The sequence below is a fragment of the Pyxidicoccus caerfyrddinensis genome (assembly GCF_010894405.1).
In the GTDB taxonomy this organism is placed as follows: domain Bacteria; phylum Myxococcota; class Myxococcia; order Myxococcales; family Myxococcaceae; genus Myxococcus; species Myxococcus caerfyrddinensis.
On record NZ_JAAIYA010000007.1, the window covers coordinates 284,239 to 399,581 of the forward strand.

A 115,343-nucleotide genomic window follows, 5' to 3' on the forward strand; every position below is an offset into this window, starting at 1 on the left:
TGTTCGCGTCCACGCGGCGCATGGAGCGCGTGGGCTCGGAGGTGCGCTCGCGGCTGGAGCCGCTCGGGATTGAAGTGATGCGGCAGTCGCGCGGGCACAGCCGCTCTCTGGCCGCGCGGCAGGAGCGCGACACGGGCACGGTGCTCCTGGGCACCAAGAGCTTCTGGCAGGGCGTGGACATCCCCGGCCGCGGCGTGGGCTGCGTGTTCATCGACAAGCTGCCACTGGAGCCCGCGCTGCGCCCGCTGGTGGCCGCTCGCGAGGAGCCGCTGTCGCGCAACGGCGGCGAGTACCTGGGCTTCCTCCACTACCGGCTGCCGCGCGCGCTGCTGCTCCTGCGCCAGGGCGTGGGCCGGCTCATCCGCTCCACCACGGACCGGGGCGTCGTCATCCTCGCGGACCCGGGACACCCCAGCTACCGCGCGCACCTGATGAACGCGCTGGACGGCTACCGCGTGGAGGCCCTCCCGTGGGCCCAGGCGCGCCTGCGCATCCACGGGGTGCTCAAGGAGACGGGCCTCACCGTGGACCTGGACTCCGCGCGCTCCTGGGGCTGACGCGAAGCTGCGCGTCGCTTGAATCGAGATTCGCTCGAAAATCAGGGCGCGCGGGCGCGTGCGAAGTCCGTGCGGCTGGACGCTTCCGCCCGTTCTGGATGGAGGCGTCGGTGCGGTGATGCGGCGCTTCCTCGCGGCGTGTCGTCTCCTCGATTGGCGCGCGCCTTGCCATGAGCCGTGAGGCATTGACGCGCGAGGATGCCGGTCGCACGCTCTCTCGGCATGGGATGGCACGCGGATGACAAGCGTCGTGGGCAGGCCTTCCCTCGGGCTCCCACGCAAGAGGAGTGGGACGCGATGGGGCCCGAGGAGCGGGCGGAGGTGGTGGAGTCCCTGCCCGACGAGGTCACGGACAGGGAGATGTCACCGCCGGAGGGTGACAGGCACCAGGAGGGCAAGCACCGCGCCCTCGACGTGCTCAAGGGCTACTTCGGCCACCGGCGGCGCAAGGTGTACGTGGGCTCGGAGCTGCCCGTCTATTACCCCGCGGAGCGACGCTTCGCGCCCGACGTGCTGGTGGTGTTCGACGTCGAGTCACACAGCCGCGGAAAGTGGCTCGTGTCCCACGAGGGCAAGGGCCTGGACTGGGTGATGGAGGTGCACTCCGGCGGAGACCGGAAGAAGGACGCCCAGTACAACGTGGAGCGGTATGCGCGGCTCGGCATCCCCGAGTACTTCATCTACGACCGCGCGCGGGAGCAGTTGCTGGGCTACCGGCTGAAGACGCGCTCGGCGCGCACGTACACGCCCATCAAGCCCCGGAAGGGGCGCTACACCTCGAAGGTGCTGGGGCTGGAGCTGGAGGTGCGGGACGACCGGCTGCTCCTGTGGGCGGACCAGAAGCTGCTGCTCGAGTCCTCGGAGATGCTGGAGCAGCTCCGGGAGAAGGTGGAGAAGGCCCAGCAGCGCGCCGATGCGGAAGCACGGCGGCGCAGGAAGGCGGAGCGGCTGCTGGCGGACGAGGCACGGCGCCGTGAGGAGGAAGCCCGGCGCCGTGAAGAAGCGGAGCAGCACCTGTCCGCGTTGAAGGCGGAGCTTCGAAAGCTCCGCCCACGCAAGCACTGAGACAGCGAGCCCGCTACTGCGCCAGCCGCGAGCGGTAGCGGGCCTCCAGCGTGCGCAGCTCCGCCAGGGCCTCCGGAGAAGCGCCAGAGCCCTCCGCGGCGAGCAGCGCCTTCGCCAGCGCGTTGGCGTCCTCCTCGTGCTGGTCGCGCAGCCGCTGCACCATCTTCCGCGTGTCGTCGAAGAGCTCGCGCAGCTCGTCGCCGTCGCGCAGGCCGTACTGCGGGGGCCGCAGCTTGCCGTCGTGGACCTCGTTCACCATGCGGCGGATGCGCAACAGCGGCCCCGCCAACCGGTGCGTCACGACAATCGTGCCCAGCGCCACCACCACCGTGAAGCCCGTCAACAGCCCGCCCAGCACCCACCACGTGAGCTGCTGCTGCCGCTCCAGCTCCGCGCGCTGGGTGACGATGGCCGAGCGCTCCGCCTCGTACGCCGCGTCGATGGAGCGCGCCTTCTCGCGGAAGGTGGCCTCGAAGGTCGGGTCATCCATCCGCGCCAGCAGCTCGTTGGAGAGCGTGGCGCCCGACAGCTCACGGCTCACCTCCGCCGCTCGCGAGCGCGCCTCCACCGCCGTCGCCGTCTCCCGCATCAGCGTCCGCGCCGCGCGCACCAGGAACACGCCCAAGAGCCCCGACAGCACCAGCGTCACTCCAACCATGTACGCCGTCAGCTTGAGCTGGAAGCCCGTATCCAGAAGGAAGTTGCGCCAGCGCCGCTTCGCCGTCGCCATGGGAGCCGTCGTCGTCGTCATGTCTCGCTGCTCCACTCGAAGGTTTCCGCCGCTTCCTCCACCGCTTTCGGCACCAGGGCCTTGAGGAGGTCTCCGGGCTGCGCGCCCGCGGCGTTCACTTCCACCTGCCCCATCAACGACAGGTCCGGATACGTCAGGCAGACGATGGCCACCTTCAGCCCACCGCTCTCCGTCGCCTGAATCTCCGGGGTGATGCGGTAGCCGTGCACGCCCAGCTTCTTCAGCGCGCCCTTCGCCGCCGCCTTCGACTCCTTCGCCGGCGCCACCAGCCCGCCGCTGCGCACCAACCGCGAGCGCAGCCGCGCCTCGGTCGCCTTCACCAGGTCCGCCGGCAGCTTCCCCGTGCGGTCCTTCAGCGAATCCATGGCCACGTAGAAGCGCGGCGGGCGCGCCTGGTACTCCTTCAGCACCGCCACCGCGTCGTCCACCGCGGACTTCGCCGCCGCGTCCGCTTCGCCCTTGTGCGCCTGGAGGCAGGCCAGCCCGGACGGCTCCAGCAGCTTCGCCAGGCTCTTCGCCACCGCCGCGCGCACCAGCTCGCTCGCGTCCTTCAGGGCGCCGCACAACAGGGGCACCGCCTCCGGGTCCTCCGTGGCGCCCAGCACCAGCGCCGCCTGTGAGCGCGTGCGCGGGTCCTTGCCCTGCTGGAGCTGACGCCCCAGGAACGCAAGACGGGTGTCACCCTGGGCCAGGGCCGCGCAGGGCGCGAGAAGGAGGAGGACGAGGGCAGTGGGCAGCAGCCGCATGGGGGGACGCGTCCGCGCACTCTAGCCGCGTCTGCCCGCTGGCGAACAGTTGCACACCCTCCGCGTCGCACCCACCTTCCCTCCGGCAGTCATGCCGAGGGCCCTCCGAGAGGAGGGCGGGATGGGAGGCGGCCGGCCGGTAGGGGCGCGCCGCACGGGTGGGGGAGCACATCATGAGAGGAAGCATCCTTGCGGGCCTGCTGGTCCTGACGGTGCTCGGCGCCGCCGGCTGTCGTGACTCGGACCGGCTGGTGTCCGTCGCCAGGCCGAGCGGCACCAATCCCGACGAGCCGGTTCCACAGCCCGCGCCCACGCCCACGCCACAGCCGGAACCGCCGCCACCACCGCCACCTCCCGAGCCGCCGCCACCGCAGCCGCCTCCGCCAGACCCGGACGCCCCGCCGCCGGTGGGCGACCTGGACGAGACGCCCGCGCCCACACCGGACGGCGTGCCCGGGCCCATGCCCGGCGTCTACACGGACCTGGGCCCCGCGCCCAACACCGACCTCATCCGCGCCCTGGTGGCGCTGCCCATCCGCAACCGCTCGGAGCTGGAGGCCACCCTCAAGGACCTCTATGACCCGAAGAGCGAGCGCTTCCGCCGCTACATGACGCCGCAGCAGTGGAACGCCCGGCACGCTCCGTGGGAGCAGGACGTGAAGCTGGTGACAGACCACCTGCAGTCGGTGGGCCTGAAGGTGGAGCGCGTCGCCACCAACCGGCTGCTCATCCACTTCAGCGGCACCGTGGCCCAGTTCAACGCGGCCTTCGGCGTCCAGCTCATCATCCTGGAGCGCAAATCCCCTCAAGGCGGCAATGACCCGCACAACGTCTACGGCCTGCCGCCCAACGTCGAAATCAAGGCGCCGCAGTACGTGAAGGACCGCATCGCCTCCATCGTCGCCGTGGACCTGCCCCCCGAGCCCGGGCCGCTGCCCGGCGAGTTCGGCGAGGTGCCCACCCATCAGCCGCAGCCCATCACCGACGGCCTCACCCCGCAGCAGGTGGCGAGCGCGTATGGCATGGCGCCACTGTACCAGCGCGGCTTCCGCGGCAAGGGCGTGAAGCTGGGCGTCGTCATCGGCGCGGGCTTCCGGTGGAAGGACCTGCGCGCCTTCTGGAAGATCTTCGGCGTGCAGCGCGCGGACCCCACCGTGGTGCAGACCATGGAGGCGCCCGGCACGCGCTACCGCGAAGGGCAGCTCGACGTGGAGTGGGCCAGCATCATGGCCCCCGAGGCAGACGTGTTCGTCTACATGGGCCCCGACGCCCGCAACACGTCGATGATCTACACCTTCAACGAGGCCATCGCCCGGGGCGAGGTGTCCGTCATCACCGACTCGTTCGCCCACCGCGAGGACTCGGAGCCGAAGGCGGTGCACGAGCAGTACAACGCCTCCGCGATGATGGCCGCCGCGCTCGGCGTCACGGTGGTGGCGGCCGGCGGTGACTCGGCGGGCGTGGACGTGCCCTCCTCCAGCCCCTACGTCACCTCCGTGGGCGGCACCCAGCTGAAGATGAATGGAAACACGGTGGCCAGCGAGGTGACCTGGCTCTACTCGGGCTCGGGCATCAGCGCGACGTTCCCCACGCCCGCGTGGCAGCAGGGCCTGCCCAAGCCTCCGACCCGCCGCGCCGTGGCGGACGTGGCCCTCAACGCGGACACCGGCTACTGGTACACGTGGCTGGGCACCACCAGCCCCAACACGGGTACCTCGTTCGCCTCGCCCGTCTTCGCGGGGCTGGTGGCCGTGGTGAACAGCGCGCGCGTGGCGGAGAACAAGCCGGTGGCCGGCTGGCTCAACTCGACGCTCTACACGACGCCCGCCGTCCAGGGCACCTTCCGGGACATCACCGTGGGCGTCTCGGACCGGGGGTATGTCTCCGGACCCGGCTGGGACATCCCCACCGGGTGGGGCGCCCCCAACGCGCTGGGCCTGTTCAACACCCTGCCGTGAGACGGGGCTTCCCCCTCTGGGGGAGCCCGCAGGAAGCGCCTCCCCCACCCCGAAAGATCCGGGGTGGGAGCCCTTCGTTCGGGGCCTGATCCGGATCAGGCCCGTCCTGGGGTAACGTGCGCGGGTCCAGGAGGGCTCGCCAGGTGTCTTTCACTTCCCGGTTGGAAGGTCTGCTCCAGAACGTGGGGTTGGGCGGTGTCGTGGGTGAGGTGCGCGCGCTGCTGGGGTATGCGCGCGAACCGGATTCGCCGCGGAACGAGGCCGTGAGGCCGGCCCCGCCGCCGCGCGCGTCGGCGCCGGCTCCAGCGCCCGCGCAGACCGTGGTCGAGCGCACGCCTCGCCCGCGCCCCGTCGCCGAGGCCGCGGCTTCAGAGGCCGTGGACCCCGAGGCGGAAGCTCCCGCTCCCGCGAAGGCCGCGCCCGCCCGTCGCGCGAAGGTGAAGAAGGCCCGTGCCGCGAAGGGTGCGAAGGCCCCCGCCCGCGACGGCGCGGAGGCCCCGAAGGCGCGCAAGGGCGCGGCGTCCCGAAGCCGCGCGAAGCCGAAGAAGGCCGCGCGCAATGGAGGCGAGGCGGCCGCGCCGCAGGACGCGTCCGTGGTGGTGGCCCGGCTGGTGGAAGCGCTCAAGGCGCACCCCCGGTACGAGGCGCTGCTCTCCGCGGGCCGGCAGAAGGACCAGCTCGTGCGCTCGCTCATCCCGCTCTACCTCGCGCGCGCCGTGGAGGCGGACGTGGAGGTGACGTCGGGGACCATGTCGCGCTTCTGGGGCGAGCTGGGCGTCACGTACGCCGCGCCCAACGCCGCCAAGGCGCTGCGCCTGCACAGCGGCTACGCGCAGGACACGAAGAAGGGCAAGGCGATTACGCCCCGGGGCATCCAGTACGTGGAGGAGGCCCTGAAGCGCGCGGGTGGGGCGGCGTGATTGCGCGCGCGCTCGTCGTGGCGGCCTTCGCGCTGGCACTGGCGTGGGCGCCCCAGGCGCGGGCCGAGGAGGCCGTGGCGCTCATCTGGAAGGGCTCCAAGAACAAGGCGGACGTGGAGTCGCTGGAGCCCACGTGGAAGCAGCTCGAGACGCTCCTCGCCGACGGAGGCGTCGTCGTTCCGGAGGGCTTCCCCACGCTGGTCCAGAGCAACACCGTGCGCGGCCTCAAGCCCGGGTTCTGGGTGTGGGTCATCGGCTTCTGTCCCGCGGACGAGGGCGGGCGCGCCCTCGAATTGCTGAAGCTCGTCGCGCCCGACGCCTACTCGCGCGACGTGAAGGTCCCCGCGAAGAAGCTGGCCTGCCCGAAGACGGAGGACGCGACCCTCCAGGCCGACTCCCACGAGTTCAAGCTGCCGGAAGGCCGGATGCTCCGCGTCCTCACCTACGAGGAGTCCAGCGAGCCCGAGGGGGACGAGCCCGGCGACTCGTACACGCGCACCCACTATCTCTTCGCGCTCACGGACAAGTCGGGGGCGCTGCTCGACACCGGGGACGTGGTGGGCCAGGAGCGCTTCTCGGGCGACGTGCGCAAGGGCCCCCTGGGCTTCGCCTGCCACGTGTCGGACATCACCCGCGACAAGAGCGGCGTCGTGGAGTTCGTCCGCTCGTGCTCGGCGATGGTGGCGGAGTGCGACTCGGTGGTGAGCGCGGACGAGGTCACCCGCCTCACCGTGTCCGGAGACTCGCTGACGCGCAGGGAGCTGCGCCGCAACGAGCAGCGCATGGACTGCGCAGAGGAGTAGTCGACAGCCTCGCGGCACCCCGGGGCGTGGTGCTGCCCCGGCGGTGACTCCGCATCCTCTCCCTCCACTTCCCCCTCGGAAGCCGGGAGCGGGCCCCATGCGGAGCGTCGGCCAGGTGGTGCTGTGCGCCCTGTCGCTCGTCGCGGACGGCGCCCTTGCCTTCCCCTCCCCCGGCCCCGCCGACACGGCCTCCGACGCGGGCACGGCCCCCGACGGGGGCACTCCCATGGCCGAGGAGGCCATCGAGTCCGAGCAACCCGAGCCGCCCACCACCGAGGCGGAGCCGGAGGAAGTCCCGGGCGCCCTCATCGACCCGGACCTCACGGGCATCGTGGTCAAGACGGGGCCGGCCACCGAGGAGGACCTGAAGCGCGGCTACGTCACCTTCCGCGTCCGCATCAAGGTGGACCTCAACTACGACTTCCGACCCATCACCAACGAGGAGGACTTCGTCGCGTCCTCCATCCCCATCGGCTCGCAGCTGCGCGGGCCCAACCTCAACTTCAACGCGAAGCAGAGCCGCCTCTTCTTCGAGGGCGGCAAGCTGTCGCGGCTGGGGCCGCTCATCGGCCACGTGTCCGGCGACTTCTACGGCGAGGGCTCCAGCGGCGGCGACTTCCGCGTCTACGAGGTGTACGCCGCCGTCGGCCCGTTGCTGACGGGACGCAAGTGGTCCACCTTCATGGGGCTGGAGTCCATTCCCGACACGCTCGACTTCCAGGGGCCGGGCTCCATGCTGGCCGCGCGGCGGGAGATGCTGCGCTATGGCCCCACGCTGGGGCCGCTGCTCGTGCTGCTGTCGCTGGAGCGGCCGGAGCCGGACATCACGCTCGCCGACGCTGAAGCGGAGGCGGTGCGCACGCCCCTGCCGGACGTGGCGGCCGCGCTGGAGTGGAGCTTCGGCGCGGGGCGCAACCTCCGCGTGGCCGGGCTGGCGCGGTGGTTCTCCTACTACGAGCTCGAAGGCGATACCGGCGACAACGCGTTGGGCCGCGGCGTCATGCTGAACGGGCTGTGGACGTGGGCGCCCTCGAAGTGGCGCGCGTCCGCCCAGGTCCACTACGGCAGCGGCCTGGGCAGCTACATCAGCGACCTGACGGGACAGGGGCTGGACGCGGTCGTCGTCGCACCGGGACGGCTGGAGCCGGTGACGTCGCTCGGCTTCTACGTCGGACTCGAGCCGCAGTGGACGGAGTGGCTCGCCTCCACGTTCGCCTACGGCTACCTGGACGTGTCCCCGCCCGCGTCGCTCCCCAGCACCACGCTGGAGACGACGCACTACCTCTCCGGCAACCTCAAGGTGCGGCCCATGCGCTCCTTCGAGATTGGCTCCGAGCTGCTCTTCGGCCGGCGGCAGGACCAGAACGGCCGCGCGGCCAATGCGGTGCGCCTCATCCTGTCGACGCGCCTCTTCTACTGACGGCCCGCCAGCCGTGGGGCGGACGGGCGGGCGACCGCCCCGTGGCCCGCTCCGTGCCGGACTCGGTCGAAAGAATGGTCGCCACCGGTCGGCTGTTCGGTTTCGTCAATGACGACGACCTTCCCCAAGCGCTCGCTCGCCCTCTCGTTGCTCCTCCTCGCCGTCGTCGGCTGCACCGGCGGCGCTGTCGGTGGTGGAAGTCCGACCGACGCGCCGGGTGCCGTGGAGTCCCCCGCGCCCTCCACGCCGTCCCAGCCGGTCTCGGGCACGACGCCTGAAACCTCCGTGCCCTCGGTGCCAGAAACGGGCTCGGAGACGGGCTCGGAGACGGGCTCCGGCGAGGCCACCCCTCCCACGCCGGAGACGTCGCCCGCGCCGCTCACCCAGTGCGCGCTGCCCGCCGGTCTGCCCGTCCAGCAGGGAAGCCTGCGCACGTGGCTCGGCACGGTGCCCATCACCGCGGCGAAGAGCGAGGGCTTCCGGGAGCCGGGCGGCACCGAGCTCACCGCCTTCGAGCGCGCCTTCCGGGAGCTGCTCGCCACCGGCGCCTCCGCGGAGCGCGTGCTGGACTTCGCCCAGCTCGGCTACTCGCTCTCCACCTACCGTGACGACGACAGCGGCCATGGCTGGCTCGTCCTCGCGGACACGACCCCGGGCCGCGGGGGCGGCACCTTCATCATCAACCTCGCGCCCGCGCGGGACTTGTGGCTGGAGACGCCGCACGCCGACTCCGACGAGGGCACCCTGCGCCAGGGCGCGGAGCAGCTCGTGGCGCTCGGCGCCCGCGCGCTGCTCATCACCGGGTCCAACCGCTGCGCCGGCGCCGCGACCAGCCCGTGCAGCGGCACCACCGGCGTGTGCGGCACCACCGGCCTGCGCATCTCCGACACCGCGCACTACGCCAACAACTTCTTCACCTCCGCCCACCGCGCCCTGCGCGACACCTTCCCGGCCGGCATCGCGGTGAGCGTCCACGGCATGGATGTGGAGGGCAACGGCCCCGAGGCCGCTGTCGTCAGCGACGGCACCTCGACGGACCGCGCCGGCTCGCTGTCCGTGCGCCTGCGCGACGCCCTCAACCAGCACCTGCCCGCGGGCCCGCGCCGCGCCTTCTCGTGCAACGCGCCCGACGACTCCGGCAAGCACCGCACGCTGTGCGGCACCACCAACGTCCAGGGCCGCATCGACAATGGCGCCGGGGATGCCTGCTACGCCGACGCCCTTTCCGCCAGCGACCGCTTCCTCCACCTGGAGCAGTCCGCGACGCTGCGCGGCACCGGCGCCGCGGCGGACGCCGTCATCCAGGCGCTGGCCGACACCGTGCCGTGCTCACTTCCGGGCAACGGCCTGGGCTGCCCCGTGGCGGCCAGCTCCACCGCCTGTCTCTGATCCACCCGGGCGCGCGGTGCGTGCACTCCATGTGCCGCTGAATCGCTGACGCACGCGCTTCCGCGCGCCCAAAGACTCCCGGCTGCACCTTCGGGCGGTGGCACTGTCCACCGGCCAGCAGTCGGACGTGTCCCGTCGGTTCCCTGGCCGACGGTACGCACGTCCCCGGGAGGGCGTTACTGGCCGGTGAGAAGAGGCTCCTTAGCTTGGCGCGGAGCGACGTCATGGCGCTCTTCTCCACATTGACCCTGTTTCCGGCCTACAGCCTCGACACCTCCATTCTGGCGGCGGTGCTCGTTGGCGTGCTCATCCTCGCCCTGCTCACCGAGATGTTCGGGTGGGTCTTCGTGGGCCTGGTGGTCCCTGGCTATCTGGCCTCCGTCTTCGTCATCCACCCGGAGGCGGGCGTCACCGTCGTGGCGGAGGCGATGCTCACCTACGCGCTCGCGCTGGGGCTCTCCTCCTGGGTGAGCCGGACGGGAGCGTGGAGCGAGTTCTTCGGAAGAGACCGCTTCTTCGCCATCGTCCTCTCCAGCGTGCTGGTGCGCGCGCTCAGCGAGGCGGTGCTGCTGCCGCACGTGGGCCGCTGGCTGGATGCGCGGTGGGGCACGTCGTTCGCCCTGGACCGCAGCCTGCACAGCATCGGCCTGGTGCTGGTGCCGCTGACGGCCAACGCCTTCTGGAAGCTGAAGCTGCGACGCGGGCTGTGGCAGGTGGGCGTGCCGGTGGTGCTCACCTACGCGCTCCTGCGCTTCGTGCTGCTGCCTGCCACCAACCTGTCCTTCTCCAGCCTGGAGCTGATGTACGAGGACGTGGCGCAGGACTTCCTGGCCAGTCCCAAGGCCTACATCATCCTGCTCACCACGGCGCTGCTGGCCGCGCGCTTCAACCTCAACTACGGCTGGGACTTCAACGGCATCCTCGTGCCGGCGCTGCTCGCCCTCACGTGGCTGGAGCCGGCCAAGCTGGTGGCCACGCTGCTGGAGGTGCTGCTGCTGGTGGGTGGCACCCGCGCGCTCTTGGCCATGCCGGGCCTGCGCACCCTCAACCTGGAAGGACCCAGAAAGACGGTGCTCGTCTTCTGTCTCGGCTTCGTCGTGAAGTGGGGTATCGGCTGGGCGCTGGGCGGACGCGTGCCGGGGCTGAAGGTGACGGACCTGTTCGGCTTCGGCTACCTGGTGCCCACGCTGCTGGCGGTGAAGATTCTCCAGAAGAAGGCCGTGGCGAGGGTGATGCTGGCCACGGTGCACACGTCGCTGGCGGGCTTCCTCGTGGGCAGCCTCGTCGGCTTCGGCCTGTCGCTGGTGGAGCCGCGCCCCGCCACCGCGCTGCCCGCGGAGCAGCTCACCGCGCGGGCGCCGGGGCTGGGGCTGGACAAGAGTCCCCTGGGCGTCATGGCGCTCGCTCGCGCCACCGCGCGTGAGAACGACGCCAGCGGCGTGCCGCTGCGCCGCCGCAACAGCGAGCTGCGCCAGTACGTGGCGCTGTGGCGCGACGTGGGCACGTGGCTGGAGTCGGGCGGCATCGAAGGAGAGCGCACGGTGCGCGAGCGCGCCCAGGCGCTGGGCCTGGAGCTGCGCGCGCTGCCCAACACGCCCGCTGGAAGGCCCGAGCGCTTCGCGCTGGTGGAGCGCGAGCGCGTGGAAGGCAAGCTGGGCTGGGACACCGCGGTGCTGGTGCCGGGCGCGCCCGGGCCCGTGCTGGAGGTGCCTCGTCCGCTGACGGAGGCCCCGAGCGCCGAGGCCGCCGCCGCCCTCTGCGAGCGCGTGCGCTGCCGCGCCATCATCGCCAGCGGACTGGACACGGTGGGCGCCGGACTGCCCACGGGTGACGCCCTCATCGAGCCGGACGCGCCCCTGCGCAACGCGCACGTGGCGCTGTCCTCGAGCGAGCGCGTGCAGGTGCGCGCCGACGCCGCGCTGGCGCCCGGCAAGGCGCAGCTGCATGTGCCGGGCGGCCAGGTCCCCGGCGCGCTGGAGCGCCTGTGGCCCGGTACGACGGTGACGGACGTGGCCCCGCCCGAGCCCGGCCAGTCCTGGGGCGAGGCGCGGCTGAGCGTGCTGCGCGCACACCCGCATGACCTGGCCACGATGGCGCTGGAGGGACTGCCGGAGCTGCCCGCGCCCCTCACGCAGGCGCAGGCCCGCGCCGCGCTGCTGTCGCCCCCGGAGTCCTCGCCGTACGCGGAAGGGGCCGCGCCGCAGCCCTCCGACGCGGAGCTGCTGGTGCTGGAGCAGCAGGTGGCCGCGCCGCTGCTGGGCGGTGGTGGGACGACGGTGCCGGAGCCGCTGCGCGCGCGCTGGGCCGCGGCCATGGCGGGCCTCATGGGCATGGAGGTGCGCCCCGTGGAGGGCTGCGCCGACAGCGGCCCCTGCTGGTGGGTGACGGACACGGAGGGCCAGTCCGGCCGCGCCGGTGCGGCGCTGCTGGTGCGCCCGGGCGCGGGGACGCTCGCCTTCGGGGTGCCCGCGCCGGACCGTGAGCAGGGCACGCTCGCCGTGGCGCTGGAGGCGTGGCAGGAGGCACGCGGCCGCGCGCTGGTGGTGGCCATGCCGGGCGCTTCCGCGGAGGCGCTCCACCCGGCCACCCAGGGCCAGCTGCGCACCACCTTCCAGGCCTTCCACCAGGCCGTGCACCGCGCGCTGCCCGAGGGGAGCGGCCTGGTCCTCCAGGTGCGCGGCTACTCGGGGCGGCCCGCCGTGAATGCCGACGTGCTGGTGGACGTGGGCGGCCCGGTGCTGCAGCCGGACCAGCGCCCCGCGGACCTGGAGCGGCTGCTGGCGAAGAGCGGCCCGCTGGGCTGGCTGTCCTCGCGCGTGCGCTACCACGACGGCTCGCCGGAGCTGGCGGGCTTGTCGGACGCGAGCCCGCAGGCGGCCTTCTCCCGCACCTTCGGCGGGGCGCGCGTCGCCACGCTGTGGCTGTCCGAGCCGCTGCGCGGCGCCTTCGTCGGCCCTCGCCTCGTCGCCTCGGAATTGGCCCTCGCGGGCCTGGCGAAGCCGGCGCCGGCCGAGGACACCCCGCTCCAGGCGCTGCTGAAGCCCGGCTTGCAGGTGTCGACACGGCCCGTGCCCGCGGCGCTGCAGGAGCGCTTCGCCGCGCTCACCGCGAGCGCCGAGCGCTACGTGCTACAGCAGAACGTGCATGAGCTGCGGATGCTGGCCCGGGCGGGCCGCTCCGGCGCGGTGACGCAGTCGGTGCGCGCGGGCTACAGCGCGACGTACGGACTGCCCTGGCTGGTGGTGGAGGCGCGGCAGGGGCGGCACGTGCTGCGCGGCGTGTACTTCCTCCAGCAGCACCCGGCGCCGCAGAAGCGGGTGGACCTGGTGGCTGGAGTCGACGGACTGGAGGAGGCCGTGGACGAGGCCCTGCGCCACCGCAGGCCCGTGGTGCTCACCGGCGAGCTGACGTCCTCGGAGGGACGGCGATGAAGACGAAATCTCGCGCCCTGCTGGCCCTGGTGGGCCTGGTCGTCACCCTGGGACTCATCTACGCCGCGAGCGCCAGCGTGGTGAAGAGCGCCGGCTCCACCACCGCGCTGCGCGACGACAAGTTCGCCCGTGCCGAGCGGCTCGTCTTCTACCGGCTGAAGCCGGGCGAGGAGATGCGCGTGAAGGTGCCCTCGGACGCCGAGGAGCTCCGCGTCGTCTCGCACCTGATGCTGCCCGAGGGCACCACCTACGGCCCCGAGCGCCAGTACCAGTACGGCCTCAAGGTGCTCTTGCGCGGCCCGGACCAGGTGCTGATGGAGAAGCCCCTCTTCACGCGCACGCGGCAGAGCAAGGCCCAGCCCCAGGAGGACGGCACCTGGCTGCAGGAGAGCGCCTTCGCCACGGACCCCAACGTCCAGGTGACGGACGAGCGCGAGTTCCTCGTGCGCCTGCCGCCGCCACCGCGCCCGGAGCCGGCGGTCATCTACCTCAAGCCGGCGGGCATCCACGGCACGCTGCTGGTGCGCGTGTACGTGCGCACCCAGCGGAGGCTGCCGCTCCTGTCCTCGCAGCGCGCGGACGACCTGCGCGCCGAGGAGCGCGTGGAGCGGACCACCTTCCTCCCCTTCGAGAAGCTGTCCGCGGCCACGCGGCACAAGCTGGCGGAGGAGAAGTGGGAGCGGCTGAGCGCCGAGGGCGAGGCCGGCACCGACTACTTCATCGAGCCCGTCTACCGCACCCCGTTCCGCCTGCCGCTGGTGGAGGTGGCCGAGTCCGCGCAGGAGCGGCTGGGCGCCGGCAGCGCGGTGGCCCTCAATGTCACCGGCCCCACGCAGGCGGTGCTGTGGCTGTGGAGCACCACGCCGGACACCGAGGGCGGCACGCCCACGCCCGCGGGCCCCGTGACGGTCCGCGCCCTGGGCCCCACTGGTGCGGAGCACACCTGGGACCTACCCGCGCTGAGCAGCGGCGCCCCGGTGTCGCACGTGCTCGACGTGCCGGAGGGCCTGCACACGCTCTCCCTCCACAACGTGGGCAAGGAGGACCTGCGCTACACGGTGGAAGGGCCGGCGGGTGCCTGGCTCGCGCCGGATGAACTGCGCCCCATCGCGCAGCCCGACGCGCGCATCGCCTGGCTCCCCGACACGCGCCGCACCGAGGCGTTCGTCACCGGCCCGGGCTGCGCCACGCTGGAGCTGGACCTGGACACCAACATGGACTCCGCGGGTCGCCTGCTGCGGCTGGACGCGCGGCGGCTCGGCGTCACCGGGGCCGCGGGCGAGAAGGCCTCGGACCTGCTGCTCACCGTGCTGGACGCACGCGGCAAGGTGATGGACCAGACGCGCATGGACGTGGCGGCCCAGCCTGCCACCTTCGAGAGCGCGGACCTGCCGCAGGTTCCCGGCCAGCTGCTGCCCTGCTCCGAGGCGCACGCAGCGGCCACGGGCGCGAGCACGGGTGAGGTGACGGACCGGCCGATGCCGGTGTCCGTGCCCACCAGCGCGCGGGTGTTCCTGCCGGCCGGAGCGCGCAAGGTGCGGCTGCACGCGTCGAAGCCGACGGCGGTGTTCCTCTCCACCTTCCTGCAGCCCCAGGGCGGGCTCGCGGGGCTGGCGCCGTACCTCGATGACGGCCTTCAAGGCGTGCGCTGGCGCAACGCGCCGCTGGACCGGCGGACCTGGTACCCGTTGCGCCCGGCCAACGTGACGGAGCTGACCCGGCGCGGGGCACGGCTGGAGCTGCTCAGCCAGGTGCGCCTGGAGCCGGAGGGACTGGAGACGGTGTCCGCGCCCTCGGGCACCACGGTGGTGCTCAAGCCGCTGGGCAGCCCCGACACGCAGGAGGTGCTGGAGCCGGTGCAGGGTGCCGCGGACGCGACGCGCGCACTGTCCACGCTGCTGACGCCGGGGCGCGCGGTGCGCACGCACTTCGACGTGCGCTCGCCGTCGCGGCCGGAGCTGCGCCTGTCGCTGGAAGGCGCCGAGGGCCTGGGCAGTGAAGTCGAGGTGGTGCTGGACGGAGAGCCGGTGCACCGCTGGACGCTGCGCTCCACCCGCGCTCGCGAGCTGCTGCCGCCGCTGCCGCCGGGTGAGCACGAGGTGATGCTGCGCACCACCGTCGAGGGACTGACGGCCACGCTGAACCGGCCGCCGGTGGCGGGCAGCGGGCTGGGCGCCCGCACCGTGTACCGGATGAACGGCGAGGGCCTGAGCGTGCCGGTGCGCAAGCCGGGCCCGGGCGCCGTCACCGTCAACATCGTCGTCTACACGCAGCAGCCGGAGAGCGGCCCGCAGCAGCGCCTGTCGGTGACGCTGGACAACGGCCAGCCCCACCGCCGAAGTGGCGTGCTGCTGCCCCGTGTCACCCGCGCGGAGCGGGTGCTGCCGCTGCCGGCATCTTCGCGTGCACCGGCCACGCCCGCGGGCCGCCCGCAGGCGCGCTGGTACGCGCGCACCGTGTCGGTGACGCTGGGTGAGGACCTGGCGCCGGGCCTGCATCACGTACGCGTGGTGCCGCAGGGCCTGGGGGACGCGCCGCTGTGGACGCGCTTCTTCATGTTCGGCCACGAGAGCAGCGAGCAGCCCACGCAGGAGTGGAACCGCACGGGCTGGGAGCTGGAGGACGCGCTGTGAGCCGCTGCCTGTTCCGAGGGGCCGCGCGCTGGCTGGCGGCGGGTGTCCTGGCGGCGCCCGGCCTGGCACCGCTCGCCATGGCGTCCGAGCCCGTCGACAGGCCCGTCTCCAAGCACGAGGAGCCCACGCGCACCGCGCCGCGAAGCACTTCGGAACAGGACGAGGAAACCGTGGGCACTGAGTCCGGCACGGACGGAGCGGCCACCTCCGCCTCCGAGGCGGACGACGCCACCCCGCCGGTCCGCCCCATCAAGGGCTGTGCCCCCGACGCACGCTTCGCCGGACTGTGGCCGAAGCTGGCCGACGTGAAGTTCCACCCCACCACGCTGGAGGAGCGCGCCGCCTTCGCGAAGCTGCTCCCCGCGCTGCTGAAGGCCGCGCCGGAAGCGACGACGCTGCCCGCGGGTGCGGAGAAGCTGGCCTCCTCCGTGGGCTTCCGCCTGGAGGTCTGGCAGGGGAAGCATGACACCTTCTGGGTGCTGCGCGAGAAGCCCGAGCGGCTGCGCGGCGCGGGCGCCTACGTCATCCGCACCGGGCCCGCCACGGACGACGTGGTGCAGGTGCCGCATCCCTGGTTCGACAAGGGCACCGAGGGCATCGGCGTCGGGCTCTTCACCTGTGGGCTCAAGAGCGAGCGCCCTCGTATCTTCATGACGGCCACCGCGCACCGCTACCACGGCAGCCCGGGCGAGACGCCCGAGGACCCGGAGCACCCGGCGGACGTCGCGCACAACCCGGACCACCTCTTCCAGGAGGTGACGAACCAGGTGGCGCGCACGCTGGCCGCGCCGCGCGTGGTGCAGCTCCACGGCTTCGGCACCGCGAAGGCGGAGAGCGGGCTGCGGGAAAAGTCTTTGATTGCAGTGGTCAGCTCCGGCACGCGCGAGCCCACGACGTGGGCGCGGCGGGTGTCGAAGCGGCTGGTGAAGTTGTGGGGTGAGGGAGTGCGCCTGTACCCGGAAGGGACGCAGGTGCTGGGCGGGACGCAGAACGCCCAGGGTCGGCTGCTGCAGGCTTACGATTGCGCGCGCTTCCTCCATCTCGAGTTGTCGGCCCAGGCCCGCAAGTCCCTCTCCTCCGGAGAGCGGCTGGCGCGGCTGGGGCACGTGCTGTTCGCACCCTTGGAGGATTGAGCGCCGATGTTTCCGCTTCGACGCCGCACCCGTCTCGTCTCGCTGGCAGGGCTCGTCGCCCTGCTGCCGGTGGCAGTGCTCGCCGCCTCGCCGTCGGAGGCGCTCCGCTCGGTGGAAGGACTGAGCTGGGAGCCGCGCCCGGTGCGCGCCCCCGTTCCCACCGCGGACGTGCGCGCCGTCGCGCCGTACGTGCCGGACGGGGTTCCGCAAGTCACGGGTGCCGTGGAGGTGGGGCCGGAGCGCGGCGCCGCGCTGTGGCTGGGTCCGCTGGACGTGGCCCGCGTCACCGGCGCGCCCGGCACGCTGCGCTTCGTGCGCGTGCCCGTGGCGACGGACGCGCAGGGCTCGCACCTGAGACTGGAAGAGGAAGGCGTGCCGGAGAAGCCCGGCCGCTGGTACCTCGCCGAGCCCATGGGCCCGGGCAGCATCTGGGTGGTGACGGCCACGAAGCCCGGCCGCGTCTGGGTGGAGCGTCCCACGCCCTTCGAGACGACGCACACCGACGAGGCCATGCGCGAGGCGCTGCTGCGCTGGGTGGACGGCCAGGGCTCGCGCCCGCCCCTGCCCTTCCAGGCGTCGCTGCGCACGCGGCTGGATTTGGACGCGGAGCTGGAGGCCGCGCTCGCGGAGGGCGTGCCGGAGAGCGCGCCGCTGCGCACCGCCCTGCGCGACTGGCGCAAGGCCGCGGCGCTGCGCGAGTGGACCCAGGTGTCCCCGCTGCGCGGCCCGAGCCTGCGCGTCTCCCGTCCCCGCCCGCCCGGCGCGGAGGTGTCGCTGGAGGGAATGGACGCGCCCTGGGTGCGCCCCGAGGAGGGCACCGGAAGCTGGGCCGTGGAGCTGGAAGGCCCCGGCGTGCTCGCGCTGGAGGTGCGTCCGGTGCTGCAGGGCACGGAGACGCCGCCCGTCGCGGTGGAGGTGCGCAGTGAGGGCGCGACGCTGGCCCTCGCCGACGTGGCGCCGGAGCCGGCCTGGGTGGAGGGCGCGGCCGACGTTGCGCTGCCCGAGGACCGCCGGCCGCGCCTGCTCCCCACGGGAGAGCGGGTCGGCATCGAGAACGAGGTGCGCGTCGCACTGCGCCCGGGCAAGCACGCCTACCGCGTGTTCTGGGACGGCAGCAGCGTGCTCCTCCGCGCCCGCGTGGTGTCGCGCCGTCCGAAGCTGGGCGAAGCACTGGCGCACGAGGCGACCTGGGTGGACCACGCGCGCAAGGCGTGGGACGCGGTGAAGGCGGAGGCCTCACCGCGCGCCGCGCTGCTGCGCCGTCAGCTCGTCGTGCTCGCGCCGGAGCTGGCCTCGGGAGATGCCGGACTCACCGCCGTCACCGACACGAAGGACCTGTCTCCCCTGCTCCGCGCGCTGGTGGCGCTGGACGAGGCGAGTGGAGACCGGGTGCCGGAGGCGGTGGAAGCCCTTCGCGCGCTGGAAGGCAAGGCGGCCCCCACGCCCCTGGCCTGGCACCTGCGACTGCGCGCTGCGCGGATGCTGCTCGACATGCGGCAGACGGACGAGGCGCACGCCCTGCTGGGCACGGCGCCGTCCTTCCCGGAGCCGGGCTGGCTCGCCGCCGAGGCCGCCGGGCTGGTGTCGCGGCTCCCGCTGGGAGACCCGCTGCGCAGCCGCGAGCTGGCCGCGCTGGAACTCGCATGGCGTGCCGAGCCGCTCTCCGAGGAGATTCGCCGCCGCTACCGCTCCGCATGGTGGCGTGCGAGCCGGTGGTCACGCGTGACGCCCACGCCGGAAGAGGACGCCCCCACCCTGCTGCCCACGCGCTGGCTGGACGTGCAGGCCATGGATGACGACGAGGGCACGCCCGCGGGCGGTGCGCTCTGGCCGCTGACGCCGGGAGCCACCACCCACGTGCACGCCACCGGCCCCGCCGAGGCGCCGACGCTGCTGCGCGCGTACGTGGTCGCCCCATCTCGAGCGGGCACGCCGATGGTGCTGCGCGTCGGCGAGCAGGCCTTCCCGCTGCTGCCTCTGGCCGCGGTGGAGCCCGTGGAGATTGCCCTGCCGCCCGGTGACCACACCGTGCGCCTGGAGGGCGGAGCCGACGCGCGCGCCTTCCTCTCGCTGCCGCCGACCGGGACGCCCGGCGCGGTGGCGGAGGTCGGCTACATCCGCACGCAGTGGCCGGTGCGCGTGGGCAAGAAGGCGGTGCGATTCCTGGTGCCGGACGCGAAGCTGCCCACGCCGGTGCGGCTGCAATTGCGCGGGCTCGGGGATGTGTCGAAGCCGGTGACGCTGCGCCTGCACACGGACGTGGGCCGGCCGCAGAAGCTGGTGCTGATGCCGGGCCGCGCGGGCTCCAGCCACCACGCGCTGGAGGGCGCGGAGGGCACGTCCGCCGCGCCGGTGTCCGCGGTGGTGATGCTGCCGCCGCTGGCGCGCGAGGTGTGGTTCGAGGTGGAGGGCAAGGCCCCGTCGCTCGTCGCCTCACTGTCGGTGCGCCGGAGTGCGGCGGGCTCACTCGACGCGGTGGCGCCCGCCGTGGCGCTCGCGGGGGCCTCGGCCATGGACACGCTGCTGACGCTGTCTCGCCGGCTGCGCGATGCGCCAGAAGACGCGGAGCCACGGCTGGCCCGCGCGGAGCTGCTGCTGTCGCTGCAGGAAGACGGCTTCGCCCGCGCGGACCTGGTGCCCCTGATGAAGGACCAGCAGAGGCTGTCGCCGGAGCAGTCCCGGCGGCTGCTCGCGTTGCTGGGCCGCCTGCAGGACGACTCGCGCGAGGGCGTGCGCTTCAGCCAGGCCATCACTGCGCCCACGCTGATGTCGCCCGCGTACTCCGTGCTCCCGGGCGCGGAGAAGGAAGACCTCACGGCGCGCGTGGCGAAGGCGCGCGAGGTGGGCACGAAGCGTGCGCTGGAAACGCTGACCGCCGACGGCACCGGCACGGTGGCGAAGCGCTACCTGCGCGCGCGCTGGCTGGCGGCGTCCGGCCAGGACGAGGCGGCGGCGCTCGCGCTGGTGGCGCTGTACCGCGAGACGGGCCTGCCGCAGGTGGGCCTGGAAGCGCTGGGACTGCTGGAGCGCCTGGAGTCCTCCTCCAAGGCGTGGAGCGAAGGCGGAGCCCCGCTGGGCGCCGCGCTGGCCGCGCAGCTCGAGGGCTGGGCGGACCACCCGCGCGTGCGCCACATGCGCGCGCTGGCGGGACGCTGGACGCACTGGGAGCGGCTGCGCGACGCGGAGCAGGCGGCGGGCCTGCTGGACGCGCTCGCCGACGGTGACCCGGAAGAGCCGGAGACGGGAGACACGGTGCGCAAGGCGCTGCTGGCGCCGCCGTGGCCGCTGGAGCAGGGCCGGCTGTTGCCCTCGGGCCGCTCGCGCGTGCTGAGCATGGACGTGCGCGAGCCTCGTCCCGTGGGTGCGCAGGTGCTGTGTGGCTCCACGCCGCGCGTGGGCGTGGACGGCCCCCGGCCGCCGTGCACCTTCGCGCTGCGCGTGGACGGCCGCACCGTCGTGGAGCAGCAGGTGGAGGACGGGAAGACGGCGCTGCTCACCTTCGTGCTGGACGCGCGCGGCCGGCACCAGGTGGAGGTGCTGCACGGGCGCAACGCGACGCCGGCCCTCGGCCTGGTGCGCTTCGTGGACCCGTCCGTGGCAGGTGGACAGGCCGCGCTGTCGTCGCAGCAGCCGCTGACGTTGCTGCGCAGCAAGCCGGGCACGCCGGTGGTGATGACGGTGCTCGGGCCGGGCGCGCTGCGCATCCAGGCTCGCGCGGTGTCGCCCCAGGCCGGACGGCACGTGCTGCTGTCCAGCGTGGTGGTGCCCTCCGGTGACGGCACGGGCGGCGCAGGCACGGAGGACGGCCCGCCGGTGCGCCTGGGCCTGCCGGAGGACGCGGACCCCACGGTGACGGGCCTCGCCGGTCCAGTGGGCCGCGCGGGTGAGACGTGGCTGCTGCTGCCCGGCAAGGGCCCGCACCAGGTGCGCCTGGAGTCCCCCGAGGGCGAGGCGCTGGTGCGCGTCGAGCTGGGCGTGACGGAGCCGCCGGCTGCGGCGCCGGGGCGTTGGTGGGAGCAGGCGTCCTCCGGGCTGGAGCCGCTGCCATGGCCCGCGCTGCCGCCGCGCCTGTCGCTGCTGCCCGAAGGCGTGCCGCCCGCGGAGGCGCCGCACGGCCTGGGGATGATTTCCGCGGAGCTGGCCTTCCGCCGCGAGGAAGTCGAAGAGGGCGAAGTCATCGGGCGCCCGCTGCGCTCGGGCATGGACGTGCGCCTGGGCCTGCGCCGCGAGCTGGTGGAGGACCGCGCGTGGCTGCGCTTCGAGCCCGAGGCGCGCTACCCGGTAGGCCAGCCCACGGTGTTCGGCGCAAACACCAACCTCTACCTGACGCGACTGCCACTGAGCCTGCGGCTGAACCTGCACGGCGCGTTCTTCACGCAGTCGGTGGAGGACACGCTGCGCTGGAGCGCACGCGGCCGGGCCACGGTGGACCGGTGGGTGCGGCTGAGCCCGGACCTGGGGCTGGTGCCCTCGCTGGGTCTGGCGGTGGAGACGTCGCACGGCGGCTCGGCGGTGGATGCGGACCGGTATGACCAGAGCGTCTTCTGGCGCTACGGCGAGGACCACCCGCGCCGGCTGATGCCGAAGCTGACGCTGCGCTGGCAGCCCTTCCAGGACCACGTGGGCTCGCTGGGGACGTTCGCCACCACCAACGCGGACCTGGGCACGCTGGACCACGCGGGCGGCGCCGCGAAGTGGGCGGCCCTGCTGGGAGGGCCGCTGCGCGGCACCCGGGCGGAGCTGGGCTACGAGCTGACGTACCGCATGCAGGACGAGCACCGCGCGCAGGCGTACCTGAGGCACCGGGTGGCGGGCAGGTTGGATTGGAACGTGTGGGCGGGGACTGGCAACCGGCTGATGCTCTTCGCGGAAGACCGGGCGCTGCTGTCGGACCCCTTCGGGTTGCAGAACGTGTTCTCCGTGGGCGCGCGCTGGGACTGGATGGGCGGCCGTGGCCTGCGAGACATCACTCCTCCCGAGGAGGAGTTCGAGGAGCTGCTCGATGCAGGACGTTCGCTCGACTGAAGTGTCCTCGGCCCAACGAGGCGGTGGTCCCCGGGAGCATCTCCCGGGGGGAGTGCATAGCTCTCCCCGCGACATGCGACCGTCGTCTGATCCGCTGGAAGACCTCCTACTCGAGGCCCTCCCCCCGCTGCACCGCCGCATCCGCCGCGCCGTTGTGGCCCGGCTGGCCCACCGGCTGCGGGATTCGTGCCCGCGCCCGCACGGCGGCGGTGATGGCCACGCGCTCTGGCTGCGCGAGGCCGTGCAGTCCCTCGTCGCCGAGGTCGCCGTGGTCGACGCCGAGTCCGCCGCCCTCACCCGCCGCTACAACGAGGCGCAGGGCGAGGAGGAACGTCGCCAGGTCCTCGTCGAGCACCTCACCCAGACGGTGAAGAATCGGAAGGACCGCCGCGAGGACCTCCGCGCGCTGGACCGGTGGATGGGCCTGGACGCGCTGCGCGAGCGGCTGGAACGCCAGCGGCACCAGTTGCTCCAGGAAGAGGAGACGGCGCTGCGCTGCCTCACCGGCGCGCTGGGCCGGCTGGACGACGACACCCGCGTCACCCACGCGGAGGCACTGAAGTCCCTGGCGAGCGAGCTGCTGGAGCGCGCGGCGGGAGCCCCCCGCGCGCAGAACCGCCTGGCCGCGCTGGAGTGCTTCCACGCCCTGGCCCTCCAGGAGCCCGCGTCGGTGGCGACGCTGCTGGAGGCCGGCCCCACGCTGTCGGGCCTCGTGGGCCACGAGGACGCGAGCCCCTTCTTCCAGGCGGAGGCACTCCGAGCGCTGCTGGTGACGGACAGGCTCGCGGGCCTCGCGCTGCTGCGCCAGCGCATGCGCGGCCCCTACCCTTCCGCGAAGGACTTCCTCTTCCGCCGCCAGGCATTGGAGCTCGCCGCGCCGCTGCTCCCCGCCGAGCACCTGCTGCCGCTGCTGACCGAGGTGGCCTCACACGACCCGAGCGAGTTCGTGCGCATGGGCCTGTGCGTCCTGCTGGCCTCGCGCGTGGAGGGCCAGTCCCTCTTGCGCAAGCTCGCGGGACTGGATGGCGCACTACAGACGCCCCGCGTGCGCACGGCCGCGGTGCTCGCCGCCGTGGAGGCCACGCGCCAGGAAGCGCCGGTGCGGGACCGCGTGCTCGCCCTGTTGGTAGACGTGCTGCATGGGGACACCGACGCGCTCGTGTTGCGCGTGGCGTGCGAGCAGGCCGCCGCGCTGGCGGAGGCGCTCGGCCCGAGCCTGGGTGAAGCCCACACACGGCTCACCGACGCCGTCACCGCGCTGCGGACGCGCCCGGACACGGCGGGGCTCGTGCTGGAGACGGCGGCCAACGCCGAGCAGGTGCTCCGCCGCACGGCCGACCCGGCGCGACTCGCCTGGACGCGGTACCTGGCTCAGCGCGTGGAGAAGCTGCGCCCCGGTGGCCGCACGAAGGTGACGCTGGAGCCGCTGCCGGACGGGCTGCCGCCGATGCCCGAGGAGCCGGCCTGGCTGGGCGCCATCCTCGCGGACCTGTCGCGGGACGGGTATGGCCTCTACGCGGAGCGCTCGGAGCGCACGCTGACGCTGTGGCAGGGAGACCGGCAGAAGCGCCGGCTGTGGCGCATCCTCCACGAGATGCGCACGCCCGCGCCGAACAAGCGCCAGGCCTTCCAGCACACCATCGGCCGGACGATGCCGGGCACGCTGCGCGCGCACCCGGGACACCTGGACGAAATCACCGAGACGGTGGTCCCCGGCGAGCGCGTGCACGTGGCCAGCCAGGGCGGCTGGGGCCGGCACCTGCCCACCGTGGATGACCTGTTGGATTTGCCGCTGCGGGCCAACGGCAAGGTGCACCTGTTCAGCAGCCACGGCACCACGGTGCTGGTGCCTCCGCCCTCGCTGGCGCGGCGGCTGCGCAACCGGCTGCGCGTGACGAAGGACTACCGCCAGCTGTCGGCGCTGCGCCTCTCGTCGCTTCAGGGCGAGGAGCCGCGCGAGCGCCGCCGCTTCGTGGAGCACGTGGAGAAGGACCTCGGCGTCCTCGTGCACTTCTCTCCGTACGAGTCGCAGGCGCCGGTGCCCGGCCCGCTGTCCACCCTCTTCGGAGAACCGGACGACGGCAAGGGCCCGCGGCTGCACACGCCCGCGCTGATGGGGCTGGAGAGCGGCATCCTCGCGCTGCTCACCGAGCGCATCATGGAGAGCGAGGGCTACTTCCTCGGCGGTGGCGGCAACGGCATCGCCGCGCTCGGCATCTTCACGGCGGCGCTGTTCACCGTCTTCCTGGGGGAGACGTACGTCAAGCGGCAGCGGGTGCGGAAGGCGCGCGCGCAGGTGCCGCTGTGCATCGGCGGCTGGGGCACGCGCGGCAAGTCCGGCACCGAGCGCCTGAAGGCGGCGCTCTTCACCGGCATGGGCTTCGACGTGTTCGCGAAGACGACGGGCTCGGAGGCGATGTTCGTGCACTCCGCGCCGGGAGGCACGCCGACGGAGTTCTTCATCTTCCGTCCCTACGACAAGGCCACCATCTGGGAGCAGAAGGACATGGTGGAGCTGGGCGCGCGCCTGGGCACGGAGGTCTTCCTCTGGGAGTGCATGGCGCTGCAGCCCAACTTCGTGGAACTGCTCCAGAACGACTGGATGAAGGACGACGTGGCCACGCTGACCAACGCGTACCCGGACCACGAGGACATCCAGGGCCCGGCCGGCATGGACGTGGCCACCGTCATCACGAAGTTCATGCCCAGGGGCGGCAAGGTGGTGACCACGGAGGACCACTTCCTGCCCCTCTTCCAGCGCGCCGCGAAGGACGGCGGCACGGCGCTGCACCACAGCGCGTGGTGGGAGGCGGAGCTGATTCCCGAGGAGCTGCTCTCGCTGTTCCCCTACCGCGAGCACCCGCGCAACATGGCGCTGGTGGCCACGCTGGGCGAGCAGCTCGGCGTGCCGCGCTCGTATGCGCTGGCGCTGATGGCCGAGCACGTCCAGCCGGAGATTGGCGTGCTCAAGGTGTTTCCGAGCGCGAAGGTGCGCGGGCGGAAGCTGACCTTCATCAACGGCCACTCGGCCAACGAGCGCACGGGCTTCCTCAACAACTGGCGCCGCACCGGGCTGGACACGGTGGAGCCGGAGACGCAGCCGGACCGCGCCGTCATCACCGTCATCAACAACCGGTGGGACCGCGTGTCTCGCTCGGAAGTCTTCGCCCGCATCATGGTGGAGGACGCGGCGGCGGACCGGCACGTCCTCATCGGCACCAACCTGGAGGGCCTCCAGAAGTACGTGCGCGACGCGCTGGACCGCCAACTCCAGCGCACGGAAGTCGTGGCCGCGGAGGACCTCGTCGAAGGCGCGGACGCGGGCCGTCCCGAGGTGCGCCTCACACGCGAGCTGGCGCGGCTGAAGATTCCGCGTCCCACGCCCAGGGAGTTCTTCGAGCGGCTGGCGCTGTACGCGAAGGGCGCCGGGCTCGCCGCGGCGCGCACGCCAGAGCTGGTGGCCGCTGTGGAGTCCGCGCTGAGCACGCCGGACGCGCACGTCGCGGTGGCGAAGGTGCGCTCCGCACTGGAGCGTGAGGTGGGGCCGCTGCTGGACGCGGCGCTGCGCGTGGAACCGGTGCGCGAGGACGCGTCGATGCCGGAGGTGCTGGCCCCGGCGACGAAGGACGAGGTGTGCGAGCACGCGCTGTACATGCTGGCGCGGCTGGTGGTGCACGCGCGGCTCAAGGCGGCGCTGCCCCGGGCGGGCGCGGACGACGGCGAGGTGGCGGCGTTCCACCGGAAGTTCCGCGACGCGTACCGGGACTTGTACCTGGAGCAGCTCATCCCGGTGAACGACGAGGGAGCGACGGGCGACCAGGTCATCGACGCGTGCGCGCGGGCAGTCCCGCCGGGCCTGAGCGTGAGCATCATGGGCGCGCAGAACATCAAGGGCACGGGCCTGGACTGGGTGTACCGGTGGCTGGCGCTGGACAGGGTGGGCTCGGCGCTGGAGGCCCTGCAGAAGGGCTCGACCGAGCCGCGGCGGCGTGCCCTGGAGTCACTGGAGACGTTCGCGGACTCCGGACTGGTGGACTCGGGGCTGGCGCGGGTGGCGCTACCGCGGCTGGCGCTGAGTGCCCAGACTCCGGAGGAAGCGGAGCGGCTGCGGAGCCTGGCCGAGAAGGCGCGGGCCACGCACGAGGCGAAGCTCGCGGCGCTGAAGCACACGGGGACGGCGACCTTCACGCAGTCCGTCACGCGCAAGGTGGAGAAGGTGTTCGACTACCTGGACAGCGTGCAGCGGCGCCGGCTGAGCGAGATGCTGCTAGAAGACCTGGTGAGCGGCCGCGTGTCGCACGCGCGGGCTGCGCTGGAGACGCGCAAGCTCTACGAGCGGCAGAAGGGCGGCTGGCTGTTCTCGGGCTTCGGCTCGGGCAAGCCGGAGGAGGCGCCCGCGCTGCCGGCACCGACGCAACCCGAGGTGGGGGAGCCGGTGGCTCAGCAGCCGCTGCGAGACGTGTTCGACGAAGCCTTGGGGACGAAGCGCGACGATGTGGCGGTGCCGGTGCCAAGGCCCGCGTCCGGAGCGAACACCCAGGTGGTGGCGGCACCGAGGCCACCGTTGGAGGGGGGGCACGCCAGGCCTCGCGAGGAGCGGGAAAAGGCGGCCCAGGACGCACCGGTGCCACGCGCACCGGTGGACGACGCGGGGGATCCGGCGAACTGAGCCGGCGGCGTCGCGACAACCTGAGGAGGGACTTTCATGGAGGAGCTTCCCACCCCGGATGCTCCCGGCGTCGCGAGTGTGCCACCGGGCACACGCGTCGGAGTCGGAGTACCGGGACACAACGAGACCACACCGGGAGCCCGGCGGCGCGCGCTGTTCTACGCGCGCCAGGCCATGCGTGTGAGCGAGGTGCGCGACCTCTCCGGGTTCGACGCGCTGGAGTCGGAGTGGAACGACCTGGTGTCGCGCACGGACGACCAGGTCTTCTACCGGCACGAGTTCCTTCGCTGCTGGCTGCGGCACTTCGCGCCGGAGGGCCGGCTGCGCATCCTGACGGGGCGTGACGCCGAAGGCCGGCTGGTGGCGGTGCTGCCGCTGCGCGCGCAGCGGGGACGGCAGTACGGGATGCCGGTGCGGCAGTTGCTGTCGCTGACGAACAAGCACTCGTGCCGCTTCGACTTGCTGGCGGAGGACCCGCGCCGCGCGGCGACCGCGTTCCTGGCGCACCTGATGGAGGACCCGAGCTGGGACGTGCTGCGGCTGGCGGATGTGCCCGACGGCGGCGCGGCCTTCGCGGTGCTCGCGGCGGCGCGCCGGGTGGGCCTGCCCTGCGGGACGTGGGAGAGCGCACGCTCGCCGTACGCGAAGCTGCCGGACGCGGTGGACACGTGGCAGCGCGAGCGGGGACGGCAGTCCAAGCCGCTGCGCCGTCGGCGTCGCCGGCTGGAGGAGCGCGGCCGGGTGACGCTGGAGCGGGTGACGGGCGGAGAGCGCCTGGCGGAGCGGCTGGAAGAGGGCTTCGCGCTGGAGCGCAGCGGCTGGAAGGCGCAGCGAGGGACGGCGATTGCGCAGAGCCGGAAGCGGCTGGCGTTCTACTCGGACCTGGCGGAGGTGGCGGCGAAGGCCGGCTGGCTGGGGCTGTACTACCTGCGGCTGGGCACGCAGGCCATCGCGTTCCAATACGGGCTGGAGTACGGCGGCCGGTACCTGGCGATGAAGCCGGGCTACGACGAGAGCTTCGCGGAGGTGAGCCCGGGGCAGTTGCTGACGGAAGGGCTCATCCAGGACTGCATCGGCCGTGGAGTGACGGAGTTGGATTTGCTGGGGGACGACGCGCCCTTCAAGCGGGAGTGGACGGACACGGTGCGTCCGCACCACTGGTTGTTCATCTACCGGAACTCGCTGAGAGGCCGTGCGATGTATCGGGCGAAGTTCCGCTGGGCCCCCGTGGCCCGGAGAATGGTGGGGAAATGGGTCCGACGGCGCTGACGTTCTACCGGGCCGCGAAGCGGCTGAAGACGTGGCGTGTGCCGGTGCTGCCGGATGTGGTGGCGGCGGTGGGCACGCGCATGCACCAGTGTCACGTGGACCTGGAGGCCGAGCTCCATGCGAGCGTGGAGCTCGGCTACGGCGGCATGGGCGTGGTGGTGGCGCCCGGCGTGGAGATTGGAGAGGGCAGCTTCCTCTCGCAGAACGTCAGCGTGGAGCCGAAGCCCGGCGTGGCGGGTGCGCCGCGCATTGGACGCAACGTCTACGTCGGAGTGGGCGCGCAGATTCTCGGCCCGGTGACGGTGGGTGACGGGGCTGTGATTGGGGCGAGCGCGGTGGTGACAGCCGACGTGGCGCCCGGTGCGGTGGTTGCTGGGATTCCCGCGCGGGAGCTGAAGCGCAATCCACGATGAGCGTGAAAGGGCCTGGCGCCAATGTTTCAAACCCGTGTGGAAGCACCAACGCCATACATACATTTACGCATCCGCTGAAGCGGGCACCCGTCTACGATGCGACCTTTTGCCCCTCCGCGCTTGCCAATGCCGTCGCGACCGCCAGGGTGCGCACGTCCCGCGCGAACGCGGAGAGCCTGAGAGGCAGCTCCCCCCGCGCGATGTCCGCCGGGTCGAGGACGGTCGCCCAGAACTGCTTGCCCTCACCAATGACGATGCGCGCCAGGAAGGCCGCCTCCCCGAGCGCCTCATCCTTCAGCGCGCGCTCTCCCTGGAAGGGGTTCAGCGCGAGAACGCGGTAGAGGTCGATGAGGCCATCGAGACGGGCAGACAGGGTCTGCACCAGCTTCCGGCTGTCTGACTGCGCAATCATATACATCGTGGCCTTTCCGCCCCCCTCGGAAGGCACGGAAATCATGGCGACATTCTTCGTATCCACGAGGACGTCGAAGCCCGAGCCAGGCTGGGTCGCCCGGTCCACGACGGTGAGGTGCAGAAGGGGCGGGCGAGCGCCCTCTGACTTGATGGCATCCGGAACCATCTGCATGCCCAGCGCACGCATGTCCAGCAACAGCTCCAGGAGGCTGGCCGGAAGCCCCTGTCGCGTCACCGCCTCCGCGTCGTACATGCCCACCCAGCGCCGCCCGTCCTCGAACAGGGCACGAATGTGGACGGAAGGCGTGCGGAGGGTGTGAGGTTGGAAGGCATCCTGGGAGCGCGGCGACGCAAGGTCGAGCAGGCCGGCCGCGATGGCGCGCTCGGCGAGGTGGTCGAAGAGCGGCCCCGTGTTGCTCCCATCCTCGTCCAGGCCCTGCTCGACTCCCACGAGCCTGTCGGGCGCGTAGGGATGATAGACGAAGACGAGCCGCCGACCGAGCGTGGCGACGAAGTGGAACCGATGCACGTTGTCGATGATGTGCAGCGAGGTGAGCCGGGGCGTGCTGACGGCAGGGACGGCCGGTCCCCGGGTGTCCCTCAGGGCCGCCGTCCACGCGAGTTCCTCGGCCGGATCCAGGTCATCCACGGCGGGGGCGGGTCCAGGAGGTGGAGGAGGCCGGTCTCCCATGGCAGGGGCGTTCCCCTCCAACGAGAGCGTGTCGCTCGTGTGGCGCCTGTTGCCGGACATCACGAACACGGCCACACCCGCGGCCACTGCTGCCAGGACGAGAATCAGCACCATCAGATGTCCCCCTATTGAGGGAGCGGAGCCTTCCTGAGGCCGTTGCGCGGTGTCAAATCACTCTGCGCCCTGGCCCGGCAGGAACCTGCGGACCGCCTGGCGTACACGCTCGAAGCATGCCTGGATGTCGTTGGGCGGAAATGGGATGTGCCCGAGTCCGGCGATGTTGGAGAACTCGGCGCACCCCTGCTCCACCAGGATGAGGGTTCTGTCGAAGCCGAGCCGCCCCTGGAACAGCCCGATTTCATGAATCACATTGGGACGCGCCTGGCGCCCGCCGCCTGTCGCCAGCTCGACCTCGGCCGTCATCACGAGAAAGGCCAGGGTGCACTCCTCCAGGACATCCTTGAGCCGCTGCACCGTGAGCTGTCCGGCCATGGGTGTGCTGTTGAATTCGACGGGCTCCAGCTCCAGCTCGCTCCGGATGAACTCCTTCAAGACGAGCCACACGGGGGAATGGCCGTGGCCCAGGAATACCTTGGGCCGGGCGGTGACGGTCCTTCTTCCAGGTGGCTCCTTCTTGCGCTGACGCACGGCTCGCTCATCCAGGACAGCCTCGCTCACCGTCGCAGCCGCATTCTCCGAGGGAGACAAGGATGCGTCGAGGTCCAGTTGCTGCTGGGCGAGCTCATACCCCGGGCAGTGCTTGCTCCGGATGGCGACGTACTCCTTCCAGCTTTGCACCCCGATGAAGTGCTGGATGACGTCTTCATGAACCATCACGTACCAGCCCGAGTCATCCGCTCCCCCGGGGTTCCCCCACCCCCAGGGCTGGTCTTCGAGGAGCCTTGCCACGGAGAGCACCCGGGCCTCGGGAAGTCGTAGCTTGGCGGCAATCTGCTCGATGGTGAATGTCTTGTCTGATGGGGATGCGGCATCGAACCAGAGCTCGCCTATGGCTCGGACGATGCTGGCGGCCAGGGCCAGCCCGGGCTCGCCCTCCACGTACGGCAGCGCGCGACTCGTCAGGGCAATCCGCCGGGGCACTCCGTATCCCAGGGACTCCTGACGAATGAAAGCGGGCGTCAGCTCGTCCACGAGCTCTGGGACGAAGCCGAGCGTGTCCCTGTTCTCGATTGTGAACCGCACCAGCTTCGGCCAACGGCCCGTCTTCTGGACGGACGCATGGACCGCCTTCAGCAACTCGAGGTGTACTCCTTGCGGCTCATGCCTCACCCAGCCGTGGCGCACGGGCTGGAGCGCCATGAAGTCATCGATGGACCCCACATGCTCATAACGGAGGTTGCGGAGCTCGGGGATGAAGTAGAACGTGTCGGAGTCCAGGGACCCCGCCCTGCTCACGTACCACCCCAGAAAGCGTTCGATGAGCCGCGCCGCCATCGCGGCATGGGCTGGCTCCCTCCAGAGCGCAAAGAACTCCGCGGCCTCCACCCGGGGCCTGGGAGCATCCAGCCCTTCATCGGGGTCCGCCTGCTCAAGGAAGCGCCGGGCCAGAAGCCGCAGGAAGCTGGGAAGGGGTTCCAGAAGATGCCGCACCTCGGGCAGCGTCACCAGGGCTGCGAAGCCGGCCCTGACCTTTTCAGAGTCTACTGAAAGCCAGGAAGCGCTCGCCGCCAGCTTGTCCAGCTCGAGCCCCTGATGGCGAAGCTGGACCGCGAAGCGCGCCTTCGGAGGCCAGTCCCCGTGTTGCTTGTAGTGGGACCAGATGAGCTCCAGGACCGTGACTTGCTCGGGTGGCATCACGGCTCGGTTCTACCCAACGTCCGCGTCAGCGCGAAGGTGCTTTCTCCCGAGGGGGAGCGGTATGAGTGGAGTGGCTCCGCTCTCGTTGAGTCCGTTCAACCGTGGGAGAGGGGCCCAACGATGTTGAAACCGAAGCCGCCATACCCCGTCGAGTTCCAAGCTCGAGTCGCCGGGTGGGTGCGGGCGGGATGGACGCACGACGTGGCCTTGCTCGGACGGGGGGGCCTGGAAGCTGGCAACGGAGCAACCTCGACTTGAGAGCGTCGGCCTGCACCCATCCCTATCCTCCTGGATGGAGGGGGATGGCTTCCCATGTGCTCAACCCTTGAGGCGCTTGCATGCCCCATCGCGCCTCCAGGGGGCCCCTTCATGGCACGAGGTCACACCATCCACCATCCAGGCCATGCCGGCCGGACCTTCTTTGGTGGGAAACGGAGCCCCCTTCCCCTCCGCACGCTGAAGAGTCTCGGTCCTCAACCACGGGACTGAGAAGGGAGCTTCGTCGTGTCTGACAGTGTCGATGCAGTGACCCGGTTGATGACGGGAAACCTGACGCTCACCCTCCTCCTCGCCGCCGTGCTCACCTGGCCCATCAGCGTCGGGCTGCTGGCGCTGTACCGCCGCGCGGTGCGCAACTCGATGGCCCGCCAGACGCATGTCACGAATACCCCTCCCACGCAGCCTGCGCCCGAGCCGCCGCCAGGTGAACTCCCAGCGCCAGCGAGCGCTCTCGTCAACCTGAACGACAGGTCTTCGAAGCCTGCGCATGCGAATGCGGAGCACTTGCTTCGGCGCCTGCTGGTGGAGCCGTGGCGTGTCGCAGCGGTCTACACAGCGGCGGCCTGTGTCTACGCACTCATCCTGGCGTTGGCGGAAATAGCCTCCTTGGGCCTGGAGGTACTTCCCCTCCGGCTCACGATGCTGTTCTGGCTCAACCTCTGGCCACTCGTCCTGACGATTGGCGTGGTGGCCGCCTCCGTTCGTAGCGCGAAGGCAGTGACCACGGCCGTCTACTTCACCGTGCTGATGGTGCTCGGCATGCTCAGCCTGCAACGAAGCCCGGATTTGACTTGGAGGCAGATCGCGACGCTCTGGGCGCTAATCAACCTTCCCACCACCCTCGTGCTCCTGACATATCTCAGCCGCCGGGTGCGCGCGGTCGGCCCGCTGGTGCTGTCGTTCCTGTTCGTGGCCGTGCTGGGCAGTGCCGTAGCCATGTCGCTTGCCATGAGCACGCGTTTTTTCAAACCAACGTTCGCCGCGGGGGAAAGGGTGGGTCTCGAGGTGCGGAGCACCATCATCGCCCTCCTCGTGATTGGCTTCACGGTGTTCGCGCTGTTCGGTGGGCTCGTGCTCGCCGTGCTGCGTCGGCGATATGAAGCCAGGCGCCTCAGCGATGAGTCCCTGACGCTCGGCAGCATCTGGCTGCTCTTCACGGCCACCTACTCCATCAACATCGCGTTCAGCCATCCCGCCTGGGTGCTGGCGGGCGTCGTAGCACTTGCCGCTTTCCACGCCTGCGTACGCATCGGATTCTCCGGGCTCGTCGGTGGTACGCCCCTTGAGAAGAGTTCCAGGCTGCTGCTGCTCCGCTCGTTCTCCATTGGAAGAGACAGTGTGCGCCTGTTCGATGCGCTCCAGAAGCACTGGAGACGCGTTGGCAGCATCCAGCTCATCGCGGGCACGGATCTCGCAAAGACAACCGTGGAGCCGCATGAGTTCCTCGACTTCATCTCCGGGAAGCTCTCACGCCGATTCATCGATGGCCCACGAACGCTCGAGCGGCGGATGACGGAAATGGACACGGCGCCCGACCGTGACGGTCGGTTCCAGGTCAACGACTTCTTCTGCTACGACGATACGTGGAAGATGGTCCTGTCCCGCCTCGTGAAAGACAGCGATGTCGTGCTCATGGACCTGCGAGGCTTCTCTCCTCGAAACGCCGGCTGCATCTTCGAGATACGCGAGCTGGTCAACCTCGTGCCGCTGCAGCGGGTCGTGTTCCTTATCGATGACCGGACCGACGAGCCGTACCTTCGCTCGGTGATGAGTGACTCCGCGTTGGCCATCGGTCCGGCGTCGCCGAACCGCGCCGCACCCGCGTTTCAGGCCGGCACCTTCCGGTTCGCGTCCATGTCCCTCCGCGAACTCCGGCAGCTGCTGCGGACCCTGGCCGCGGCGGCACGAGCCCAGCCCATTCAAGCGCAGGCAGGTTCCCCGGGGGTCGGATAGGACAGGGAGGGAAGCGGGTGAGAATCCCCCGCTTCCGTGCCTCTTCCGCGCTTCGTGTGGTGCCCCTCAAAGAAGTAGAAGGTCGTTCACGAGAACGGGACAATCCTCGAGCTTTCCCACGAGCTGGAGCTGAGTCGCCGGCCCGTGAAGACATGAAGAGCTGACTCACCTACCGGAGACCTGCCCGTATGACGCTGCCCATCTGCTTCATGGTCATGCCGTATGGCAAGAAGGAGACGAGCCTTCCCATCGGCCAGCAGCCTCGCGAGGTCGACTTCGACCGGCTGTGGACGCTCGCGCTCAAGCCGCTCCTCGAGCAACTGGGCTACACGGCCGTGCGCGCGGACCAGGATCTCGGAGCCTCCATCATCCGGGAGATGATCGAGCGGCTGGCCCTGTCCGACCTGGTGGTCGCGGACCTCAGCATCCCCAACGCCAACGTCTTCTACGAGGTGGGCATCCGACACGCGGCGAAGAAGAAGGGCTGCGTGCTCATCGCCGCCGACTGGGCCCGCCCGCCCTTCGACGTGGCGCAGATGCGCCGCGTGTCGTTCCCCCTGCCCGACGGCACCGTCCCCGACAGCGCCGTCCCCGCCATCCAGCAGGCGCTCCGGGAGAAGCTCCTCGAACTGCGTGACTCCGCCACGCCCTGCCACGAGCTGGCGGGGTTCCCCGAGCTCACCTTGGAGCGGAGCACGGCTTTCAAGGAGTACCTCCTGCAGCTCGCCGCCTTCGAGGAGAAGGTCAACGCCATCCGGTTGAACGTCGACTCCAAGGTCCGGGCACAGAAGAGTGAGGAGCTTGCCCAGCAGTACGTGGGCAGGCCCATGGGCACGCCCGTCGCGATGGAGCTGCTGCTGCTGCTTCGGGACTGCGCTCCGAAGAACTGGCAGCAGGTGGTCACCTTCATCGACGCCCTGCCACCCTCCATCCAGCAGCTCCCCCTGGTCCAGGAGCAGCGCAGCCTGGCCGTCTCGAAGCAGGGCGACCATGCAGCCGCCATCGCCGCGCTCGAGAGCCTCATCAAGCAGCATGGCGAGACGCCCGAGCGCAGGGGCCTGCTCGGAGGCCGGTGGAAGAAGCGCTACCAGGAGGCCATCAAGAACGCCGCCGGAGCGACGGCCATGGCCCCCACCTTCCTGGCCGAGGCCATCAAGAACTACGAGCGCGGAATGTGGCTCGACCTGAACGAGTATTACTGCTCCTCCAACCTGCCCCGGCTGCTGCGGCTGAGGAACCGACAGGGAGACCAGGAGAAGGCCGCCCACATCGCCCACGGCGTCACGCTGGCCTGCGAACGCAAGCGCCAGGGCGGCACAGGGGACGAGTGGCTCAAGCCGACCCTGCTGGGTGCCGCCTTCGATTCGGGAGATGTCGAGAAGGCACGAAGTCTGGCCGACGAGATCCGGGATGAGGGCGCCAAGGAGTGGCAGCTGGAATCGACCCTCTCGGACCTCGAGGTGGCGGTGGCGCTCCAGCCAGAGGGAGCCCCCCGGGCTGGGCTGACAGCGGTACTCAACGAGCTGAAGGCCCTGCTGCCTCCAAAGGCCTGACCCCGGCGGCGCCCACGGCACGCGCGCCGGGACCAGAACTCCTGGCGCCTGGCTCTACCGGGTCGGCCAGCTCCGAACGATGTCGGCCAGCTCCGGGGAGTTCCACTCCACGACCCGCATTCCCTTGATGAAGATCTTCTTGGCCATACATTCCCCCCAGGGTTGGTCTCGAGTGCGGACCCACGAATGGTGCCACGGATTGGGTCAGCGGTTCAGTCAATTCGCTAACGATTGTCATTCCCATTCGTTCGGTCCATCGTTCGCGGGCTGCTGGAATCAGCCGAAACGCCGACAGGAGCAGGAACCGATGCCAATGTCTCGATGGGGCCATCTGGAAGCAAGGTTCAAGGGTGCACCGCGTCCGAGGAAGATCCTCTCGCTCGACGGAGGTGGCATTCGCGGCGTGCTCACGCTGGAAGTGCTCATCCGGATGGAGGAGTTGCTGGCGAAGGCGACTGGAGGGGGCGCGGCCTTCCGCCTGTGCGACTTCTTCGACTACATCGGAGGAACGAGCACCGGGGCCATCATCGCGGCGGGGCTGGCGAGGGGCATGAGCGCCCGGGACCTGCTCACGTTCTACAAGCAGACCGGCCCGGCCATGTTCGACAAGTCGTTCATCCTGTTCCGGCTGCGCAATCTGTACGAGTCGAAGCCCCTGGCGGAGGAGCTGCAGAAGCAGTTCGGTGAGCACACGAATCTCTTCCCTGAAAACCTGCGCTGCCTGCTGCTCGTCGTCACCCGCAACGTCACGACCGATTCGCCGTGGCCCATCAGCAGCAACCCCGATGGGAAGTACAACGACCCTGCCCGTCCTGACTGCAACCTCAGGATCCCGCTCTGGCAGCTGGTCAGGGCCAGCACCGCCGCCCCCATCTTTTTCGCGCCCGAGGTATTGCCCTGGGACAAGGACAACCCGGCGAAGACCTTCGTCTTCATGGACGGCGGACTGACGCCCTACAACAACCCGGCCTTCCTCCTGGTGCGCATGGCGACCCAGAAGCCCTACAACCTGAACTGGCGCAAGGGTGAGAAGAACCTGCTGGTGGTCTCCGTCGGCACGGGTGCGGCGCCGCAGCTCGATGCCGAGGTCTACTCGCCGGGCAAGAATGCCCTGTCGAACCTCGCCACCCTTCCCTCCGCCCTGATGTACGGGGCCCAGGTCGATCAGGACATCAACTGTCGGACCCAGGGGCGCTGCGTCTACGGGGAGCCCATCGATCGTGAGCTGGGAGATCTGATTCCGCGCGACGAATCCGGGCATGAGATTCCCCTCACCCAGGACCTGGGGCGCGAGTTCCTCTACGCCCGCTACAACGTCGAGCTTGCCAGCAAGGCACTCAATGCCTGGGGGCTTGGTGACATCGACCCCAGCAAGGTCGGGAAGCTCGACTCGGTCGAAGCCATCGACGACCTCTGCCGTATCGGCCAACGGCTGGCGCAGGAGGTCAAGCTCGAACACTTCGGAACCTTCGTCGACTCCGGAGGCCATTGATGCGTTCGTTCATCATCCGCCCCTTCGGTGAGAAGAATGGCATCAACTTCGACATGATCGAGCGGGACCTGATTGCCCCCGCGCTGAAGGCGGCGGGATTCACCGGCGGGACGACCATCGACATCCTACGGGCGGGCAACATCCGCACGGACATGTTCCAGCGCCTGCTGACCGCCGACCTGGTCATCGCCGAGCTCTCCATCCACAACGCCAACGTCTTCTACGAGCTCGGCATCCGCCACGCGCTGCGCGACAAGCGGACATTCATGCTGCGCGCCAATCTGGACAAGTTCCCCTTCGACCTGCAGACGGACCGTTACTTCGCCTATGACCACACCCGGCTCGCGGACAGCCTGCCGTTGCTGACCGAGGCGCTCCGTCAGACGAAGGCTTCGGAGGCCCAGGACAGTCCCATCTTCAAGGCGCTGCCCAGGCTCGCAGCGCAGGACCGCTCCCACTTCCTGGCGGTGCCACCTGACTTCCGCGAGGAAGTCGAGCGTGCCGTCGCTGACAACCAGGTGGGCGACCTCGGGCTGCTCGGGTCGGAGGTGCATGGGTTCGAATGGGAGAGTGAGGGCTTGCGCGTGGTCGGCCACGCCCTGTTCAATCTGAAGGCCTTCGATGGCGCCCGTGTCATGTGGGAAGCCGTCAGGGAACTCGATCAGCTGGACCTGCAGGCCAACCTCCTGCTCGGCACCATCTACCAGCGGTGGGGTGACCTGACGCGCTCCATGCAGGCGCTGAATCGTGTGCTCAACCGCGAAGGCGTGGACCGGAGCAGCCGAGCCGAGGCGTACGCACTGCTGGGGCGTAATGCCAAGACCCTCTGGAAGAAGGACTGGCGGCAGGCACCGAGCGACAAGCACCGCCAGCAGGCCCTGCGCTCCCCCCATCTGGACGAATCACTCAAGGCCTACGCAGAGGCCTTCGATGAAGACCTGAACCACTACTACTCAGGGCTCAATGCCTGCGCCATGCTGAACATCCAGGTTGAGCTGGCACAGGCCCATCCCGAGACGTGGGCCGAACGCTTCGAGGATGAGCACGAGGCGCAACGCGAGCTGTCCTCGCGGAGGCTCCGCCTCGAGAAGCTCCTGGCGGCGGTCGAACTCTCGCTGGGAGCCACGCTCAAGCAGCTCGAGCGGGAGAAGAAGACGGACATCTGGGCGCGAATCAGTGAGGCCGACCTATGCTCCCTGATCTCCAAGAAGCCCACCAGAGTCGCCAGTACCTATACAAGCGCACTCGCGGGAGCACCGGAGTTCGCCGCGGACTCAGTGAGGGACCAGCTCGAACTCTATGCGGAACTGAAAATCCTGGAGGGAAACGTCAAGGCCACCCTGGAGGTCCTGCCTGCCAGAAGTAAAGCAGAAGGGCCCGCGAAGACCGGACGCGTGCTCCTCTTCACGGGGCATGTGATCGACGCGCCTGGACGCGAGCATCCGCGCTTCCCACCCGATAAGGAAGGAGCGGCGCGACAGCGGATCCGTCAGGCCCTCGAGGGCGAGCTGAGGTTGGCAGGTGGCATTGCCTACGGGATTGCAGGCGGCGCGAGTGGAGGCGACATCCTCTTCCACGAAGCCTGCGAGGAGTTGGGCATCCCCACCCGGCTCTACCTCGCGCTCCCCAGGGAGCCATTCATCGAGGAGTCGGTTCAGCCCGCCGGCCCGCAGTGGGTGGAGCGCTTCAACCAGCTGTACCGAAAGCTTCCCAGGCGGGAGCTCGGCGAGTCGAAGGAGCTGCCGCGATGGCTGCGGGAGAAGCCCGACTACGGCATCTGGCAGCGCAACAACCTCTGGGAGCTGCACAACGCCCTGGCCGCGGGCAGCACGAATGTGACGCTCATCGCCTTGTGGAACGGCAAGAAAGGAGATGGGCCGGGCGGCACGGAGGACATGGTGAAGGTGGCAGAGGCGCGCGGTGCGAAGACCCTCATCATCGACACGAACACGCTCTAATGCCCGCGCTCACTCCACGCCGCTAAAACCCGGAGGCCCCTCCTGTGCCTGCTTCCAAGGCCCCGGAGGATTCGGGTGCTGCCCCGTCGATTGAAACCCGATTCCGGCGCATGGTAGGACGGTGGGGCCGCGCGCTCCCGACCGAACACCATGGAATCCCCCGGATCCGGACGACCTCGCCGGCGGTTGGCTCGAATCATCGCAGGCGTCCTCCTGGTTCTCGTTGCGACCCCTGTGCTCGTGCTGGTCGCCGCGGTGGCCGCCCTGCACAACCTCGACAGCCCCTGGCTGAAGCAGCGCATCGTCTCCCGGGTGGAAGCGGACACGGGGGTTCGGCTGGACTACCAGGTGGCCCGGGTCGACGTGCTCTCGGGGCTGCGCCTGGAAGGGCTGGTGGTGCAGACCCCGCCGCCGTTCCAGGGCGTCGCGCCCGAGCTGCTGCGCGTCGGCAAGCTGGAGGCGCAGTGGTCGCCTGGCTCCCTGCTGAGCGGCCCCAACCTCGTCGAGCGGGTGGCCGTACGGGATGTGGCCTTCACCCTGGTGGCCGACGAGCAGGGCTCCACGTCCCTCACGGGCCTGGCGGGGCCGAAAGCCCCAGAGCCGACGCCCATGGAAGAGCCCCTCGGAGCCTCCCGGCAAGCCGCTGCGCTCCTGGCCTCCGCGCCTCCCGTCGGGAAGGTCGAAGTGTCGGGCGTGTCGTTGAGCTACGTCCGCACCCGCAACGGTGAAGTGCTCGAGCGCTGGTCCCTGCGTGGGCTCGCAGTGGAAGTCGAAGCGAAGCATCATGACGACGGCTGGAAGCTCTTCGCGCAGCTGGGCAAGGTCGGCGCGCCGCTTCCACTGGAGCTGAGCCGTGAAGGCCCGGCCATTCCGCCGGCACTGGCCGCGCTGGAGCTGGCCCTCTCGGCGGAGGTGGGGGCGTCGGCCGCGCGCGCGCAGGTGGACCTCGATGTCGCGCGGCAGGACTTCGATTCGCGGTTCACGGTCCGCAAGCTGCTGCACGGCGCGGCCTCGGCGAAGTTCGATGGTGAGAAGCAGCACATCGCCCTCGAGCTGGACCGCACCACGCTGACCGACAGTGCTGAGGTGCAAGCGCAACTGGTGCTGCCGGATGCGGAGGAAGTGCCGCCCGTCCTGACGCGGGCCCTGGCGGAGGTGGACCTCGGACGGCTGCTGCAATGGGTCCCCGCCGATTTGCGTCCGTTCTCGGTCGAGCGCGGCAAGGTGCACCTGGGCGCCCGGGAGGTCACGCTCAGCGGAATGCCGCAGCTGGGAGCCCAGGGCAGGCTCGGGCTGGATGTCGACGTCGCGGAGCTCCTGCTCGTACAAGACGGGCTTCGGGTGGCACTCGGCGGTGGACGCGTCTCGCTGGTGGCGACTCCTGATTCCGAGAAGAGGCTGGCCGCTCAGCTCACGCTCGCGCTCACGGGGCTCGCTGTCGGTGGGCCCACCCCGCTTCGGGTTCCAAAGGCCTCCTTCGAGCTGAAGGGGCAGCAGCTGCGGACAGACCTGTCCTCCCCCATCAGGGTCGCGGGGGAGGTCGCGCTGTCCGGAATGGTGGATGCACTCGACGTCCGCGCCTCCGGGCTCCGTGCGACGGCGCAGCGTCTGGGACTGCAGCTCCAGCTCTCACTGCCGAGTGAGCCGCCCTTCGCGCTGAAAGCGGACGTGCCCGTGGGGGCACTTCAGGTCGCCACGGCGGATGGACGCGAGGTGCTGAAGGGCCCCGTGCACGTGAAGCTCACCGCGTCGGAGGTGTTCCCCCAGATGGATGATCCTCGGCTCAGCCGTGGCCGCGTCCGGCTGGAGCTCGACGCGGGCACGCTGCACGCGTCGCTGGATGCCACCAAGGGGACCGAAGACGTGGCGTACACCGTGGACGCCCAGACGCCGGACCTCGTCGCCGCCCGGCCCTTCATCCCCGAGTCGGTCGCCGCACGCGTTCCCTGGAAGCAGCTGGGCGTGAGCGTGGAATCCAAGGGCAGACTCGCGGCGCTCTTCTCCCCCTCGCCACGGCTGGAGCACCGGACGGAGCTGCGCCTGCAGCGGCCGGGCTGGGACGACGTGTCGGCCACCAGCGTCGCCGTCGTGGTGCGCTCGCAGGGGGATGCGTGGCGGCACAAGGGCGAGCTGGACCTTCAAGTCGAAGGGCTGCGCGCCGGTGCAATCGACGCCGGTCCTCAGCACCAGACGCTGACGCTGGACCTCGATCGCCGGAAGCCATCGCTCCGACTTGGGCTCACCAGCCAGGCGGGACTGAAGCTGGCACTCGATGCCGCGCTGGCGTTCGACCGGAAGACCCGCGCGCTTCGCCTGGATGTGACGAGCGACCTTCCGCCCATCGGAGCACTGTCACCGCTCCTGGCCAGGGCTCGGGTGCCCAAGGAGCTGGAGGCCTCGAAGCTCGCGCTGAACGTGGAGCTGCACGGCACGCTGCGCGGCGTGCTCACGGACATCGCCGCCGACGGAACCGCGAGCCTGGGCCCCACCCCACTGCGGACCGCCAGCTTCGAAGGAAAGGCGGTCGTGGGCGCGCAAGGCATCCGCTGGCGGCAGGATGCCCTGTCGGTCAACGTCCCCGCGATGCGTTGGCAGGTCGAGTCGCTCGTCGACGGGCCACGGCGAACCGTCCACAGCGACCTGACGCTGGAGAGGCTCAGCGTGGGCATGAGCGACCGCCGGGTGTCACTCACCGACGTGTCGAGCGCCACCACCGCCACCTTCACCGAGAAATTGGAAGCGGACGAAGTCGAGCTGAAACAACGCCTGAAGGTCCGCACGCTCGAACAGAAGCCGGTGCTGCCCTATCCGGTGCAGGACCTCGAGGGGTCGTTCTCCGTTCGCCGCAAGCCCAATGGCGTCATCCACGTCCCCGACCTGCAGCTGTCCATTGCCAGCACCAGCACCTCGCTGACGGCCCAGGGCCGGCTCGACCTCAGCGACGACCGGCGCCTCCTCGCGGTCCGGGGTGAGCTGGCGCAAGACCTGTCCAAGCTCGCGCAGCCCGGCCGCATCGAGAGCAGCGGCAAGGTCACGGCCAACTTCCAGGTGGCCTCGCCCGACCTGGTGGTCTTCCGCACCCTCTCCAACCTCCTCTTCCAGAACGTGAACCTGCGGATGCCCGACGCAGGAGTCGAGATCGACACGCTCGACGGCAGCGTGCCGCTGACCGAGAACGTGGAGCTCACCGAGGGACAGGTCCGGCTGCTGAGCGACATCGACGTGAATCCGTACTCGATGCTTCGCTTCGCCGACCAGCACCCCCTGATCTCGCGCGGCGGCTTCATGTCGGTGGCCCGCATCATCACCCCGCGCATCTCCATCGCGCCCCTGGCGGGCAACCTGTCCATCAACCAGAGCGTGGTCTCCATCAGCCAACTGGAGATGGGCGTGCGCGGTGGACGCATCACCGGACAGTGCGTGCTGGACTACCAGGGGAAGCACTCCACCCTGGAGGCCCACGTGCGGGCAACCGGCGTGCAGTCGTCCCGGGGCGAGCCCTTCGACGGCAATGCGGCCGTGGTCATCTCCGCCAAGGACCGCAGCGTCAACGGACGCGCGGAAATCCTGCGCATCGGCAACCGCCACCTGCTCGACCTGCTGGACCTCGAAGACCCTCACCACGCCGACGCCGCCACCAACCGCGTCCGCTACGCGTTGAGCCTTGGCTACCCGGAGCACGTGCGGGTGAGCTTCAACAACGGCTTCGGCAGCCTGCGCATCACCATGGGCGGTCTGGCCAGGCTGGTCAGCATCGACGAAATCCGGGGCATCTCCATGGGCCCCATCGTCGACCGTGCCATCAACTCCATGTCTCCTCCGGAGGCCGCGCCATGAAACTCCGCGGGTTGCTGCTCCTCGCCGTCCTCGCCGCTTCCGGGTGCATCCGCGCCCCGCAAATCGTCATGGTCGACCGTGCGACGGCGCTCGAGGAACAGGCCGCGGGCTCGTTCAAGGAAGTGGAGCAGCGGCTGGCTCGCGCGGGCATGAGCCCGACGCCGGTGCCACTCACACCCAACCAACTGGAGGACCTGGGCATCCGGCCCACGCCGCTCGTCGAGAACCTCGGCAAGACGCAGGCGGACCGCGTCGACGAGCTGCTGTTTCGCCACTGCGTGGGCGAAGGGCGGGACGGACTGCTGGTGGACACCCGGCGCAGCTGCCTGGCCGGACGCCTGACCGCCGATGACGTCGCGCTGGTGGAGCGGGTGAACCGGGCCCGGCAGCAGCTGTGGAAGTGGATGCGGACGGTCCGCCCGGGAGTGTCCGAAGAGGCGCTGCGGCGGAGCTGGCACCAGGTGCACACGGAGGGGGTCATCTGCGGCGGCTGGGTCGAAGGCGCTGACGGCGTCTGGGGAGAGAAGAAGTGCTGACGCCCCGTGGCCGGTGGCTCCCGGTCCTGGCCGTCCTCCTCGCCAGCGGCGTCTGGGCCCAGGACGACGAGAACGACGGAGGCTTGCGCACGCTCCTCCGGCTCACCGTGGGCATGGGAGATCAGTTCCTGGGGCAGCTCGCGCCCGATGGGAACACGCTGATCTTCGTGTCCAACCGAAGCATCGCGACCGAAATCTACGGCCAGGACGTGGACACGGGCCGCGAGCGCCGCCTCTTCGACGAAGGCGCGGACGTGACCTGGCCGCGCATCAGTCCCGACGGCAAACACCTGCTCTACATCTCGTTCCGGAACCAGGCCAGCGGCCAGCTCTGTGTGCGGACGCTGCCCGATGCGGAAGACCGCCGCTGCCTCGAAGAGGAGACCAGCGCGCTGCAGGCGGAGTGGATCGACGCCTCGCATGTCGCGCTGGTGAGCCGGGCGACCATCCAGGGTGACCTGCGCTTGTCGCGAGTCACGGTGGGGCCGAAGCTGAGCGTGAGCCCCCTGCTCGAGCGCAACCTGACCAGTCCCACCCTCTCACCCGATGGGCGCTGGCTGGTGTACGTCCCGGTGGAGCGCTCCGTGCAGCAGGTGGGCCCCGGCTTCGCCGCGCGCGCCTCGCGCCACCTGGAGGCAATCCGGCTGAATCTCCCCGGCGCGGTCCCCGTACCTCTGGCGCTCGAGCTTCCGGGACAGACGGGGCAGCCGGTGTTCTCGCTCGATGGGCGCTCCCTGTACGTGGTGCAGTTCTTCACCGACTCCAACGCGGACGGGGTGATTGACGCTGGCGACCGCGGGATGCTGTTCCGGGTGCCTTTCGCCACCGAGCGAGACGACGCACCCGAGCTGGCCGCCGCCTCCAGTCCTGACCAGCTCACCAGCGAGACCTGGAGCTGCGAGTACCCGGCGCCCGCGGCCGCGACGCTCATCGCGACCTGCTCGCGCGATGGGTCGCTGGATGTGTATCAACTGCCGCTGGATGGCCAGGTTCCCAGCAACTGGGATGTTCCTCGTCTCAACGAGGAGCTGAACATGGTCGGCCGGCGCGCGGACCTGCTCCTGCTCTACCGCCAGCGCCTGCTGCGCGAGGCCCGGCCCAAGCCCCGCCGTCTGCTGATGATGCGCCTGAGCCGGCTGCACCTGGCCTTCGAGGACTTCGATGCGGCGGAGTTCTATGCCCGCCACATGCGCTCGGTGGACGACCCCGCCACCGCGGGACTGGCGGAGCCGCTGCAGCTCCTCATCGACCACCGCCGCGACATGAAGGAGCGCGAGCGCGGCCGCATGATGGACGAGCTGAGCGAAGTCGAGCGGCAGCGCATGGCCGCGCTGGACCCCGCCGCCGCGCCCAGCCCGCCCTCCGCCGTCTTCCGGCACGTGGTGCGCAGTGAGCTGGCGGAGTCCGCCGGAGACTTCACGCTGGCGCGTCAGGAGCTGGAAGCAGCCCAGGTGACGGACACCACGCCGCGCGGGGTGCTGGAGGCCTGGTACGACAGAGCGGACGCGCTGTACCGCGCGCTCGACGACAGGGAGGCGCTGGTCGAAGCCGCCCGCCGGCTTTCCACGAACAAGGTCTTCAAGGAAGACGACCAGCTCGACTTCGCTCGCGCCGCGGTCCGCGCCCTGTACCGGGGACGTCCCTACGAAGAGGCGGATGCCGCCATGGCCCGGGCACTCGCCTCGGAGCCCGCGGGCTCGGCCTATGCATTCGCCCTGGAGTCGGGCCGGCACATCAACGCGTTGCACGAAGAGCGCCCACCGCGCCCCGTTCGGGATGCACTGATGGCGTTCTACCATCAGCAGAAGGACCCCATCCGTCGGCGCGCGCTGGTGCAGGACGCCGTCGAGCGCGCGTCGGGGCTCGGCGCCGACGGCGTGCTGGAGGCCTTCGCCACGGCCTACGTCGACGACGTCGCACCCGGCACCGAGGAGCGCCGCCGGGCCGAGCGGTTGTTCCGCCGCGCGCTGACGGGCCGCGCCTACCGCCGATTGGGCCGGGAGCGCCTGGACGACGCCCGCGCCGACTTCGACCTGGTGACGCAACGGACCGGCTCACTGGAGAGCGCCGTCGAGTCCATGAGCCTGCGCCTGCGGGCCGGTGTCAGCCCCGAGGTGGTGGAGAAGGAAGTCACCACCACCTCCGCGAAAATGGCGGAGCCGCTCAGGCACTTCGTGAAGGCCTATCTCACCGCGCGCAAGCTGCCCGAGCTGGATGACCGAGCTCATGCCCAGGCGGTGAAGGCGGCCGTGGAGGAGCTGCGCGCCTCGTGGCAGGAACTCAAGAACCAGCGCGCAGTGCAGGCCCTCTACGGTGCCATCCAGCACGAGGACTTCCTCCGCGGCCATGACCCCGCCTCCGCCGAGCGCGCCAACCGGCACTACCTGGTGGCCCTGGACCTGGTGCGCAACAACGTCCGCTACAAGGCGATGCTCCTCGGCGCGCTGGGGCTGCTGCACACGCAGGTGGGCAACTTCCACATCGCCCTGGGCTACCTCGAGCAGCGGGACAAGTACCCCTACGTGGACAACGCGGCGGGGCTGGCGGTGGCCCTCGCCCGCGCCCGGGCGCTCCTGCACGTCGGCCGCGAGGCGGAGTCGGCGAAGGCAGCGGACCAGGCCCTGGCCATGGTGGACGCCTCACCGACGCTGGCCCCGTTCGCCTCCCTGACGTTGGATCGCGCGGCGCTCTACAACCTGGCCGCGGGCCGGTTCGACCGCGCGTTGGCGCTCTACGACCGCGAGCTGCCCACCGTGGAAGCAGGCCCCCCCGACGCGGAGGGGCTGCGCAACCGGCTGGTGGTGCGGCTGGCCCGCTGCGCCGCGGCGCTCGGCGCGGGTCATCCCCAGCAGGCGATGGAGGACCTGGACAAGGTGGACCGCGACCTGGCGACCCCGGCCGTGCAGGCCACGCTGAACCAGGCACACGCCACACGCGAGCATGTGCAGCGCGCCTATCGCATCATCGCCGCGGGACTGCGCGCGAATGTGGAGGGCAAGCTCGGGCACCTGGAGGCCGCCGCCCAGGCACTCGAACAGCGGCGCGCGCTGTTCCTGGAGCAGTTCGATGAGACGGACCGCGATGAGGACCTCCGCGCGGTGATGCTGGCGGAGCTGCGGCTGGCCGAGAATGCCGTGGACCGTCGTGACACGTCGCTGGCGGCCCGGTGGTTGGGACAGACGTTGGGGCACGCGGACACCCTGCACGCCCGCACCCACGCACCGGTCGAGGCCGGCCAACTGGACGTGCTCTGGTTCGCGGCGCAGCTGCACCTGGATGGGACGACGCAGCTGCCCTTCGACGTGCCCGGGCGGATGGGCCAGGCGCAGCGAACCCTCATCGACCAGCGCAATCCCACCTGGCGCTCCTATCTGGCGTGGTTCGAGATCTACCTGGCGCTCAGCACGGACGTGCCCGCGGAGGTCCGGGAAGCGCTGCTGCTGCCGACACAGCCGTAGCGACCGGCTGTCCCCCACCCGACAGCGCCCGCCCGGACACCGTCCAACCGTCCCGGCCCGCCGTCCGTCCCTCCCCGGGCACGCCACCGGACAAGGTCAGCCACAGGGCGCGTGGGCCGTCCTCCTACCCCATGCACCCTCCAAGAACTCCTGCGCCGCCCCGCGTTGTGGCATATACCCACACCATGCCTTCCGCCCTCACCGCCTCCCAGATTCGCGAGGCGTTCCTCAAGTTCTTCGAGGAGCGTGGTCACCGCCGCGTTGCCTCCTCCTCGCTGGTGCCCGCCAACGACCCCACCCTGCTCTTCACCAACGCAGGCATGGTGCAGTTCAAGGACGTCTTCACCGGCCGCGAGAAGCGCGACTACAAGCGCGCCACCACGTCGCAGAAGTGCGTGCGCGCCGGCGGCAAGCACAACGACCTCGACAACGTGGGCTACACCGCCCGTCACCACACGTTCTTCGAGATGCTCGGCAACTTCTCCTTCGGCGACTACTTCAAGCCCGACGCGATTGCGTACGGCTGGGAGTTCGTCACGAAGACGCTCGGCCTGGACACGCAGCGGCTCGCCGTCACCGTGTTCAACGGCGAGGGCGGCATCCCCTGGGACGAGGAGGCCTTCGAGCTGTGGGCGAAGCAGGGCGTGCCCCGTGAGCGCATCTACAAGCTCGGCCTGAAGGACAACTTCTGGGCCATGGGCGACACCGGCCCGTGCGGCCCCTGCTCCGAAATCCACTACTTCCAGGGCAACGACATCGCCTGTGTAGAAGAGGCGGCGGGCAAGACGTGCCAGGGCGTCGCGTGTGACTGTGACCGCTGGCTCGAAATCTGGAACCTCGTGTTCATGCAGTTCGAGCGCAAGGAGAAGGACGCGCCGCTCATTCCGCTGCCCAAGCCCTCCATCGACACCGGCGCGGGCCTGGAGCGCATCGCGTCCGTCGTCCAGGGCAAGCGCTCGAACTACGAGACCGACCTCTTCCAGAACATCATCGCGAAGGTCAGCGAGCTGTGCGGGAAGACGTACACGCAGGAGGGCGGTGCCTCCATGCGCGTGGTCGCGGACCACAGCCGCGCGGCGGCGTTCCTCATCTCGGACGGCGTGCAGCCCTCCAACGAGGGCCGCGGCTACGTCCTGCGCCGCATCATGCGCCGCGCCATCCGCCACGGCACCCAGCTGGGCCTGGACGAGCTCTTCTTCTTCAAGGTCGTCGACCGCGTCATCGACCTGATGGGCGACGCCTTCCCCGAGCTGCGCGAGAGCCGCACCTTCGTGCTCGAGGTCTGCCGTCACGAGGAGAGCGGCTTCCGCCAGACTCTCAACCGCGGCCTGAAGCTCATCGACGAGGAGCTGGCGAAGCTGCAGAAGTCCGGCGGCAAGCAGCTCTCCGGCGAGGTCATCTTCCTGCTGCATGGCACCTACGGCTTCCCGTGGGACCTGACGCAGATCATCGCCCGCGAGCGCGGCTACGACGTGGACCTGGAGGGCTTCAAGGTCCTCATCGGGCAGGGCGGGCCGACGGGCCCTATCGGCCCCGGGCAGGGCATCGCCGACGTCTACATGAAGCTGGTGGAGCGGCTCGGGCCCACGCAGTTCCTCGGCTACGAGGGCGAGGGCCACGAGGGCGAGGGCAGCATCCGCGCCATCCTCAAGGACGGCGCCGAGGTGACGCAGGCCTCCCAGGGCGACAAGGTCGAGCTGGTGCTGGACCGCACGCCCTTCTACGGCGAGTCCGGTGGCCAGGTGGGCGACACCGGCCGCGTCGTCGGCCACGGCGGCAAGTCGGTGGCGCAGGTGGAGGACGCGCAGCGTCCGGTGGCGGGCCTCGTCGTCCACACCGTGAACGTCACCGAGGGCACCTTCAAGGTCGGCGACATGGTGCAGGCGGGCGTCAACGTCGAGCGCCGCAAGTCCATCCGCGCCAACCACTCCGCGACGCACCTCTTGCACAAGGCGCTGAAGCTGGTGCTGGGCGAGCACGTGAAGCAGGCGGGCTCCGTCGTGGCGCCGGACTACCTGCGCTTCGACTTCTCGCACTTCTCGCCTGCGACGCAGGAGCAGCTCGAGAAGGTGGAGGACCTGGTCAACGGCTGGATTCGCGACAACGCGGCGGCGGAGACGCGCGTCATGAAGCTGGAGGACGCGAAGAAGTCCGGCGCCGTCGCCATGTTCGGCGAGAAGTACGGCGAGACGGTGCGCGTCGTCACCGTGCACCCGGAGTCCACCGAGCTGTGCGGCGGCACCCACGTGCGCCGCAGCGGTGACATCGGCCTGTTCAAGGTGACCAGCGAGAGCGGCGTGGCCTCCGGCGTGCGCCGCATCGTCGCGCTCACCGGCATCGGCGCGCTCCAGTACGTGCGCGAGCAGGAGCACGAGCTGCGCCGCGCGGCCGAGCTGCTGAAGACGTCCCCCAAGGACCTGTCCAAGCGCGTCGAGGCCACCCAGAAGCGCGTGAAGGAGCTGGAGCGCAAGGTGGAGGAGGTCGCCGTGAAGGCCCAGACGGCGGGCAGCAAGGACCTCCTGGAGCAGGCGCGCGAGGTCAACGGCATGAAGGTGCTGGCCACGCAGGTGGACTCGGCGGACGACAGCGTGCTGCGCGGCATGGCGGACCAGCTGAGAGACCGCATCCGCTCGGGTGTGGTGGCCATCGGCGGCGAGAAGGACGGCCGGGCCATCATCCTGGTGGCGGCGACGAAGGACGTCGTGGCCCGGGGCATCAACGCCGGCGCGCTGGTGCGGGAGATGGCGAAGGAAGTGGGCGGCAAGGGCGGCGGCAAGGCGGACATGGCTCAGGCCGGTGGTCCGGATGCCGCGAAGCTGCCCGCGGCGCTCGAGAAGCTGTACGAGCTGGTGAAGGGCGCGGGCGCGGCGTGAGTCCCCGGTCCTCCCCTTCCCTGGCGCCGACGGCGCTCCTCACCGCTGCGGCCCTCCTGTTGGGGGGCTGCACGAAGGAGGAGTCCGCGCGGGGTGCCGAGGGCGGGGGAGATGACCGGACGCTGCAGAAGCTCCGCGCCGAGGTGGACCGGGTGAACCAGGGTGGCCATCCCACCCGGGGGCCCGAGTCGACGCGGGGCGACCCGAATGCGCAGCTGGCGGGACTGGCCGCGGGGCTCGACGAGTCCGCGGACCGCCCGCTGGCGCTGCCCGAGCCCAACGCCACCGTGCACGTGGACACCCTCGCGGTGAAGCTCACCGGGCTGGAGTCCTCGCACTCGGTGAAGGGCTCCGGGAAGGTGGCCCTGACGACGGAGGAGTTGTTCCTCCGCGTGCGGCTCGTCACGCAGAACGTGGGCGCCGCGCCAATGACGTTGGACCTGGACGGCGCGCAGGTGATGGGCGCGGGAGGCCAGCCGTATCCGCTGGCCCGTGACGCGCAGGTGGTGGCGGGCACGCGGCCCCTTCGGCGCACCTGGGCGCCGCAGGAGCGCACCGACGTGGTCCTCCTGTTCGAGCTCCCCCCGGCAGCCTTGCTGGAAGACGGCCTGCACCTGGTGATGCAGGGGTCCGGAGGGGACGTACGGATTCCCCTGCGATGAGCGGGCTCGCGTCCAAGCTCCTTCCCCTGCGAATCCGTCTTCCGTACACGACGGAGGACGAGTTCATCGAGAAGTACGGCTCGAACGTGGCGCGCGGCGGCGTGTTCGTGGCCACGCGCGCGCTGAAGCCCGAGGGCACCGGGCTCGCGTTCGAGTTCGTGCTGGCGGACGGCACGCGGCTGCTGCGCGGCGAAGGCGTGGTGGTGAAGGCGCAGGTGGACGCGGGCGGCGGGCGCGCCGGAATGACGGTGCGCTTCGTGAAGCTGGACGCCGCGAGCAAGGCGCTCATCGACCGCGTGGTGGCCCGGCGCAGCGGCTCGGCCGAGCCTGCGCGACGCGTGACGGAAGCGGCGCCCGCTCCGGCGCCCGTCGAAGAGCAAGCCGCGACACCGGCCGAGGCCGCGACGAGCGAAGAGGCAGGGACCGCCGAGCGTGGGGAACCCACGCCGTCCGAGGAGTCCGGAGCGGCCGAAGCGGCTCCGTCCGAGACACGCCCGGAGGCCGCCGCCGCGTCCGAGCCGTCGCCCCGGACAGAGGAGGATGAAGACCTCGGCTTCGACATCACCGCGAGCCTGACGGAGCCGGAGTCGGAAGAAGCGCCAACGTCTCGCGAGTCGGCTGCGCCAGCTCCCGAGTCCGTCCAGGCGCCCTGGGAGGCGCCTCCTCCCGCGGTGAGCACGCCCACGCCGGCTTCCGAGCCGCTCGCGGCGACCGCGCCGCCCGTCGCGAGCGAGGGCATCAAGCCTGCACCATCCACCGAGGCCCGCCTGCCCACAGGCCAGCCTTCTGCCCCGACTGGCCCCATGGCCGAGCCGGCGGGAGCCATCACCGGCGACCGTGCCGAGCCGCCGTCCACTCCGGCAACCGTCGAGCGCGCGGAGGCACAGCCCACCACGCCGCCCCCCGTGGACCGCACCGCGCCGGCCACCACCGAGCCTCCGCCCCAGCCCACCGCGCCGGCCACTCCCACCGAGCCCGAGCCTACGTCCTCCGCCGCCCAGGACGCCGAGGCGGTGCGCAACCGCCGCCGCGCGCTGCTCGACGTACCCGTCACGTCGACCACGCCGGTGCCTTCGGTACCGGAAGTCATCCTCGGCATCGACCTGGGTACCTCGCACGCGCGCGTCGCCGTCTTCCACGAGGGCACCGCGAAGCTCGTCCCGCTCCCCGGCACGGACGGCACGGAATTGCCCGCCCTCGTCGCGGTGGACGGCAGCGGCGAGCTGCTCGTCGGCCCGGGCGCGCAGGTGGAAGCGGACCGCGCTCCGCGCCGCGCCGCCACGGGCCTCAAGCGGCTGCTCGGCCTGCGCGCGCGCTCGCCCCGGCTGCGCGAGCTGTCCCCGCAGCTCCCCTTCCCCGTCGCGTCCGACCCGAGCGGTGACGCGGCCGTCGAGCTGGGCGGCCGGCTCATCGCCCCCACGCTCTTCACCGCCCTGCTGCTGCGCGAGCTGAAGCACGCCGCGGCGACCTTCGTCGGCCGCAAGGCCACGCGCGCCGTCATCTGCGCGCCCACGCACTTCACCGACCGCCAGCGCGCCGCCCTGCGCGAGGCCGCGACGCTCGCGGGGCTCGACGCGCAGCGCATCCTCACCGCTTCCGCCGCCGCGGCGCTCGCGTACGGCCAGGGCCGGGGGCTCGCCCGCAAGCGGGTGCTCGTCGTGGACCTGGGCGGCGGCGGCCTGGAAGTCTGCGTCGTCCAGGTGACGGGCGACGACCTCGAGGTCATCACCACCGGCGGCGACCCGATGGTGGGCGGCATGGACTTCGACGCCCGCATCGCCGAGGCGCTCGCCTCCGACCTCGCCGACCAGGGCGTCCCCCGGCCGCAGCACCTGCTCGACTGGGCCCCGCTGCGCACCGCCGCCGAGGCCACCAAGGTGGCCCTCTCCGAGCGCGAGCAGGTGGACGTCTCGCTCGCCTCGGGCACGGTGCCCCCCTTCACCCGCGAGCGCGTGGAGGCCCTCACCGCGGACCTCGCCCAGCGCGTGACGGCCGTCGTCCGCGAGGTGCTGGAGTCCAACGCCCTCTCACCGCAGGGGCTGGACGCGGTGCTGCTCGTGGGCGGGCAGAGCCGCACGCCGCTGGTGCGCCGCCGGCTGGAGGAGAGCCTGGGCGTCCCCGTGCGCGACGACGTGGACCCGCGCGGCGCGGTGGCGCTCGGCGCGGCGCTGCTCGGTCAGGGCCTGCTGCTGGCCGAGGCCGGCAAGCCCGCCGCCACCGTGTCCGAGGTGCTCTCCGCCCCCATCGGCGTCGCCGAGCGCGGCGGCACCCTGCGCCGCGTGCTGGAGCGCAACACCCGCCTGCCCACCAGCAAGACGTTGGTGCTGCCCATCCCCTCGCCTGGCGCCCTGGAGCTCGCCCTCTTCCAGGGCCCCTCCCCCCTGGCGACGGAGGACGAATACCTCGGCAAGCTCTCCCTCTTCGTCGAGCGGCCGGGCGAGGCCGAGCTGCACTTCGCCCTCACCGCGGACGGCGCCCTCTCGCTGGAGGCCACGCTCCCCGGCGCGAAGCGAAAGCCCGTCTCCCTGGCCGGCGACGACCTGGACGACGCGGCCCGCGACACGCTCATCGCCCGCTCACCCCTGGAGGGCGAGCCCGAGGCGCGTCCGGGCGGCCTGCTGTCCGGACTGAAGAAGCTCTTCGGCCGCCGCTGAGCGCCCGGCCCCTCCAACGCTGGAAGGCACCTTCGCGTCGCGGCCCTGCGAGCCACCGCCAGCCGCAGTGTCCCTCCCTGTAGCCTTGTCGACGGATGCCCACCTTTCCGCTGACCGATTCATCGGGGAGGAATGCGATGCGACGTTCGATTTGGGGAGGAGCCGCCATAGCGGCCGCATGCCTGGCAGCGCCAGCGTTCGCGATTGAAGCCCAGCAAGTAGGCCCGAAGCTGGGCGTGAAGGAGAACCCCCCGGTGGGGCTCGACGTCAGCCTGGGCGTGGGCGGCTACACCGGCGACCTGGCCGACAACACCAACCCGGGCCCGCTGCTGGGCATCGCCGCCACCGCGCAGCCGTGGTCGCTCATCGGCATCGAGACCGGCTACCAGGGCCAGCGCCTCGCCATCGACGACAGCCGGGTGGACAGCGGCGAGGGCATCTGGCGCCACAACGGGACCATCCTCGGCAAGGTGGGGCCGCTGCTCAACGAGAAGTGGCGGCCCTTCGTGGGGGCCGGCTTCGGCCTGAGCTACCTCAACCCCTCGAACGGCGCGGAGGACGTCTACGACAACGACGTCCAGACCGAGATCCCGCTGGCGGCCGGCCTGGACTACCGCTTCGGCAACATCGTCGCCGGCGCGCGCGCCACGTACAGCCTCGTCGGCAACGAGGAGCTGGTCCAGTCGCCCGGCGGAGGTGACGAGACGGGCAGCCTGTTCAACGCCAACATCACCGTTGGCGGCCGCTTCTAGCTCCGCGTCACAGCGAGAAGCGGGCCAGCACCGACTCGGGGCGGGGGTCCTTCTCCCACGCCTCGAGCACGGCCACCGCGGGCGAGCGTCCCGAGGCGGCCACTTCCGCCAGCGGGTCCAGCAGCGGCGCGTCCGCCGCGTCCAGCCGCTGCAGGCCGCGCCGGGAGATGGCCACCATCTCCGCGGCCAGCCGCTTCAGCTCCTGTGAGCCCAGCTTCCCGCCCAGCCCCTCGCGGCGCGCGGTGTCGTGGAACGCCTGGTGCTCGGCGAAGCTCAGCTTCGGGAGCAGGCGCTCCGCCTCGTCCAGCGCGGTGGCGTCGTAGAGGATGCCGCGCCACAGCGCTCCCAGCGCGCCTGTCATCGCCGGATTCACGCAGTCCGCGCCGCGCACCTCCAGCACCTTCTTCAGCCGCACCTCGGGGAAGAGCGTGGACAGGTGGTCCGTCCAGTCGTCCAGATCGGGCGGCTTGCCCTCGAACCCCTCCTTCAAGAGCTGCCGGAAGGAGAGCTTGGGGTGCAGGTACTGCCCGTTGCGGCGAAGGAAGAGCAGCGGCGCGTCCAGCGCCCAGTCCACGTAGGCGCGGTAGGAGAACGAGCCGTCGAAGAACGCCGGCAGGTAGCCACAGCGCGTCGGGTCCACCTCGTCCCAGACGCGGTTGCGGAAGGACAGGTAGCCGGACGGCTTGCCCTCCACCAGCGGGCTGTTGGCGTAGATGGCGTTCATCAGCGGTGACAGCCGCGCCACCACCACCGTCTTGCGGACACAGTCCGCCTCGTCCGCCCAGTCCAGGGACACCTGTCCGGTGGCGGTCATCAGCATCATGTTCAGCGCCAGCCGGCCGCGCTCCGGCAGCGTGCGGCGCATGACCAGGTAGCGCGTCTTCGGCATCCACGGCATGTCCGCCGGGGTGACGGTGGGCCGGTAGCCCAGGAAGACGATGCGCAGGCCCAGCGCGTCCGCCGCCGTCTTCACCTCGCGCAGGTGCGCCAGGTTCTCCTCGTGCGCCTCGCGCGCCGTGTGGAAGGGGCTGCCGGACAGCTCGAACTGTCCACCCGGCTCCAGGGAGATGGTGGCCATGCCGCGCTGCAGGGCGATGACGGGCGACTCGGGCGTCTCCCGGAAGGGCGTGTAGCCCCCCGGCGCCAGCCGGCCCAGCAGCGCACCCACGCCCGACTCACCCTCATAGGGCAGGGGCTTCGCGGACCCGGCGGGGTAGATGAACTTCTCGTGCTCCAGGCCGAGCCGGTGCTCGCCCCGGGGCTTCTCGGCGGCCCGGAAGCCGGCCACCAGCATGTCGACGGAGGTGATGGGCTCGGAGGCCGCGCGCTTGAGATCGAGAGACATGAGCGCGCCCTATATAACGTGGGACATTGGACCCGCCCTGATTTGCGCACGGCCCCTTCATGACCCCACATTCCGCCGTCCCCGCCATCGCCCCCAGTGCCCGGCTGTCCGATTTCTTCCAGGGCCTGGGGCTGCTCGGGCGCGCCTTCTCGCTGCTCTTCCGCTCCCGGCGCCTGTTCCTCCTGTCCCTGCTCTGCGCCGCCGTCACCGCCGTGGCGCTGGTGGGCCTGGGCTGGGTGCTATGGAGCCACGCCCCCGGCCTGCTCGCCGGGTACTGGCCCCTGCCCGAGTCCTGGTACGGCCGCTTCGGCTGGTACACGGTGCTGGTGCTCTCCTCCCTCGTCGTCTGGGTGGTGGGCGCCAACGTGGTCCCCCCGCTGCTGCTCGCCCCGCTCCAGGACCCGCTCTCCGAAACGACCGAGGCCGTGGTGGGAGGGGACGAGGGCCCGCCCTTCACCCTGGCGGGCTTCATCCGTGGCATCGTCACCGGGGTGGCGCACACGCTGGCGCGCCTGTTCTTCCTCGTGGTGGGACTGGCCATCCTCATGCCCCTCCACCTGATACCCGGGGCGGGCAGCGTGCTGTGGACGGTGCTCGGCAGCCTGTGGACCATGACGTGGATGGCGGGCGAGTTCCTGGCCGCCCCCATGACGCGCCACCTGTACCCCTTCGCCGAGGTGCGCCGCATGCTCCGCGAGCGGCGCGCCCTCTGCCTCGGCCTGGGCGCGGGCGTCTATGTCCTGCTCTGGGTGCCCATCCTCAACACCTTCTTCCTACCCCTGGCCATCATCGCCGGTACGCTGCTGTACCGGGGCCTGCGCGAGGCCCGGCTCCTGCCGCCGCCTCCGGACGGCAACCCGGTTGCCCTGAAATAAACGTCCGCGCTGGCTGTCCTCCCGAGGTGGCGGGAACGCAATGACCGTCAGGGACGTTCTGCATCCTCAGCAGCAAGGCGATGCCTTGAAGCACCCGGCAGGCGTGATTAGGCTTGCCCGGCCGCTCCCAGCGCTCGTTTTTCGCGTTACAAACGTACGGAATCTCAGGGCATTTCTCGCAATACCCAGGGGCGCTTCGGCGCTCCAGCTTGGATGAATCACATGCCGCGTTTCTTCCGCCGCATCACAGCCGTTGCCGTGCTTCTCGGCGCCTGGGCCCTGGTGGGCAGCAACCGGGCGCCCTTGCCGCTCACCATGGGCGCAGCCGAGGCCGGGCAAGGCTCCTGGGACGGCAGCCTGCCTGCCGCCAAGGGCGAGAAGGCCCAGCACGACCTCAACAGCCTCCGGGTGCTGACGAAGGTCATCCTGTACGTCAAGGAGAACTACGTCGACCCCAAGCGCGTGCGGCCCAAGGAGATGATGATCGCCGCGCTGGAGTACGTGGAGAAGAGCGTCCCCGACGTGCTCGTGGACGGCAACGCCGAGTCGGGCAAGCTCAACGTCAACGTCAACGGCAAGCAGCGCGAGTTCGACATCGCCCACGTGGACTCGCTGTGGAAGATGTCCTTCGCCCTCAAGGACGTCTTCGACTTCCTGTCGAAGAACATGCGCCCCATCGAGGAGACGCGCGACATCGAGTACGCCGCGGTCAACGGCATGCTGTCCACGCTGGACCCGCACTCGGTGCTGCTGCGCCCGGAGCTCTACCGGGAGATGAAGCTCTCCACCAAGGGTGAGTTCGGCGGCCTCGGCTTCGTCATCCAGATGCGCGAGGGCAACCTCACCGTCGTCAAGGTGCTGCCCAAGACGCCCGCGCACCGCGCCGGCATCCAGAAGGACGACCGCATCAAGAAGATTGGCGAGGAGTCCACCGTCAACATGGACCTCAACGAGGCCGTGTCCAAGCTGCGCGGCCCGGTGGACAGCCGCATCACGATTACCGTCGAGCGCGATGGCTGGGACAAGCCCCGCGCCATGACGCTGGCGCGCGCGATGATTTCCATCGAGAGCGTCCAGCACAAGCTGCTCGCCGGCAACGTCGGCTATGTCCGCCTGAAGAACTTCCAGGGCAACACCACCCGCGACCTCGAGTCCGCGCTCACCGAGATGCGCAAGCAGGCGGCGGCCAAGGGCGGCTTCAAGGGCCTGGTGCTCGACTTGCGCGGCAACCCGGGCGGTCTGCTCGAGCAGGCCATCCAGGTCTCCGACACCTTCCTCTCCAGCGGCACCATCGTCGCGACGGTGGGCCTGTCCGACAAGCTCCGCGAGGAGAAGCGCGCGCGTCCCACCGAGGGCGAGGACGCGTACCCCATCGCCGTGCTGGTGAACGCCGGCAGCGCCTCCGCGTCTGAAATCGTGGCCGGCGCGCTGAAGAACCTGGACCGCGCGGTCATCATCGGCCGCCAGACGTTCGGCAAGGGCAGCGTGCAGGTGCTGTACGACTTCCCGGATGACAGCGCGCTGAAGCTGACCATCGCCAAGTACCTCACCCCGGGCGACGTCTCCATCCAGGAGGTCGGCATCGTCCCGGACATCCAGCTCGTCCCCACGCGCGTCACCGACGAGCGCCTGGACGTGTTCGCCCCGCGCCGCTCCATGGGTGAGGCGGACCTGGACCAGCACTTCGGCAACCCGGACTCGTCCACCGTCGCCAAGAAGCGCGAGGACGTGCTGGACCGCGAGAAGCCGCTGGACAGCCTCAAGTACCTGAAGGTCGACGAGAAGCAGCAGCAGGTCGCCGCCGCCAAGGAAGAGACCAAGAACCCGAAGGTGGCCGCCAACGAGAAGGCCGCCGGCGAGAAGAAGCACGGCGACAAGGAGAACCCGCTGCTGGACGTGGACGTGGCCGGCCAGGGCGAGGACCTGGACGACCAGCTCGACGCCGAGTCCCAGGACGAAATCAAGGAGGACTTCGAGGTCCAGTTCGCGCGCGACTACGTGCTGAAGGCTCCGGCCACCACCCGCAAGCAGCAGCTGGCGCAGGGCAAGACCTTCGTCGAGCAGAAGCGCAAGGACGAGGAGGGCCGCATCAACTCCGCCATCGCCGGGCTGGGCATCGACTGGAGCGCCGGCCCCACGCCGAAGAACGTGCAGCTGGCCGCCACCCTGAGCCCCGGCGCCGACGCGAAGATTGCCGCCGGCGAGGTGCTGGAGATGGTCGTCACCGCCGAGAACAAGGGCACCGAGCCCCTCAAGCGCGTGCGCGCCTGGACGGAGAGCGACAACGCCTTCCTGGACCGCCGCGAGTTCCTCTTCGGTGCGCTGAACCCGGGTGAGAAGAAGTCCTGGAAGGTGAAGGTGCGCCTGCCCAAGGACCTCACCAGCCGCCGCGACGACGTGACGGTGCGCTTCTTCGACGACCAGGGCGCGCTGCCCGAGACGCGCGTGGCCGAGCTCAACTTCGTGGAGCTGCCCCGCCCCGCCTTCGCCTTCAACTGGCAGATCATCGACGACTGCGCCACCTGCAACGGCGACGGCACCGTGCAGCGCGGGGAGACGGTCGCGGTGGTGCTGGACGTGACGAACGCGGGCACCGGCCCGGCGCTCGACTCCTTCACGCAGATCAAGAATGGCGGGGACGCCAACATCTTCATCGAGAAGGGCCGCTTCAAGCTGGGCGAGCTCAAGCCCGGCGAGACGAAGTCGGCGCGCTTCAACCTGGAGGTGAAGAAGGGCTTCAAGGGCGACAGCTTCCCGCTGAAGCTGGCCATCATCGACGAGCCCCTCGAGGAGTTCGTCATGGAGAAGCTGGAGCTGCCCGTGCGTGACGCCGCGGTGGCCGCGCTGGAGCCGAAGAAGTCCTTCGTCCGGGTGAACGACAAGGCGGAGCTGTTCGGCGCCCCGTCGGCGGACGCCCGTCCGGTGGCGAAGGTGGGCGGCGTCACCGTGCTGCCCGTCGAGGCCGTCACCAAGGGCTTCTACCGCGTGGAGATGGAGAAGGGCCGCTTCGCCTTCGTGCGCACCCAGGACGCCCGCGAGCAGAAGTCCGCGGGCCGCGCCACGGCGCCCAAGCTGGCGCTCACCACGCAGCACCGTCCGCCGGACATCCGTCTGGACGTGGACCCGGCCGCCGGTGGCCTCGTCGCCAGCGGGGACAAGTTCACGCTGTCCGGCGCGGTGAATGACCCCAACGGCCTCCTGGACGTCTACGTGCTGGTGAATGACCAGAAGGTCTACTTCAAGGGCGTGGACCCCAAGGGCGGCGAGCCCAACACGCTGAAGTTCTCCACCGAGTTCGCGCTCAAGGAGGGCAACAACAACGTGCTGGTGGTGGCCCGCGAGGACAGCGACTTCGCCAGCCGCCGCACGCTGGTCATCCGCCGCCGTCCGGCCGCGGTCGCCCAGAAGATTGCCGCGCCGGGCACCAGCGCCACCACGGTGAAGCCGCAGCAGCAGTAGCAGTACCAGGCGCTTTGCGCGCCCCACGCGGCGCGCCGGACTCTTCCGGGCGGCTCTTCCTTCGGGAGGGGCCGCCCGTTTTGTTGACGCTCCTCGCGGGCAGGCGTTAGCGTCCGACGCGTTGGGCGCCCCCCGGCCGGTCGCGCGCCCCCGGAGGCGGTGACTCGAATGCGGACGTTCAGTCGGTGGCTGGTCCTTGCGGCCTGTGCTTCAGGGGCGACGGCGTACGCGGACGACAACGACCTGCAGATCTACCGGTTCGGCAACCCGGACCGGGACGAGTTGAACTTCAGCGTGTCCGCCAACGCGGACTTCCAGGCCTTCGCGCGCGTCATGGGCGCGGCCATCACCTCCATCAACCTGATGCCGCCGGAGACGACGGGCCACTCGGCCTGGGCCGTCAACGCGGAGCTGTCCGTGGTGTCGCTGCCGGACAGCATCCTCATCCCCACGGAGAGCCCGCAGCCCTCCACGGTGCTCATCCCCTCCTTCCACGTGCGCAAGGGCCTGCCCTTCTCGCTGGAATTGGGCGGACGCGTGGGCTGGATGGAGAAGAGCCGGCAGGTGGTGGCTACGGGCGAGCTGAAGTGGGCCGTCAACGAGGGCTTCACCTGGCTGCCGGACCTCGGCGTGCGCGGGCACGTGACGCACCTGTTCGGCGCGCGGGACTTGAGCCTGACGGTGATGGGCCTCGACTTCGGCGTGGGCAAGCAGTTCCCGCTGGGCGGCATGGTGACGCTGACGCCCTACGGCGGCCTGGACCTGGGCTTCGTGGGGGCCACCTCCAGCACCCTCGACTTCAACCCGAACCGCACCTTCGACGACTCGACGGCGAACAACTCGCGCGCGGCGCTGGAGGACACCGCCGAGTACGCGAAGGTGTCCTTCGGCGACAATGTGAATCAGCGCCTGTACGGCGGCGTGCGGTTCATCGGCGGCGTGCTGCAGCTGGGCGCGGAGCTGTCGCTGACGCGCACGGGCAGCGTTGCCCCGGACCCGGACTCCGAGGAGACGCGCGGCGTGCCGGCGGTGTTCGCCTTCAACACCACGCTCGGCTTCGACTTCTGAGTCGTCCTCAAGACTTCTGAGTCGTCCTTAAGCTGCGGCCCTGAGGGCCTCGCGCACGGCGCCGGGGCGGTTGGTGATGAGGTAGCTGACGCCCATCCGCTCCAGCGAGGCGGCGCGCGCGGGGTCATCCACCGTCCACGCGGCCACGCGCAGGCTGGCGGCGCGCCACGCGGCCACGCGCTCGTGGGTGCACGCCTCGTGGAAGGGGTGGACCGAGTGTGAGGACACCAGCGGGCTCACCCCGTACGCCTGCACGGCCCAGGGCTTGTCCGGGTCGATGAGGAAGCCCCGACGCAGCTCGGGCGCGACGGCGGCGAGGCGGAAGAGGCACAGCGGGTTGAAGCTGGAGATGACCACGCGCTCGGCCAGCCCGCGCCGGCGGACCAGGTCCGCCACCTTCTTCGCGAGGCCGTCGTCGTCGAAGCGCTCGCACTTCAGCTCGATGTTGACGAGGAAGTGGGCGGGCAGCGCGTCGAGCACCTCCTCCAGCAGGGGGATGCGGGCAGGCGCGAAGCCCAGCGGCGAGCCCACGTCGGCGCGCTGGAGCTTCCACCATGGCGTGACGCGCACCTCCCAGGGCAGGCGCGCGAGCCGGTCCAGGCGCTCGTCGTGGCAGACGACCACCTCGCCGGAGCCGCACACCATGGCGTCCAGTTCCACGCCGTCGGCGCCCTGGCGGGCGGCCTCGGCGAAGGCGTCGAGGGTGTTCTCCGGGGCATCGGCGCTGGCGCCGCGGTGGGCAAGCAGGAGCATGGGCCGCCAGTCTGCGACGGATGGGCCCGCCGCGCAGCAACGGTGCGGGCGGGCGCGTCCGGAGGTGGACGCGCGGCTTGCCTCCCCCGCCCCTTTGCTGCACTGTGCCCGCACCATGCTGGGCCTCGGCCTCGGAGAAATCATCGTCCTCGGCTTCATCCTGTTGGTGGTCTTCTCGGCCGCCCGCATGGGTCAGCTCGGCAACGCCGTGGGCAAGTTCGTCTACTCGTTCAAGAAGGCCTCCAAGGGCGAGGACCTGGTCGACGCGAACTCGAAGTCGCTCACCTCGTCGCGCCGGGGCAGCACGGACGCCGAGTTCAGCGACCCGAACCACCCGCGCCGCCGCTAGGCCCGCGCCCTTCCAGCCTCAATCCAGTCCGTGAGGTCCGGGGCGCCGCGCCGGGGCCGGGCTGTCGGGCACCTGACGCTCGTCCGCTGACGCGGTGAGCAGCCGGGTGGCCTGCTCCCGCAGGGCCGGGTGCAGGGTGGCGCTCGTGGCCACCTGGCGCAGGTCCGTGCTGCTCAGGAGCGGGACGATCTTCGCGCCAATCTCCGGTGGCAGGTACGGATTGAAGACGAGCGCCCGGCGCACGCCATGGCGCACGGACCAGCGCGGTGACTTCCAGATTTCGATGAGCGGCTCGGGACGGGCCGGGCGGCGGGCGGCGATGCGCACCACCAGGTCCTCGGTGAGGCGCGGGTTGATGAGCACGTTGCGCAGGACGGACGGGTTGCTGACGGTGGCCAGGCGGGACAGCGTGTCCGGGTCTCGCGTGAGGCGCGCCTGCTGCTTGAGGTGGCCCAGGGACTGGGAGAAGGCGGTGGCGTCCGCGCGGGCGGCGGCATCCGCGTCCATCTCCTTCTTCGCGGGGCCCTGGGCGAACAGGTCCGCCACCGTGTCGAGCGACTGCACGTGCGCGAGCCGGCGCAGCGCGTCCACGTGGGGGATGTGCTCGGCCTCCTGTGCCAGCGCGGCCATGAAGTCAGTCAGCACGCAGGAGGCGGGCGCCCAGCCGCCCCGGGCCAGGGAGATGAGCTCGCCGACCAGCTCGTTGGCGTCGAGCGGGTCTCTCCGGGCCAGCTCGCGCGCGGCGGCCTTGCGGCGCACCTCGGCCCCGCCGCTCAGGGCGTGGAGGAAGCGGGCGACGGTGCGTGCCTCGTCGAGCGTGCTCATCGTGGCTTACTCCGTGCGGCCCCCGGCCTCCGCCGTCGCGGGCGGTACCGGCTCCAGCGTCACCTCCAGCCGGAAGCTGCCGAGGTCCGCCGGGTACTCCTGGAACATGACGAGGAAGGGCACCTTCGCGCCGGGCGCCACGGGGGTGGCCGCCGCGTCCATGCGCTGGCTCAGCGCCGTGGCCGCCTCCGAGTTGCCCACGGCGTGGAGCTCCTCGGGCGTGGGCACCGCGCCTGCGAGCGCCTCCGCGGAGCGCACGCGCTGGTTGCCGTCATACAGCGCGGCGCGCACGCGGATGCGGGTGGCGGTGCCGGTGCGGTTCTCCGCCTCGCCCCGGACGAAGAAGAGCGGCCGGCCGGACTGCGTCTCGTAGAGGGCGTTCGTCACGTCCACGGCCACGAGCGGCCGGGACGCGGGGACGACGAGCGTGCGCAGGCGGTCCGGGGAGAGCACGGACAGGTCCACGCGGCCCTCGCGCAGGTAGACGCGGCCCACGGCGGCGAAGGCCACCACCAGCACGGCGGCCACGACGAGGTTGGCGAGCAGCGCGGTGGCCTTGCGGGCGCGGCTCGGAGGCCGGCTCTGCGGAATGCCCACGTCCTCGGGCCGGGCGGTGGGCCGGGCCACGGTGACGGCGGGCGAGGCCGGCACGGTGCCCACGTCGAGCACCTCGACGGAGCCCGCGCCGGGGGCGCCGACCTTGCCGAGGGTGACGCTGAACTCCTGGGCCTCCGCCACCGGGGGCACGTCCCCCAACAGCGAGCCCCCGCCGGACTCGGACAGGGAGGCGAGGTCCTCCAGGCCGTCATCGTGCGGAGGCGGCGCCCCGAGCAGCGCGGCGCGGCCGGTGTCGGTGGGCTGCACGCCGGCCTGCTCGCCGAACGGGTCCACGTCCGAGGAGAGGTTGAACAAGTCACTGGCGCTCGAGGCGGGCCGCGGGGGCGGAGCGGGAGCCCTGGCCGGCGGTGCCGCCACGGGAGCGGGCGCGGCGGCCCTCGCGGGCGACGCGGCGGAAGGCGCGCCTCGAGCACCGCCGAGGTCGATGGACGCGAACGGGTCCTCTCCCGGGGGCGCGGTCAGGGACGCGGGAGCCGGGTGCGCAGCGGTGACGGTGGCGTCATCGACGTCGATGGAGCCGAACGGGTCCGCGCCCGAGGGCGCGGTCAGGGACGCCGGAGCCGGATGCGCGGCGGTGACGGTGGCGTCATCGACGTCGATGGAGCCGAACGGGTCCTCGCCAGCGGGAGCCGGCAGGGGGGCAAGCGCGGCGGGCCGCACATCGGTGACGGTGGCGTCGTCGATGTCGATGGAGCCGAACGGGTCCTCTCCCGGGAAGGAGGCGGCGGGAGGAGCCCCCGAGGGCGCCGGTCGCACCGGGCCCAGCGCCACCGCCCCCGTGGGAGCGGAGGCCGGAGGGGCCGCGGCCCGGCGAAGCGCCTCGGCGGGAGCCGTGGGCGAGGGCCGCGGGGCCTGAGCACCGGCGGGTCTCGCGGCCGCGGGGGCCTTGGGTGCGGGCAGCAGGTCGAACGCCCCGGCAGGCACGGGCAGCGCGGAATCGCCAGGAGCCCCGAGGAGGTCGGCGAACGGGTCATCGCCCCCCAGAGGGAAGGGAGGCGGCGGCACGGCGGCGCCGGGAGCGGTGCCCCTGCGTGCATTCTCCGGAGGCCCACCGGCCGGGCCCACCGCCGCCGGAGGAGCGCCAGGCTCCGGAGGTGGCCGGCTTCCCGGCCCCCCGCGCGCGGCCATGGGCGCCTGGGCGCCCCCCTTCGGCGGACCGAACATCGTCACCGGAGCAGGAATGGCCGGGCCCGCGGCAGCGGCGGGCGCCGCACGCCCCGGACTCGAGCCAGGGGGAGGCGGAGGCGACGCGCTCCTCGCCCCGGCCACGCCCGGCAGCGGCACGGCTCCGGAAGTCGCACCCGGCAGCGGCACGGCCCCATCCGACAGGTAGGGAAGTGCCTCCGACGGGGGCACCGCGCTCCCATACAGCCCCGTCGGGGACCGGCCCGGAGCACCTGGCCCTCCCGTGGGGGCGGGCAGCGGCACGGCCATCCCCGGCCCTTCGGGCTCGGACAAATCGAACGGAGTCGCCGCGGGACGGGCGGCGGGAGGCAGCGGCATCGGGCCGATACGGGTCGGCTCCTGGAAGACGCCGGCCTCCGTGTCGATGTCGCCGTCCACGCTGTTCCACGGCGTGGAGGGCGGACGGGCAGGTGAGCCCCGGGTGGCCTCCACGCCCTGCGCGAAGTACCCCGGCTTCGTTATCTCCACATGCTGGGGGTCGGGAGCGACCCCGAACTCGGCGAACGGGTCCGCCTGCCCCGTCGGAGGGGGCGCAGGCGACGCACCCGTCCCGCCCGCGGCGGTCTCTCGGGTCACCCGGAAGGTGTTCTGACATTTGGTACAGCGGACCTTGACCCCCTTGTCCGTCACCTTCTCATCGGGGATCTTGAACCGCGTCTGGCACCGCTCGCACTTGACGATCATTCAGCAGGCCCGGCTGGGAGCGCGAGTATAGGGGCAGTAGGCGGACACGGCGAGCCGGGTTCTCGTTGCTTGCTCGCTATCAACCCCTCTGCTACGAGGTTCGCCCCTGCGAGACTCAGGCGGGGCACGTGGCTTGGAGTCGAGCCCAAAAGGGGCGGAGAGACACATGAGCGAGGCCGAGCAAGCAGGCGCTCCGAGCAAGGAGCCCAAGATCATCAAGCGGTACACGAACCGGAAACTCTACGACACCGTGGAGAGCCGGTACGTCACCCTGGATGAGATCGCCGCGATGATCAAGGAGGGCACCGAGGTACGGATTGTCGACAATCGTACCAAGGAGGACCTGACCTCGGTCACGCTCGCGCAGATCATCTTCGAGGAGGAGAAGAAGAAGAACCAGATGCCGCTGTCGGTGCTGCGGGAGATCATCCGCCACCCCGGCGAGTCCATCTCCGGCTTCATCCAGAAGGAAGTCACGCCGCGCGTGGCCTCCATCCGTGAAGAGGCCGAGTCCCGCCTCGACAAGCTCCTGCGCCGCGACGAGACCACCGGCAAGACGGACGCCCCCGCCGCCGAGGAGCCCGCCGCCGCAGCCGCCGCCCCCGACACCGCGGGCGCCGCCGGCCTCAACCCCGCCGACCTGCTCAAGGCCAGCCAGCGCGCCTTCGAGGACTGGCAGCGGAAGATCGACGAGCGCGTGAAGCACGTCGTCGAGAACCTCACCGGCAACCTCCCCGCCCTGGGCCGCGACATGGCGTCGCTCACCCAGCGTCTGGAGGAGCTGGAGAAGAAGCTCGAGCAGGTCGAGCAGCAGAAGAAGCAGTAGCCGTCCCCAGGGGCGTGAGCCGCTTTCGCGGCCGCGCCCTACGCCACCTTCGGCGTCCGCCCCTTCTTCCGGGGGGCGGGCCCGCCGTGGAGCTCGGCTGCGATGGCCGCGAGCATGCGGGCCCCCCGGCTCTTCGGCGCGTACTCCCAGATGGTCTTCCCGTGGCTCTGGGCCTCGTCCACCTTGACGTCGTAGCCCAGCGGCGTGGCCGCCAGCGCGTCCGGGAAGTAGGCCTTCAGCCGCTCCAGGATGGCCGTGGCCAGCGCCGTCTTCCGGTACAGCGTGGGCACCACCTTGGTGACGCGCAGCTCGGGCCTCCCCTCCGCCTCGCCCACCTGCCGCACGGTGTCCGCCACCTCCGCGCAGCCGTCCAGCGCCAGGTACGTCAGCGCCACCGGCACCACCACCTCCGTGGAGGCCACCAGGATGTTGCGCGTGGTGAGCCCCATGGACGGCGGCGCGTCGAAGACGATGGCGTCGTAGCCGGCGTCCTCCGCCGCGCGCAGCCGGTCCGCCAGCCGGTGCGCCCGGCGCGCGTCCCCGGCCACCACCACCGGGAAGTCCGCCATCTCCTTGTACGCGGGCAGCACGTCCAGGCCCTCCACCGCCGAGCGCTGAACCACGTCCCCGAGTCGCACCGCCTCGTCCGTCAGCAGATGGAAGACGTTGCGCGGCAGCGTGCGCACGTCCACGCCCAGCACCTTGCCCGCGTGGCCCTGCGTGTCCAGGTCCACCAGCAGCACGCGCAGGCCCTTCTCTCGCGCGAGCCACGCGGCGGTGTTCACCGCCAGCGTCGTCTTGCAGGTGCCGCCCTTCTCGTTGATGAAGGCGATGCGCCGCATGGCCTTGGGCGCGACTACTTCTTCGAGGAGGACTTCGCCGCCACCAGCGTGTCCACCTTGCCCTCGACCGAGGCCAGCATCCGCTCCAGGTCGTCCACCTTCGAGCGCAGCTGCTCCAGGTCCGCCGTGGACGGCAGGTTCATGGCCGACAGCGCCGTGCGCAGCGTGCTGTCCAGCGTGCCCTTCGCGGCCAGCGAGCGGGCCACCAGCGTCTGCACCGTCGCCACGAACTTCTCGTTCGAGAGCAGCTGCTGCGCCAGCTTGCCAATCCGCTCCTCGCCCGTCTCCACCAGCTTCTTCATCACCGGGTTGTTCTTGAGCATGGGAAGCGCGTCCTCGCGCGCGAGGCCTGCACGGCCTTCAGGAAGTCAGGAAAAAGACGCCGCACTCTGCGAGTTGCCAACGCGACGTGTCAAGCAGCGCAACAGAACGCGGCCAAACGCGTTGACTCCTGGAGACACGATTCCTACGGTTCGCCGCTCTCTTTTATGGCCGGACTACTCGACAAGCGTCTGTGGATCGTCTCCGGCAAGGGCGGAGTCGGCAAGAGCACCATTGCCGCGGCCCTCGCCCTGGCCTCCGCGCGCGCGGGGCGCAAGACGCTGGTGTGCGAGGTGAATACGCAGGAGCGCGTCAGCCGCTTCCTCGAGCGCCCGGCAGCCGGCCCGGAAGTCACGCTGCTGGAGGACAACCTCTGGGCGGTGGACGTGCGCCCCCAGGAGGCCATGCGCGAGTACGGCCTCATGGTGCTGCGCTTCGAGGCCCTCTACAAAACCGTCTTCGAGAACCGGCTGGTGCGCTACTTCCTGCGCTTCATCCCTTCCCTGCAGGAGCTCGTGCTGCTGGGGAAGATCATGTTCCACCTGCAGGAGAAGGGGCCGGACGGCCGCCCGCGCTTCGACACCATCGTCATGGACGCGCCGGCCACGGGGCACGCCATCTCCTTCCTCAGCGTGCCGCAGGTGCTGGTGCAGACGGTGCCCCCGGGGCCCATGTCCCGCGAGGCGCAGAAGATGAGGGATTTGCTGGTGGACCCGGCGGTGACGGCGATGGTGCTGGTGGCGCTGCCGGAGGAGATGCCGGTGAACGAGGCGCTGGAGCTGCACGCGGCGCTGCGTGACAAGGTGAACATCCGCACGCACTCGGCGGTGCTCAACCAGGCCTTCCCGGAGCGCTTCACGGAGGCGGACCTGGAGGCGCTGCTCGGTCACCCGGAGCTGCACGCGGTGGCCAAGGCGCACCATGACCGGGCGGCGCAGGCGGTGCTCGCGGGGACGAAGCTGGAGCGCAACCTGCACGCTCCGCTCTTCACGGTGCCGCGGCTCTTCACACCCGAGTTCGGACGCGATGCGATTGAACAGGTCATGGGGCATCTCGAACCGATGGTGACGGGGGAGACGTGAGCACGACGGCCCTGGCGTCCGCGCTCGCGGGCAAGCGCGTCCTCATCTGCGTGGGTTCGGGAGGCGTGGGAAAGACGACGGCGGCGGCCTCGCTGGCCCTGCGCGCCGCGGTGGACGGGCGCACCAGCCTGGTGTGCACCATCGACCCGGCGAAGCGGCTGGCCAACTCGCTGGGCCTCACCGGACTGGGCAACACGGAGACGCAGGTGCCCGCCACCGCGTTGGAGCCGCTCGGCATCAAGGCCCGCGCACCGCTCTACGCGATGATGCTGGACATGAAGCAGACGTGGGACGACCTGATTACCCGCGTCGCCCCGCCGGACCAGCGCGAGCGCATCCTCTCCAACCGCTTCTACCAGTCGCTCTCCACGGCCCTGGCGGGCAGCCAGGAGTACATCTCCATGGAGAAGCTGTGGGAGCTGCGCCGCCGCAACTCCCACGAGCTCATCGTCCTGGACACGCCGCCCACCGCGCACGCGCTGGACTTCCTGGACGCGCCCAACCGGGTGCTGGACTTCCTGGACAACGAAGCCGCCAAGTGGCTGCTCGCCCCCGCGCTGAAGGCGGGCAAGCTGGGCATGTCGCTGTTCAACCGCAGCGGCTACGTCATGCGGGCGCTGGCGAAGTTCACCGGCACGGAGATGCTGCAGGAGCTGTCCAACTTCATGCTCGCCATCTCCTCCATGAACGAGGGCTTCCGCGAGCGGGCCCGCGGCGTGAGGGAGTTGCTGGAGGACCCGAGCACCGGCTTCGTGCTGGTGACGAGCCCCCACCCCGAGCGCATGGACGAGGCCATCCACTTCCACACGCTGCTGAAGCAGCACCGGATGGGCGTGGTGGCGCTGGTGGTCAACCGCGTGCACCCCATGCCCCCGGAGGCGCTGTGGGAGGACGCGGCCACGCTGACGCCCACCCGCCGCGCCAAGGTGGAGGAGACGCTGCGCGAGCTCCAGGTCCTGGCCGAGCAGGACGGGGCTGGCATCACCCAGCTCCAGGCTGCCTGCCCGGGCGTCCCCATCATCCAGGTGCCCCGCTTCGAAATGGACGTGCACGACATCACCGCCCTCTGGCGCACCAGTCGCTACCTGCTGGGTGACGAGTCGCTTTCCTGACGGAAGCGGCCTGCCCGGAGCCCGGTTCGGCCTCGGTGCCCTTCCCGTCCGGAGGGCAGGCGACCGGGGAGGCGCGGGCGGCGGGGGCGCATTAAGCTGGGCGCGCCCACCGCGGGTGGTGGGAACTCCCCGGGCCTCCGCGATGTCGGGGAGTAGGGCCGGTCCTCCGGCCCAGGAGGACGCACTTCGTGATTGGCAGAGAGCGGGCGCACATGTCGGTCAGTCGGTGGTGGTGGCTCGCGGCGCTGGGGCTGGCGGTGTCCGGGTGCCGGACGACGGGTTCCGCGGCGCGGGCCGACGGGCAGGAGACTCCGCCCAGGCAGGAGCTCCAGTTCGACGCGGTGACGGTGACGGCGGACCTGGAGCTGGACAAGCTCAACGACGAGGAGCTCTTCGCGGGCGGCACCTCGGCCTTCGCGGCCAATGACTTCAAGCAGGCGGCGCGCTACTTCGGCCGGCTCGCGGACTTCCACCCGGACAGCAAGCACCGCCGCGCGGCCCTCTACAACGCGGGCCTGGCCCACCAGCGCCTCAAGGAGTGGGAGGAGGCCGGGCACCGCTTCTCCGAGCTGTCGGACCCCGCGAAGGGCACGGGCGACGCGCTCGACGCCGCCTTCCGCGTGGCGGAGACGCAGTACCACCTGGAGCGCTTCGACGACGCCGTCGCCCTGCTGGGCGTCATCGCCGAGCGGCAGGACCTCCCCCTCAACCGCCGGCTGGAGGCCCAGGTGCAGCAGGGCATCTGCCAGCTGGAGGCCGGCCGCTCCGAAGAGGCGGAGAAGACGCTGCGCAAGTCGCTCTCCACCTACGACGGCCTGGCCGACAAGGACGAGGTGGACGACTACTTCCCCGCGCAGGCGCACTTTTTCATCGGGGAAATCTACCGGCTGCACTACGACGACGTGAAGCTGGACGCCACCCGGGGCAGCGACAAGCTCGCCGAGGACCTCAACTACAAGGCGGAGCTGCTGCTCTCCGCGCAGGGCCACTACCTGCGCTCCATCCGCGTGGGCAACGGCTACTGGGCCACCGCCGCGGGCGCGCAGATTGGCGCCCTCTACGAGAATCTCTACGAGCACATGGTGAACTCGCCCGCGCCCGCCGAGCTCGACGCCAGCGAGGCCCAGGTCTACCGCCAGGAGCTGCGGAAGAAGATTCGCGTGCTGCTCACCAAGTCCATCAACATCTACGAGCGCACCCTGGAGACGGCCGAGCGCATCGGCTCGCAGAGCACCTTCGTGGACCGCACCCGCGAGAGCCTCGCCAAGGTGAAGGCCCTGCTGCTGGCGGACGCGGAAGCCGAGCCCGACTCCACGTCCACGCCGCCCTCGGCGGACGCCGAGCCTCACTCGTGAGTCCCGGCCCCGGCTGGGCAGCCGGGGCCCGTGCGGCGTAGCCTGGGGCGCCCCATGGAGCCCCTCTTCACCGCCGAGCAGCTCGCGGAGATTCACGCCTACCACCTGCCCTACTACATCCGGGCCGCGGTGGACCCCTTCGCGCGGCTGGCCCTGCAGGCGCTGCTGCTCGGGGTGCTCGTCCAGCCCCTGTACCGCGCGGCCCGCGCATCCTCCGCCGGGCTGGAGCGACGACTTGGGGTGCTGCGCACGGCCCCCGTCAGCCGCGCCTTCTTCCGCGCCATGGACCGGCTGTGGGGAGAGGCAGGCTGGGGCACCGCGGTGCTCTTCGCGCTCTTCATCGACCTGTTCGTCAAGCTCGTCTACCTGCCTGTGGACGTCTGGTTCACGTACACGCTCGAACACCGCCACGGCCTGTCCAACTACACGCCGGGCTCCTATGCGTGGGATTTGCTCAAGGGCCACCTGCTGGTGGCGTTCTGCCTCGCCGCGCTCGTCATCGGCATGTATGGGCTTGCCCGTCGCTTGCGTCACTGGTGGCTGGTGCTGGGCGTGCCCGTGGCCCTGCTCATGCTCGTGTCGTCGGCCCTGGACCCGTACCGCGACCTGCTCTACTTCAAGCAGAAGCCGCTGCCCGCAGGCTCCCTGCGCGAGCACATGACGGCGCTGATGGCGCGGGCCGACATTCCCTTCTCCGACGTGCTGGTGGCGGAGACCTCGGTCGCCTCGCGCCGCGTCCAGGCCTGGTTCGCCGGCCAGGGCCCCACGCGCGCCATCGTCCTCAACGACGTCATCCTCAAGGAACTCTCCGAGGATGAAGTCCTCGCCGCCGTGGCCCACGAGGCCGGCCACGTCCAGGAGCCGAAGTGGCCCGGCCGCATCACCGCCTCGTGTGCGCTGATTGCCCTGCTCTTCGCCATCGACCGCATCCTGCGGCTGTCCGCCCGCCGGGGCTGGTTCGGCACCACCCGCTTCGCGGACATCCGCACCCTGCCGCTCATCTCCCTGCTCGTCATCGTCGTCATCCTGCTGGGCAACCCCATCTCGGCCGCCTTCTCGCGCGAGCGCGAGCGCGAGGCGGACCGCTACGCCCTGCGCCTTACCGGTGACGCGGAGTCCTTCCGCCGCATGCTCGTGAAGGCCGCCCGGGTGAACAAGATGGACCCCGAGCCGCCCCGCTGGGTCGTCCTCAAGGGCATGAGCCACCCACCCATCGGCGAGCGGCTCGCCGATCTTCCTCCGCCAACGCCGTAGCGCCGCGCTCCCTCGAAAAAGCGGCCGGCAGGTGGACTCCCCGCGACTCCCGCCCTCACCCCTCGCGAGTCCACCCGCCGACAGCCGCCGCCGGTCCGCTCCCCGACGTCCCGGCGGCCCCTCGTCACACCCGCCCTACGGCTGCGAGTCCTCCTTCAGCTTCTCCACCGCCACCAGGGCGATGGCCTTCACCAGCGCCCGCGCCCGCCGTCCCGCCGCCGTCTCTCCGTGCGGGTCCGCGTCCACCGCGTTGGCCAGGTCCGTGAAGCCCTGCCGGTCTCCCTTGCGTAGGTAGAGCTCGCCGCGATTCGCCAGGGCCACCGGGTTGCCCGGCTCCTTCGCCAGCGCGGCGCTGTACTCGGAGATGGCCTCCTCCAGCCGACCGAGCTTCTGGTACACGGTGCCCAGCGCCGCTCGCGCCGCCGTGTCCTTCGGGTTTCCCTCCACCAGCCCCTCGAAGAGGATGCGCGCCTCCTCCAGCCGGCCGGCGGCCGCCAGGTCGCAGCCCACCTGCGCAATGGCCTTCGCCTCCTCGAAGGTCATCCCCTCCACCTCCGCCCACGTCGACTCTCCGCGGGCGAACGCCTTCAGTCGCCGCACCGCTCCGCTCTCCATCTGCATGGCCGTTGCTCCCTCGTGCTTGATGACGCGTCCCATGGCGGCTCACGCGCTCCGCAGGTTGGAGATGGCCGTCTTCGCCATCTCGTGGAACTTCGAGGACATGTTGCTCATCAGCTCGAACATGGCCTTGCGCTTCTCCATCAGCTTCTGAAGGCGCAGCTCCAGCTCCTGCATGCTGCTGTCGATCTTCGCGGCCTTCTGCTTGTCCGCGTCGCTGGTGCCGAGCGTGGCCCGCTGGTCGCGCTGGTCCGCCATGTCGTTCAGCACGCCGAGGAGCTCATCGTCCGTGTTCTCCGCGATGGACATGAGGATGGCTTGAATCTTGTCCTCCACGCTCATGTTCGGGTTGTCGAGGATGCTCTTCACGCTCGAGCCACCGCTGCCCACCGGCTTGCCCCCGCCCGTGGTGGACGGCGTTCCCGAGGAGCCCTGCACCGCGCCCGCCTGCCGCAGCGCCGCCGTCACGTCCGGCCGCCCCACGATTCCGTCGCGCCCGCCCACGCCGTTCGCCATCTCCAGCCGGTCGTAGTACTCGGGGTGGTCCTTGAAGAACTGCGCGGCGCGCTTCAGCGTCGACGAGGCCGCCGGGCTGTTCAGGATGGCGGCCAGGTTGTCGCGCGTCAGCACGTTGTCCTTCGCACCCACCGCCGCATCGAACGTGTCCCAGTTCGCGTTCAGCACCGACAGCGCGTCGCGGTACTCGGCGAAGTCCGGGTCCAGCCCGCTTCCCGACGAGCCGGTCGTCGGCGTGGTGGAGGGAGTGTCACACGCGGGCGAAGGCCCCGAGCCGGTCGTGGGCGAAGGCCCCGAGCCCGTCGTGGGTGTCGGCCCCGTGCCGGGAGTACCACCGCCGCCGGGCACGCCGCGGCCCGGGCGCTCGGGACGGCCGTACCGGGAGAACTCGCCTTCCACCCGCTTGAGCTCGCTGCTCAGGTCCTTGAGGTTGAAGCGGTCATTGGTCAGCAGGCCCATCACGCCGAGGTTGAGCAGCTTGTTCCCGTTATCGAGCCGCTCGAACAGCGCCTTGTTCTCCAGCATGAAGCGGGCCGCGTTGCGCAGCTGCGGCGACAGGCTCGCGTCGCTGGAGACGCGCTCCAGGTCCTTCTTCGACAGCGAGCCGTCCTTCTTCCCATCCAGGTAGTCGAGCTGTGCGAAGTTCGCCTCCAGCACCCGCAGCGAGTCCGCGTAGTCCAGCATCTTCGGGTCCAGCGGACTCGTGCCCGAAGGCAGCACGGGCGAGGAGGACGCATAGCCCTCGCCCACCCTGGCGTCCCCACCCGAGGGCGGGCGGTACTCCGTCTTCGCGGCCGGGTTCTGGGACAGCTCCTTCGCCACGCCCATGGCGCCGCTGGCCACCATCATGACGTTGCCCGTCGCAACCCCCGTGGCGGCCTTGATGGAGTTGGTGATGAGCGGTGGCAGTCCCAGCGCGTTGCCGGCGAGGTCCACCGCGGCGGACATGGGGCCGGCCAGCAGGTTGGCCGCACCTTTGAGGAAGTCGAGCATGAGCCCTCTGGCGCGGCGGGGTTGGATGGACGCCGCGCAGTCACTGTCCGGTTTGCAGCGCCGGTGCCGCCCGCCGTCCCGCCCGTCCCCCAGCGAAATCCACGGGTTGGCCCGGCCACCGTCCAAAGCGCGTCCCCGCACGCGGACGGGGCGGTCCACGGCGGGGGATTGGGGCTAGAGTCCCGCCGCCATGCGGACCATGGGCCTGGACCTGGGCACCAAGACCATCGGAGTGGCCGTCTCGGACGGACTGGGCCTGACGGCCCAGGGCGTCACCACCGTGCGGCGCACCTCACTCAAGGCGGACCTCGCCGCCCTCGCCACCCTCGCGAAGGAGCACGAGGTGAGCCGGGTGGTGCTCGGCCTGCCGTTGAACATGGATGGCAGCGAGGGCCCGCGCGCGGAGGCCTCCCGCAAGTTCGCGGACACGCTGGGCACCACCCTGGGCGTCCCCGTCGAGCTCTGGGACGAGCGGCTGTCCACCGTCGCCGCCACGCGCACCCTGCTGGAGGCGGACGTCAGCCGCGCCCGCCGCCGGGAAGTCATCGACCAGGTGGCCGCCCAGTTCATCCTCCAGGGATGGCTGGACGCCCACCGCCCGTCTGACTCCGCCTACCACGCGGACGACGACTACGACTCGGAGCCGTGAGCCGCCGCGCTGACTACGGGCGGCGCCGGTACACGTGCAGCGGCGCCGAGAAGCCGTCCTGCTCCTCGTAGGCGACGCCGTCCAGCACCAGGGAGCGGCCCTCCAGCTTCACGCCGGAATCCTTCACCAGCGTGCCCTGGTCGAAGCGGATGAGCACCTCCGGCCGGGCCTCCTGCAGACGCTTGCGGAAGGTGTCCCAACGCACGCGCGCCAGCCGCTCCTCGGGCAGCCCGGAGAAGAAGGCCAACTGCAGGTCCATGTAGCTGGGGTCGTCGTCGAGGGCCACCGCCCCACCCTTGCTGGCCACCTCCGCCTTCACGAAGTCCGCCACCTGCATCACCGCCACCGGGTTGGTGGAGGTGGGGCTCACCGGCCGCATCGAGTCTTGGAGTCGGCCTTCCGCACGGAAGGTATAGAGGCCCATGGCCACCGGCACGGCCACGGCGAGCACCGCCGTCACGCCCGCCAGCGCCTTGCGCACGCCGGCGCCACGGCTGCCCACCAGCGCGGCGAAGCCGAACGCCACGAACACGGGCACCACCGCGATCTGCGTCACCGTGAAGCGACCCAGCGGCACGAAGGTCAGCAGCACCACCGCGCGGAAGGTGAAGTACGCCGCCGGCACCACCGCCGCCGCCACCAGCCAGCGCGTGTCCGGGCGCGCACGCCACGCCTTCACCATGCCCCACATGCCCAGCAGCGCCACGCCGGGAGACAGGGTGAGCAGGGCAATGCCGGGCCAGAACCCGAGCTGCTGCAGGCGCCAGCCGATGGCCGCGCCCGAGCCCGCCGAGGACTGCACCCAGTTGCGATGGAACTCCTCCACCGCCTTCACCGGGAAGAACGGGTCCCCGTGCATCAGCTCGTTGCCCTGCATCCACAACAGGGGGAACGGCAGACACACCAGCCCGAAGCCCACCGCCCGCGTCACCGCCGCCACCTTGTCCTCGCTGCTGAAGCACAGCGCGAGCGTGAGCAGCGGGATGTACATCCACGCGTCGTAGCGCAGCGCACAGGCGAGGTTGAGCATCAGCCCCGCCTGGAACAGCGGCGCGAAGCGGTTCTCGTCCACGCCCTCCGCGTACAGCGCGAAGGTGGCCAGCATGAAGAAGAGCGACACCGCCTCACTGCCCGCGGTGGTCGCGAACTGCATGTGCATGCCCCAGGCGGAGAAGGCCAGCCCGCCCACCACGCCCGCGCGCCAGCCGAAGAGCCGCCGCGTCAGCGCGAACAGCGGAATCACCGACAGCACGCCGAACAACAGGCTCACCGCGCGGCCCGCCACCTCGCGGTCCATCACCGACAGCGCCGCGCCCACCAGGTACATGTGCAGCGGGCCGAACTGGTAGGCCCCGTCGCCGTACGCGGTAATCACGTGCGGGTCGTTCAGCCAGCGCTCCGCCAACTCCGTGCGCACGACGGCGTCGCCGTAGAGGTTCTCGTTGACGGTGAACACCAACAGGCGCGGCACCAGCGCCGCCACCAGCATCAGCCCGATGAGGAGCCGGTTGCTCGGCTCGGGCGCGGGGGCGGGCACCGCCGAGAGATTCGGCGCGTGGGACGGCGGAACGGACAGGGGGGAGGGGGCGGTCGCCATTTCGCGCGGCAGGATACGCAGGCAGGGGCCAAAGCCAAGCCAGCGACCCCTGCTCCCCTGCTTGCAGGGCTTCCCCGGCTTCACCCACCGCGAAGCTCCGCTCTCCCAAGCACCCCGCTTTCCCTGGAGCCGCAACCATCGATTTCCGGGGGACAGTCCTCCGCGCCCGTGGTCCGGGCCCTCCACTGCCCCCTCTCACGGAGGCACCGCGACCCTCACCCGCTGCGCCAGCGGCTGCAGCCCGCCTGCCTCCAGCGTCACCCGGGTGCGCCGCACGACCTCCAGCCTCCGGCCCTCCCGAAGGCCCGGCGTCGCACGGGAGGTGAAGAGGGCCTCCATCCGCTCGGGCAGGGGCCGGCGCAGGTCGAAGCGCAGCTCCCCCTCCGCCACCGGCTCCCGCGCGCCGCCCGCCTGTCTCGAGTGGAGCTGGAACCGGAGCCGCCCATGCGGGCCGCGCAGCTCCACCAATTCGTAGGTGATGACGGACAGCACTCCGGGTCCATGGGCCCGGGCCACCGTCCAGCGCGCACCGGGTCCCACCGGCTCGTCCGGGAACTGCGGAGTCGCGAGCCAGTCCGAGGACATCCCCTCGCCCAGCAGCGCGGCCAGCTTCGGCGACGTGCCTCCTCGCAGGTCCATCCGTGCCTCGACGAGCGCACCCGTCGAGGCCAGCACCACCTCCCCTTCCCGCCCGCTCAGGCCCCGGAGCGCCTCCGCCAGTCGCAAGGCGTCCTCCACCCCATCCTCGTCCGCGGCGCGCACCTCCGGGCGCCCCACGCGCAGGCGATACCGGGCCACGCCCTCGCTGGCCCACGGGTCTGGTGGCGCCAGGCGGCCCGGGCCCCTCCTGAACCGGACACCTCCCTCCACCAGCCCCGACGCCGGAAGCGCCAGCCGGAGTGGCACCACCACCTCGGGCCCATACTCCGTGCGCAGCTCCCCGCCCGACACCGTCTCTACTTCCGACGCCAACGACAGCCGCGCCCGCTGCGCCCACCCCGGCCTGTGCGCCAGCGCCAGCGCCCTGCGCGGCTCCGCGCCTTCGTCGAGCAACGCCATGGCCACCACCTCCTCGGCGGCCACGGGCGGAAGGCTTTGCAGCAACGAGCCCAGCAGACATGACGCGGCAAGCAAGGCGGACACGACTCGACTCCCTGGGTTGGGTGACGGCCGGGCCCATTGCACGCCCCATGCTCACCGCCCTCCCGAGGACACCCGCGCCCCCGGGCCGTCCAGCATCAGAGACACCGTGCGGGATTTCGGCTCCAATGCCCCCGATGCCGGAGGTCGAAGTCTCTGCCCTGGAGAAGACGTACCCGCCGCCCGGCCCCTGGGCGCGCCTGCGCGGCCGCGCGGCCCCCTCCCGCCCGGCCCTGCGCGGCGTCTCCTTCCACGTGGACGCCGGCGAAGTCGTCGCGCTCATCGGCCCCAACGGCGCCGGCAAGTCCACGCTGCTGCGCATCCTCTGCGGCTTGCTGCTCCCCGACGGAGGCACCGCCCGGGTGGCCTCGCGCGACGTGGTGAAGGACAGGCCCGAGGTCCGCCGTCACGTGGGCGCCGCGCTCAGCGATGACCGGGGGCTCGCGCCGCGCCTCACCTCCCGGCAGAACCTGCGCTTCTACGCCGCGCTCTACGACGTGCCCCACCGCGAAGTGGATGCCCGCATCGACGAGCTCGCCCACACGCTGGAGGCCCGCCGCCTCCTGGACCGCGAGACGCGCACCCTCTCCAGCGGAGAGAAGGCGCGCGTGGTGCTGATGCGCACCCTGCTCCACCGCCCGCGCGTGCTGCTGCTCGACGAGGTGACGCGCTCGCTGGACCCGGGCGCCGCCCGCCGCGTGCGCAACCGCGTGCTGACGGACGCGGCCTCGCGCGGCGCCGCCGTCCTCTTCGCCAGCCATGACCTGGCCGAAGTCCAGGCCGTGGCCCACCGCGTCCTCCTGCTCGACGCCGGGCGCATCGCCGCCTCGGGCACCTTCGCGGACGTGTTGCCCACCGCGGAGGCAGTCTTCGCGTCCGCCCCCCCGGAGGACGCATGAGGCGCCTGCTCGCCTTCCTCCGGCGGGACTTCGAAATCGCCACCGCCTACCGGCTCAACGGGCTGCTCCTGGCGGCAGGCGGACTCTTCACCCTGACGCTCTTCTACTTCCTCGCCCGCACCGTGGGAGAATCCCCCACCGTGCGCGGCCGCTACGGCGCGGACTACTTCTCCTTCGCGCTCGTGGGCCTGGCCACCGCCACGCTCCTGCGCAGCCTGCAGCGCGGCTTCGGCAACGCGGTGCGCGCCGCGCAGAACGACGGCTCGCTGGAGCCCCTGCTCGCCGCGCCCCTCTCCACCTTCCACGTCATCGCGTTGATGACGGCCGGCACCGTCGCCGGCTCGCTCGTGCGCGCGTGCGGCCTGCTCGTCGCCGGCTCGCTCCTCTTCGGCGCCCGCCTCTCCGTCCACCCGCTGACCTTCGGCGTGACGCTGGTGTTGAGCGTGCTGGCATTCAGCGCGCTCGGCCTGCTGTCCGCCGCTTTCGTGCTCGTCTTCAAGCGCGGAGACCCGTTCGCCTACGCGCTCGACATGCTCAGCTATCTGTTCGCCGGTGTGCTCTATCCGGTGGACGTGCTGCCCGACGCGCTGCGCATGGCCGCCCGGCTGCTGCCCGCCACGCATGCCCTGCATGGCCTGCGCGCCGCGGCACTGGAGGGCGCCGGCATGGAGCGCCTACTACCCACCTGGGGCGCCCTGCTGGCCTTCAGCGCGGTACTCTGGCCGCTCGCCGCATGGGCGGTGCAGGCCGCACGACGACATGTGGAACGTACGGGCACGCTGCCCCACAGCTAGGTAACAGTCCGGCCTCGGCGGGCGCACGGAAATCCACTGCCCGGGCGTTCAATACCCTTCGCGCGAAGGGGGGCACCCTACCCCCGTGGGCGAGGCACCTTATAATCAAAGTGCCTTTTCACCCCGTGGAGGGGGTGCGCCTTCAGGGCGTCCATCCCCGACACGAGCGTAACGCGCGGTCCCACTCCGCGGCGGGGTCCCGAAGGGGCAGCAGGGCTGTTTGTGCCTGGGACCTCGGCGGGGTGGTTGTGGAATGGCAGTCCAGCCCTCCAGGTTCACCACTATGGCCCCCTGTCGGCGCGGCTCATCCGCGCCCCGGGGCGGCCCCGAGGGAGAGACATGAAGGACGCTGAGAAGGTTTCGTGGGTCTCCAGAATCGCCGCGCTCCAGGACGCGAAGACCTACGCTGAGCTCACCTGGGACGGCTCGTTCGAGGACTACCTCGAAATCGTCCGCAAGAACCCCAAGGTCACCCGCACCGCCTTCCAGAGGATCTACGACATGATCCTCAGCCACGGGAAGACGGAGTACATCGACAACAAGAAGAAGCTCATCCGCTATCACTTCTTCAGCGACGAGAAGTTCGGCGGCCGCGACGCCATCTTCGGCCTCGACGTCCCGCTCATGAAGCTCGTCAACGTCTTCAAGTCCGCCGCCCAGGGCTACGGCACCGAGAAGCGCGTCATCCTCCTCCACGGCCCCGTCGGCTCGTCCAAGTCCACCATCGCCCGCCTGCTCAAGAAGGGCATGGAGGACTACTCCAAGACGCCGGACGGCGCCGCGTACACCTTCTCCTGGACCACCGACCGCAAGCTGCCCGACGGCACCACGGTGAAGGAGAAGATGAAGTGCCCGATGAACGAGGAGCCGCTCAACCTCATCCCGCGTGAGTGGCGCCCGAAGATCTACGCAGAGATTTCCCCGCCGGAGAGCGGCTACACCATCCCCGACGGCTCCGAGCTGTGCCCCGCCTGCCGCTTCGTCTTCAAGGACCTGATGACCCAGTACCAGGGCGACTTCGCCAAGGTCATGGGCCACATCCGCGTCAACCGCCTCGTCTTCAGCGAGAAGGACCGCGTCGGCATCGGCACGTTCCAGCCCAAGGACGAGAAGAATCAGGACTCCACCGAGCTCACCGGTGACATCAACTACCGGAAGATCGCCGAGTACGGCTCCGACTCCGACCCGCGCGCCTTCAACTTCGACGGCGAGTTCAACATCGCCAACCGCGGCATCATCGAGTTCGTCGAGGTCCTGAAGCTCGACGTCGCGTTCCTCTACGACCTGCTCGGCGCGTCGCAGGAGCACAAGATCAAGCCGAAGAAGTTCCCTCAGACGGACATCGACGAGGTCATCCTCGGCCACACCAACGAGCCCGAGTACAAGAAGCTCGAGAACAACGAGTTCATGGAGGCCTTGCGAGACCGTACGGTGAAGATTGACATCCCGTACATCACCAAGCTGTCCGAGGAGGTGAAGATCTACGAGAAGGACTTCAACTCCCGGGCCATCAAGGGCAAGCACATCGCTCCGCACACGCTGGAGATGGCCGCCATGTGGGCCGTCCTCACGCGCCTGGAGGAGCCCAAGAAGCACAACCTCTCGCTCCTGCAGAAGCTCAAGCTCTACAACGGCAAGACGCTCCCCAACTTCACCGAAGACAACATCAAGGAGCTGCGCAAGGAGAGCAACCGCGAGGGCCTGGAGGGCATCTCCGCCCGCTACATCCAGGACAAGATCTCCAACGCCCTGGTCAGCGACAAGGGCGAGGGCTGCATCAACCCCTTCATGGTCCTCAACGAGCTGGAGGCCGGCCTCAAGACGCACTCGCTCATCAACAGCGAGGATGCGCGCAAGCGGATGAAGGAGCTGCTCACCTCCGTGAAGCAGGAGTACGAGGACATCGTCAAGAACGAGGTCCAGCGCGCCATCTCCGCGGACGAAGACGCCATCAGCAAGCTGTGCGGCAACTACATCGACAACATCAAGGCCTACACCCAGAAGGAGAAGGTCAAGAACAAGTACACCGGCCTGTACGAGGAGCCCGATGAGCGCCTCATGCGCTCCATCGAGGAGAAGATCGACATCCCCGACAGCCGCAAGGACGACTTCCGCCGCGAAATCATGAACTACATCGGCGCGCTGGCCGTCGAAGGGAAGACCTTCAACTACCGGACCAATGAGCGGCTCCACAAGTCACTGGAGCTGAAGCTGTTCGAGGACCAGAAGGACAGCATCAAGCTCAAGAACCTCGTCTCCTCCGTCGTGGACAAGGAGACCCAGGAGAAGATCGACCTGGTGAAGGACCGGATGATGAAGAACTACGGCTACTGCGAGATCTGCTCCACGGACGTCCTCAACTTCGTGGCCAGCATCTTCGCCCGAGGCGACGCGAAGGAGTAACACCCCAGGAAAGAGGCGAGCCGTCGTGACCTTGAAGATCCACCAGGACCACTCCCGCTTCAAACAGATCGTCCGCGGCAAGATAAAGGCCAACCTGCGCAAGTACGTGCAGAAGGGCGAGATGCTGGGGAAGAAGGGGAAGGACGCCATCTCCATCCCCATTCCGTTCATCGACATTCCCCGCTTCAAGTACGGCCACAAGGAGCAGGGCGGTGTCGGGCAGGGAGATGGAGAGGTGGGTCAGCAGCTCGGCCCCGGGGCCGTCGAGCCCGGGGAGGGCCACCAGGCGGGACAAGGCGAGGGCGACCACGCCCTCGAGGTGGATGTCACCCTCGACGAGCTCGCCCAGATTCTGGGTGAGGAGCTGCAGCTGCCCAACATCGAGCGGCGGCAGAACGAAAAAATCGTCACGCAGAAGATCCGCTACACCGGCATCAACACCACCGGTCCGGAGTCGCTGCGCCACTTCAAGCGCACCTACAAACAGGCCCTGCGGCGTCAGATTGCCGCGGGGACGTATGACCCGAACCGGCCCATCATCGTCCCCATGCGCGAGGACCGGCGCTACCGCAGCTACAAGCTGCAGAACCTGCCGGAGACCAACGCGGTCATCATCTACATGATGGACGTGTCCGGCTCCATGGGTGACGAGCAGAAGGAGATCGTCCGCATCGAGAGCTTCTGGCTCGATACGTGGCTGCGCCATCAGTACAAGGGTTTGGAGTCGCGCTACATCATCCACGACGCCGTGGCCCGCGAGGTGGACCGGGACACCTTCTTCCACACCCGCGAGTCCGGCGGGACGATGATCTCCAGCGCGTACAAGCTCTGCCGCGACATCATCCTCGCGGACTACCCGAAGAGCGCGTGGAACATCTACCCGTTCCACTTCAGCGACGGTGACAACTGGAGCGCGGACGACACGCGCCAGTGCATCGACATGCTGCGCAACGACGTGCTGCCCAACGTCAACCAGTTCGCCTACGGCCAGGTGGAGTCGCCCTACGGCAGCGGGCAGTTCATCAAGGACCTGCGCGAGGCGGTGGGGGACACGCCCAACGTCGCGCTGAGCGAGATTGCGGACAAGGACGCCATCTACGCGTCCATCAAGGACTTCCTCGGCAAGGGCCGCTGACGCGGACTCGACGCCCACCGGAGCGATTGCCCCATGCCCAAGAGCCTGACACCCCGCCTCGCCGCGCTCAGGGACGAAATCCACGGCTACGCCAAGGAGTTCGGCCTCGACTTCTTCGACACCATCTTCGAGATGGTGTCCTACGACGAGATGAACATGGTGGCCGCCTACGGCGGCTTCCCCACGCGCTACCCGCACTGGCGCTGGGGCATGGAGTACGAGCAGCTGGCGAAGGGGTACGAGTACGGGCTGAGCAAGATCTACGAGCTCGTCATCAACAATGACCCCTGCTACGCCTACTTGATGGAGAGCAACCCGGAGGTGGACCAGAAGCTCGTCATGGCCCACGTCTACGGACACTGCGACTTCTTCAAGAACAACTTCTCCTTCCGGCACACCAACCGCCGGATGATTGATGACATGGCCAACCACGCCACCCGGGTGCGCAGGTGGGTGGACAAGATTGGTGTGGAGAAGGTCGAGGACTTCATCGACCGGACGCTGAGCCTCGAAAACCTCATCGACCAGCACGCGCCGCACATCCGCCGCAACCCGGACCCGAAGAAGGCCGAGGAAGAGGTCAAGGCCAACGAGCGCGTGGAGGGCTTCAAGGTGGGCCGCGAGTACATGCGCGGCTTCATCAACCCCTCCGAGTTCCTGGACTCCCAGCGCAAGCGGGTGGAGGACGAGAAGCTCCGCGCGAAGAAGTTCCCCGAGCGCGCGCAGCGCGACGTGCTGCTGTTCCTCCTGGAGCACGCGCCGCTGGAGCCGTGGGAGTCGGACATCCTCGCGATTCTCCGCGACGAGGCCTACTACTTCGCGCCCCAGGGCCAGACCAAAATCATGAACGAGGGGTGGGCCAGCTACTGGCACTCCACCATCATGACGCGGCGGGCCCTCAGGGACGACGAAATCATCGACTACGCGGACCACCACTCCGGCACCATGGGGACGCGCCCCGGGGCCATCAACCCGTACAAGCTCGGCATCGAGCTGTGGCGGGACATCGAGGACCGGTGGAACAAGGGCCGCTTCGGCAAGGAGTGGGACGAGTGCGATGACCTCCGCGCGCGCCGCTCCTGGGACAAGAAGCTGGGCGCCGGCCGCGAGAAGATCTTCGAGGTCCGCAAGCACTACAACGACATCACCTTCATCGACACGTTCCTCACGGCCGAGTTCGCGATGGAGCAGAAGCTCTTCGTGTATGGCTTCAATGACAAGCGCAACTCGTGGGAAATCATGGACCGCGAGTTCCGCAAGGTGAAGAGCAAGCTGCTCCAGGGCCTCACCAACTTCGGCCAGCCCATCATCGAGGTGGTGGACGGCAACCATGAGAACCGCGGGGAGATGCTGCTCGCGCACAAGCACGACGGGCAGGACCTCAAGGGCGACTACGCCCGCGAGACGCTCCGCAACCTCCAGTCCCTCTGGCGCCGCCCCGTCAACATCATCACCCGCTACGACAACAAGGGCATGATGCTGCGCTTCGACGGCACGACGCACTCGGAGAAGAAGGTGGAGCTCTAGCCCTCCGGGCGGTTCAGCCTCGCGGTAAGAATTTCATGTCCGGCCGTGCGGGGGGCCCTACCCGGCGGGTTCCTGGCCTGTCGGGCGGGCGAGCGCGGGAATTGTCGGGACGGCAGTTGGGCGCGGGCGCGAGTGTCCACTAGACTCGCTCCCCGCCCCATGCGACTCGCCCCCCTGCTCTGCCTGGCCGCCCTGCTGGCTGCCTCCGTCTCCGAAGCCAGCACCCGTTACGTCATCAAGAACCGCCGCATCGAGCCGCGCCAGAACCTCGCGCAGGCGCTGCACGATGCGCAGCTGCCGGACACGCAGGTGACGGCCGTCATCTCCGCGCTGGAGGGCGTGTTCGACTTCCGCAAGTCCCGCGTGGGCGACCAGTTCCGGCTCGTCATCCGCGGCGGGGAGCTGGACTTCTTCGACTACCGCCAGAGCCTGGTGGACGAGTGGCAGGTGCGCCGCGACGGCGAGAAGTACGTGGGCAGCAAGCGCGCCATCGAGGTGGAGAAGCAGGTGTCCGTCGTCACGCTGGACATCAACTCCTCGCTGTACGAGGCGGCCATCGAAGCGGGTGAGGACCCGGCCATCGGCATGGTGCTGGCGGACGTGTTCGCCTGGGACATCGACTTCTACCGCGACGTGCGCAAGGGCGACCGGGCGCGCGCGCTGGTGGAGAAGTTCGTCTCCAAGGGCCGCGTGCTGCGCTACGGCGAGGTGCTGGCGGCCACCTACGCGGGCGGCCTCGTGGGCAACAAGGAGGTCTTCCGCTACCTGCTGCCGGACGGCCAGCCCAACTTCTTCACCAAGGATGGCTCCAGCGCGAAGAAGACCTTCCTCAAGAGCCCCCTCAAGTACGCCCACGTCACCAGCAAGTTCGGCAGCCGCTTCCACCCGGTGCTCCAGTACATGAAGGCGCACAACGGCGTGGACTACGGCACGCCCATCGGCACCCCGGTGTGGGCGGTGGCGGACGGCACGGTGACGCAGGCGGGCAACGCGGGCGCCGCCGGCAACATGGTGGTCATCCGCCACGCCAACGGCTTCGAGACGCAGTACATGCACCTGTCGCGCTTCGGCGACGGCATCCGCGCCGGCGCGCGCATCCGCCAGAAGCAGGTGATTGCGTACTCCGGCAACACCGGCCGCTCCACCGGGCCGCACCTGCACTTCGGCCTCAAGCGCAACGGCGGCTACACCAACCCGCTCAACCAGGTTTTCCCCCGCGCGGACCCGCTGCCCAAGACGCTGCTGCCGGACTTCCTGGCGAAGGCGCACGAGCTGGCGGCGCAGATGGAGGCCGTGTCCGTGGCCGCGGTGGCCGGTCAGGCCGCCAGCGCTCCCGTCGCACCCACGCAGCCATAGCCCCTCGTAGGAGGCCTATGTCCTCCGTCGCCGACTTCATTGCGTTGTCGGAGCAGCTCCACACCGAGCTCCTCGGCCTGGATGAGGAGCTGTCGCACGGCCTGCCGGATCGGCTGTCGCGCTTCCCCAGGGACCCGGAGCAGCGCCGCGCCGTCCAGCGTGAGCAGGCGGAGGCGCTGCGGCGCATCCTCCCGGTGCTCACCTCCCGCCTGGACGCGGCCTACGCGCGCCTGACGGCGCTGGACGCCAGCATGTCCGACGAGGAGCGGGAGGCCGCGCTGGAGCACCACCGCGCGCGCGTGCAGCCCTTCTTCCTCCAGTGTCCCTTCATCCGCCGCTCCGCGGACAAGCCCCTGGGCTACCCCGGGGACTACCTGATGGTGGAGATGCTCTTCAACGAGCAGGACGAGGGCGTCTCCACCTTCGCCCGTCTGCTGTCGCGCTATGCGCTCCAGTGCGGCCCCGCCCGCGCGCACCGCGCCCGCCCGCCCTGGCTGCTCGGGCACCTGCGCCAGCACGAGCTGGAGGTGGGCCGCCCGCTGCGCGTGCTGTCCTTCGCCTGCGGGCCGGAGCACACGCTGCGCGAGTACGCCACCGCCGGGGCCTCGGGCCACTTCACCCTCTGCGACTTCGACCCGGCGCCGCTGGAGCACTGCCGCCGCCAGTTCCAGGTGCTCACCCGGCGCGCGGCGCCGCCCCCGCCCACGGTGGACTACGTCCAGCTGTCCACCTACCAGCTGCTGAAACAGAAGGACCTGCGGGAGCAGCTCCGCCACCCGGAAGGCCACGACGTGCTCGTGGTGGCCGGACTGCTGGACTACCTCAAGGCCCCCGTCGCCGAGCGCTTCCTGGACATCCTCACGCCCCTGGTGGCACCGGGCGGGCGCGTGCTGCTGACCAACCTCCACGCCCACAACCCGTGGCGGGCCTTCATGGAGTACGTGGGGGACTGGAGCGTGCTGCACCGGGAGCGGCAGGAGTTCCAGGCCTTGTGCGAGGGCCGCCCGGAGCGGGGCCTGGCCACGCTCGAGCTGACGAGCGACGCCTCGGACACCAACCTCTTCTGGGCCGGGCGGCGGGGCTGAAGCGACCGGCGGCCCGCCGGGACGACTACCACCGCACCAGGAACTCCGAGTGGTCCAGCGCGCAGGCGGTGCCTTCCACCGCGCTCTGCTCGCCGCCGCCCACGGCCACCAGCGCGGCCCTCAGGCTGCCCTCGTGGAACAGCATGGGCTGCATGTCCCCGCGGAAGACAATCTTCACCCGCCGGCCCTCCATGGGCTCGCAGTCGTGGGAGCCGTAGCTGACCAGCGTGCGGTACACGGTGGGCGTGCTGGCGAAGGCGCGCTTCGGGTCTCCCCGGCCCACCAGCTTGGTCAGCGTGTTGCCCACGTGCGACTCGAAGAAGCCGCTGACGGTGGCCGCACCGCAGGCGCGGAAGGCGTCATCCACCGAGGCGCAGTGCGGCTCCAGCACGTCCACCGCGGCGTAGAGCAGGTGGAGGAAGTCCGCCGCCGGGTAGGAGAAGAAGTCGATGGGCCTCTTCATCTTCACCAGGTCCGCCAGCCGGGCCACGGCCTCGCTGCCCGCCCGCTGCGAAACGAGGGTGAGGACGGAGTTGAAGATGAAGCCCCGCACGGTGTGGTCGGGGCGCGTCAGCGCGATCCGCTGGGCAAGTTCGCTCTTGTCGCTGGGCATCGAGGAGGGGTCTCCAAGCTGTGGAGTGCAGGCCCGCTGACCTTGCAGGCGTCTTGTACCAGACTCACGACACGGCAGTAGAGCCCATGGCTCCAATCGCGATAAATGAAGGTCTTCCGGAGGACTCCCTACCCGATGGCTGAATCCATGAGGACGCAGACCCCTGTCACGCAGCCCCGCGCCGCGCAGGCCGGACCGACCGATGACAGCGGCCGCACCGGTGAGGACGCGGCCAGCATGCGCCGCTCCTTCCTGGACCACGTCCGCTACTCGCGTGGCAAGAACTACGAGACCTCCACCCCGCATGACCGCTTCATGGCGCTCTCGCTCGCGGTCCGCGACAGGCTCGCGGACCGGTGGGTGAAGACGGCGCGCACCTACTACGAGCAGGACGTGAAGCGGGCGTACTACCTGTCCGCGGAGTACCTGCTGGGTCGAGCGCTGGGCAACAACCTGCTGAGCCTGGGCATGCACGACGCCGCCTCCGAGTGCATGCGCGAGGTAGGGGTGGACCTCACCAACCTGCTGGAGATGGAGCCCGACGCCGGCCTGGGCAACGGCGGCCTGGGGCGCCTCGCCGCGTGCTTCCTGGACTCGCTGGCCACGCTCGCCTACCCCGGCATGGGGTACGGCATCCGCTACGAGTTCGGCATCTTCACGCAGGACATCGTCGACGGCTACCAGGTGGAGCGCGCCGACGAGTGGCTCAAGTTCGGCAACCCGTGGGAAATCGTCCGGCCGGAGAAGGCGGTGCCGGTGCGCTTCTTCGGGCGCGTGGAGCACCACCAGGGCCCCGACGGCCGCCCCGTGGCCCGCTGGGTGGGTGGCAAGACGGTGGTGGGTGTCCCCTATGACACGCCCATCGCCGGCTACCACAACAACACCGTCAACACGCTGCGCCTGTGGCAGGCGCGCGCGTCGGAAGAGTTCGACCTGCTCTTGTTCAACGCGGGCGACTACGAGCGCTCGGTGGTGGAGAAGAACGACTCGGAGGTCATCTCCAAGGTCCTCTACCCCAACGACGCCTTCCAGGCCGGCAAGGAGCTGCGCCTCAAGCAGCAGTACTTCTTCGTCGCCTGCTCCATCGCGGACATCGTCCGGCGCTACCTGAAGAACCACACCGACTTCAAGGACTTCCCCAGCAAGGCGGCCATCCAGCTCAACGACACGCACCCGGCCATCGGCGTGGCGGAGCTGATGCGCGTGCTGGTGGACGAGAAGCGGTTGGTCTGGGACGAGGCGTGGGGGATTACGCAGGCGGTGTTCGGCTACACCAACCACACGCTGCTGGCCGAGGCGATGGAGAAGTGGCCGGCCACGCTCTTCGAGCGGCTGCTGCCGCGCCACCTGGAAATCATCTACGAAATCAACCAGCGCTTCCTGCGCCAGGTGCAGATCCGCTACCCGTACGACGTGGAGAAGATGCAGCGGATGAGCCTGGTGGAGGAAGGCCCGGAGAAGAAGATCCGCATGGCCCACCTCGCGGTGGTGGGCAGCCACAGCGTCAACGGCGTGGCCGCGCTGCACACGGACCTGCTGCGCCGGGACGTGCTGACGGACTTCGCCACCATGTACCCGGAGCGGTTCAACAACAAGACCAACGGCGTCACCCCGCGCCGCTGGCTGGCGTGGTGCAACCCGCGGCTGTCCAAGCTGATTACGTCGCGCATCGGCGACGGCTGGGCCACGGACCTGGACCAGCTCCGCAAGCTGGAGCCGCACGCGGAAGACCCGGCGTTCCGCAAGGCCTTCCGGGACGTGAAGCGCGCCAACAAGGAAGACCTGTCCCAGTACATCCGGGACTTGCGCTGGGTGCAGCTCAACCCGGACGCAATCTTCGACGTGCAGATCAAGCGCCTGCACGAGTACAAGCGCCAGCTGCTCAACGCCGTCCACATCGTCGCGCTGTGGATGAAGGCCCGCAGGGACCCGTCCTCCATCATCCACCCGCGCGCGTTCATCTTCGGCGCCAAGGCGGCGCCGGGCTACCACCTGGCGAAGCTGACCATCCGCCTCATCAACGGCATCGCCGAGGTGGTGAACAGCGACGCGGGCACCACGGGGCTCCAGGTGGTGTTCGCGCCCAACTACCGGGTGAGCCTGGCCGAGCGCATCATCCCGGCGGCGGACGTGTCCGAGCAGATTTCGACCGCGGGCATGGAGGCGTCCGGCACGGGCAACATGAAGCTGATGCTCAACGGCGCGCTGACGCTGGGCACGCTGGACGGCGCCAACGTGGAGATTCGCGACGCGGTGGGCGATGAGAATTTCTTCCTCTTCGGCCTCACGGCGGACGAGGTCATCGCCCGCAAGCGCGAGGGCTACCGCCCGCGCGACGAGTACAACCGGCACCTGGAGCTGCGCGAGGCGCTGGACCTCATCTCCACGGGCTTCTTCTCGCCCGAGGACAAGCACCTCTTCAAGCCGCTGGTGGACAGCCTCCTCGACGAGGACCGCTACTTCGTGCTCGCCGACTTCATGTCGTACATGGCGAAGCAGGACGAAGTCGTCCGCGCCTACCAGGACACGGAGGGCTGGGCGAAGAAGTGCATCATCAACGTCGCCCGCGGCGGCATCTTCTCCTCGGACCGCACCATCAAGCAGTACGCCGAGGAGATCTGGCACATCCAGAAGACGCCCGTGGAGCCGTGACGGGCGGGCCGGCCGGCCGCGGGTGAGACACGGAACACCCTGACGCGGTGCGCGATATCGCACCGCGGGGCGAGGCGCCTGTCCTTTGACGCACAGCGCCACGCGATAACACAGCGCACCGTATTGACTGGAAAATCAATCGCGGGCACTAACACTCCCGGTGTTCCGGTTTCTCCTTCCTGTTCTGGAAGGCCCGGACACGCCTGGGATTGCTCCCTTCCGCAGTGCGCAGTGCTTCGTTCCCCCCGTGCAGGAGTCCGTATGAAGCAGCAGCGCCCGCTGTTCCTGGCCGTCCTGGCCGTCCTTGGTCTGTCCCTCCCGGCTTCGGCCGCGGCGGAGCGGACCACCTATCCCGTCGTCTTCGCGCATGGCCTCGGCGGCTTCGACGACATCCTCGGCCTCGACTACTGGGGTGACGACTACGGCACCTTCGTCGGGGACCCGTGCAACGAGTTCCTCGAGGTGAGCTGCAACGGCGACATCGACAACGGACAGCAGTCGTTCGTCGCCGCGGTGCAGCCGCTGCAGAGCTCGGATGTCCGCGGCCTGGACCTGGCCAACGACATCGAGAGCTACATGACCACGAAGGGCGTCCGGTACGTCAACCTCGTGGGCCACTCGCAGGGTGGCATCGACGCGCGCAAGGCCGCGCGCGTGCTGCGCGAGCGCAAGGGCTACGCGGTGGTGAAGGTGCTCTTGAGCATCTCCTCGCCGCACCGGGGCTCGCCGGTGGCCAAGTTCATCCTCGACCTGGGCCCCGGCGTCACCAGCGTCATCGACGCGCTGTTCCGCATCTACGGCGACGTCGTCTACGGGCCGGGCAATGACGGCTACGCGGCCACCAAGGCGCTCGTCTACAACGACTATGACGCCAACGACGGCAAGGCGACGGGCGCGAAGCTCTTCAACCAGAACTACCCGATCAGCGCCTCCTACGCGTCCCACTACGCGTCCATCATGACGGCCCAGTCCGGCCTCAGCGTGAATCCCGCGCTGTACCTGCTGCGCGGCTTCTTCTTCGACATCGACGGAGACGGCTACTGCGTCGACGACTGCGAGAATGACGGCGCCGCGGGCAAGGGCGACGGCTGGAAGCAGGAGGATGACGACGACGGCCTGGTGGGTATCAACTCGCAGCAGATGGGCTACCGGCTGCACTACACCGACCAGCTGTTCGTGCTGAACTCGCTCAGCATCGACTCCGCGATGGGCTACGTCTCCAACATCAACGCGCCCAGCTCGCTCCAGATGACGTCCTCGTCGTCGCTCATCAACCAGGACCACCTGGATGTCATCGGCCTGGGGCCGGACACGTTCGACGAGATGGAGTTCTACGCGGCCATCTTCAATTACGTCGCGAAGAACGACTAGCCGCACGGGAGGGACGGGATGCGAACGCGGACGAAGGTGATGCTGGGCGGCGTGGTGGCGGTGCTCGGACTGCTGGCCAGCGTGGCGCTCCTCGCGCCGGGCCAGGCGGCCGTGGAGCCCACACCCGCCCGTCCCTCTTCCCCGGACCCCCGTCCGCGGGCCGCCCTCCCCTCCCCCGCGCCGCTGGCCACCACCGCCAGCGGCGCCGCCGGGGCCGCCCCCGCCGCGTCCCCCCAGGAGTCCGGGGACGCGGAGCTGGAGGCGCTCGTCACCGCCATGCGCGAGCGCTATGGCGCGCGGCTGGACGAGCCGTCCGTGCAGATGCGCATGCTGGAAGACCTGATGCGCTTCTTCCAGAAGCGCAGCCCGGACCACTGGCGCGAGGAGCTGCTGGCCTTCCTGAAGAAGGCCTTCCCCGAGCGGTACGAGGAGCTGGCCGCCATGCTCCGCAACCGCGAGGACTACGAGAAGTGGGTGAAGGACAATGACGCGTACCTGCGCGGGCTCGGCGAGAAGGAGCGCCGCGCCGCCGTCTGGGACGCGCGCAACCGGCTCTTCGGCAAGGACGTCGCGGAGCGCCTGTGGGCCGCCGAGCTGAAGAACCAGGCCCTCGCGGACACGCTGCGCTCGCTCGACACGCTGGAGGGCGCCACCGTCACGGAGAAGCTGTCCACGTACAAGCAGGCGCTCAAGGAGACCCACGGCGTGGCGGCCGACGCGTTCCTCGCCCGGCACCAGCAGGAATTGATGAACCGCTTCCTGGACCTGTCCTCCATCCAGCGTGAGCTGACGCAGATGCCGCCCGCGGAGCGCTCGCAGAACCTGCGCGCCATCCGCAAGGAGATGGGGATGGACGAGGAGGCGCTCCAGCGCTGGGACTCGCTGGACAGGACGCGCGACACGCGCTGGGACGCGGGCGCCCGGTACATGGCGGAGCGCGCGACGCTGGCGAAGGAGCTGTCCGGCGAGGCGCTGGAGACGCGCCTCCAGGAGGTGCGCACGCGCTACTTCGGCACCGAGGCGGACATCATCAGCCAGGAGGAGGCGGGAGGCTTCTTCCGCTACGAGCGCCCCCGGGTGTGGGGACGCAACTGAAGCGGGGCCGCGCCCGCTCATCCGATGAACACCGTGTGCCCGCTACACCCTGACGGCGAGCGCACACGTCAGCTTCCTGGCCTCTCCATGGGAACGCGGGCGAGCGGAGGGCAATATTTGAAGTACGCCTCGCGGATGGGAAGGCCCGCCCGCTCCCAGAGGCGCAGCAGGGCGAGCCCTTCGAACCAGAGGTACCGGTAGGGAGCGAGTTTCTCCGCCGAAGCCGTCATGGAGCGCGCCCGGGTCTCGATTTCCTCCTCGTGCAGGACGAGCAGCCTGCCGAATGCATCCGTGAGCGCATTCGCATCCGACGCGAGCAGGCTCCGGACCCAGGAACACCGGAGCTCATTCTCCTCCCCTCCCCGTTGCTCCAACTTCGCGAGCAGCCCGTCGATGCGCAAGCGCCCCTCGCCCCGGGCAAGCACGCACTCCTGGAGGAGGATGGCCCAGCTCGCATCGTCTTCGTACTCCTCGCCATCCTGCCAGGTGGTTGTCGACAGCGCGGCCACCTCACATGCCAGCTCCCAGTGTCCTGCAAGGACGGCCCCCAGCAGCGGCATGTTCCGGGTGACGGGAGGAGGCAGCCACCCATGGGAGTGCTGGTACTGCAACAGCCGGCGCCACTGCGAGGCGGCACGGCAGAGCTCCTCATGGAACACCTGTGGCTCACCTTCGACCAGCAGGGAGGCGGCGGCCAGCGTGTGCAGGTGCAGGCACAGCTCCTCGAACTGCCTCAGGGTCCTGTCACGACCTCGCCCCGGATCGATACGGGAGAGCAGGGAGTCGACTGCGTGGAGCGAGCGCTCCCCCTGCTCGGCGAGGTCGAGCCTGTTCATATATCAAACCCGTTCCACCCCTCCGCGGGGAAGGCCTTGAGTCCGGTCACCCCTGCTTGCACGAGCGCCTCATGGAGGGAGGCATGCATGAACAGCTCGCGCATGCTGGTCCGGGCCCGGAAGAGCAACGCGCCGGGCGCGACTCCGTCCTTCTGCACGGCCAGCCGCTTGATTCTGGATACCTGACTCTCGTCAAAAGGGCTGAGCTCATATTCGGACCGCTCCATGTCGATGATGTCCTGGACGTCCAGCACATTCACGATGCAGTGGTCCTTGGAAGCCACCTGTCCCTTGTGGTCCTGAAGGGTCACCGGCAGGAATTCGCACTGGCGCACCTCCAGCGCGGTGAGCACCTGCCGCACCCTTCCCGAGACGATGGGGAGGCTAAAGGTATTGGCGATGAAATCGAAGACCCGGATGTAGTCGGGGAAATCTTTCGAGAAGCCCATGACCCCACCGTGGGGGAAGTCCGCAGTCAGGGGGATGGCCTCGTAGAAGTCGGGCTTGCTCGGACTGTTGCTGGGCAGCTTTTCCAGCACCGCGCCCCCGTTCAAGCTCGAAGGAGTCAGGACCCAGTAGCTCATGGCACGAACCTCTCCTGTCATCTCAGGACCGCGAAGCGTCGCCGGGTGACCTTGCCCTTCTTGTCGGTCGTTGCGTAGCTGAAAGTACCGCCGTGCTCCTCGACGGCCTCCTCGTGAATATCCTCGAGAGCTGCTGCGATGGAGGCCGCGCTGAGGGCGATGACGAAGTCCCAGAACTCATCCTCGAGCTGGTAAAGGCTCTTCAGAACGGCCTTGAACATGGAGAGGTGCTCCTTCGCCTTCCTCGCCTTCTTGAAAACCCCCTCGAGCTCCGTCGACAGCCTTTCCATCCGCAACTTGACCCGAAAGGTGTAGTTGGGATGACTCGAGGAGTGCGCAATCAAACCGTGGACGGGCACATACCGGTCATCCGAGGGCAACATCATGATGTTGTGCCCGTTGTTGATGTTGTAGAACGAGCGATCGAGCACCTGCATCTGCTCCTCGGTGAACTTGGAGTTCTCCTCGGTGAAGGTGGACTCCGGGAGCAGGTGATGCGCCTGCCAGGGATAAGGGCGTCTCTGCCCGACGTCAGACAGATAGTAGAAGACTCCCGCGTCTCCTGGGAACTTGTCCCCTGCCTCGGGAAACGTGGCTACCTGTTTCCACCTTGTCTCGTCCGCCCAGACATACAGGGGTGGCTTGCACCCCTTGTATGACTGTCCATTGAAGACACCCAGGGTATTGAACAACGAGCGGCCGTAATCGCTGTATATCTTCTTCCGCGCGGCTGTCTGGAAGACGAACCTGGGGCCTCGGTATTGATAGTAGTCCCCTGTGGCGAGCATCGAGGTGACGGGCTGTTGCTTGTCCATGTGGAAGGACTTGGCGTCAGCGTGCTCCTGGATGAAGGAATCAGGGTAGCCCGCCTTCAGCTCCGGGAACTTGCTGTCCTCTGGAGGCTTGAGCGTCTTCCACTTCTTCTTCCGCTCCTGCTTGAGCTGGCTCTTGAGGCTCGACATGAGCAGTTCCCCTTCCCTGGCTTAGGACTCCGCTGAGACGAGGATGGCCGCGCGCTCGCCTCCGTCCGAGATTGAGACGACAAGGGGGGTCGGAGAAGGGCTGTAGCGGCGCTGCAGCCCACGCACCGCGGCACAGAGTCCGAGCGCTCCCGAAGCGGCTCCAGTCTCCCCGAAACCATCCGCAGGGAACCAGGAGGTCACCGCCTCACCGAGCCGCAGGGTGCGCAGTTGCACGAGCAACATGCCCCATTCCCTGGCCCGATACTCCTCACCATTGAGGTCCCCGATGAGAGCAAGGCGCTGCCCCTCCACTCCCGCGGCCCGAAGCGCGGAGGCCACGCACCCCGAGAGCACGCGCCCATCCGGCGGCAGCTCCGCACCTCGAAACCTCGAATCCTCCCCGAGCTCCACGGCGCGAATGACGATGCGCGGCTCGGGTCCACCGGGAGCGGAGACCTGACCTCGGGAGGTCAGCAAGAGCGCCACCGCCCCCTCGCCGGGAATGAAGCCCGTCGGCCTGTCCCCCTTCTTGAGCCTGCGTGCCTCCAGGAACTCCGGCAGCACATCGGGGCCCGCGAGACTGTCAACTGCGATGACCAGGCACGCCTGGCAGTGACGCTGGGCGACAGCGTCCACGGCCGCCCCCAGGGCCTGGGCGAACGCGGCATTCCCGCCGCCGAAGAAGCGCCAGGCGCCTCCCGTCCAACGAAGGCCCAGGCCCTTCAGCGCCCGCTCCATGACCCGACGCCCGAGGACCTGATACCTCCTGGGCTCATCCTCTTCGAGCTCGGGGCCTACGGGCATGGCGCGCTCCAAGGGGTCCGGCAGCGCCATGAAGAGGAGGGTGTCCGCGGGGAGCTGGGAAAGGTCCACCCGCGTCCCCAGGTCTTTCAGTGCTTCGCTGACGAGCGCCACCAATCTCCCGAGGTTCGAGAACCCCAGGGTCGCGATGAAGGCCTCACAACTCACGAGAGGTTGGGGGCGACTCTCACCCTCCACAGCACAGGTCAGGTAGGGAGAGGGGCTCCTGCGGGAGATACCCGCCCGAAGCGCGGCGCAACCCTGGATGAGTGCCCCCAAGGGGCTGACCATGCCAAGGGCCTGAATCACAGGGGCGCTCATTACGGCACCTCCGAGAGACGCTCAGTTCCATTCCACCATGTTGGGTTGAGCAGGCTGGCCCAGCTCCCGTCGCCGCGGACCTCGCTGCACGCGCCGCAGGTGGCTTTCCACGTCACCTGCGCCTGGAGGTAGCCATCGATGGCGCAGTTCGAGAACCCGTGAACGCATCATGCTTCGCATGCAGGCTCTCCAGGGATGAGGGCACGCTTGCCTCACGGAAAGCCTGACAGATGGTGGCGGTTGCCGCAAACGCCTCGAGGTCAGGAGTGTCACCTCACCCCATCTGCTCGAGCTCCTTCCCCTTCGTCTCGCGAATCTTCCGGACGGTGAAGTACACGGAGAACGCGGCGGCGGCGGTGTAGAGGCCATACGCCCAGCCGAGCCCCGCGCGCGCGAGGACGGGGAAGGTGGCGGTGACGACGAAGTTGGCCACCCACTGCGACATGGCCGCCAGCGACAGCGCCAGCGCGCGGATGCGGTTGGGGAATATCTCCCCCAGCAGCACCCAGACGACGGGGCCCCACGAGAAGCCGAAGAAGACGACGTACAGGTTCGCGGCCACCAGCGCGGCAAATCCCGGCGCGCCTTGCAGCACCGGGTTGCCCAGCGCGTCGTGCGGGGCGGTGGCGAACAGGAAGGCCAGCGTCCCGAGCGTGAGCGTCATCCCGAGCGAGCCCGCGAGGAGCAGCGGCTTGCGCCCGAGCCGGTCCACGAAGGCAATGGCGACGAGCGTGGTGAGGATGTTGGTGATGCTGGTGATGACGGTGATGAGCAGCGAGTCGTGCTCGGAGAAGCCCACCGCCTGCCAGAGCACGCTGGAGTAGTAGAAGATGACGTTGATGCCCACGAACTGCTGGAGCACCGCGAGGACGATGCCCACCCAGACGATGGGCAGCAGGCCGAAGCGGGGGCCCTTCAGGTCCGCGTGCTTCGGCGGCCGGTACTCGCGCAGCGACGCCCGGACCTCCACCAGCCGCATGGGGGCCGCGGAGCCCAGCATGTCCCGCAGCACGTCCAGGGCTTCCCGCTCACGCCCCTTCGCCACGAGGTAGCGCGGGGACTCGGGGATGATGAGCGCGCCAAGGCCATACGCCAGCGCGGGCGGCACGCCCGTCCAGAACATCCACCGCCAGGCGGCGAAGTCGAACCAGTGGGGATTGGCGGCCCCACCCGCACCCAGGCTGAGGGCGTAGTCCCCGAGCAGGGCCACGAAGATGCCCACCACAATCGCCATCTGCTGCAGCGAGCCGAGCCGGCCGCGCAGGTGGGCGGGCGCAATCTCCGCGATGTAGGCCGGTGCGACGACACTCGCGCCGCCCACGGCCACGCCGCCTACCAGGCGCCAGAGGCCCAGGTCCCACAACGAGAACGCGAACCCCGAGCCGAGCGCGCTGACGCCGAAGAGCGCGGACGCCACCATCATGGTGCGCGTCCGGCCGAAGCGGTCCGCCAGCCGACCGGCATAGAAGGCCCCTACCGCCGAGCCGAGCAGGGCCGAGGAGACACACAGGCCCAGCGCCCAACCGCCCGCGTTGAAGGTGGTCCGCAGCGCGCCGATGGCGCCGTTGATGACGGCGGTGTCGAAGCCGAAGAGGAAGCCGCCGAGCGCCGCCACCACAGTGACGAGGAAGACCCGCGTCGCGGAGACCCTGGGCGAGACTTCCGGCCGCCTGCCTGCCGGGAACTCCATCACCTCGGACATGCGTCGCGCCTCCCCGTGAAGGGTGAGGCTGGCTCCCGGCGGAAGGGAGCGCACCCGAGCCCCTCTCCATCAGGATAGGTCTCGCGCGCGAGGCGGCACGCACGGGAAGCGGGCTCCCCGAGGGTGGGCCCGGGGGCAGGCGTGCTGCACCGTGACATCGCCTTCGGGGAATGATGGGAGGCGCGCCGCCGCTCGCGGCAGGTGGAGCGGCTCGGACGCCCGCTCCGGAGGTCCGCTCCACCCGCGCATGCAGCGCCCGCCGCCGCTCAGGCCGCCTTGTTGAGCCACTCCTCGTACGCGCGGAAGTCGTAGTCGCGGCCGAGGAAGGCGTGCACCAGCTTCGCGGCGTCGTCCGAGCCGCCCGGCTCCAGTACCTCGCGGCGATACGCCTGCGCGGGCGCGGGCTCCAGCATCCCCTTCTGCTGGAACACCGTGAAGAGGTCCTTCGCGATGACCAGCGACCACATATACGTGTAGTAGTTGGACGAGTACCCGTCGAGGTGCCCGAAGGAGAGGTGGAAGTGCGTGCCCTCCACGTACGGGAAGGGCGTGTACCTGCCCTGCAGCTCGCGGACGAGCGCGGTGGCGTCCACGCTCCCGGGCTCGCGCCGGTACAGCTCCAGGCTGAGCGCGGCGTAGAACATCTGCTGGCGCACCCACAGCCCCTTGCCGAACTCCTCCGCGCGGCGCATGCGCGCGACGATGTCCGCGGGAATCGGCTCGCCCGTCTGGTAGTGCCGGGCGAACGTCTGGAGGCACGCGGCGTCACGCGCCCACTCCTCCAGCATCTGCGAGGGGGCCTCCACGAAGTCCCACTCCGTGCGCACGCCGGACACGCCCGCCCAGCGCGTGTGGCCGCCGAAGATGTGGTGCAAGAGGTGGCCGAACTCGTGGAAGAAGGTCTCCACGTCGCTGTGCTGGAGCAGCGCGGGCTCCGCGCCGGGCCGGGGGAAGTTGCACAGGAGCACGCCCTCCGGCAGCCGGCGCCCCGTCTTGCCGCTGGTGAGGGTGAACTGGGCCGCGTGCTTGTACTTGTCCTCGCGCGGGTGCATGTCCAGGAAGAAGCGCCCGCGCAGCGTGGCGCCCTCGTAGACGTCGTAGGCCTCCACGTCCGGGTGCCACACCGGCGCGTCCGGGACGTGGCGGTAGGTGACGCCGAACAGGCGCGCCGTCAGGTTGAGCACGCCCTGCTTCACGCGCGTGTACTCGTAGTAGGGCCGCACCACCTGCGAGTCGAACGCGTACTGCTCGGCGCGAATGCGGTCCTCCAGGAAGGCCTGGTCCCACGGGTCCACGCGCTGGGCGCCGGGCACGTCGCGGCGCTTGCGGGACAGCAGCATGTCGTAGTCGCGCTTCATGCGCGCGCCGGAGGCGGCGGAAATCTTCTCGATGAAGTCCGCGGCGGCCTGCTCGTCGCGAATCATCTTGTCCTCGGTGGAGTAGGCCGCCCAGTTGCGGTAGCCCAGCAGCGTGGCCAGCTCGTGGCGGCGGGCCACCATGCGCTGGAGCACGTCCACGTTGGCGGGGTGGCCGCGCAGGCGGAACAGGCGCCACATCGTCTCGCGGGCCTTCGCGTCCCGAGAGTACGTCATGAAGGGGACGATGTCCGGGTAGTCCGTGGTGATGCGCACCTGGCCGTCCGCGCCGGGCGCATGGGCGCGCACGTAGTCGTCGGGCAGTCCGTCCAGGGCGGACGGAGGCAGGGCCTCGGTGCGGGTGTCCTGGCGGATGTTGCGGCTGAACTCCTGGCCGATACGGACCAGTTCCTCCTGCAACTCCTTCACGCGGGCGCGGGTGGCGGCGTCGCGGTCCACACCGGCGCGGCGGAAGTCGCGCAGCACCTTCTCCATCCACTTGTGCGTGGGCGCGTCCTCGCCGGACAGGTCCAACGAGGCGAGCACGTCGTAGACACCCCGGTCCATGCGGATGTCGTTGATGAGTGTCTCGAGCGCCTGCTCGGCCGCCTCGCCGGCCTCGCGCATGGCGGCGTCCGGGTGGGCGTGGCGGGCGACGGCGGCGCGAGAGCTGGCGTCGTCGAGCGCGGCCATCGCCTCGTCGTACACCTCCAGCACCTCCCGCACGGCGTAGGGGGGCCGGAGCGCCTTGAGGCGGGCGATGCCGGAGCGGGCCGCGGCGATGGCCTCTTCTCCGGAGCGACGGAACTCGGTCGGCGGGCAGGTAATGAGGCGGGCGGCGTCGGGGACGAGCGTCTCGGCGGGCACTGTCTTCTCCTGGACCTGGTGACAGGAAGCTGGGGCGCCAAAGGTAATGCGCATGCCCCGGCATGGCAGCAGCCTTCCGTGCCTGAAAAGCAGGAGGCCGCCCCGGCGTGGTGCCGGGTGCGGCCTCCTGGACGACTCAACGGTTCAGTGGACTACGGCAGCTCGGTCGCGCTCTGCGAGCTCTGCGGCTGGCGCGCGGCGCGGGTGACGAAGTCCTGGCTGTTGTTGTCCGAGTCGGTGCCGTTGCCGCGGGCGGCATCGGTACCGCCGACGGCCATGGTGGCCGAGGTGGAACTGGACACCGCCTTGCGCTCGAGGCTGCCGCCGACGGCCGGGTGGGCCGGAGCCGCCGTGCCCTCGGGGCTGTTGCCGGTGCCCCACGCCAGCTTGTCCACCGCCACGTCCGTGGTGCTGGTGGTGAGCCCCGGACCGATGCGCACGTGGCCACCGGCCGTGGTGGAAGCGGACGTGTCGAAGGTGTACGACAGGTCCGCCGCCTGGCTGCCGGAGCCGCTGTAGTTGGCGCCCGCGAGGAGGAAGTACCCCCGGGCCTTGATGACCTTGCCCGCGGGGATGGTGACGGTGGCGGAATAGGTGGTGCCGGTGGCGGACTTGTACTGCACCAGCCAGTTGCCGATGTTCACGTCGCTGTTGGTCGGGTTGTGGAGCTCGATGAACTCGTCCGTCGCGGCGGTGCCGGAGCCGTTGCCCCCGCTGAATTCGCTGATGACCACGTGGTTGGTCAGCGGCGTGGGCAGCGCCGGATTCACCGTCACCGTGCCGTACTGCGGCGACCCGCCCGACACGACGCCGTTCTGGTCGCAGTACACCCAGTCCTGCGCGCCCGCCGGCCCCTTCGTGAAGCGGTAGCGGAAGCCGTACAGGTAGCTGCCGGCCGTGCCGATGTTCAGCGTGCCCACCATCTCGTCGTTGCTGGAACCCGCCGGGCTGTAGGCCGCGTTGAACGGCGCGGGCACCCACGTCCAGCCCTGCGGAGCGCTGGCGTTCGTGCCGTAGCCCAGCTCGGCGACGATGAACGGGAAGTTGTCGTTGCCGAGCTGGTTCCGGTTGGAGATCTGGTCGTCGTAGAACTGGCTGTAGATGGTCTGCGGCGTGTTCGTCAGGATGGGCGCGGGGATGGTCTTCGGGAACTGGATGGCGCAGTAGTCCACCGGCGGGTTGATGGCCACGCCGCACGTCTCGTTGGGCTGGCCCGGCGTGCCCCGGCCTCCACCATCCAGTAGCGTGACGGTGTCACACCAGTACCAGGGGTACTGATGCGCCGGAGTTCCCAGCACCGCCAGGGACAGGTTCATGGAGCGGCTCTCCGACTGCGGGAACGAGAGCGTGTACACGAGGTCGTCCACCACGGTGCCGCCCATCGCGACGGTGAGGTGCCCCCTGCGTTCGAGGAAGAAGCTGGCGGGCGTTGCATAGTCCGCGTGAACCCCTCCATTGCTGAACGGGTTCGTGTCGCGCGCGATGACGAAGGCGCCTCCCCCGGCAACGATGCGCGGCTGGTTCCCCGATGCCGGATCCACGGTGAAGCTCTGCACGTTGCCCGCGTCGTCGTCGTAGGTGACGACGAGGTTCGTGACGTCGACCAACCCGCTCGTCGGGTTGGTGAGCTCGAAGTACTCGGTGGTGCCCTCGAAGACGGTGTGCATCACCTCGCTGATGGCGAGCTGCCCGGCGGCCGGCGGAGGCGCCGTGTCACAGGCCCCCTGGAAGCAGACCGCGTTCTGACCGGGGCAGGTCGTGAGCCTGGGGTTTTCGCTGCACACCGCCTGGCCGTTCTGCACGGTACACGTCGAATCCCATACGTAGAGGTTCCGATTGTCCGCGCTGCACTCCGAGGGAGGGGGCGTGCAGACGACGCCGGCGCACAGCCCGGGCACCTCGATGGAGGTCACCCCCAGCGAGCTGGCGTTCCCCGCGCCGTCGTGGACGCGGAGGCCGAAGTACCAGGTCGTCGCCTGCGCGGTCGGGAGGTCCACGATGGCTTCTTCCTGGGTGCCGGACGGCTGCGGCGGACTGGTGGCCACCAGCGTGGCGTTGCCGAAGTTGCCAGCATCGATGGGGCTGGAGCTCCGGCGCAGCTCGTAGCTCGCCGCCAGGCCAGCGCTGCCATCATCCCCCGTGGCCCGCCACGTCAGGCGGACGGTGTCGTTGTCCACCAGCGACGCCGTGAAGGAGCCGGCCGGGGCCGGGGCCTGGTCATCGGAGATGACGAGCTCGGCATCCGTCCCGGCGACGCTCAGGTCCGCCGCCTCCACGACGAGGTTGAACGCGCCCTCCTGGTCCACGGTGAGGTTGGAGAAGGTGGCCACGCCGTCCACCGGGTTCACCGTCGTCGTGCCGCCCAGCGTGGTGCCCAGGGGCCCGCCGACGAGCCGCACCGTCAGCGCGGGGGTGGTGACGAGCGGGGTGTTGTCGAAGGCGTCGCGCAGGGCCGCGCGCAACGGCGCGAGCGGCTGGCGCACGGAGCCCGTCGCCGGCGCACCCAGAATCACCAGTCGCACCGGCTCCGCCGCCTCCACCGTGACGTGGACGTCCGTGCTCACGGACAACACGGTGTCCTGGAAGGTGATGGTCTGCGGCCCCGACGTCTGCAGCGTGGCGCGGAACGGGAACTCGCCCTCATCCTCCTCGCGGAAGGTGTGGTACTCCATCAGCCCCGGGTCCGGGTCCGAGGTGGTGGTCCTCACCATGCCGGTGTAGTTCGTCTTCCGGTTGCCGGCGCTGTCATACGCGGTGACGAGGAAGAAGATCGTCTGGCCCGCGATGACGGGCCCCGGTCCCTGCTCCACGCGCAGCTCCGCGAGCGCGCCGGGCTGCACCGAGACGGGCTCGCTGTCCTGCAACGTCGAGCTCGCGAGGTCCCGGGCGACGAGCACCTTGTTGCCCACCGACGCGAACGTCACGCTGAAGGTGTGCCGGCCCGCGTCCGCCTCGGTGAAGGGGTAGTTCGCCGGCACCGTGGCCTGCGCGTCGCCCTGGGCCTCGAAGCCCACCGTGCCCCGATAGCCCGAGACCCGGTTGCCGAAGGCGTCGAGCAGCGTCACCGTCGCGTCCACCGGCTGCCCCGACACCGGCAGCGGAGTGGAGAGCGCCAGCTCCATGTGGTCCGCGGCGGCCGCGGCCACGCGCGTGCTCGCCGTGACGCTCCGTCCCGAAGCGCCCTGCTCCGTCGCGGTGACGGAGCGCGTGCCCGCCGTGCGCAGCGTCACGGGGAAGGCGTGCTGGCCGTGGTCGCCGGACACGAAGGTGTAGTCCGCCGGGAGCACCGCCTGCGCGTCATCCGACGTGAAGTGCACCGTGCCGGCGTAGCCCGTCACGATGTTGCCGAAGCGGTCCCTGGCGCTGAAGGTGAGCAGGTGCGACTCGCCCGCCGTCACGTCCGCGGGAAGCCCCGCCAGCTCCAGGTGGTCCGCCGCGTCGCTGGTCACCTCCACCTCGAGCGAGGCGGTGAGCGGGTTGGCATTCAGCTCCGCCACCGTCACGCTCTGGGCGCCCGAGGTGGTCAACGTCACGTTGCCGAAGACGTGGTGCCCCGCGTCCTGCGCGGTGAAGGTGTAGTCGCCCGGCAGGGCCGCCTGGGCGTCCGTCGACGTGAAGTGCACCGTGTGCGCGTAGCCGGTGGCCACGTTGTCGTAGGCGTCATACGCGGTCAGCTCCAGGCTGCCCTGCGCGCCCGCGGCGACGGGGCTCACGAGGCCGGTGAGCGCGAGGCGGTTGGCCGCGGCCGCCTGGACGGTGAACGGGTTGCTCGTCGCCGACAGCGAGTTGGCGCTGGCGGAGAAGCGGTGCGCGCCGTCCGCCTTCTTCACAATCACGCCGGTGAAGGCCGCCACGCCGTTGACGGGAACCACCGTCACCGGCTGGAAGCCGGGGTCGCTCGACAGGGACACCGTCACCGGAGAGGTGGCGGTGGGGACGATGTCGCCATTCGCGTCCTGCAGGGCGACGCGGAACTCGGCCAGCGCCTGGCCGGCGATGCCGCCGACGGGCTGCGCGGTGAAGGCCAGCTGCGTCACCGCCGGGTCCTGCGTCTGCACCGCCAGGCTGGCGGAGCGCGCGGAGTTGCCGCGGTTGTCCGTCACCTTCAGCGCCACGTGGTAGGTGCGGCTGGGGAGCAGGTCCGTGAGGGTCGCGGACTCGGCGGTGCCCGGCGCGGCCGGAGCGCCGACACCGGCCACCGGGGTGGCCGCGTCGAACTCGGCGTCGCTGGTGATGGCGCTCGTCGAGTAGCGCACCTGCTGCGAGGTCGCCCGGCCCTCGGTGCCGTCGTCACCCACGGCCTGCCACGTCACCGTGGCGCTGGTCGACGTGGACGCGCCCGCGGCGAGCGACGGCGTCGCGGGGACGACGTCATCCACCACGTCGATGGCATCGCTCGTATCGGAGGTGAGGCCCTGCGCGGAGGCGACGAGCGAGACGCCGCCCTCCTCGTTCAGCCGCACGTTCGAGAAGGTGGCCACGCCGTCCACCGGGGCGGCCTCGAGGACGCCACCGAGCCCGGTGCCATTCCCCGCCAGGCCCACCGTCACCAGGGGCGCGCCGACGGCCGCGTGGTTTCCGTACGCGTCCTGGAGCGACACCGTCACCGGGGACAGCGCCGTGCGCACGGAGACGCGGGTCGGCGTGTGGGTGAAGACGAGCGCGGCGGCCTCACCAGCGACCACGCCCACGTCATGGCTGGACGTCAGCGCCGCGAGCGTCCCGTCCTGGACGGTGACGTGCTGGGCGCCCGCGCGCTTCAGGGTGATGCCCGTGAAGGTGAAGTGGCCCTCGTCCGTCGCCGTGAAGGCGTGGGCGGAGGGAAGCGCGGCGGTGGCGTCCGACGAAGTCACCGCCAGCGTGCCCGCGTAGCCGGTGGCGACGTTGCCGAAGGCGTCCCGCAGCGTCACCTGCGCGCTCTGCGCGGCGCCCGCGGTGGCCACGGCCGGCAGGCCCGTGACTTCCAGCGAGGCGGCCGCGGCCGGAGCGACGGCGAAGGTGGGGCTGGTGGCTCCCTCCAGGTCCGCGGCTTCCACCTTCAGCTGGTAGCCGGTGCCCGCCTTCTTCAGCACCGCCTCCGTGAAGTGCACCACGCCAGCCACCGCGCTCGCCTTCAGCGTGCCCTCCAGGGCGGCGGCGCCCGGGCCCGCGGCCAGTGACAGCGTCACCTCGTCGGTGGCGCTCGTCACGGTGCGGCCCTTGGCGTCCTTCAGCGACACCTCCAGGTCACCGATGGGCGCGCCGGCCGTGGCCGACAGCGCGGTGGCGGAGAAGGCCAGCCGCGTGGGACGCGGGGCGACGAAGGCGACGACGGGACGGGTGCCGAGCACCACCGCGCCGCCCTCGGCCTCGACGGAGGCCGTCACCGTCTTCGAGCCCGCGCCGGTGGACACCACGGAGGCCGTCGTCTTGCCCTCGGCGTCCGTCTTCGCCGCCGGCTGCGTCACGGTGTTGCCGTCGCCGGACACCTCCACGCGCACCGTGCGCCCTTCCAGGGGCGAGCCGTCCTTCTGCTTCACGGTGACGGTGACGGTGACGCGGTCCTCGCCGTCGGCGAGCACCTGCGCGGCGCGGCTTACCTCCACCCGCGAGAGGGCCGCGTCAGGCAGCGGCTTCGGTGTGGGAGTGGGCTGCGGTTCGGTGCCATCACCACAGCCCAGGGCGACGCCCAGGCACAGCACGCTCAGCCCAAGGAGCCGGGCCAGCGAGAAAGACGGACGGGACATGGATGTCTCCGGAAGCGAGCGGACCCCGCGCGAAAAACTTCCCCCCGCGCGGGGTTGCATCGACTTCTAGCAGACAGTCCACCCCCGGAAGTAGTACCTGACCGCAAACTTGCAGCACCAATAGAAATCCACGGTGCCGTGACGGGGGGTTACATGAGGGCGGCCATGAGGGCGCCGCCGCCCAGGAGGGACTGGCCGCCGTCGCAGACCATGATGGAGCCGGTGATGTAGGACGCGGCGTCCGACGCGAGGAAGAGCGCGAGCCGGGAGATGTCCTCCTTCTTGCCGAAGCGCTGCAGGGGCAGGGCCTGGATGAGCTTGTGCTTCCCCTCCTCGCTGGGCGCGAGCCGGCGCATGCCTTCGGTGTCGTCGATGGGGCCGGGGGTAATCGCATTGACGCGCACGCCGGAGCCGCCCCACTCGATGGCGAGCACGCGGGTGAGCATGTCCACGCCGGCCTTGGCGGCGCACACGTGGGCCTGCATGGCCATGGGCAGGTAGGCCTGGGGCGCGGAGATGTTGATGAGACAGGCGCCGGGCTTGCGCAGGTGGTCGAAGGCGGCGCGGCTGATGTTGAAGGTGCCCAGCACGTCGATGTCCATCACGGCCTTGAAGCCATTGGAGGACATGCCCAGCACGGGCGCGGGGAAGTTGCCGGCGGCGCCGCACACGACGATGTCCAGTTCGCCGTACGCGTCGCGCACCGTCTGGAGGGCCTTCTCCACGGCGGCGTAGTCGCGCACGTCGGCGGCCACGCCCATGGCGGTGCCGTGGGCCTGGAGGCCCTTCACCGCGCCCTCGAGCTTCTCCACGTTGCGGCCATTGATGGCCACCTTCGCGCCCGCCTTCACGAAGGCCTCGGCGATGCCGAGGTTGATGCCACTGCTGCCGCCGGAAATGAACGCCACCTTGCCCGCGAGCAGCCCGTCCCGGAACACGCCATCAGCCATTGACTCGTCTCCTTTGGAAGCAACCAGGCGGCGACTTGACCAGAACCTGCCGCACCGCGCCATGGCCTTCGCGTGACGGACGGCAGGGCCCGGGGTGCTGTGTTAGAGGACGCGACATGACTCGTCGCCGTCCTGAAATCCTCGCTCCCGCGGGGGACCTCGACTCGATGAAGGCCGCGCTGGCCAGTGGCGCGGACGCCGTCTACTTCGGGCTGGATGAAGGCTTCAACGCGCGCGCCCGTGCGGAGAACTTCTCGCTCGCCACCCTGCCCCAGACGCTGGCGCTCGTGCACCGCGCCGGGGCTCGGGCCTATCTGACGCTGAACACGTTGGTGTTCGAGCCAGAACTGCCCGTGGTGGAGGACATCCTGCGCCGGGTGGCCGCGGCGGGCGTGGACGCGCTCATCGTCCAGGACCCGGCGGTGGCGCTGGTGGCGCGTGCGGTGTGTCCGCAGATGGAGGTGCATGCCTCCACGCAGATGACGATTTCGAGCGCGGAGGGCGCGCGCTTCGCCCGGGGCCTGGGCGCCACGCGGGTGGTGGTGCCGCGCGAGCTGTCGGTGGCGGAGATTCGCCGGCTGGCGTCGGAGACGGACATCGAATTGGAGGTCTTCATCCACGGCGCGCTGTGCATGTCGTGGAGCGGCCAGTGCCTCACCAGCGAGGCGTGGGGTGGGCGCTCCGCCAACCGAGGCCAGTGCGCGCAGTCCTGCCGGCTGCCGTATGACCTGGTGGTGGATGGCCAGACGCGCGAATTGGGAGACGTGCAGTACCTCCTGAGCCCCAAGGACCTGGCGGGCGTCATGGCGGTGCCGCGGCTCGTGGACATCGGCGTGCACTCGCTGAAGATTGAAGGCCGACAGAAGGGGCCGCAGTACGTGGCCACGGCGGTGCAGGGGTACCGGCGCTGGGTGGACGGCGTGGCGGCGGGGAAGCCGGACGCGGGCGCGCTGAAGAAGGACCTCGCGGACATGACGCTGTCGTACAGCCGGGGCTTCTCGCACGGCTTCTTCGCGGGCTCGGACCACCAGACGCTGGTGGAGGGGCGCTTCCCCAAGCACCGCGGCGCGTACCTGGGCCGGGTGGAGTCGGTGCACGGGCGCGACGTGCGCGTGGTGGATGACCCGGAGGGGCGTCCGTGGACGGGCGGGATGGGACAGGAGGAGCAGGAGCGCCCGGCGGAGCCGCAGGGCAAGGTGTCCTCGCCGCTGGAAGGCGAGGCGCCGGTGGCGGCGGAGCTGTCCCCGCGCCCCGGCATGGGCGTGGTGTTCGACGCGGGCCATCCGGAGGACAAGCACGAGCCCGGCGGTCCGCTGTTCCGCGTGGAGCGCAAGGGACGCGGCTGGGTGCTGGGCTTCGGCAACCCGGGGCCGGACCTGGCTCGCGTGGCACCGGGCCAGCGCGTGTGGGTGACGAGCGATCCATCGCTGGCGAAGCGCACGGAGGAGCTGCTGGCGCAGGGCGAGCCCGAGGGCCGCGTGCCGCTGGAGCTGGTGGTGTCCGGCACGGCTGGTGCGCCGCTGGCGGTGACGGGCAAGGCGCGCGGCGGGCACGTGTGCACGGTGTCGAGCGAGGTGATGCTGGCGGAGGCACGCGGTGGCGGCCTGGACGCGGCGCTGCTGAAGGACAAGCTGGCTGCGCTGGGCGGGACGCCGTTCCACCTCGCGGGGCTCGACGTGTCCGGGCTGGCGCCGGGGCTGCACCTGCCGGTGTCGGAGCTGAAGGCGCTCAGGCGCAGGCTGGTGGCGGAGCTGTCGGAGGCAGTGGCGCGCGGGCCGGTGCGCACGGTGCACGAGGGCTCCACGCTGGAGGGCCTGCGTGCGTCGCTGCGCGAGCGCGTGACGGCGACGCCGGTGCCCGAGGGCGCGCGGCTGTTGCCGCTGTGCCGGACGGACGAGCAGTTGGAGGCCGTCATCGCTGCGGGGCTGCCCGAGGTGGAGCTGGACTGGATGGAGCTGGTGGGCCTGCAGCGCGCAGTGGAGCGGGCGCGCGCGGCGGGGCTGAAGGTGACGATTGCGACGGTGCGCGTGCAGAAGCCCGGCGAGGAGGGCTACGACGCGCGCATCCAGAAGCTGAAGCCGGACGCGGTGCTGGTGCGGCACTGGGGCGCGATGATGCACTTCCTGGAGCGGCCTCCCGCGCCCGGGGAGCCGCGCCCCGCGCTGCACGGGGACTTCTCCCTCAACGTCACCAACTCGATAACGGCGCTGCACCTGCTCGGCCTGGGGCTGGACTCGCTGACCTTCGCGCACGACCTGGACGCGGTGCAGCTGGAGGCCATGCTGGAGCACCTGCCGGCGGAGCGCTTCACGGTGACGGTGCACCACCACATCGCGACGTTCCACACGGAGCACTGCGTGTACTCACACACGCTGTCGCACGGGCGGGACTACCGCAGCTGCGGGCGGCCGTGTGAGCAACACCGCGTGTCGCTGAGGGACCACAAGGGACTGGAGCACCCGGTGGTGGTGGACGTGGGGTGCCGCAACACGGTGTTCAACGCGCAGGCGCAGAGCGCGGCGTCCCTGGTGCCCCGGCTGCTGGAGCGCGGCGTGCGGCGCTACCGGGTGGAGTTCGTCCGCGAGTCGCGCGAGGAGGCCACGCGTGTGCTGTCCGCGTACCAGGACTTGCTCGCAGGTCGCATCGGCCCGGCGGAAGCCGTGCGCCGAGCGGCAGTGCACGAGCAGTTCGGCGTGACGAAGGGCACCATGAAGGTGCTCAACCCCACGTTCACCGTGCAGCGCTGACGTCGCGTCTCGAAGGGAAGCCATGGCGCTCAAGAAACGCGGCAAACACTTCTACGGAGACTCACAGGTGGACATCCGCGATGAGCTGCGTCGCTATGGCACTCTCGCCGGGTACCCGCCCGTCCAATTCGCGGATGCGGTGTGCACGTGCGGCTCGCGGCACTTCCGGCTGAGCGTCGACGACGAAGAGGGCGTGGCCGTCCGCGTGTGCTCGGCGTGCGGACACGAGCACCCCATGGGCGACAGCGAGGAGTATCTCGATGAGGCCTCGCCGGGAGAGTGCGAGTGCCCCTGTGGCACCAACGTCTTCGAGCTGACGGTGGGGGTCGCCCTCTACGACTCCAGCGATGATGTCCGGTGGTTGTACGTCGGGTGCCGCTGCAAGGCGTGCGGACTGACCGCGTGCTACGGCGACTGGAAGAACGAGTTCAATGGCTACGCGGAGCTCCTCCGCCGCGTCTGAAGTCGCCCACTGAATCAGTCCCGCGACGTCCGGCGCGAGAAGCGCAGCACGGCGCGGAACACGTCCTCCACCGCGTCGGCATCCACCTTCTGCTCCGAGGCCCACTGGCGCCGGAGCTTCAACAGGCTCTCTTCCCGCGCCAGGTCCGGAAACGGCAGGCCGTTCTCCGCCTTCACCCGGGCCGCCTCCTGCACCAGCCGCGCGCGGCGCTCCAGCAACTCCACCAGCTCGCGGTCCACCGCGTCGATGCGCTCGCGAATCTCCGGCAGGCCCTGAGGCGTGGGAAGGGCTTCGGAGGCCGCGAGGCTGTCCGAGGCCTTCGTGGCTTCGAGCTCCAGGTGCAGCCGCGTGAGTGCGTCCATCAGCCCCACGCGCGCGTCGCGGCCGTAGGGGTTCTCCGACTGCACGACGCCGAGCAGGTGGGGCACCTCCTGGCTCGCGTACTCCACCAGGCGGGCAATGGGCAGGAAGCTCGGCGGCGCGAAGGGCAGGCCCTTCCCCGCGTCGGCGCGCATCAGGCCGTGCGCCAGGAAGAACGTGAGCACGTGAGTGCGCGCCATCAGCGTGTCGTGCTCGTCCGGCGTCATCTCCGTCACCTCGCACCCCAACCGCTCGAACAGCGCCCGGGCCCGCCGCACGGCGTCCGGGTGCAGCTCGTTGGGGCACACCACGGTGCGCCGGGGCCTGTCTCCACGCGCGAGGCTGGCGGGGCCGAAGAGCGGGTGCGTGCCGGCCCAGGGAATGTCCCGGCCCAGCACCGAGGCCAGCACCTGCACCGGCTTCACCTTGACGCTCCCCACGTCGAGCACCGTCTGCGAGGGCTTCAGGTGCGGGCGCAACTCCTGGAGCACCGCACGCATGGCCCCCACCGGCATGGCCAGCACCACGAGGCTCGCGCCGCTCACCGCCTCCGCGAGCGAGCCCACGCGCAGCTCCGGGGGCACCTCTGGCTGCCGTGGGTCATGCACCCGGTGCGGGACGCCTGCTTCGAGAAGCAACCCCGAGAGGGCGCGACCGAAGCGCCCATATCCCAGCAACGCGATGCTCTCCGTCATTGCGACAGGCTCCCGCTGCACGTGCACGATGATGATGAGGAGATCCTCGCATCGACGTCACCCTCGCGGAAGCCCCCCACCCGGGTCCGGAATCACCGCCCCTGGAAGCGGGGAGGCCGGCGCTCGGCGAAGGCGGAGAAGGCCTCCGTGAGGTCATGCGACTGGAGGAACGCCGAGTTCCACACCGCCACGTAGCGCAGGCCGTCTGCGATGGACTTGTCCGCGCAGTACTCCATCACCTGCTTGGCGCCCTGCACGACGAGCGGCGGGTTGTCCGCAATCCGCCGCGCCGTGGCCCGCGCCTCCATGAGCAGCGCCTCGGGCGTGGGGAACACCTCATTCACAAGGCCCATGCGCAGCGCCCTCGCCGAGTCCACGTCGCCGCCGGTGTAGGCCAGCTCGCGCGTGTTCCCCTCGCCGATGATGCGCGGCAGCCGCTGCAGCGCGCCCAGGTCCGCGACGATGCCGACCTTCACCTCGCGCAGGGAGAACTTCGCCTCTTGGGAGCAGTACCGAAAGTCACACGCGGCGATGAGGTCCATGCCCCCGCCGATGCACCAGCCGTGCACCGCGGCGATGACGGGCTTCTTGCACCGGGCCACGCCCTCCGTGGCCTGCTGCATCTCACCAATCAGCTTGAGCAGCTTCGTGCGCTCCAGCGCCAGGTTGCCCTCGGCGGTGAGCAGCGGTCCGAGGGACTCCATCATCCCCATCAAGTCCAGGCCGTAGGTGAAGTGGCTGCCCTCGCCGCGCACTAGCACGACACGCACGCTGTCGTCCGCGTCCAGGGCCTTCAGCGCCTCGGGCATCTCCCGCCAGAAGTCGGGGCCCATGGCGTTGCCCTTGCCCGGGCCGGTGAGCACCAGCTCGGCGACGCCCTCGCCCTTCTCGATGCGCAGTGACTTGTACGTGCCGTCCATCCATTCCTCCGGGGAAATGAGCTGGACGGCACTTGACCAGATGCGGCGCCAGCGGTCAGCCGAACTCCACCACCCGCATGCCGAACAGCCGGTCCACCGCGTGCAGCAGGTCGTCGTTCACCTGCACCTTGATGGACGTGTTGCCGATGAGCGCTTCGCCTTCGCCCTGGAAGAGCACGCTGACGGCCACCGGCGTGGCGCCCGCGTACTTCTTCGCCAGCTCGTGCAGCTTCGCCACCCGCTCCTCGGTGAGCAGGTCCGCGGGCACGCGCAACTCCAGCCGCTTCGTGCGCTTCTCGCGCACCGACTTGAGGCTCTGGATGTCGTCCACGATGAGCTCCGGCGTGGGCGACTCCTCGTCGCGCTGGCTGATCTGCACCGTACCCGTCACCAGGATGGGGTCGTCCGACTTGAGCAGGTGCTCCCAGTTCTCGAAGCCCGGCTTGGGCCCCTGCTTGGACCACTTGCCGTCCCGGCCCATGACGTTGCGCGTGCCGTCCTTGCCCGGGAAGCACACCAGCTCAATCGAGCCGGACAGGTCTTCAATCGTCACCCACGCCATGCGCTTGCCCGTCTTCGTGGGCCGCTCGCGCAGCACCGTGACGACGCCGGCCACCGTGAGCTTGTCGTCCTTGCGCGCCCGCTGCACCGCCGTAATCGGCTTCGCGTAGCGCTTCAGCTCCTTGTCGTACGCGTGCAGCGGATGGCCGGACACGTAGAAGCCGATGGCCTCCTTCTCCAGGGCCAGCCGCTCCTTCTCCGTCCACTCCTCCACCGCGACGTACTCGTCCTTCATCCCGCCACCGCCACCGCCCGAGGCCGGGCCGGCCAGCATGCCGAACAGCGAGCTCTGCCCCGCGGCCTTGTCCTTCTGGCTCGCCGAGCCGCGGTTCATCGCCTTCTCAATCGTGTCGAAGATCTGCCGGCGCGGGCGCTTCTCGAAGTCGAAGGAGCCCGCCTTCACCAGCGCCTCCAGCACCTTCCGGTTGACCTTGCGGCCGTCCACGCGCTCGCAGAAGTCGAAGAGGCTCTTGAAGGGGCCGTCCTTGCGCGCCTCCAGAATCGACTCAATCGCGCCCTCGCCCACGCCCTTGATGGCGCCGAGGCCGAAGCGGATCTTCCCCAACACCGCGCCGAAGTGCAGGTCCGACTGATTCACATCCGGCGGCAGCACCGCGAGGCCCGACTCGCGCGCCTCGCTGATGTGCTTCACCACCTTGTCGGTGTTGTCCTTCTCGCTGGAGAGAAGGGCCGCCATGAACTCGCACGGGTAATGCGCCTTCAGCCACGCCGTGTGGATGGTGACGAGGCCGTACGCCGCCGAGTGGCTCTTGTTGAAGCCGTACTCGGCGAACTTCTCCATGAGGTCGAAGATTTCGCCGGCCACCTTCAGGTCGACGCTGTTCTTCGCGCAGCCTTCGAGGAAGCCGGCCCGCTCGGCCTGCATGACCTCGGCCTTCTTCTTCCCCATGGCGCGGCGAAGCAGGTCGGCGCGGCCCAGGGTGTAGCCACCCAGGACCTGCGAGATCTGCATCACCTGCTCCTGGTACACGATGACGCCGTACGTGTCCTTGAGCACCGGCTCCAGCGCGGGGTGCGGGTACGACACCTTCTCCCGGCCGTGCTTGCGGTTGATGAAGACGTCCACCATGCCGGAGTCCAGCGGACCCGGGCGGTAGAGCGCGCCGGCGGCGATGACGTCTTCGAAGCAGTTCGGCTTGAGCTTCACGACCATTTCCGTGAAGCCGCTCGACTCCATCTGGAAGACGCCGGCCGTGTCGCCCTTGGCCATCAGCTCCCAGACCTTGTCGTCGTTGAGCGGAATCTCGTGCCGGGGGATGTCCTTTTCGTGGTTGCGCTTCACCAGATCCAGCGCGTGCTGGATGACGGTGAGCGTCTTCAGGCCGAGGAAGTCGAACTTCACCAGGCCCGCCGCCTCCACCTCGTCCTTGGCGAACTGGGTGATGAGCGTCTTCTCACCCGGCGGCTGGTAGACGGGCACGAACTCCCACAGCGGCTTGTCGGCAATCACCACGCCGGCCGCGTGCATGCCGGGCTGGCGGTGCAGGCCCTCCAGCGCGAGCGCGATTTCCAGCACGTCCTTGGTGGTGACGGGCCGGCCCTCCACCTCGCCGAGGTTGGTGGGCGTCTCCATCATCTCCTTGAGGCGAGGCTCCATCTCGATGGCCTCCTTCAAGGTGATGTTGAGGACCTCGGGCACCAGCTTGGCGATGCGGTCACCCTCGCTGAACGGCAGCGCGAAGACGCGGCACACGTCGCGCAGCACGCTCTTCGCCTTGAGCGAGCCGAAGGTGATGATCTGCCCCACGTTCATCTCGCCGTACTTGCGGCCGACGTACTTGATGACCTCGTCGCGGCGGTCCTGGCAGAAGTCGATATCGAAGTCCGGCATCGACACGCGCTCCGGATTCAGGAAGCGCTCGAACAGGAGGTTGTACGGAATGGGGTCCACGTCGGTGATGCGCAGCGCATAGGCCACGAGGCTGCCGGCGCCCGAGCCACGGCCCGGCCCCACGGGGATGTTCTGCTTCTTCGCCCAGTTGATGAAGTCCTGGACGATGAGGAAGTAGCCGCTGAACCCCATCTTCTGGATGACGCCAATCTCCAGCTTCAGGCGGTCCAGGTACACCTCGCGGTCGATGGGGTACGTGACGGTGGCGGCCAGCTCCTGGAAGCGCTCGCGCAGGCCCTCGTAGGCCAGCTCCGCCATGAAGCTGTCCGGGGTGTGGCTGTCGGGCACCTTGAACGTGGGCAGCATGGGCTTGCCCAGCTTCAGCTCCAGGTTGCACTGCTCGGCGATGCGCTGGGTGTTGTGGACGGCCTCGGGGATGTCCTTGAAGGCCTCCAGCATCTCCGCGGGGCTCGTGACGTAGAGCTTGTCCGTGGAGTGCTTCATGCGCTTGCCGTCCGCCAGCGTCTTGCCGCTGGCGATGCACATGAGCAGCTCGTGTGCGCGCGCGTCCTCGCGCTTGATGTAGTGCGCGTCCGCGGTGGCGCACAGCGGGATGTCCATGTCCCGCGAGAGCTGCTTGAGGTTCTCGTTGGCCTTTTCCTGCTCGGGCATCCCGTTGGACTGCACCTCGAGGAAGAAGTGCCCGGGATCGAAGATGTCCTTGTACTCCTGCGCGGCGCGGCGGGCGTGGTCCATGTCGCCGCGGAAGCACGCGCTCGTCACTTCACCGCCGAGGCACGCGGTGAGGGCGAAGAGCCCCTTGCTGTGCTCGGCCAGCACCTTCTTGTCGATGCGGGGGTGGTAGTAGAAGCCCTGCATGTACGCGGTGGAGGAGAGGTAGCGGAGGTTCGCGTAGCCCTCCGCGTTCTTCGCCACGAGGATGAGGTGGTGGGACACCTTCTCCGAGCGGTCCTCACGACCCTTGGGGCCCGCGACGTAGGCCTCCATGCCGAGGATGGGCTTGATGCCGGCGTCCTTGGCCTTCTTGTAGAAGTCGATGGCGCCAAACATGTTGCCGTGGTCCGTCACGGCAACGCTGGTCATCCCCTTCTCCTTCACCGTCTTGATGAGGTCCTTCATCCGAATCGCCCCATCGAGGAGCGAATAGAGCGTGTGCAGGTGGAGGTGGGTGAAAGACATGGGCTCGTGCCACTCCAGGAGGAGAGATGCTGAACACTAGGGCCGCGCTCCCCTGCTCGCCAGTCCAGTATCGAGACTCTGGAGGTAGGCGACGGCGGAGCCGATAAATCGGCCCTGGAGCCTCTTCTGCCATGGGCGGAAGCGGGGGCGAAGAAAGTAACGACGCGGCCCTGCTGGCGCCCGTTACCGTGCCGCCGTCCAGGCGGCCTCCGCTGCGATTTCGGGGTGTTGCGAGGCCTCCTGCCGGGCGGCCGGGCAGGCCCGGGTGTCAGTCCGGGTGTCGGCCCGGCACCCTTCACACTTCTTCACGCCCCGTACAGGCCCACGAAACGGGCGACCGGCACATTGAGCACTGTCGACAACCCCTGCCGGGCCCGCTGGGCCCCGGAGACAGTGCCATGATGAAGAAGCTCGCCATTGCCGGTTCCGCCGTCCTCGCCGTCGTCCTCCTCAGTGGCTTCGCCTTCCGCGGCGGCCATGGCTGGGGCCACAACCCCGAGCGCATCAAGCAGATGGTGACCTGGCGGCTGAACGACAAGCTGGAGGACCTGGACGCCACCGACGCCCAGCGCCAGTCCATCAACGCCGTGAAGGACCGCCTGTTCGACGACGGCGTGCAGCTCATGGAGGAGCAGCACTCGGCGCGCGATGAGGCCTTCGCCCAGCTGGCGTCGGACGCCCCGGACGCGCAGAAGCTGCACTCGCTGGTGGATGCCCGCATCGACGCCATGCGCGCCTTCGCCCACAAGATGACGGATGCCGCGCTGGAGGTGCACGGCACGCTGACGCCGGAGCAGCGCAAGGAGCTGGCCACCGAGTTCCGTGAGCGCACGGGCGTGAAGTGAACGCCCGGACGGGCCCGCCCCTGAAGGCGGGCCCGTGCGCCGTGGGGCACTGAACGCCCCGGCCCTGTACGGAGGTGGGAATGGGTGG

General features: G+C 70.1%; 74 protein-coding genes (1 of these 74 running past the window's edge). 48 read left to right on the forward strand and 26 right to left on the reverse strand.

Annotation, left to right across the window (positions count from 1 at the left end):
• Together G4D86_RS18975 and G4D86_RS18980 are read left to right on the forward strand one after the other, a co-directional pair.
• On the forward strand, nt 1-557 hold the final stretch of the coding sequence (locus G4D86_RS18975; protein WP_163995382.1) for a helicase C-terminal domain-containing protein. 2,404 nt of this gene lie to the left of the window's left edge; the window shows 557 of its 2,961 coding nt (coding positions 2,405-2,961); the start codon falls outside the window, past its left edge; the stop codon is at nt 555-557.
• A 297-nt stretch (nt 558-854) separates the two neighbouring features.
• Nucleotides 855-1,622 (forward strand): Uma2 family endonuclease, encoded by a 768-nt coding sequence (locus G4D86_RS18980; RefSeq protein WP_240360336.1) that lies wholly within the window; start codon nt 855-857, stop codon nt 1,620-1,622.
• A gap of 13 nt (nt 1,623-1,635) precedes the next feature.
• Here the strand turns inward: G4D86_RS18980 and G4D86_RS18985 are convergent, their stop codons facing one another.
• Together G4D86_RS18985 and G4D86_RS18990 are read right to left on the reverse strand one after the other, a co-directional pair.
• Complete coding sequence (locus tag G4D86_RS18985) at nt 1,636-2,373, reverse strand: sensor histidine kinase (RefSeq protein ID WP_163995383.1); 738 nt, start codon at nt 2,371-2,373, stop codon at nt 1,636-1,638.
• Nucleotides 2,370-3,119, reverse strand: coding sequence for a HEAT repeat domain-containing protein (locus G4D86_RS18990; protein ID WP_163995384.1), 750 nt, complete (start codon nt 3,117-3,119; stop codon nt 2,370-2,372). Before G4D86_RS18990 ends, G4D86_RS18985 begins: the two co-directional genes overlap by 4 nt.
• A 173-nt stretch (nt 3,120-3,292) precedes the next feature.
• Between G4D86_RS18990 and G4D86_RS18995 the strand changes: the two genes are divergently transcribed.
• The 12 genes from G4D86_RS18995 (at nt 3,293) to G4D86_RS19050 (ending at nt 28,182) form a co-directional block, all read left to right on the forward strand.
• Complete coding sequence (locus tag G4D86_RS18995) at nt 3,293-5,077, forward strand: S53 family peptidase (protein WP_275899124.1); 1,785 nt, start codon at nt 3,293-3,295, stop codon at nt 5,075-5,077.
• Nucleotides 5,078-5,220: 143 nt separating this feature from the next.
• Nucleotides 5,221-5,997, forward strand: a complete 777-nt coding sequence (locus G4D86_RS19000; RefSeq protein ID WP_163995385.1) for a hypothetical protein — start codon at nt 5,221-5,223, stop codon at nt 5,995-5,997.
• Nucleotides 5,994-6,800 carry a hypothetical protein gene (locus tag G4D86_RS19005; protein ID WP_163995386.1) on the forward strand — a complete coding sequence of 269 codons (807 nt, stop codon included), beginning with the start codon at nt 5,994-5,996 and terminating at the stop codon, nt 6,798-6,800. Before G4D86_RS19000 ends, G4D86_RS19005 begins: the two co-directional genes overlap by 4 nt.
• Before the next feature lie 97 nt (nt 6,801-6,897).
• Nucleotides 6,898-8,220: a DcaP family trimeric outer membrane transporter gene (locus G4D86_RS19010; RefSeq protein ID WP_163995387.1), complete on the forward strand. Its 1,323-nt coding sequence runs from the start codon at nt 6,898-6,900 to the stop codon at nt 8,218-8,220.
• A gap of 108 nt (nt 8,221-8,328) precedes the next feature.
• Entirely contained in the window at nt 8,329-9,609 is a 1,281-nt protein-coding gene (locus G4D86_RS19015) for a RodZ family helix-turn-helix domain-containing protein (protein WP_163995388.1), read from the forward strand.
• A 224-nt stretch (nt 9,610-9,833) separates the two neighbouring features.
• Entirely contained in the window at nt 9,834-13,040 is a 3,207-nt protein-coding gene (locus tag G4D86_RS19020; protein WP_163995389.1) for a poly-gamma-glutamate biosynthesis protein PgsC/CapC, read from the forward strand.
• The gene (locus G4D86_RS19025; RefSeq protein ID WP_163995390.1) at nt 13,037-15,673 is read left to right on the forward strand and encodes a hypothetical protein; all 2,637 of its coding nucleotides are present in this window, start codon (nt 13,037-13,039) and stop codon (nt 15,671-15,673) included. Before G4D86_RS19020 ends, G4D86_RS19025 begins: the two co-directional genes overlap by 4 nt.
• Entirely contained in the window at nt 15,670-16,806 is a 1,137-nt protein-coding gene (locus G4D86_RS19030) for a hypothetical protein (protein WP_163995391.1), read from the forward strand. The genes G4D86_RS19025 and G4D86_RS19030 overlap by 4 nt, the downstream gene beginning before the upstream one ends.
• Nucleotides 16,807-16,812: 6 nt before the next feature.
• A complete protein-coding gene (locus G4D86_RS19035) occupies nt 16,813-21,831 on the forward strand; it encodes a hypothetical protein (RefSeq protein ID WP_163995392.1) in 5,019 nt (1,672 codons plus the stop codon).
• Nucleotides 21,832-21,904: 73 nt separating this feature from the next.
• On the forward strand, nt 21,905-26,500 hold the full coding sequence (locus G4D86_RS53815) for a hypothetical protein (RefSeq protein WP_163995393.1): 4,596 nt from the start codon (nt 21,905-21,907) through the stop codon (nt 26,498-26,500).
• Nucleotides 26,501-26,536: 36 nt separating this feature from the next.
• Nucleotides 26,537-27,769 (forward strand): GNAT family N-acetyltransferase, encoded by a 1,233-nt coding sequence (locus G4D86_RS19045; protein ID WP_240360337.1) that lies wholly within the window; start codon nt 26,537-26,539, stop codon nt 27,767-27,769.
• Nucleotides 27,751-28,182, forward strand: a complete 432-nt coding sequence (locus G4D86_RS19050; protein ID WP_163995394.1) for a serine O-acetyltransferase — start codon at nt 27,751-27,753, stop codon at nt 28,180-28,182. The genes G4D86_RS19045 and G4D86_RS19050 overlap by 19 nt, the downstream gene beginning before the upstream one ends.
• A 91-nt stretch (nt 28,183-28,273) precedes the next feature.
• Here the strand turns inward: G4D86_RS19050 and G4D86_RS19055 are convergent, their stop codons facing one another.
• Both G4D86_RS19055 and G4D86_RS19060 read right to left on the reverse strand, forming a co-directional pair.
• Nucleotides 28,274-29,401, reverse strand: coding sequence for a hypothetical protein (locus G4D86_RS19055; RefSeq protein WP_163995395.1), 1,128 nt, complete (start codon nt 29,399-29,401; stop codon nt 28,274-28,276).
• Nucleotides 29,402-29,458: 57 nt separating this feature from the next.
• Nucleotides 29,459-31,102, reverse strand: a complete 1,644-nt coding sequence (locus G4D86_RS19060; RefSeq protein WP_163995396.1) for a TIR domain-containing protein — start codon at nt 31,100-31,102, stop codon at nt 29,459-29,461.
• 507 nt (nt 31,103-31,609) lie between these two features.
• Here G4D86_RS19060 and G4D86_RS19065 point away from each other — a divergent pair.
• The 11 genes from G4D86_RS19065 to G4D86_RS19115 all read left to right on the forward strand — a co-directional run bounded on the left by G4D86_RS19065 (nt 31,610) and on the right by G4D86_RS19115 (nt 53,112).
• A complete protein-coding gene (locus G4D86_RS19065) occupies nt 31,610-33,337 on the forward strand; it encodes a hypothetical protein (RefSeq protein ID WP_163995397.1) in 1,728 nt (575 codons plus the stop codon).
• 188 nt (nt 33,338-33,525) lie between these two features.
• Nucleotides 33,526-34,890, forward strand: a complete 1,365-nt coding sequence (locus G4D86_RS19070) for a TRAFs-binding domain-containing protein (RefSeq protein WP_163995398.1) — start codon at nt 33,526-33,528, stop codon at nt 34,888-34,890.
• A gap of 307 nt (nt 34,891-35,197) precedes the next feature.
• A complete protein-coding gene (locus tag G4D86_RS19075; RefSeq protein ID WP_205519633.1) occupies nt 35,198-36,382 on the forward strand; it encodes a patatin-like phospholipase family protein in 1,185 nt (394 codons plus the stop codon).
• Nucleotides 36,382-38,340, forward strand: a complete 1,959-nt coding sequence (locus tag G4D86_RS19080) for a tetratricopeptide repeat-containing protein (protein ID WP_163995399.1) — start codon at nt 36,382-36,384, stop codon at nt 38,338-38,340. The genes G4D86_RS19075 and G4D86_RS19080 overlap by 1 nt, the downstream gene beginning before the upstream one ends.
• 150 nt (nt 38,341-38,490) lie before the next feature.
• Nucleotides 38,491-42,177, forward strand: coding sequence for an AsmA family protein (locus G4D86_RS19085; RefSeq protein WP_163995400.1), 3,687 nt, complete (start codon nt 38,491-38,493; stop codon nt 42,175-42,177).
• Nucleotides 42,174-42,713 (forward strand): YdbL family probable chaperone protein, encoded by a 540-nt coding sequence (locus G4D86_RS19090; protein ID WP_163995401.1) that lies wholly within the window; start codon nt 42,174-42,176, stop codon nt 42,711-42,713. Before G4D86_RS19085 ends, G4D86_RS19090 begins: the two co-directional genes overlap by 4 nt.
• Nucleotides 42,707-46,171: a TolB-like translocation protein gene (locus G4D86_RS19095; RefSeq protein WP_163995402.1), complete on the forward strand. Its 3,465-nt coding sequence runs from the start codon at nt 42,707-42,709 to the stop codon at nt 46,169-46,171. The genes G4D86_RS19090 and G4D86_RS19095 overlap by 7 nt, the downstream gene beginning before the upstream one ends.
• A 185-nt stretch (nt 46,172-46,356) precedes the next feature.
• Nucleotides 46,357-49,044 carry an alanine--tRNA ligase gene (alaS, locus tag G4D86_RS19100; protein ID WP_163995403.1) on the forward strand — a complete coding sequence of 896 codons (2,688 nt, stop codon included), beginning with the start codon at nt 46,357-46,359 and terminating at the stop codon, nt 49,042-49,044.
• Nucleotides 49,041-49,706 carry a hypothetical protein gene (locus G4D86_RS19105; RefSeq protein WP_163995404.1) on the forward strand — a complete coding sequence of 222 codons (666 nt, stop codon included), beginning with the start codon at nt 49,041-49,043 and terminating at the stop codon, nt 49,704-49,706. The genes alaS and G4D86_RS19105 overlap by 4 nt, the downstream gene beginning before the upstream one ends.
• Nucleotides 49,703-52,360: an Hsp70 family protein gene (locus tag G4D86_RS19110; protein WP_163995405.1), complete on the forward strand. Its 2,658-nt coding sequence runs from the start codon at nt 49,703-49,705 to the stop codon at nt 52,358-52,360. The genes G4D86_RS19105 and G4D86_RS19110 overlap by 4 nt, the downstream gene beginning before the upstream one ends.
• 137 nt (nt 52,361-52,497) lie before the next feature.
• The gene (locus G4D86_RS19115) at nt 52,498-53,112 is read left to right on the forward strand and encodes an outer membrane beta-barrel protein (protein WP_275899125.1); all 615 of its coding nucleotides are present in this window, start codon (nt 52,498-52,500) and stop codon (nt 53,110-53,112) included.
• 7 nt (nt 53,113-53,119) lie between these two features.
• Here the strand turns inward: G4D86_RS19115 and G4D86_RS19120 are convergent, their stop codons facing one another.
• A complete protein-coding gene (locus G4D86_RS19120; protein ID WP_163995407.1) occupies nt 53,120-54,457 on the reverse strand; it encodes a glutamate--cysteine ligase in 1,338 nt (445 codons plus the stop codon).
• 59 nt (nt 54,458-54,516) lie between these two features.
• On the opposite strand from G4D86_RS19120, the gene G4D86_RS19125 reads away from it, so the two are divergent.
• From G4D86_RS19125 to G4D86_RS19135, 3 genes are all read left to right on the forward strand, one after another.
• Nucleotides 54,517-55,332 (forward strand): EI24 domain-containing protein, encoded by an 816-nt coding sequence (locus tag G4D86_RS19125; RefSeq protein ID WP_163995408.1) that lies wholly within the window; start codon nt 54,517-54,519, stop codon nt 55,330-55,332.
• A 213-nt stretch (nt 55,333-55,545) separates the two neighbouring features.
• Complete coding sequence (locus tag G4D86_RS19130; protein ID WP_163995409.1) at nt 55,546-58,791, forward strand: MXAN_5808 family serine peptidase; 3,246 nt, start codon at nt 55,546-55,548, stop codon at nt 58,789-58,791.
• A 168-nt stretch (nt 58,792-58,959) separates the two neighbouring features.
• Nucleotides 58,960-59,859, forward strand: a complete 900-nt coding sequence (locus G4D86_RS19135) for a hypothetical protein (RefSeq protein ID WP_205519634.1) — start codon at nt 58,960-58,962, stop codon at nt 59,857-59,859.
• Nucleotides 59,860-59,886: 27 nt separating this feature from the next.
• On the opposite strand, the gene G4D86_RS19140 is transcribed toward G4D86_RS19135, so the two are convergent.
• Nucleotides 59,887-60,612: a glycerophosphodiester phosphodiesterase gene (locus G4D86_RS19140; RefSeq protein ID WP_163995411.1), complete on the reverse strand. Its 726-nt coding sequence runs from the start codon at nt 60,610-60,612 to the stop codon at nt 59,887-59,889.
• Here G4D86_RS19140 and G4D86_RS19145 point away from each other — a divergent pair.
• The gene (locus tag G4D86_RS19145; protein WP_240360339.1) at nt 60,611-60,961 is read left to right on the forward strand and encodes a twin-arginine translocase TatA/TatE family subunit; all 351 of its coding nucleotides are present in this window, start codon (nt 60,611-60,613) and stop codon (nt 60,959-60,961) included. The two genes, G4D86_RS19140 and G4D86_RS19145, sit on opposite strands and share 2 nt — an antisense overlap.
• Before the next feature lie 18 nt (nt 60,962-60,979).
• On the opposite strand, the gene G4D86_RS19150 is transcribed toward G4D86_RS19145, so the two are convergent.
• Both G4D86_RS19150 and G4D86_RS19155 read right to left on the reverse strand, forming a co-directional pair.
• On the reverse strand, nt 60,980-61,786 hold the full coding sequence (locus tag G4D86_RS19150) for a hypothetical protein (RefSeq protein WP_240360340.1): 807 nt from the start codon (nt 61,784-61,786) through the stop codon (nt 60,980-60,982).
• Between the two features lie 6 nt (nt 61,787-61,792).
• On the reverse strand, nt 61,793-64,273 hold the full coding sequence (locus G4D86_RS19155) for a zinc-ribbon domain-containing protein (protein ID WP_163995412.1): 2,481 nt from the start codon (nt 64,271-64,273) through the stop codon (nt 61,793-61,795).
• A gap of 166 nt (nt 64,274-64,439) precedes the next feature.
• Here G4D86_RS19155 and G4D86_RS19160 point away from each other — a divergent pair, with 166 nt between their 5' ends.
• Nucleotides 64,440-65,099 carry a polyhydroxyalkanoate synthesis regulator DNA-binding domain-containing protein gene (locus G4D86_RS19160; protein WP_163995413.1) on the forward strand — a complete coding sequence of 220 codons (660 nt, stop codon included), beginning with the start codon at nt 64,440-64,442 and terminating at the stop codon, nt 65,097-65,099.
• 38 nt (nt 65,100-65,137) lie between these two features.
• On the opposite strand, the gene G4D86_RS19165 is transcribed toward G4D86_RS19160, so the two are convergent.
• Together G4D86_RS19165 and G4D86_RS19170 are read right to left on the reverse strand one after the other, a co-directional pair.
• The gene (locus tag G4D86_RS19165; protein WP_163995414.1) at nt 65,138-65,941 is read right to left on the reverse strand and encodes a ParA family protein; all 804 of its coding nucleotides are present in this window, start codon (nt 65,939-65,941) and stop codon (nt 65,138-65,140) included.
• 14 nt (nt 65,942-65,955) lie between these two features.
• The gene (locus tag G4D86_RS19170; protein WP_163995415.1) at nt 65,956-66,264 is read right to left on the reverse strand and encodes a hypothetical protein; all 309 of its coding nucleotides are present in this window, start codon (nt 66,262-66,264) and stop codon (nt 65,956-65,958) included.
• A gap of 165 nt (nt 66,265-66,429) precedes the next feature.
• Here G4D86_RS19170 and G4D86_RS19175 point away from each other — a divergent pair, with 165 nt between their 5' ends.
• The 4 genes from G4D86_RS19175 (at nt 66,430) to G4D86_RS19190 (ending at nt 71,065) form a co-directional block, all read left to right on the forward strand.
• Complete coding sequence (locus tag G4D86_RS19175) at nt 66,430-67,344, forward strand: ArsA family ATPase (protein WP_163995416.1); 915 nt, start codon at nt 66,430-66,432, stop codon at nt 67,342-67,344.
• Nucleotides 67,341-68,456: an ArsA family ATPase gene (locus tag G4D86_RS19180; RefSeq protein WP_163995417.1), complete on the forward strand. Its 1,116-nt coding sequence runs from the start codon at nt 67,341-67,343 to the stop codon at nt 68,454-68,456. The genes G4D86_RS19175 and G4D86_RS19180 overlap by 4 nt, the downstream gene beginning before the upstream one ends.
• Before the next feature lie 212 nt (nt 68,457-68,668).
• Nucleotides 68,669-69,811, forward strand: coding sequence for a tetratricopeptide repeat protein (locus tag G4D86_RS19185; protein WP_163995418.1), 1,143 nt, complete (start codon nt 68,669-68,671; stop codon nt 69,809-69,811).
• A 54-nt stretch (nt 69,812-69,865) separates the two neighbouring features.
• Nucleotides 69,866-71,065, forward strand: a complete 1,200-nt coding sequence (locus G4D86_RS19190; RefSeq protein WP_163995419.1) for a M48 family metalloprotease — start codon at nt 69,866-69,868, stop codon at nt 71,063-71,065.
• A 135-nt stretch (nt 71,066-71,200) separates the two neighbouring features.
• Here the strand turns inward: G4D86_RS19190 and G4D86_RS19195 are convergent, their stop codons facing one another.
• Together G4D86_RS19195 and G4D86_RS19200 are read right to left on the reverse strand one after the other, a co-directional pair.
• The gene (locus tag G4D86_RS19195; protein ID WP_163995420.1) at nt 71,201-71,722 is read right to left on the reverse strand and encodes a tetratricopeptide repeat protein; all 522 of its coding nucleotides are present in this window, start codon (nt 71,720-71,722) and stop codon (nt 71,201-71,203) included.
• Between the two features lie 6 nt (nt 71,723-71,728).
• Complete coding sequence (locus G4D86_RS19200; RefSeq protein ID WP_163995421.1) at nt 71,729-73,192, reverse strand: hypothetical protein; 1,464 nt, start codon at nt 73,190-73,192, stop codon at nt 71,729-71,731.
• 190 nt (nt 73,193-73,382) lie between these two features.
• Between G4D86_RS19200 and ruvX the strand changes: the two genes are divergently transcribed.
• The gene (ruvX, locus tag G4D86_RS19205; RefSeq protein ID WP_163995422.1) at nt 73,383-73,841 is read left to right on the forward strand and encodes a Holliday junction resolvase RuvX; all 459 of its coding nucleotides are present in this window, start codon (nt 73,383-73,385) and stop codon (nt 73,839-73,841) included.
• A gap of 13 nt (nt 73,842-73,854) precedes the next feature.
• Here the strand turns inward: ruvX and G4D86_RS19210 are convergent, their stop codons facing one another.
• Nucleotides 73,855-75,438 (reverse strand): ArnT family glycosyltransferase, encoded by a 1,584-nt coding sequence (locus G4D86_RS19210; RefSeq protein ID WP_205519635.1) that lies wholly within the window; start codon nt 75,436-75,438, stop codon nt 73,855-73,857.
• A gap of 195 nt (nt 75,439-75,633) precedes the next feature.
• Nucleotides 75,634-76,581 (reverse strand): hypothetical protein, encoded by a 948-nt coding sequence (locus G4D86_RS19215; protein ID WP_163995424.1) that lies wholly within the window; start codon nt 76,579-76,581, stop codon nt 75,634-75,636.
• A gap of 125 nt (nt 76,582-76,706) precedes the next feature.
• On the opposite strand from G4D86_RS19215, the gene G4D86_RS19220 reads away from it, so the two are divergent.
• The 7 genes from G4D86_RS19220 to G4D86_RS19250 all read left to right on the forward strand — a co-directional run bounded on the left by G4D86_RS19220 (nt 76,707) and on the right by G4D86_RS19250 (nt 85,777).
• A complete protein-coding gene (locus G4D86_RS19220; RefSeq protein WP_163995425.1) occupies nt 76,707-77,477 on the forward strand; it encodes an ABC transporter ATP-binding protein in 771 nt (256 codons plus the stop codon).
• On the forward strand, nt 77,474-78,271 hold the full coding sequence (locus G4D86_RS19225; RefSeq protein ID WP_163995426.1) for an ABC transporter permease: 798 nt from the start codon (nt 77,474-77,476) through the stop codon (nt 78,269-78,271). The genes G4D86_RS19220 and G4D86_RS19225 overlap by 4 nt, the downstream gene beginning before the upstream one ends.
• Nucleotides 78,272-78,610: 339 nt before the next feature.
• Nucleotides 78,611-80,674 (forward strand): PrkA family serine protein kinase, encoded by a 2,064-nt coding sequence (locus G4D86_RS19230; protein ID WP_163995427.1) that lies wholly within the window; start codon nt 78,611-78,613, stop codon nt 80,672-80,674.
• 25 nt (nt 80,675-80,699) lie between these two features.
• Entirely contained in the window at nt 80,700-81,809 is a 1,110-nt protein-coding gene (locus G4D86_RS19235; RefSeq protein ID WP_163995428.1) for a DUF444 family protein, read from the forward strand.
• 33 nt (nt 81,810-81,842) lie between these two features.
• On the forward strand, nt 81,843-83,336 hold the full coding sequence (locus G4D86_RS19240; RefSeq protein WP_163995429.1) for a SpoVR family protein: 1,494 nt from the start codon (nt 81,843-81,845) through the stop codon (nt 83,334-83,336).
• A 159-nt stretch (nt 83,337-83,495) separates the two neighbouring features.
• Nucleotides 83,496-84,692 (forward strand): M23 family metallopeptidase, encoded by a 1,197-nt coding sequence (locus tag G4D86_RS19245; protein ID WP_163995430.1) that lies wholly within the window; start codon nt 83,496-83,498, stop codon nt 84,690-84,692.
• 17 nt (nt 84,693-84,709) lie between these two features.
• Complete coding sequence (locus tag G4D86_RS19250; RefSeq protein ID WP_163995431.1) at nt 84,710-85,777, forward strand: class I SAM-dependent methyltransferase; 1,068 nt, start codon at nt 84,710-84,712, stop codon at nt 85,775-85,777.
• Nucleotides 85,778-85,802: 25 nt separating this feature from the next.
• On the opposite strand, the gene G4D86_RS19255 is transcribed toward G4D86_RS19250, so the two are convergent.
• Nucleotides 85,803-86,390 carry a TIGR02265 family protein gene (locus G4D86_RS19255; RefSeq protein ID WP_163995432.1) on the reverse strand — a complete coding sequence of 196 codons (588 nt, stop codon included), beginning with the start codon at nt 86,388-86,390 and terminating at the stop codon, nt 85,803-85,805.
• Between the two features lie 147 nt (nt 86,391-86,537).
• Here G4D86_RS19255 and G4D86_RS19260 point away from each other — a divergent pair, with 147 nt between their 5' ends.
• The 3 genes from G4D86_RS19260 (at nt 86,538) to G4D86_RS19270 (ending at nt 91,508) form a co-directional block, all read left to right on the forward strand.
• Nucleotides 86,538-89,042, forward strand: a complete 2,505-nt coding sequence (locus G4D86_RS19260) for a glycogen/starch/alpha-glucan phosphorylase (RefSeq protein WP_163995433.1) — start codon at nt 86,538-86,540, stop codon at nt 89,040-89,042.
• A 261-nt stretch (nt 89,043-89,303) separates the two neighbouring features.
• Nucleotides 89,304-90,413: an esterase/lipase family protein gene (locus tag G4D86_RS19265; protein ID WP_163995434.1), complete on the forward strand. Its 1,110-nt coding sequence runs from the start codon at nt 89,304-89,306 to the stop codon at nt 90,411-90,413.
• 18 nt (nt 90,414-90,431) lie between these two features.
• The gene (locus G4D86_RS19270; protein WP_163995435.1) at nt 90,432-91,508 is read left to right on the forward strand and encodes a hypothetical protein; all 1,077 of its coding nucleotides are present in this window, start codon (nt 90,432-90,434) and stop codon (nt 91,506-91,508) included.
• 68 nt (nt 91,509-91,576) lie between these two features.
• On the opposite strand, the gene G4D86_RS19275 is transcribed toward G4D86_RS19270, so the two are convergent.
• The 8 genes from G4D86_RS19275 to G4D86_RS19310 form a co-directional block, all read right to left on the reverse strand.
• Nucleotides 91,577-92,344, reverse strand: a complete 768-nt coding sequence (locus G4D86_RS19275) for a hypothetical protein (RefSeq protein WP_163995436.1) — start codon at nt 92,342-92,344, stop codon at nt 91,577-91,579.
• Nucleotides 92,341-92,928, reverse strand: coding sequence for an imm11 family protein (locus G4D86_RS19280; protein ID WP_163995437.1), 588 nt, complete (start codon nt 92,926-92,928; stop codon nt 92,341-92,343). The genes G4D86_RS19275 and G4D86_RS19280 overlap by 4 nt, the downstream gene beginning before the upstream one ends.
• A gap of 17 nt (nt 92,929-92,945) precedes the next feature.
• Complete coding sequence (locus G4D86_RS19285) at nt 92,946-93,890, reverse strand: AHH domain-containing protein (protein ID WP_163995438.1); 945 nt, start codon at nt 93,888-93,890, stop codon at nt 92,946-92,948.
• A gap of 21 nt (nt 93,891-93,911) precedes the next feature.
• Nucleotides 93,912-94,805, reverse strand: a complete 894-nt coding sequence (locus G4D86_RS19290) for a hypothetical protein (protein ID WP_163995439.1) — start codon at nt 94,803-94,805, stop codon at nt 93,912-93,914.
• Nucleotides 94,806-95,286: 481 nt separating this feature from the next.
• A complete protein-coding gene (locus tag G4D86_RS19295) occupies nt 95,287-96,714 on the reverse strand; it encodes a sugar porter family MFS transporter (protein ID WP_163995440.1) in 1,428 nt (475 codons plus the stop codon).
• Between the two features lie 266 nt (nt 96,715-96,980).
• Nucleotides 96,981-98,990 (reverse strand): M3 family metallopeptidase, encoded by a 2,010-nt coding sequence (locus G4D86_RS19300; RefSeq protein ID WP_163995441.1) that lies wholly within the window; start codon nt 98,988-98,990, stop codon nt 96,981-96,983.
• 98 nt (nt 98,991-99,088) lie between these two features.
• Complete coding sequence (locus G4D86_RS19305) at nt 99,089-104,662, reverse strand: lamin tail domain-containing protein (protein ID WP_163995442.1); 5,574 nt, start codon at nt 104,660-104,662, stop codon at nt 99,089-99,091.
• A 149-nt stretch (nt 104,663-104,811) separates the two neighbouring features.
• A complete protein-coding gene (locus tag G4D86_RS19310) occupies nt 104,812-105,612 on the reverse strand; it encodes an SDR family oxidoreductase (RefSeq protein ID WP_163995443.1) in 801 nt (266 codons plus the stop codon).
• 116 nt (nt 105,613-105,728) lie between these two features.
• Between G4D86_RS19310 and G4D86_RS19315 the strand changes: the two genes are divergently transcribed.
• Complete coding sequence (locus tag G4D86_RS19315; protein WP_163995444.1) at nt 105,729-108,359, forward strand: U32 family peptidase; 2,631 nt, start codon at nt 105,729-105,731, stop codon at nt 108,357-108,359.
• Between the two features lie 22 nt (nt 108,360-108,381).
• Nucleotides 108,382-108,822 (forward strand): hypothetical protein, encoded by a 441-nt coding sequence (locus G4D86_RS19320; RefSeq protein WP_163995445.1) that lies wholly within the window; start codon nt 108,382-108,384, stop codon nt 108,820-108,822.
• Between the two features lie 14 nt (nt 108,823-108,836).
• On the opposite strand, the gene G4D86_RS19325 is transcribed toward G4D86_RS19320, so the two are convergent.
• From G4D86_RS19325 to dnaE, 3 genes are all read right to left on the reverse strand, one after another.
• A complete protein-coding gene (locus G4D86_RS19325; protein ID WP_163995446.1) occupies nt 108,837-109,877 on the reverse strand; it encodes a prephenate dehydrogenase/arogenate dehydrogenase family protein in 1,041 nt (346 codons plus the stop codon).
• A 92-nt stretch (nt 109,878-109,969) separates the two neighbouring features.
• Nucleotides 109,970-110,797, reverse strand: coding sequence for a crotonase/enoyl-CoA hydratase family protein (locus G4D86_RS19330; RefSeq protein ID WP_163995447.1), 828 nt, complete (start codon nt 110,795-110,797; stop codon nt 109,970-109,972).
• 55 nt (nt 110,798-110,852) lie between these two features.
• Entirely contained in the window at nt 110,853-114,410 is a 3,558-nt protein-coding gene (gene dnaE / locus G4D86_RS19335) for a DNA polymerase III subunit alpha (protein ID WP_163995448.1), read from the reverse strand.
• A gap of 398 nt (nt 114,411-114,808) precedes the next feature.
• Between dnaE and G4D86_RS19340 the strand changes: the two genes are divergently transcribed.
• A complete protein-coding gene (locus G4D86_RS19340; protein WP_163995449.1) occupies nt 114,809-115,255 on the forward strand; it encodes a Spy/CpxP family protein refolding chaperone in 447 nt (148 codons plus the stop codon).
• Nucleotides 115,256-115,343 lie beyond the last annotated feature (88 nt).

What these genes read in the sequence shown, in the direction of transcription:
- G4D86_RS18980 (WP_240360336.1), top strand. Translation starts at nt 855, where the DNA reads ATGGGGCCCGAGGAGCGGGCGGAGGTGGTGGAGTCCCTGCCCGACGAG.
- G4D86_RS18985 (WP_163995383.1), bottom strand. Translation starts at nt 2,373, where the DNA reads ATGACGACGACGACGGCTCCCATGGCGACGGCGAAGCGGCGCTGGCGC.
- G4D86_RS18990 (WP_163995384.1), bottom strand. Translation starts at nt 3,119, where the DNA reads ATGCGGCTGCTGCCCACTGCCCTCGTCCTCCTCCTTCTCGCGCCCTGC.
- G4D86_RS18995 (WP_275899124.1), top strand. Translation starts at nt 3,293, where the DNA reads ATGAGAGGAAGCATCCTTGCGGGCCTGCTGGTCCTGACGGTGCTCGGC.
- G4D86_RS19010 (WP_163995387.1), top strand. Translation starts at nt 6,898, where the DNA reads ATGCGGAGCGTCGGCCAGGTGGTGCTGTGCGCCCTGTCGCTCGTCGCG.
- G4D86_RS19015 (WP_163995388.1), top strand. Translation starts at nt 8,329, where the DNA reads ATGACGACGACCTTCCCCAAGCGCTCGCTCGCCCTCTCGTTGCTCCTC.
- G4D86_RS19020 (WP_163995389.1), top strand. Translation starts at nt 9,834, where the DNA reads ATGGCGCTCTTCTCCACATTGACCCTGTTTCCGGCCTACAGCCTCGAC.
- G4D86_RS19025 (WP_163995390.1), top strand. Translation starts at nt 13,037, where the DNA reads ATGAAGACGAAATCTCGCGCCCTGCTGGCCCTGGTGGGCCTGGTCGTC.
- G4D86_RS19035 (WP_163995392.1), top strand. Translation starts at nt 16,813, where the DNA reads ATGTTTCCGCTTCGACGCCGCACCCGTCTCGTCTCGCTGGCAGGGCTC.
- G4D86_RS53815 (WP_163995393.1), top strand. Translation starts at nt 21,905, where the DNA reads ATGCGACCGTCGTCTGATCCGCTGGAAGACCTCCTACTCGAGGCCCTC.
- G4D86_RS19045 (WP_240360337.1), top strand. Translation starts at nt 26,537, where the DNA reads ATGGAGGAGCTTCCCACCCCGGATGCTCCCGGCGTCGCGAGTGTGCCA.
- G4D86_RS19050 (WP_163995394.1), top strand. Translation starts at nt 27,751, where the DNA reads ATGGGTCCGACGGCGCTGACGTTCTACCGGGCCGCGAAGCGGCTGAAG.
- G4D86_RS19055 (WP_163995395.1), bottom strand. Translation starts at nt 29,401, where the DNA reads ATGGTGCTGATTCTCGTCCTGGCAGCAGTGGCCGCGGGTGTGGCCGTG.
- G4D86_RS19060 (WP_163995396.1), bottom strand. Translation starts at nt 31,102, where the DNA reads ATGCCACCCGAGCAAGTCACGGTCCTGGAGCTCATCTGGTCCCACTAC.
- G4D86_RS19070 (WP_163995398.1), top strand. Translation starts at nt 33,526, where the DNA reads ATGACGCTGCCCATCTGCTTCATGGTCATGCCGTATGGCAAGAAGGAG.
- G4D86_RS19075 (WP_205519633.1), top strand. Translation starts at nt 35,198, where the DNA reads ATGCCAATGTCTCGATGGGGCCATCTGGAAGCAAGGTTCAAGGGTGCA.
- G4D86_RS19080 (WP_163995399.1), top strand. Translation starts at nt 36,382, where the DNA reads ATGCGTTCGTTCATCATCCGCCCCTTCGGTGAGAAGAATGGCATCAAC.
- G4D86_RS19085 (WP_163995400.1), top strand. Translation starts at nt 38,491, where the DNA reads ATGGAATCCCCCGGATCCGGACGACCTCGCCGGCGGTTGGCTCGAATC.
- G4D86_RS19090 (WP_163995401.1), top strand. Translation starts at nt 42,174, where the DNA reads ATGAAACTCCGCGGGTTGCTGCTCCTCGCCGTCCTCGCCGCTTCCGGG.
- alaS (WP_163995403.1), top strand. Translation starts at nt 46,357, where the DNA reads ATGCCTTCCGCCCTCACCGCCTCCCAGATTCGCGAGGCGTTCCTCAAG.
- G4D86_RS19110 (WP_163995405.1), top strand. Translation starts at nt 49,703, where the DNA reads ATGAGCGGGCTCGCGTCCAAGCTCCTTCCCCTGCGAATCCGTCTTCCG.
- G4D86_RS19115 (WP_275899125.1), top strand. Translation starts at nt 52,498, where the DNA reads ATGCGACGTTCGATTTGGGGAGGAGCCGCCATAGCGGCCGCATGCCTG.
- G4D86_RS19120 (WP_163995407.1), bottom strand. Translation starts at nt 54,457, where the DNA reads ATGTCTCTCGATCTCAAGCGCGCGGCCTCCGAGCCCATCACCTCCGTC.
- G4D86_RS19125 (WP_163995408.1), top strand. Translation starts at nt 54,517, where the DNA reads ATGACCCCACATTCCGCCGTCCCCGCCATCGCCCCCAGTGCCCGGCTG.
- G4D86_RS19130 (WP_163995409.1), top strand. Translation starts at nt 55,546, where the DNA reads ATGAATCACATGCCGCGTTTCTTCCGCCGCATCACAGCCGTTGCCGTG.
- G4D86_RS19135 (WP_205519634.1), top strand. Translation starts at nt 58,960, where the DNA reads ATGCGGACGTTCAGTCGGTGGCTGGTCCTTGCGGCCTGTGCTTCAGGG.
- G4D86_RS19145 (WP_240360339.1), top strand. Translation starts at nt 60,611, where the DNA reads ATGGGCCGCCAGTCTGCGACGGATGGGCCCGCCGCGCAGCAACGGTGC.
- G4D86_RS19140 (WP_163995411.1), bottom strand. Translation starts at nt 60,612, where the DNA reads ATGCTCCTGCTTGCCCACCGCGGCGCCAGCGCCGATGCCCCGGAGAAC.
- G4D86_RS19150 (WP_240360340.1), bottom strand. Translation starts at nt 61,786, where the DNA reads ATGAGCACGCTCGACGAGGCACGCACCGTCGCCCGCTTCCTCCACGCC.
- G4D86_RS19155 (WP_163995412.1), bottom strand. Translation starts at nt 64,273, where the DNA reads ATGATCGTCAAGTGCGAGCGGTGCCAGACGCGGTTCAAGATCCCCGAT.
- G4D86_RS19160 (WP_163995413.1), top strand. Translation starts at nt 64,440, where the DNA reads ATGAGCGAGGCCGAGCAAGCAGGCGCTCCGAGCAAGGAGCCCAAGATC.
- G4D86_RS19165 (WP_163995414.1), bottom strand. Translation starts at nt 65,941, where the DNA reads ATGCGGCGCATCGCCTTCATCAACGAGAAGGGCGGCACCTGCAAGACG.
- G4D86_RS19170 (WP_163995415.1), bottom strand. Translation starts at nt 66,264, where the DNA reads ATGCTCAAGAACAACCCGGTGATGAAGAAGCTGGTGGAGACGGGCGAG.
- G4D86_RS19175 (WP_163995416.1), top strand. Translation starts at nt 66,430, where the DNA reads ATGGCCGGACTACTCGACAAGCGTCTGTGGATCGTCTCCGGCAAGGGC.
- G4D86_RS19185 (WP_163995418.1), top strand. Translation starts at nt 68,669, where the DNA reads ATGTCGGTCAGTCGGTGGTGGTGGCTCGCGGCGCTGGGGCTGGCGGTG.
- G4D86_RS19190 (WP_163995419.1), top strand. Translation starts at nt 69,866, where the DNA reads ATGGAGCCCCTCTTCACCGCCGAGCAGCTCGCGGAGATTCACGCCTAC.
- G4D86_RS19195 (WP_163995420.1), bottom strand. Translation starts at nt 71,722, where the DNA reads ATGGGACGCGTCATCAAGCACGAGGGAGCAACGGCCATGCAGATGGAG.
- G4D86_RS19200 (WP_163995421.1), bottom strand. Translation starts at nt 73,192, where the DNA reads ATGCTCGACTTCCTCAAAGGTGCGGCCAACCTGCTGGCCGGCCCCATG.
- ruvX (WP_163995422.1), top strand. Translation starts at nt 73,383, where the DNA reads ATGCGGACCATGGGCCTGGACCTGGGCACCAAGACCATCGGAGTGGCC.
- G4D86_RS19210 (WP_205519635.1), bottom strand. Translation starts at nt 75,438, where the DNA reads ATGGCGACCGCCCCCTCCCCCCTGTCCGTTCCGCCGTCCCACGCGCCG.
- G4D86_RS19220 (WP_163995425.1), top strand. Translation starts at nt 76,707, where the DNA reads ATGCCCCCGATGCCGGAGGTCGAAGTCTCTGCCCTGGAGAAGACGTAC.
- G4D86_RS19225 (WP_163995426.1), top strand. Translation starts at nt 77,474, where the DNA reads ATGAGGCGCCTGCTCGCCTTCCTCCGGCGGGACTTCGAAATCGCCACC.
- G4D86_RS19230 (WP_163995427.1), top strand. Translation starts at nt 78,611, where the DNA reads ATGAAGGACGCTGAGAAGGTTTCGTGGGTCTCCAGAATCGCCGCGCTC.
- G4D86_RS19240 (WP_163995429.1), top strand. Translation starts at nt 81,843, where the DNA reads ATGCCCAAGAGCCTGACACCCCGCCTCGCCGCGCTCAGGGACGAAATC.
- G4D86_RS19245 (WP_163995430.1), top strand. Translation starts at nt 83,496, where the DNA reads ATGCGACTCGCCCCCCTGCTCTGCCTGGCCGCCCTGCTGGCTGCCTCC.
- G4D86_RS19250 (WP_163995431.1), top strand. Translation starts at nt 84,710, where the DNA reads ATGTCCTCCGTCGCCGACTTCATTGCGTTGTCGGAGCAGCTCCACACC.
- G4D86_RS19255 (WP_163995432.1), bottom strand. Translation starts at nt 86,390, where the DNA reads ATGCCCAGCGACAAGAGCGAACTTGCCCAGCGGATCGCGCTGACGCGC.
- G4D86_RS19260 (WP_163995433.1), top strand. Translation starts at nt 86,538, where the DNA reads ATGAGGACGCAGACCCCTGTCACGCAGCCCCGCGCCGCGCAGGCCGGA.
- G4D86_RS19265 (WP_163995434.1), top strand. Translation starts at nt 89,304, where the DNA reads ATGAAGCAGCAGCGCCCGCTGTTCCTGGCCGTCCTGGCCGTCCTTGGT.
- G4D86_RS19270 (WP_163995435.1), top strand. Translation starts at nt 90,432, where the DNA reads ATGCGAACGCGGACGAAGGTGATGCTGGGCGGCGTGGTGGCGGTGCTC.
- G4D86_RS19275 (WP_163995436.1), bottom strand. Translation starts at nt 92,344, where the DNA reads ATGAACAGGCTCGACCTCGCCGAGCAGGGGGAGCGCTCGCTCCACGCA.
- G4D86_RS19280 (WP_163995437.1), bottom strand. Translation starts at nt 92,928, where the DNA reads ATGAGCTACTGGGTCCTGACTCCTTCGAGCTTGAACGGGGGCGCGGTG.
- G4D86_RS19285 (WP_163995438.1), bottom strand. Translation starts at nt 93,890, where the DNA reads ATGTCGAGCCTCAAGAGCCAGCTCAAGCAGGAGCGGAAGAAGAAGTGG.
- G4D86_RS19295 (WP_163995440.1), bottom strand. Translation starts at nt 96,714, where the DNA reads ATGTCCGAGGTGATGGAGTTCCCGGCAGGCAGGCGGCCGGAAGTCTCG.
- G4D86_RS19300 (WP_163995441.1), bottom strand. Translation starts at nt 98,990, where the DNA reads ATGCGCATTACCTTTGGCGCCCCAGCTTCCTGTCACCAGGTCCAGGAG.
- G4D86_RS19305 (WP_163995442.1), bottom strand. Translation starts at nt 104,662, where the DNA reads ATGTCCCGTCCGTCTTTCTCGCTGGCCCGGCTCCTTGGGCTGAGCGTG.
- G4D86_RS19310 (WP_163995443.1), bottom strand. Translation starts at nt 105,612, where the DNA reads ATGGCTGATGGCGTGTTCCGGGACGGGCTGCTCGCGGGCAAGGTGGCG.
- G4D86_RS19315 (WP_163995444.1), top strand. Translation starts at nt 105,729, where the DNA reads ATGACTCGTCGCCGTCCTGAAATCCTCGCTCCCGCGGGGGACCTCGAC.
- G4D86_RS19320 (WP_163995445.1), top strand. Translation starts at nt 108,382, where the DNA reads ATGGCGCTCAAGAAACGCGGCAAACACTTCTACGGAGACTCACAGGTG.
- G4D86_RS19325 (WP_163995446.1), bottom strand. Translation starts at nt 109,877, where the DNA reads ATGACGGAGAGCATCGCGTTGCTGGGATATGGGCGCTTCGGTCGCGCC.
- G4D86_RS19330 (WP_163995447.1), bottom strand. Translation starts at nt 110,797, where the DNA reads ATGGACGGCACGTACAAGTCACTGCGCATCGAGAAGGGCGAGGGCGTC.
- dnaE (WP_163995448.1), bottom strand. Translation starts at nt 114,410, where the DNA reads ATGTCTTTCACCCACCTCCACCTGCACACGCTCTATTCGCTCCTCGAT.
- G4D86_RS19340 (WP_163995449.1), top strand. Translation starts at nt 114,809, where the DNA reads ATGATGAAGAAGCTCGCCATTGCCGGTTCCGCCGTCCTCGCCGTCGTC.